Origin of the sequence: Noviherbaspirillum pedocola (assembly GCF_016632335.1) — a bacterium.
Classification (GTDB): domain Bacteria; phylum Pseudomonadota; class Gammaproteobacteria; order Burkholderiales; family Burkholderiaceae_D; genus Noviherbaspirillum_A; species Noviherbaspirillum_A pedocola.
In genome coordinates this window covers 112,834-227,496 of the sequence record NZ_JAEPBG010000009.1, presented here as the reverse complement: position 1 = coordinate 227,496, position 114,663 = coordinate 112,834, and the positions used below count along the sequence as shown (strand labels likewise).

The 114,663-nt window shown below is 62.3% G+C and carries 102 protein-coding genes and 1 tRNA gene (2 of these 103 cut by a window edge); 43 read left to right on the top strand and 60 right to left on the bottom strand.

Features of this window, described 5'->3' with window-relative positions; genetic code table 11:
* Positions 1-334, top strand: partial view of a quinone-dependent dihydroorotate dehydrogenase gene (locus JJB74_RS20355; protein ID WP_200594913.1) — the final stretch only. The gene continues 710 nt to the left of window position 1, outside the view; only the last 334 of its 1,044 coding nucleotides appear in the window; its start codon lies off the left edge, out of view; it ends in the stop codon at positions 332-334.
* A gap of 49 nt (positions 335-383) precedes the next feature.
* Here JJB74_RS20355 and JJB74_RS20350 read toward each other — a convergent pair whose 3' ends face one another.
* The 4 genes from JJB74_RS20350 to JJB74_RS33955 all read right to left on the bottom strand — a co-directional run bounded on the left by JJB74_RS20350 (position 384) and on the right by JJB74_RS33955 (position 3,805).
* The gene (locus JJB74_RS20350; RefSeq protein WP_200594911.1) at positions 384-1,457 is read right to left on the bottom strand and encodes a sulfate/molybdate ABC transporter ATP-binding protein; all 1,074 of its coding nucleotides are present in this window, start codon (positions 1,455-1,457) and stop codon (positions 384-386) included.
* Between the two features lie 2 nt (positions 1,458-1,459).
* Positions 1,460-2,362: a sulfate ABC transporter permease subunit CysW gene (cysW, locus tag JJB74_RS20345; protein ID WP_200594909.1), complete on the bottom strand. Its 903-nt coding sequence runs from the start codon at positions 2,360-2,362 to the stop codon at positions 1,460-1,462.
* A gap of 1 nt (position 2,363) precedes the next feature.
* Entirely contained in the window at positions 2,364-3,224 is an 861-nt protein-coding gene (gene cysT / locus JJB74_RS20340) for a sulfate ABC transporter permease subunit CysT (protein WP_200594908.1), read from the bottom strand.
* A gap of 170 nt (positions 3,225-3,394) precedes the next feature.
* Positions 3,395-3,805, bottom strand: a complete 411-nt coding sequence (locus JJB74_RS33955) for a hypothetical protein (protein ID WP_200595025.1) — start codon at positions 3,803-3,805, stop codon at positions 3,395-3,397.
* A 23-nt stretch (positions 3,806-3,828) separates the two neighbouring features.
* On the opposite strand from JJB74_RS33955, the gene JJB74_RS20330 reads away from it, so the two are divergent.
* Positions 3,829-4,887: a sulfate ABC transporter substrate-binding protein gene (locus JJB74_RS20330; protein WP_407672390.1), complete on the top strand. Its 1,059-nt coding sequence runs from the start codon at positions 3,829-3,831 to the stop codon at positions 4,885-4,887.
* 75 nt (positions 4,888-4,962) lie between these two features.
* On the opposite strand, the gene JJB74_RS20325 is transcribed toward JJB74_RS20330, so the two are convergent.
* Complete coding sequence (locus tag JJB74_RS20325) at positions 4,963-6,108, bottom strand: alpha-hydroxy acid oxidase (RefSeq protein WP_200594906.1); 1,146 nt, start codon at positions 6,106-6,108, stop codon at positions 4,963-4,965.
* A 183-nt stretch (positions 6,109-6,291) separates the two neighbouring features.
* Between JJB74_RS20325 and JJB74_RS20320 the strand changes: the two genes are divergently transcribed.
* Entirely contained in the window at positions 6,292-7,101 is an 810-nt protein-coding gene (locus tag JJB74_RS20320) for an IclR family transcriptional regulator (protein ID WP_200594904.1), read from the top strand.
* Positions 7,102-7,146: 45 nt separating this feature from the next.
* Here JJB74_RS20320 and pbpG read toward each other — a convergent pair whose 3' ends face one another.
* The 5 genes from pbpG to JJB74_RS20295 all read right to left on the bottom strand — a co-directional run bounded on the left by pbpG (position 7,147) and on the right by JJB74_RS20295 (position 11,436).
* Positions 7,147-8,214, bottom strand: coding sequence for a D-alanyl-D-alanine endopeptidase (pbpG, locus tag JJB74_RS20315; RefSeq protein ID WP_200594903.1), 1,068 nt, complete (start codon positions 8,212-8,214; stop codon positions 7,147-7,149).
* 222 nt (positions 8,215-8,436) lie between these two features.
* Positions 8,437-9,132, bottom strand: coding sequence for a nitroreductase (locus tag JJB74_RS20310; RefSeq protein WP_200594901.1), 696 nt, complete (start codon positions 9,130-9,132; stop codon positions 8,437-8,439).
* Positions 9,129-9,584 carry an acyl-CoA thioesterase gene (locus JJB74_RS20305; RefSeq protein WP_200595020.1) on the bottom strand — a complete coding sequence of 152 codons (456 nt, stop codon included), beginning with the start codon at positions 9,582-9,584 and terminating at the stop codon, positions 9,129-9,131. Before JJB74_RS20305 ends, JJB74_RS20310 begins: the two co-directional genes overlap by 4 nt.
* The gene (locus tag JJB74_RS20300) at positions 9,584-10,429 is read right to left on the bottom strand and encodes a DMT family transporter (protein ID WP_407672395.1); all 846 of its coding nucleotides are present in this window, start codon (positions 10,427-10,429) and stop codon (positions 9,584-9,586) included. The genes JJB74_RS20305 and JJB74_RS20300 overlap by 1 nt, the downstream gene beginning before the upstream one ends.
* A gap of 56 nt (positions 10,430-10,485) precedes the next feature.
* A complete protein-coding gene (locus JJB74_RS20295; RefSeq protein ID WP_200594898.1) occupies positions 10,486-11,436 on the bottom strand; it encodes a histone deacetylase family protein in 951 nt (316 codons plus the stop codon).
* Between the two features lie 266 nt (positions 11,437-11,702).
* On the opposite strand from JJB74_RS20295, the gene JJB74_RS20290 reads away from it, so the two are divergent.
* From JJB74_RS20290 to JJB74_RS20280, 3 genes are all read left to right on the top strand, one after another.
* The gene (locus JJB74_RS20290) at positions 11,703-12,284 is read left to right on the top strand and encodes a phasin family protein (RefSeq protein WP_200595019.1); all 582 of its coding nucleotides are present in this window, start codon (positions 11,703-11,705) and stop codon (positions 12,282-12,284) included.
* Between the two features lie 220 nt (positions 12,285-12,504).
* Positions 12,505-14,061, top strand: coding sequence for a hypothetical protein (locus JJB74_RS20285; RefSeq protein WP_200594896.1), 1,557 nt, complete (start codon positions 12,505-12,507; stop codon positions 14,059-14,061).
* A gap of 11 nt (positions 14,062-14,072) precedes the next feature.
* On the top strand, positions 14,073-14,498 hold the full coding sequence (locus JJB74_RS20280; protein ID WP_200594894.1) for a CesT family type III secretion system chaperone: 426 nt from the start codon (positions 14,073-14,075) through the stop codon (positions 14,496-14,498).
* A 28-nt stretch (positions 14,499-14,526) separates the two neighbouring features.
* On the opposite strand, the gene JJB74_RS20275 is transcribed toward JJB74_RS20280, so the two are convergent.
* The 3 genes from JJB74_RS20275 to JJB74_RS20265 all read right to left on the bottom strand — a co-directional run bounded on the left by JJB74_RS20275 (position 14,527) and on the right by JJB74_RS20265 (position 18,868).
* Positions 14,527-17,109 (bottom strand): DUF349 domain-containing protein, encoded by a 2,583-nt coding sequence (locus JJB74_RS20275; protein WP_200594892.1) that lies wholly within the window; start codon positions 17,107-17,109, stop codon positions 14,527-14,529.
* A gap of 100 nt (positions 17,110-17,209) precedes the next feature.
* Positions 17,210-18,013, bottom strand: a complete 804-nt coding sequence (locus JJB74_RS20270; protein WP_200594890.1) for a competence/damage-inducible protein A — start codon at positions 18,011-18,013, stop codon at positions 17,210-17,212.
* A gap of 42 nt (positions 18,014-18,055) precedes the next feature.
* Positions 18,056-18,868: an EI24 domain-containing protein gene (locus tag JJB74_RS20265; protein WP_200594889.1), complete on the bottom strand. Its 813-nt coding sequence runs from the start codon at positions 18,866-18,868 to the stop codon at positions 18,056-18,058.
* A 135-nt stretch (positions 18,869-19,003) separates the two neighbouring features.
* Between JJB74_RS20265 and JJB74_RS20260 the strand changes: the two genes are divergently transcribed.
* From JJB74_RS20260 to JJB74_RS20250, 3 genes are all read left to right on the top strand, one after another.
* Positions 19,004-19,912 carry an alpha/beta hydrolase gene (locus JJB74_RS20260; protein ID WP_234484396.1) on the top strand — a complete coding sequence of 303 codons (909 nt, stop codon included), beginning with the start codon at positions 19,004-19,006 and terminating at the stop codon, positions 19,910-19,912.
* An 88-nt stretch (positions 19,913-20,000) separates the two neighbouring features.
* Positions 20,001-20,357: an FKBP-type peptidyl-prolyl cis-trans isomerase gene (locus JJB74_RS20255; RefSeq protein WP_200594887.1), complete on the top strand. Its 357-nt coding sequence runs from the start codon at positions 20,001-20,003 to the stop codon at positions 20,355-20,357.
* Positions 20,357-20,542, top strand: coding sequence for a hypothetical protein (locus JJB74_RS20250; RefSeq protein ID WP_200594885.1), 186 nt, complete (start codon positions 20,357-20,359; stop codon positions 20,540-20,542). The genes JJB74_RS20255 and JJB74_RS20250 overlap by 1 nt, the downstream gene beginning before the upstream one ends.
* A gap of 79 nt (positions 20,543-20,621) precedes the next feature.
* On the opposite strand, the gene JJB74_RS20245 is transcribed toward JJB74_RS20250, so the two are convergent.
* The 3 genes from JJB74_RS20245 to JJB74_RS20235 are packed head-to-tail and all read right to left on the bottom strand — an operon-like array spanning position 20,622 to position 23,270.
* On the bottom strand, positions 20,622-20,900 hold the full coding sequence (locus JJB74_RS20245) for a polyhydroxyalkanoic acid system family protein (protein WP_200594884.1): 279 nt from the start codon (positions 20,898-20,900) through the stop codon (positions 20,622-20,624).
* 2 nt (positions 20,901-20,902) lie between these two features.
* Complete coding sequence (locus tag JJB74_RS20240) at positions 20,903-21,886, bottom strand: 2-hydroxyacid dehydrogenase (RefSeq protein WP_200594882.1); 984 nt, start codon at positions 21,884-21,886, stop codon at positions 20,903-20,905.
* A gap of 13 nt (positions 21,887-21,899) precedes the next feature.
* Positions 21,900-23,270: a sodium:proton antiporter gene (locus JJB74_RS20235; protein WP_200595016.1), complete on the bottom strand. Its 1,371-nt coding sequence runs from the start codon at positions 23,268-23,270 to the stop codon at positions 21,900-21,902.
* A gap of 267 nt (positions 23,271-23,537) precedes the next feature.
* Here JJB74_RS20235 and fdxA point away from each other — a divergent pair, with 267 nt between their 5' ends.
* From fdxA to JJB74_RS20210, 5 genes are all read left to right on the top strand, one after another.
* Entirely contained in the window at positions 23,538-23,861 is a 324-nt protein-coding gene (fdxA, locus tag JJB74_RS20230; RefSeq protein WP_200594880.1) for a ferredoxin FdxA, read from the top strand.
* A 500-nt stretch (positions 23,862-24,361) separates the two neighbouring features.
* A complete protein-coding gene (locus tag JJB74_RS20225; protein ID WP_200594878.1) occupies positions 24,362-25,597 on the top strand; it encodes a polyhydroxyalkanoate depolymerase in 1,236 nt (411 codons plus the stop codon).
* Positions 25,598-25,690: 93 nt separating this feature from the next.
* The gene (rsxB, locus tag JJB74_RS20220) at positions 25,691-26,389 is read left to right on the top strand and encodes an electron transport complex subunit RsxB (protein ID WP_200594877.1); all 699 of its coding nucleotides are present in this window, start codon (positions 25,691-25,693) and stop codon (positions 26,387-26,389) included.
* A complete protein-coding gene (gene nth, locus JJB74_RS20215) occupies positions 26,386-27,036 on the top strand; it encodes an endonuclease III (RefSeq protein WP_200594875.1) in 651 nt (216 codons plus the stop codon). Before rsxB ends, nth begins: the two co-directional genes overlap by 4 nt.
* Before the next feature lie 144 nt (positions 27,037-27,180).
* Positions 27,181-27,603, top strand: a complete 423-nt coding sequence (locus JJB74_RS20210) for a DUF1841 family protein (protein ID WP_200594873.1) — start codon at positions 27,181-27,183, stop codon at positions 27,601-27,603.
* Positions 27,604-27,719: 116 nt separating this feature from the next.
* Here JJB74_RS20210 and JJB74_RS20205 read toward each other — a convergent pair whose 3' ends face one another.
* From JJB74_RS20205 to JJB74_RS20190, 4 genes are all read right to left on the bottom strand, one after another.
* Complete coding sequence (locus JJB74_RS20205; RefSeq protein ID WP_200594871.1) at positions 27,720-28,067, bottom strand: c-type cytochrome; 348 nt, start codon at positions 28,065-28,067, stop codon at positions 27,720-27,722.
* A 10-nt stretch (positions 28,068-28,077) separates the two neighbouring features.
* Positions 28,078-28,395: a c-type cytochrome gene (locus JJB74_RS20200; protein ID WP_200594869.1), complete on the bottom strand. Its 318-nt coding sequence runs from the start codon at positions 28,393-28,395 to the stop codon at positions 28,078-28,080.
* 177 nt (positions 28,396-28,572) lie between these two features.
* A complete protein-coding gene (locus JJB74_RS20195) occupies positions 28,573-29,073 on the bottom strand; it encodes a tetratricopeptide repeat protein (protein ID WP_200594868.1) in 501 nt (166 codons plus the stop codon).
* A 175-nt stretch (positions 29,074-29,248) separates the two neighbouring features.
* Positions 29,249-30,205, bottom strand: coding sequence for an alpha/beta hydrolase (locus JJB74_RS20190; protein WP_200594866.1), 957 nt, complete (start codon positions 30,203-30,205; stop codon positions 29,249-29,251).
* Between the two features lie 129 nt (positions 30,206-30,334).
* On the opposite strand from JJB74_RS20190, the gene JJB74_RS20185 reads away from it, so the two are divergent.
* On the top strand, positions 30,335-30,661 hold the full coding sequence (locus JJB74_RS20185) for a hypothetical protein (protein WP_200594864.1): 327 nt from the start codon (positions 30,335-30,337) through the stop codon (positions 30,659-30,661).
* A 23-nt stretch (positions 30,662-30,684) separates the two neighbouring features.
* Here the strand turns inward: JJB74_RS20185 and JJB74_RS20180 are convergent, their stop codons facing one another.
* A complete protein-coding gene (locus JJB74_RS20180) occupies positions 30,685-32,802 on the bottom strand; it encodes a preprotein translocase subunit TatB (RefSeq protein ID WP_200594862.1) in 2,118 nt (705 codons plus the stop codon).
* 125 nt (positions 32,803-32,927) lie between these two features.
* Here JJB74_RS20180 and JJB74_RS20175 point away from each other — a divergent pair, with 125 nt between their 5' ends.
* The 8 genes from JJB74_RS20175 (at position 32,928) to parC (ending at position 46,127) form a co-directional block, all read left to right on the top strand.
* Complete coding sequence (locus JJB74_RS20175) at positions 32,928-33,782, top strand: AAA family ATPase (protein WP_200594860.1); 855 nt, start codon at positions 32,928-32,930, stop codon at positions 33,780-33,782.
* A gap of 4 nt (positions 33,783-33,786) precedes the next feature.
* Positions 33,787-34,374: a GNAT family N-acetyltransferase gene (locus JJB74_RS20170; protein WP_200594858.1), complete on the top strand. Its 588-nt coding sequence runs from the start codon at positions 33,787-33,789 to the stop codon at positions 34,372-34,374.
* 6 nt (positions 34,375-34,380) lie between these two features.
* A complete protein-coding gene (locus tag JJB74_RS20165) occupies positions 34,381-35,550 on the top strand; it encodes a vWA domain-containing protein (RefSeq protein WP_200594857.1) in 1,170 nt (389 codons plus the stop codon).
* Between the two features lie 350 nt (positions 35,551-35,900).
* A complete protein-coding gene (locus tag JJB74_RS20160; RefSeq protein WP_200594855.1) occupies positions 35,901-38,282 on the top strand; it encodes a glutamate cyclase domain-containing protein in 2,382 nt (793 codons plus the stop codon).
* Positions 38,283-38,471: 189 nt separating this feature from the next.
* Positions 38,472-40,733: a glutamate cyclase domain-containing protein gene (locus tag JJB74_RS20155; RefSeq protein WP_200594853.1), complete on the top strand. Its 2,262-nt coding sequence runs from the start codon at positions 38,472-38,474 to the stop codon at positions 40,731-40,733.
* 322 nt (positions 40,734-41,055) lie between these two features.
* The gene (locus JJB74_RS20150; protein ID WP_200594851.1) at positions 41,056-43,044 is read left to right on the top strand and encodes a DNA topoisomerase IV subunit B; all 1,989 of its coding nucleotides are present in this window, start codon (positions 41,056-41,058) and stop codon (positions 43,042-43,044) included.
* On the top strand, positions 43,044-43,805 hold the full coding sequence (locus JJB74_RS20145) for a lytic transglycosylase domain-containing protein (RefSeq protein WP_200594849.1): 762 nt from the start codon (positions 43,044-43,046) through the stop codon (positions 43,803-43,805). The genes JJB74_RS20150 and JJB74_RS20145 overlap by 1 nt, the downstream gene beginning before the upstream one ends.
* Positions 43,806-43,817: 12 nt before the next feature.
* A complete protein-coding gene (gene parC, locus JJB74_RS20140; RefSeq protein ID WP_200594847.1) occupies positions 43,818-46,127 on the top strand; it encodes a DNA topoisomerase IV subunit A in 2,310 nt (769 codons plus the stop codon).
* 837 nt (positions 46,128-46,964) lie between these two features.
* Here the strand turns inward: parC and JJB74_RS20135 are convergent.
* The 3 genes from JJB74_RS20135 to JJB74_RS20125 form a co-directional block, all read right to left on the bottom strand.
* Positions 46,965-48,386 carry a hypothetical protein gene (locus JJB74_RS20135; RefSeq protein WP_200594845.1) on the bottom strand — a complete coding sequence of 474 codons (1,422 nt, stop codon included), beginning with the start codon at positions 48,384-48,386 and terminating at the stop codon, positions 46,965-46,967.
* 452 nt (positions 48,387-48,838) lie between these two features.
* Entirely contained in the window at positions 48,839-50,032 is a 1,194-nt protein-coding gene (locus tag JJB74_RS20130) for an aminotransferase-like domain-containing protein (RefSeq protein WP_200594843.1), read from the bottom strand.
* Positions 50,033-50,048: 16 nt separating this feature from the next.
* Positions 50,049-50,507: a RidA family protein gene (locus JJB74_RS20125; protein ID WP_200594841.1), complete on the bottom strand. Its 459-nt coding sequence runs from the start codon at positions 50,505-50,507 to the stop codon at positions 50,049-50,051.
* 223 nt (positions 50,508-50,730) lie between these two features.
* On the opposite strand from JJB74_RS20125, the gene htpG reads away from it, so the two are divergent.
* Together htpG and JJB74_RS20115 are read left to right on the top strand one after the other, a co-directional pair.
* A complete protein-coding gene (gene htpG / locus JJB74_RS20120) occupies positions 50,731-52,644 on the top strand; it encodes a molecular chaperone HtpG (protein ID WP_200594839.1) in 1,914 nt (637 codons plus the stop codon).
* Between the two features lie 387 nt (positions 52,645-53,031).
* On the top strand, positions 53,032-54,540 hold the full coding sequence (locus tag JJB74_RS20115; protein ID WP_200594837.1) for an NEL-type E3 ubiquitin ligase domain-containing protein: 1,509 nt from the start codon (positions 53,032-53,034) through the stop codon (positions 54,538-54,540).
* Between the two features lie 81 nt (positions 54,541-54,621).
* Here JJB74_RS20115 and JJB74_RS20110 read toward each other — a convergent pair whose 3' ends face one another.
* The 7 genes from JJB74_RS20110 to JJB74_RS20080 all read right to left on the bottom strand — a co-directional run bounded on the left by JJB74_RS20110 (position 54,622) and on the right by JJB74_RS20080 (position 62,119).
* Positions 54,622-54,744 carry an MFS transporter small subunit gene (locus JJB74_RS20110; protein WP_200594835.1) on the bottom strand — a complete coding sequence of 41 codons (123 nt, stop codon included), beginning with the start codon at positions 54,742-54,744 and terminating at the stop codon, positions 54,622-54,624.
* A 34-nt stretch (positions 54,745-54,778) separates the two neighbouring features.
* Entirely contained in the window at positions 54,779-56,197 is a 1,419-nt protein-coding gene (locus tag JJB74_RS20105) for an L-lactate MFS transporter (protein WP_200594834.1), read from the bottom strand.
* A gap of 256 nt (positions 56,198-56,453) precedes the next feature.
* Positions 56,454-58,673, bottom strand: a complete 2,220-nt coding sequence (locus JJB74_RS20100) for a xanthine dehydrogenase family protein molybdopterin-binding subunit (protein WP_234484395.1) — start codon at positions 58,671-58,673, stop codon at positions 56,454-56,456.
* A complete protein-coding gene (locus tag JJB74_RS20095) occupies positions 58,670-59,158 on the bottom strand; it encodes a (2Fe-2S)-binding protein (protein ID WP_200594832.1) in 489 nt (162 codons plus the stop codon). The genes JJB74_RS20100 and JJB74_RS20095 overlap by 4 nt, the downstream gene beginning before the upstream one ends.
* Positions 59,155-60,450: a cytochrome c gene (locus JJB74_RS20090; RefSeq protein ID WP_200594830.1), complete on the bottom strand. Its 1,296-nt coding sequence runs from the start codon at positions 60,448-60,450 to the stop codon at positions 59,155-59,157. Before JJB74_RS20090 ends, JJB74_RS20095 begins: the two co-directional genes overlap by 4 nt.
* 169 nt (positions 60,451-60,619) lie before the next feature.
* Positions 60,620-61,030: a response regulator gene (locus JJB74_RS20085; protein WP_200594828.1), complete on the bottom strand. Its 411-nt coding sequence runs from the start codon at positions 61,028-61,030 to the stop codon at positions 60,620-60,622.
* A gap of 81 nt (positions 61,031-61,111) precedes the next feature.
* Positions 61,112-62,119 carry a 2-dehydropantoate 2-reductase gene (locus JJB74_RS20080; protein WP_200594826.1) on the bottom strand — a complete coding sequence of 336 codons (1,008 nt, stop codon included), beginning with the start codon at positions 62,117-62,119 and terminating at the stop codon, positions 61,112-61,114.
* A 270-nt stretch (positions 62,120-62,389) separates the two neighbouring features.
* Between JJB74_RS20080 and JJB74_RS20075 the strand changes: the two genes are divergently transcribed.
* Genes JJB74_RS20075 through JJB74_RS20060 form a run of 4 tightly spaced genes read left to right on the top strand, consistent with a single transcriptional unit; the run spans position 62,390 to position 66,771 of the window.
* Positions 62,390-63,598, top strand: a complete 1,209-nt coding sequence (locus JJB74_RS20075; protein WP_200594824.1) for an MFS transporter — start codon at positions 62,390-62,392, stop codon at positions 63,596-63,598.
* Positions 63,599-63,615: 17 nt separating this feature from the next.
* Positions 63,616-64,098, top strand: coding sequence for a DNA-deoxyinosine glycosylase (locus tag JJB74_RS20070; RefSeq protein WP_200595012.1), 483 nt, complete (start codon positions 63,616-63,618; stop codon positions 64,096-64,098).
* 53 nt (positions 64,099-64,151) lie between these two features.
* A complete protein-coding gene (locus JJB74_RS20065; RefSeq protein WP_200594822.1) occupies positions 64,152-64,967 on the top strand; it encodes a class I SAM-dependent methyltransferase in 816 nt (271 codons plus the stop codon).
* A complete protein-coding gene (locus tag JJB74_RS20060; protein ID WP_200594820.1) occupies positions 64,939-66,771 on the top strand; it encodes a GspE/PulE family protein in 1,833 nt (610 codons plus the stop codon). Before JJB74_RS20065 ends, JJB74_RS20060 begins: the two co-directional genes overlap by 29 nt.
* 93 nt (positions 66,772-66,864) lie before the next feature.
* Here JJB74_RS20060 and JJB74_RS20055 read toward each other — a convergent pair whose 3' ends face one another.
* From JJB74_RS20055 to JJB74_RS20025, 7 genes are all read right to left on the bottom strand, one after another.
* Positions 66,865-67,413, bottom strand: coding sequence for a hypothetical protein (locus JJB74_RS20055; protein WP_200594818.1), 549 nt, complete (start codon positions 67,411-67,413; stop codon positions 66,865-66,867).
* Positions 67,414-67,447: 34 nt separating this feature from the next.
* Complete coding sequence (locus JJB74_RS20050) at positions 67,448-68,068, bottom strand: hypothetical protein (protein ID WP_234484382.1); 621 nt, start codon at positions 68,066-68,068, stop codon at positions 67,448-67,450.
* A 578-nt stretch (positions 68,069-68,646) separates the two neighbouring features.
* Positions 68,647-69,675 (bottom strand): SDR family oxidoreductase, encoded by a 1,029-nt coding sequence (locus JJB74_RS20045; RefSeq protein WP_200594816.1) that lies wholly within the window; start codon positions 69,673-69,675, stop codon positions 68,647-68,649.
* 227 nt (positions 69,676-69,902) lie between these two features.
* A complete protein-coding gene (locus JJB74_RS20040; RefSeq protein WP_200594814.1) occupies positions 69,903-72,719 on the bottom strand; it encodes a hybrid sensor histidine kinase/response regulator in 2,817 nt (938 codons plus the stop codon).
* Positions 72,719-73,933, bottom strand: coding sequence for an ABC transporter substrate-binding protein (locus JJB74_RS20035; RefSeq protein WP_200594812.1), 1,215 nt, complete (start codon positions 73,931-73,933; stop codon positions 72,719-72,721). Before JJB74_RS20035 ends, JJB74_RS20040 begins: the two co-directional genes overlap by 1 nt.
* Positions 73,934-74,324: 391 nt before the next feature.
* The gene (locus JJB74_RS20030) at positions 74,325-75,362 is read right to left on the bottom strand and encodes a hypothetical protein (RefSeq protein ID WP_200594811.1); all 1,038 of its coding nucleotides are present in this window, start codon (positions 75,360-75,362) and stop codon (positions 74,325-74,327) included.
* Positions 75,363-75,664: 302 nt separating this feature from the next.
* Positions 75,665-76,777: a CaiB/BaiF CoA transferase family protein gene (locus JJB74_RS20025; protein ID WP_200594809.1), complete on the bottom strand. Its 1,113-nt coding sequence runs from the start codon at positions 76,775-76,777 to the stop codon at positions 75,665-75,667.
* A gap of 141 nt (positions 76,778-76,918) precedes the next feature.
* On the opposite strand from JJB74_RS20025, the gene JJB74_RS20020 reads away from it, so the two are divergent.
* Positions 76,919-77,512, top strand: coding sequence for a molybdopterin-dependent oxidoreductase (locus JJB74_RS20020; protein WP_200594807.1), 594 nt, complete (start codon positions 76,919-76,921; stop codon positions 77,510-77,512).
* Between the two features lie 10 nt (positions 77,513-77,522).
* Here the strand turns inward: JJB74_RS20020 and JJB74_RS20015 are convergent, their stop codons facing one another.
* A complete protein-coding gene (locus JJB74_RS20015) occupies positions 77,523-77,900 on the bottom strand; it encodes a hypothetical protein (RefSeq protein WP_200594805.1) in 378 nt (125 codons plus the stop codon).
* Between the two features lie 250 nt (positions 77,901-78,150).
* On the bottom strand, positions 78,151-79,257 hold the full coding sequence (locus JJB74_RS20010) for an AI-2E family transporter (RefSeq protein ID WP_200594803.1): 1,107 nt from the start codon (positions 79,255-79,257) through the stop codon (positions 78,151-78,153).
* A gap of 296 nt (positions 79,258-79,553) precedes the next feature.
* Between JJB74_RS20010 and JJB74_RS20005 the strand changes: the two genes are divergently transcribed.
* From JJB74_RS20005 to JJB74_RS19995, 3 genes are all read left to right on the top strand, one after another.
* Positions 79,554-79,988 carry a PAS domain-containing protein gene (locus JJB74_RS20005; protein ID WP_200594801.1) on the top strand — a complete coding sequence of 145 codons (435 nt, stop codon included), beginning with the start codon at positions 79,554-79,556 and terminating at the stop codon, positions 79,986-79,988.
* Positions 79,989-80,137: 149 nt separating this feature from the next.
* Positions 80,138-80,878, top strand: coding sequence for an acetoacetyl-CoA reductase (gene phbB / locus JJB74_RS20000; protein ID WP_200594799.1), 741 nt, complete (start codon positions 80,138-80,140; stop codon positions 80,876-80,878).
* Between the two features lie 766 nt (positions 80,879-81,644).
* Positions 81,645-82,607, top strand: a complete 963-nt coding sequence (locus tag JJB74_RS19995; RefSeq protein ID WP_200594797.1) for a glycosyltransferase family 2 protein — start codon at positions 81,645-81,647, stop codon at positions 82,605-82,607.
* A gap of 41 nt (positions 82,608-82,648) precedes the next feature.
* On the opposite strand, the gene JJB74_RS34330 is transcribed toward JJB74_RS19995, so the two are convergent.
* Positions 82,649-83,737, bottom strand: a complete 1,089-nt coding sequence (locus JJB74_RS34330; RefSeq protein ID WP_200594795.1) for a sensor histidine kinase — start codon at positions 83,735-83,737, stop codon at positions 82,649-82,651.
* A 218-nt stretch (positions 83,738-83,955) separates the two neighbouring features.
* On the opposite strand from JJB74_RS34330, the gene JJB74_RS19985 reads away from it, so the two are divergent.
* Positions 83,956-85,488 (top strand): hypothetical protein, encoded by a 1,533-nt coding sequence (locus JJB74_RS19985; RefSeq protein WP_200594793.1) that lies wholly within the window; start codon positions 83,956-83,958, stop codon positions 85,486-85,488.
* Between the two features lie 631 nt (positions 85,489-86,119).
* On the opposite strand, the gene JJB74_RS19980 is transcribed toward JJB74_RS19985, so the two are convergent.
* The 6 genes from JJB74_RS19980 to JJB74_RS19955 form a co-directional block, all read right to left on the bottom strand.
* Positions 86,120-86,210 (bottom strand) — tRNA-Ser (locus JJB74_RS19980).
* A 112-nt stretch (positions 86,211-86,322) separates the two neighbouring features.
* Complete coding sequence (gene serS, locus JJB74_RS19975; RefSeq protein WP_200594791.1) at positions 86,323-87,618, bottom strand: serine--tRNA ligase; 1,296 nt, start codon at positions 87,616-87,618, stop codon at positions 86,323-86,325.
* 78 nt (positions 87,619-87,696) lie between these two features.
* The gene (locus tag JJB74_RS19970; protein WP_200594790.1) at positions 87,697-89,001 is read right to left on the bottom strand and encodes a replication-associated recombination protein A; all 1,305 of its coding nucleotides are present in this window, start codon (positions 88,999-89,001) and stop codon (positions 87,697-87,699) included.
* Between the two features lie 129 nt (positions 89,002-89,130).
* The gene (gene lolA, locus JJB74_RS19965) at positions 89,131-89,772 is read right to left on the bottom strand and encodes an outer membrane lipoprotein chaperone LolA (protein WP_200594788.1); all 642 of its coding nucleotides are present in this window, start codon (positions 89,770-89,772) and stop codon (positions 89,131-89,133) included.
* A 7-nt stretch (positions 89,773-89,779) separates the two neighbouring features.
* The gene (locus JJB74_RS19960) at positions 89,780-92,101 is read right to left on the bottom strand and encodes a DNA translocase FtsK (protein WP_200594786.1); all 2,322 of its coding nucleotides are present in this window, start codon (positions 92,099-92,101) and stop codon (positions 89,780-89,782) included.
* Between the two features lie 71 nt (positions 92,102-92,172).
* Positions 92,173-92,325 (bottom strand): hypothetical protein, encoded by a 153-nt coding sequence (locus tag JJB74_RS19955; RefSeq protein ID WP_200594784.1) that lies wholly within the window; start codon positions 92,323-92,325, stop codon positions 92,173-92,175.
* Between JJB74_RS19955 and trxB the strand changes: the two genes are divergently transcribed.
* Both trxB and JJB74_RS19945 read left to right on the top strand, forming a co-directional pair.
* Positions 92,324-93,277, top strand: a complete 954-nt coding sequence (gene trxB, locus JJB74_RS19950) for a thioredoxin-disulfide reductase (protein WP_200594782.1) — start codon at positions 92,324-92,326, stop codon at positions 93,275-93,277. The two genes, JJB74_RS19955 and trxB, sit on opposite strands and share 2 nt — an antisense overlap.
* A gap of 21 nt (positions 93,278-93,298) precedes the next feature.
* The gene (locus JJB74_RS19945) at positions 93,299-93,940 is read left to right on the top strand and encodes a Smr/MutS family protein (RefSeq protein WP_200594780.1); all 642 of its coding nucleotides are present in this window, start codon (positions 93,299-93,301) and stop codon (positions 93,938-93,940) included.
* Between the two features lie 87 nt (positions 93,941-94,027).
* Here JJB74_RS19945 and JJB74_RS19940 read toward each other — a convergent pair whose 3' ends face one another.
* Both JJB74_RS19940 and JJB74_RS19935 read right to left on the bottom strand, forming a co-directional pair.
* Complete coding sequence (locus tag JJB74_RS19940; protein WP_200594779.1) at positions 94,028-94,366, bottom strand: P-II family nitrogen regulator; 339 nt, start codon at positions 94,364-94,366, stop codon at positions 94,028-94,030.
* Positions 94,367-94,528: 162 nt separating this feature from the next.
* A complete protein-coding gene (locus JJB74_RS19935; RefSeq protein ID WP_200594777.1) occupies positions 94,529-94,678 on the bottom strand; it encodes a hypothetical protein in 150 nt (49 codons plus the stop codon).
* Positions 94,679-94,734: 56 nt separating this feature from the next.
* Between JJB74_RS19935 and JJB74_RS19930 the strand changes: the two genes are divergently transcribed.
* Both JJB74_RS19930 and JJB74_RS19925 read left to right on the top strand, forming a co-directional pair.
* Positions 94,735-95,850: a GNAT family N-acetyltransferase gene (locus tag JJB74_RS19930; RefSeq protein WP_200594775.1), complete on the top strand. Its 1,116-nt coding sequence runs from the start codon at positions 94,735-94,737 to the stop codon at positions 95,848-95,850.
* A gap of 115 nt (positions 95,851-95,965) precedes the next feature.
* Positions 95,966-96,658, top strand: coding sequence for a LuxR C-terminal-related transcriptional regulator (locus tag JJB74_RS19925; protein WP_200594774.1), 693 nt, complete (start codon positions 95,966-95,968; stop codon positions 96,656-96,658).
* Positions 96,659-96,749: 91 nt separating this feature from the next.
* On the opposite strand, the gene ppa is transcribed toward JJB74_RS19925, so the two are convergent.
* From ppa to hemC, 5 genes are all read right to left on the bottom strand, one after another.
* A complete protein-coding gene (gene ppa, locus JJB74_RS19920) occupies positions 96,750-97,298 on the bottom strand; it encodes an inorganic diphosphatase (RefSeq protein WP_200594772.1) in 549 nt (182 codons plus the stop codon).
* 154 nt (positions 97,299-97,452) lie between these two features.
* On the bottom strand, positions 97,453-98,649 hold the full coding sequence (locus JJB74_RS19915) for a heme biosynthesis HemY N-terminal domain-containing protein (RefSeq protein ID WP_200594770.1): 1,197 nt from the start codon (positions 98,647-98,649) through the stop codon (positions 97,453-97,455).
* A 6-nt stretch (positions 98,650-98,655) separates the two neighbouring features.
* Positions 98,656-99,741 (bottom strand): uroporphyrinogen-III C-methyltransferase, encoded by a 1,086-nt coding sequence (locus JJB74_RS19910; protein ID WP_200594768.1) that lies wholly within the window; start codon positions 99,739-99,741, stop codon positions 98,656-98,658.
* On the bottom strand, positions 99,738-100,541 hold the full coding sequence (locus JJB74_RS19905; protein WP_234484367.1) for a uroporphyrinogen-III synthase: 804 nt from the start codon (positions 100,539-100,541) through the stop codon (positions 99,738-99,740). The genes JJB74_RS19910 and JJB74_RS19905 overlap by 4 nt, the downstream gene beginning before the upstream one ends.
* Positions 100,501-101,556 carry a hydroxymethylbilane synthase gene (hemC, locus tag JJB74_RS19900; RefSeq protein ID WP_407672387.1) on the bottom strand — a complete coding sequence of 352 codons (1,056 nt, stop codon included), beginning with the start codon at positions 101,554-101,556 and terminating at the stop codon, positions 100,501-100,503. Before hemC ends, JJB74_RS19905 begins: the two co-directional genes overlap by 41 nt.
* Between hemC and ppc the strand changes: the two genes are divergently transcribed.
* Entirely contained in the window at positions 101,555-104,416 is a 2,862-nt protein-coding gene (ppc, locus tag JJB74_RS19895) for a phosphoenolpyruvate carboxylase (protein ID WP_200594766.1), read from the top strand. The genes hemC and ppc overlap by 2 nt on opposite strands.
* 336 nt (positions 104,417-104,752) lie before the next feature.
* Entirely contained in the window at positions 104,753-105,862 is a 1,110-nt protein-coding gene (locus JJB74_RS19890) for a hypothetical protein (RefSeq protein ID WP_200594764.1), read from the top strand.
* Between the two features lie 100 nt (positions 105,863-105,962).
* On the opposite strand, the gene JJB74_RS19885 is transcribed toward JJB74_RS19890, so the two are convergent.
* The 6 genes from JJB74_RS19885 to JJB74_RS19860 all read right to left on the bottom strand — a co-directional run bounded on the left by JJB74_RS19885 (position 105,963) and on the right by JJB74_RS19860 (position 111,534).
* Positions 105,963-106,577, bottom strand: coding sequence for a PqiC family protein (locus JJB74_RS19885; RefSeq protein WP_200594762.1), 615 nt, complete (start codon positions 106,575-106,577; stop codon positions 105,963-105,965).
* Positions 106,574-108,208, bottom strand: coding sequence for a PqiB family protein (locus tag JJB74_RS19880; RefSeq protein WP_200594760.1), 1,635 nt, complete (start codon positions 108,206-108,208; stop codon positions 106,574-106,576). Before JJB74_RS19880 ends, JJB74_RS19885 begins: the two co-directional genes overlap by 4 nt.
* Positions 108,201-108,842, bottom strand: coding sequence for a paraquat-inducible protein A (locus JJB74_RS19875; protein ID WP_200594758.1), 642 nt, complete (start codon positions 108,840-108,842; stop codon positions 108,201-108,203). Before JJB74_RS19875 ends, JJB74_RS19880 begins: the two co-directional genes overlap by 8 nt.
* Positions 108,842-109,531 (bottom strand): paraquat-inducible protein A, encoded by a 690-nt coding sequence (locus JJB74_RS19870; RefSeq protein WP_200594756.1) that lies wholly within the window; start codon positions 109,529-109,531, stop codon positions 108,842-108,844. Before JJB74_RS19870 ends, JJB74_RS19875 begins: the two co-directional genes overlap by 1 nt.
* A 204-nt stretch (positions 109,532-109,735) precedes the next feature.
* On the bottom strand, positions 109,736-110,500 hold the full coding sequence (locus JJB74_RS19865; protein WP_200594754.1) for a LytR/AlgR family response regulator transcription factor: 765 nt from the start codon (positions 110,498-110,500) through the stop codon (positions 109,736-109,738).
* The gene (locus tag JJB74_RS19860) at positions 110,497-111,534 is read right to left on the bottom strand and encodes a sensor histidine kinase (RefSeq protein WP_234484358.1); all 1,038 of its coding nucleotides are present in this window, start codon (positions 111,532-111,534) and stop codon (positions 110,497-110,499) included. Before JJB74_RS19860 ends, JJB74_RS19865 begins: the two co-directional genes overlap by 4 nt.
* Positions 111,535-111,624: 90 nt before the next feature.
* Here JJB74_RS19860 and argH point away from each other — a divergent pair, with 90 nt between their 5' ends.
* The 3 genes from argH to JJB74_RS19845 form a co-directional block, all read left to right on the top strand.
* A complete protein-coding gene (gene argH, locus JJB74_RS19855) occupies positions 111,625-113,019 on the top strand; it encodes an argininosuccinate lyase (RefSeq protein ID WP_200594752.1) in 1,395 nt (464 codons plus the stop codon).
* Positions 113,020-113,282: 263 nt separating this feature from the next.
* A complete protein-coding gene (locus JJB74_RS19850) occupies positions 113,283-114,437 on the top strand; it encodes an ABC transporter substrate-binding protein (RefSeq protein WP_200594751.1) in 1,155 nt (384 codons plus the stop codon).
* A 76-nt stretch (positions 114,438-114,513) separates the two neighbouring features.
* On the top strand, positions 114,514-114,663 hold the 5' end (the start) of the coding sequence (locus JJB74_RS19845; RefSeq protein WP_200594749.1) for a branched-chain amino acid ABC transporter permease. Its footprint extends 732 nt past the window's final position; 150 of the gene's 882 nt are visible here — the first part of the coding sequence; its start codon is at positions 114,514-114,516; its stop codon lies off the right edge, out of view.

Genomic DNA, 114,663 nt, shown 5'->3' with positions numbered 1-114,663 from the left:
CGCCGACGCGCTGGTCCGGCACCGCTTCGATGCGGTAATCGCCACCAACACCACGATTGAACGCGGCGCGGTCGCCGGCATGCCGCATGCCGACGAAGCCGGCGGTTTGTCCGGCGCGCCGGTATTCGAGGCATCGAACCGGGTGATCCGCGCGCTGTCTGCGGAATTGGCGGGCGCACTGCCGATCATCGGCGTCGGCGGCATCCTGTCGGGCGCGGATGCACGGGCGAAATTCGAAGCTGGCGCGTCGCTGGTGCAGCTGTACAGCGGCCTGATCTATCGCGGCCCGGCGCTGATCCGCGAATGCGCAGCCGCGGTGCGCGGCCTGGGCTGATGCAGTTCACCGCGTCGCGGCGGCGCAATTCTGAGCGCCGCCCCGCTCCTTACACGGCCTCGTCGACGAAGATGCGCAGCCGCTTCGGCCGCACCACCAGCCGGTCGCCTTCGCTCAATCCGAGTTCCGCATAGCGCTCATTCGGCACGACCGCTTCAAGCATTTCGCCATTGTCCTCGCGTTCCAGGTCGAGCTGCGCCAGCGGCCCGATCGCATGCGCGCGCTTCAGGCGCACCGTGATGCCATCGGTGTCGATATCCGGCATGTAGCGTTCGATCTCGATATCGTGCGGACGCACGAAGCCGACGCCTTTCGCATCCTGCGCCTGCCGATATTCCGGCGCATCGAAGCTCACGCCCTCGGATTCGAGCACGCCTTCATGCACCCTGCCGTGGAAAAGATTGACGTTGCCGAGGAATCCATAGACGAAAGGCGATGCCGGCTGGTTGTACACCTCGGCGGGCGAACCGACCTGCTCGATATGGCCCTTGTTCATCAGCACGATGCGGTCAGCCACTTCGAGGGCTTCTTCCTGGTCGTGGGTGACGAAGATGCTGGTCACATGCAGCTCGTCATGCAAGCGCCGCAGCCAGCGGCGCAATTCCTTGCGCACCTTGGCGTCGAGCGCGCCGAAGGGCTCGTCCAGCAGCAATACCTTGGGCTCGACCGCCAGCGCCCGCGCCAGCGCAATGCGTTGCCGCTGTCCGCCCGATAACTGCGGCGGATAGCGGTCGGCCAGCCAGTCGAGCTGCACCAGTTCCAGCAGTTGCGTCACCTTGCTACGGATCTGCGCCTCGGACGGCCGCTCGGCGCGCGGCTTGACGCGCAGACCGAAGGCAATGTTTTCGAAGACGGTCATGTGCTTGAACAGCGCGTAATGCTGGAACACGAAGCCGACCTGGCGTTCACGCACATGCCGGTTGGACGCATCTTCGTTGTCGAGCAGCACCTGCCCGGCATCCGGCCGCTCCAGGCCGGCGATGATGCGCAGCAGCGTGGTCTTGCCGCAGCCGGACGGACCCAGCAGCGCGGTCAGTTCGCCGGGCTGGAAAGAGAGCGAGATGTTGTCCAGGGCAAGGAAATTGCCGAATCGCTTGGTGATGTTTCTGACTTCAATGGCCACGGCTATTGCTCCGCTGTCGATTGTTGGATGGCGTGCTGCAGCCGCCATTCGATGAAGGATTTCAGCGCCAGCGTGATCAGGGCCAAGAAGGCCAGCAGCGAGGCGATCGCGAACGCGGCGCTGAAGTTGTATTCGTTGTAGAGAATTTCCACCTGCAGCGGGATGGTGTTGGTCTGGCCGCGGATATGGCCGGAAACCACCGACACCGCGCCGAATTCGCCCATCGCCCGCGCATTGCACAGGATCACGCCGTACAGCAGGCCCCACTTGATGTTGGGCAGCGTGACATGCCAGAAGGTGCGCCAGCCCGAGGCGCCGAGCACCAGCGCGGCCTCCTCTTCTTCGCTGCCCTGCGACTGCATCAGCGGGATCAGCTCGCGCGCGACAAAGGGAAAGGTAATGAAGATGGTGGCGATCACGATGCCGGGCACGGCGAACAGGATCTTGATGTCGTGATCCTGCAGCCATTGCCCGAACCAGCCCTGCGCGCCGAACAGCAGCACATAGATCAGGCCGGCGATGATCGGCGACACCGAAAACGGCAGATCGATCAGCGTCATCAGCACGCTCTTGCCGGGGAAACGGAATTTCGCGATCGCCCAGGATGCGGCCACGCCGAAGACCAGGTTCAGGGGCACGGAGATCGCCGCCGTGAGCAGGGTCAGCTTGAGGGCAGACACCGCGTCGGGATCGCTGATCGCCTGCACGTACACATGCCAGCCGCCCTTGAGCGCCTCAACGAAGACCGAGACCAGCGGAACGAACAGAAACAGCAGCATGAACAGCAGCGCCGTGCCGATCAGCAGCGCGCGCACCCAGAATGGCTCGATGATGGTGGCCGGCACCAGGGCCGGTTCGGCGCGGGCGGCATTGGCTGGCGCCTTGGAAGTGACGATGGCGGACATCTCAGGCTTTCTCCGCCTGGCCACGCTTGCGCGCCCAGGCTTGCAACAGGTTGATCAACAGCAGCATCAGGAAGGACGCCACCAGCATCACGACCGCGATCGCGGTCGCGCCGGCATAGTCGTATTGCTCCAGCTTGGTGACGATGAACAGCGGCGTAATCTCGGACACCATCGGCATGTTGCCGGCGATGAAGATCACCGAGCCGTATTCGCCGGTGGCGCGGGCAAAGGCCAGCGCGAAACCGGTCAGGAGCGCCGGCAGGATGCTGGGAAACACCACGCGCGAAAACGTCTGCCAGTGCGAAGCGCCGAGGCTGGCCGCCGCTTCTTCCAGCTCATGCTCGAACTCCTCGAGCACCGGCTGCACGGTGCGCACCACGAAAGGCAGGCCGATGAATGTCAGCGCCACCACGATGCCCAAGGGCGTGAACGATACCTTGATGCCCAGCGGCTGCAGATAGCGACCGATCCAGCCATTGCTGGAATACAGCGAAGTCAGCGCGATGCCGGCTACTGCGGTCGGCAATGCGAACGGCAAGTCGACCATGGCATCGATCAGGCGCTTGCCCGGAAAGCGGTAGCGCACCAGTACCCAGGCAACGATGCCGCCGAACACCACGTTCAGCGCTGCGGCAATCAGCGAGGCGCCGAAGGTCAGCCGGTAGGAAGCCATTACGCGCTCGGAAGTGACGGCGCTCACGAAGCCTTCCCAGCTCAGCGTGAAGGTTTTGATGAATAGCGCCGACAGCGGAATCAGCACGATCAGGCACAGGTAGAACAGGGTAAAACCAAGCGACAACCGAAATCCGGGCAGGACCCGGAAACTGCTGCTCGACTTTGTGCTGGAAGGAACGGCTGACATAAGTTCTATATACCCAACTGGAATAACGGTTGCGAATAATTGCATTCGCAAATCATAAACAAAAAGACAGAATCGTCATGAACATAGACGACATGGAAATAAACACGGCTGCGCCAAGCGATGCATCCTGCGCAGCTTCGGAAATTTCCGCAGGCCAATGGTCGCCACGGTCATCGCGACGCCGAGCATGAGCACCGCAGCGATGCCGCACCAGCCGGCGTAATGCCGGACTTGAGCTTACCGAGTTCGTTCGATGCGCCGATGAACACGGAATTCACTGCGCCGACACGCCCGCGTATCGCATCCGGCGTCTGCGACGACCCCATCAGACGGCAGATGGACACGCGCTGCATCTGCACCGCGGAGCATGCCCAGCGCAGATGAAAGCAGACAAATGCTGAAATTCCAGTTGCACAGATTGCAGGATCGACCGACTGGTACGAGCAAGATAAATTCCCAAGGGAAATATTTGGGGCGATGCTGCGGGCGCGAATATACACGGATTGACACGATCGTGCCGGATCGACCATCGAATGCACAGTGCGGATACCGAACCCCGACTTTTTTGGCAAAATGGCCAACCTTATTTTCCACAGGAGTTTTCATGTTCCTCACCACCCCTGCTCCCGGCGCGATATCCCGCCTGCGCACGACGATGCTGCGCAGCAAAGCCGGCGCCTTCCTCGGCATCGCCGCCGCGGCAGTTTCCTTCGGCATCGCCAGCCCGGCGCGGGCCGACACCACGATGCTCAATGTTTCCTACGACGTAGCGCGCGAATTGTTCAAGGACATCAATCCGCTGTTCATCGCCGACTGGAAGCAGAAGACCGGTGAAACCATTACGATCAACCAGTCGCACGGCGGCTCAAGCAAGCAGGCGCGCGCGGTGGCGGATGGACTGGAAGCCGCGGTGGTGACGATGAACCAGGCGAATGACATCGACATGCTGGCCAAGCGCGGCCTGGTGGCGACCGACTGGCGCAAGAAATTCCCGGACAATGCCGCGCCCTTCTACTCGACGATGGTGTACCTGGTGCGCAAGGGCAATCCCAAGCATATCCAGGACTGGGAAGACCTCGGCAAGCCGGGTGTCCAGGTCGTGATCCCGAATCCGAAGGTAGCCGGCAACGGCCGCTATACCTATCTCGCCGCCTGGGGATCGGTGCTGGAAAAGGGTGGTAACGAAACACAGGCGCGCGACCTGGTGAGCCGCATCTTCAAGAACGTGCCGGTACTCGATTCCGGCGGCCGTGCCGCTACCACGACTTTTACCCAGCGCGAGATCGGCGATGTGCTGGTCACCTTCGAAAACGAAGTGCAGCTGGTGAAGAAGGAAATGGGCAGCAATTTCGACATCGTTTATCCGCCCTCCTCGATCCTGGCCGAGTCGCCGGTCGCGGTGGTGGACAAGGTGGTCGACCGCAAGAACCTGCGCAAGCAGGCCACCGCTTACCTGCAATTCCTGTACACGCCGCAGGCGCAGGAAGTCATCGCCCGGCACTTCTATCGGCCGCGCGATGAAGCGATCCTGAAAAAGCACAGCGAATACTTCAAGCCGATCAAGCTGTTCACCGTGGAGAAATATTTCGGCGGCTGGGATGCCGCGCAAAAGAAGCATTTCGACGACGGCGGTGAATTCGACAAGATCTATACGAAGCGCTGATGCGATGAGCAAAGCGGAATGAAAGCAAAACGGGCGCCGCGGCGCCCGTTTTTCATCGATGCAGGCTCAGTACGCTCAGTACGTGCCCGGCACCAGGATATTGCTGTCGACCTGCTTCACATCGGTCAGACCGCACAATGCCATCGTCGTATCCATCTCCTTGCGGATGATGTTCAGGCAGGCGGTAACGCCAGCCTCGCCCATCGCGCCCAGGCCGTACAGGAAAGCGCGGCCGATATAGGTTCCCTTCGCGCCCAGCGCCAGCGCCTTGAGCACGTCCTGACCGGAGCGGATGCCGCTGTCCAGGTGCACTTCCATGCGATCGCCAACCGCATCCATGATGGCCGGCAGCGCGGCGATCGACGACAGCGCGCCATCGAGCTGGCGGCCGCCATGGTTGGAAACGATGATCGCGTCCGCGCCGCTCTGCGCCGCGATGCGCGCATCTTCCGGATCCAGAATGCCCTTGATGATCAGCTTGCCGCCCCAGGCGCGGCGCAGCCATTCCACGTCATCCCAGGACAGGCGCGGATCGAATTGTTCCGCGGTCCAGGAAGACAGCGAGGACATGTCCGACACATTCTTCGCATGGCCGACGATGTTGCCAAAGCTGCGGCGCTTGGTCTGCAGCATGTTCAGGCACCAGGTCGGCTTGGTGGCCAGGTTGAGCATGTTCTTGAGCGTGAGCTTCGGCGGCGCGGTCAGGCCGTTGCGGATGTCCTTGTGCCGCTGGCCGAGGATCTGCAGATCCAGCGTCAGCACCAGCGCCGAGCAGTTTGCGGCGCGGGCGCGCTCGACCAGGCGCGTCATGAAATCGCGATCGCGCATGAAATACACCTGGAACCAGAACGGCTTGCTGGTATTGGCCGCAATATCCTCGATCGAGCAAATGCTCATGGTCGACAGCGTGAACGGCACGCCGAAACGTTCGGCCGCCTTGGCTGCCAGGATCTCGCCGTCGGCATGCTGCATGCCGGTCAGGCCGGTAGGCGCCAGCGCTACTGGCATCGCGACTGGGATGCCAACCATGGTGCTGGCCAGCGTGCGGTTGTCCATGTTCACCGCGACCCGCTGCCTCAGCTTGATCTTTTCAAAATCGCTGCTGTTGGCCCGATAAGTCGATTCGGTCCAGGAGCCGGAGTCGGCATAGTCGTAAAACATGCGCGGCACGCGCCGCTCGGCAAGAATGCGCAGATCTTCGATATTGGTGATGACAGCCATGTTTTGTCTTTCAAGCTTGTTATGTTCGCCAGCGCGAAGCCAGCATTATGGCCGCAGACCGGACAATTTCCTAAGCACGTCCACATGAAATTAATTGCGGCGACGCATTGCATTCATCGAAGCCGTTTTACCTTGTTTTCACAATGTGATATAAACCCGGATATTGCATCGCACCAGTTTCCCATGAAGAACACCGAGACAAACCCCGAAGCCGAGAAGACTTCGATACAGGTAATCGAGCGCATGATTGGACTGCTTGATGTGCTTGCCGACTACCCGGACCCCGTCAGCCTGAAGGAGCTTTCCAGCGCGACCGGTCTGCACCCTTCCACCGCGCATCGCATCCTGAATGACCTGGTGCTCAAGCGCTTTGTCGACCGCGCCGAACCCGGCACTTATCGCCTCGGCATGCGCCTGCTGGAGCTTGGCAATATCGTCAAAAGCCGCCTGAACGTACGCGAAGCGTCGCTGGATTTCATGCGCGCGCTGCATCGCAAGACGCATCAGACGGTGAACCTGTCGGTGCGGCAGGGCGATGAAATCGTCTACATCGACCGTTCCTATTCCGAGCGCTCGGGAATGCAAGTGGTGCGTGCGATCGGTGGCCGTGCGCCTTTGCATCTGACTTCCACGGGCAAGCTGTTCCTGTCGGCGGACGATCCAAAAATGGTGCGCGCCTACGCTATCCGTACCGGCCTCGCCGGGCATAACAAGAATTCGATCACGGACCTGGTCAAGCTCGAACGCGAGCTCAGCCTGGTCCGCGCGCGCGGCTATGCCCGCGACAATGAAGAACTGGAACTCGGCGTGCGCTGCATGGCAGCCGGCATCCGCGACGATAGCGGCAAGCTGATTGCCGGCCTGTCGATTTCCGCACCCGCCGACCGCCTGCAGGAAGACTGGATCGCCGACCTGATCAACACCGCCAACGAGATTTCCGCCGTCCTTGGCTACATCTCGCCGCCACAGGAAAGTGCCGCGTCTGCCCGATAAAAAAGGCGGCCTTGGCCGCCTTTTCTTCATGCATCCCCGTTCGAATCAATTGTGCGCAGTCAACGTGCGGTTCATCGACCACGGATGCGTGGTTTCGATCCATTTGCGTATGCGGCCGGCATCGGCAAGACGGGTGTTCTTGCCCTTGGAATCGAGGAACACCATGACAACCGGGCGATTGTCGATACGCGATTGCATCACGAGGCAATGTCCGGCCTCGGTGATATAGCCGGTTTTCTGCAAGCCGATTTCCCAGGTCGGGCTATCGACCAGATGGTTGGAATTGCGGTATTGCAGTATCGGGCCGCCCGGCTCCACCGCGTATTTGCTGTCGGTCGAATACTGGCGGATGACCGGATGACGCGAAGCGGCAACCACCAGCTTGGCCAAGTCGCGGGCGCTGGCCACGTTATTGCTCGACAGTCCGGTTGGCTCGACGTAATGCGCATTGGCCATGCCGAGCGAACGCGCTTTTGTATTCATTGCAGCAACGAATGCCGGCAAGCCGCCCGGGTAATTACGCCCCAGCGCCGAGGCCGCACGATTCTCCGAACTCATCAGCGCAATGTGCAGCATGTTGGCGCGCGAAAGTTGTGAGCCGACACGCAGACGCGAGCGGCTGAATTTCTCGCGGTCGACATCTTCCTCGGTGACGGTCAGCATCTCGTCCATGCTCTGGTTCGACTCGACCACGACCATGCTGGTCATAAGTTTCGTCAGCGAAGCAATCGGCAACGCGACATCCGCATTCTTTTCGAACAGCACTTCCGAAGTTTGCTGATCAATGACCAGCGCCGCATTCGAGCCCAGCGCGAGCGGGTCATGCGTCAGGTTCAAACCAGCCATGTCACCAGCAGTGCGCACCGCTGGCACGACCGGTACTGCCGGCGTGGCGACCAGGCGTGGCAAAGCAGCGTGCCGGGAAGAATGGTGGCGTGTGGCGACGTTGACATGAACACGACGTCGAGGCGCAGCTTTATTGCCGGATGACTTGGCCGAGTGCTTTTCGGTGTGTTTTGCGGAATGTTTGGAAGCGGATTTGGCCAGCGCGGGCGGCAGAACGCCCAGGATCAATGAAGACGAAACAAGAAAGATAAGCGCGGCTTTGGCCATCGCAGCTCCGGATTCAGGGCGAATGAATGTTGCAGTGTAGCAAAGAAAGAATTTTTTGCCACGTAATGAACGGTTTAGCGCGACATTTTAAACCTGTTTCTCATCCGCGATATCACTATGTTGCAATTTTATGTCAGGGAACGTGTTGTTCGGCTAACGGTTTCTTGGATTTTCTGCTTGCCACATTGAAATCTGTCGGCTGCCTGCGACAGGAACCTTCGTCTACTCGAGGAATTTGGCGAAGCCTGCGACCGGCTCTCTCTCGGTGACCAGGCTGTTTTCCGTTCTGCTCATGTCGGCATGACCGAGCGCCATGCCGCAAACCACCTGCTCCGTTTCCGGCAACCCGAGCACCTCGGCGATGATGCGATGGAACTGGGTGAAAGCTGCCTGCGGACAGGTATCCAGTCCTCTGCCACGTGCGGCAATCATGATGTTTTGCAGGAACATGCCGTAATCAAGCCAGGATCCCCGCTCCATGATCCGGTCTATGGTGAAGATGATGCCGACCGGCGCATCGAAGAATGCATAGTTGCGCGCATGTTGCGCCTGCATGCCAGTCTTGTCCTCGCGCTTCAGGCCAAGCAGGCTATACAAATCCCAGCCCACCTTGCGCCGGCGGTCGATGTAGGGCGACGCCCACTGGCGCGGGTAGTAGGCATATTCCTCGGTGTGCTGCGCCGCTTTCTCCGGATCGAGATAGGCGTCGAGGATCGCACGCGACAGTCGCTCTCTGATGCCGCCAGTCAGCACATACGCCTTCCATGGCTGGGTATTTGTCCCGGACGGCGCGCGCGATGCCACCTCGAGGATGGCCTCGACATCCTCGCGGGCAACCGGTGTCGGCAGGAAGGCGCGCACCGAGCGGCGCGAAGTGATCGCCGCGTCGACGATCTGCTGCTCCATGCTCCTGATCATGGCTGAGCCTCCTCTTGCACTTTTACTTGCACGGTCTGCAGCAAGGCGCGCATCGCCGGTGGAATTTCGGCTGGACGGCGCGTTTCCCGGTCGACGTAGACATGCACGAAATGGCCATGCGCGGCTGCACTCTCGTCCGTGCCGCGGAAGATGCCAACCTCGTAGCGCACACTCGATTTGCCGAGCTTGCTCACGCGAAGTCCGGCGCAAACCTCATCGGGGAAGGCCACAGACGCGAAATACTGGCATTGCGTTTCAACCACCACGCCGATGACCGGACTTTTTTCGACGTCGAGCACGCCATTGACGATCAGAAACTGGTTCACCACCGTATCGAACCAGCTGTAGTAGACGACATTGTTTACATGGCCATAGGCATCGTTGTCCATCCAGCGCGTGGTAATCGGATGGAAATGGCGAAAATCGCTGCGGGTTCTGTTTTCGGCTTTCATCATTTTTTCACCACGAAACAAACGCCAATGATGGCCAACAGCATGCCGGCCACGCCTACCAGACTGAACTGCTCGCCAAACATGGCCCAAGCCATGAGCGCTGTTGTCGGCGGCGTCAGGTACAGCAAGCTCGTCACGCTGGTCGCCGCGCTTTTGCGGATCAGTGCGAACAGCAGAAAAATCGCGCCGATCGACAGCGCCAGCACTGACCAGGACAAGGCGGCAAGAAAGCGCGGCGTCCACTGCACCGTGTCGAGCGTGATGTCGAGATGCTCGTAAGCGATGGCCAAAGGCAGTACCACAACGATCGATGCCGCGAACTGGATAATCGTGCCCGTACGCAAATCGAACTGCGGACAATAATGCTTTTGATACAAGGTGCCAACGGTGATGGAGATCAAGGCCAGCAGGCACAGCGCAATGCTCTGCCAGCTCAGGCCGTTCAGCGAAATCTTGTTTGCGACAACCAGGCCGACGCCGCAGATGCCGAAGGCAAGACCTATCCATTGTTTCGGACGTACTCTTTCACCGATCAGCGGCGCGGCGAACGCAGTCAATATCGGTTGCATGCCGACGATCAGGGCCGACAAACCGGCCGGCATGCCGATCTTGATTGCACACCAGACGCCGCCCAGGTAACCGCCCTGCAGCAGGATGCCGGCAATCGCGATATGTCCGCTCTTGGCTCCGGGCCAGGGCGCGCGCATCAGAAGCACCAGCGGCAGCAGGATCAGCAGCACGCCAATAAAGCGCAGCAGCAGGAAGGTCAGCGGTGGCGCATACGGCAGCCCGAATTTTGCCACTACGAAGCCCGTGCTCCAGATCAGCACGAAGACGATGGGCATGGCGGCGATCCAGGCCCCACGCGGGCGGGTCAGCGCACTGCTGCCGGTGGAAGTAGTCATGCGCGAATCCGATCGGCAGAGAGAGTAGTTGCGGTGCGCAAGCGCGATTGCACCTGCGGCTGGTATTGCGCAGCGATGGCGACCGTCTGCCGGTGCACTGCGACCGTGTCTTCAATGTTTCGGCCATAACCGCCGGCCATGGCAATCGCTACCGGAATGGCGCGCGCCGTGGCCCATTCCAGCACCCGCCTGTCGCGCGCGGCCAATCCGGCAAGGCTGAGCTTCAATCGGCCGAGTCGATCGCCTTCATGCGGGTCGGCACCGGCAAGGTAAATGAGCAATTGCGGCGCGAACCGGCGCTCCATTTCCTGCAGCGCGCCATCAAGCGCCGCCAGGTACTCGGTATCGCGCGCGCCATCGGGCAGCGCAACGTCGAGATCGCTGGTTTCTTTCTTGAAGGGATAGTTGTGTTCGCCATGCAGCGAAAGCGTAAACACCGAGTCGTCATTCGACAGGATCGCGGCCGTGCCGTTTCCCTGATGCACGTCTAGATCGATGATCGCTACGCGTGCGACGCGACGTTCGGCCTGCATCAGCCTTGCCGCAATTGCCGCGTCATTGAATACGCAAAAACCTTCGCCGCGATCAGCGCAGGCATGATGCGTGCCGCCGGCAAGGTTGACGGCAATGCCTTCGGACAGGGCTGCACGACATGCTTCGATCGTCGCACCGGCGGAGCGGCGCGACCGTTCGACCATCTGCGGCGACCAGGGAAAGCCTATGCCCTTTTGTTGCGCCGGATCCAGGCTGCCAGTGCTCACTGCGGCGATATAGGAAGGATGGTGCGCCAGCGCCAGCACACCGTCGCTGGCTGCGGCAGCCTCCACGAACTCCATGTCGGGAACGGACGCAGCAACCGCTTCGCGCAACATCCGATATTTCGCCATGGGGAAGCGATGGCCTTCGGGGAGAGGAAGCACGAAATGGTCGCTGTAGAAAGCTTTCAACTTGTTCGCTTGTCGAAAAACGGATGCGGGAGTCTAACACGGGCAAGGTCATGCTCATTGCCCGCCTTTTCCCGCGGGCACGAAGCGAGGCCACACTTATTTCTTGCGGTGCATCAATAATTTTTCTTCATTCCCTACCGGTCCTGTTATCCGCTTGACACGCAATATGAAGCATTTGACAATGCGTTTGCTGCGGCGCACAAGTCGTGGTTTCCATCAAGTCAACCTCATTCCTATTTCTTGTTTCCAGCATCCAGGAGAACCTCATGTTTTCGTTTCAGGAACAAATATCTGCCGCCACCAAAAGCAATCTTGAAGCGCAACTTGCGATGATCAGCGCTCTCACCGGCAAGACTTTCGAAGGCGTGGAGAAGCTTGTCGAACTGACGATGAACACTGCCAAGTCCAGCCTCGCCGACACGACTTCGCACGCCCGACAACTGCTGGCGGTGAAAGATGTGCAGGAAGCGTTCGCCTTCCATGCCGCGCAAGCGCAACCGAGCGCGGAAAAGCTGATGGCCTATGGCCGTAACCTGATGTCGATAGGCTCCGCGCTGCAAACGGAATTCGCAAAAGCGACTGAAGCACAAATTACCGAACATGGACGCAAGCTGAGCGGCTTTGTCGAGGAAATCGGCAAGAATGCCCCGGCCGGTTCGGAAAACGTGGTGGCTTTCCTCAAGCAGACGATTGCCAATGCCAATGCCGGATATGAGCAATTCACCCGCAGCACCAAGCAGGCGGTAGAAGCAGTGGAAGCCAATATCAGCAATGCTGCGGCACAAATGTCGCAAGCCGCCGGCAAGGTTGGCGCGAACGTCAACTCGGTCGTCACCGCCAAAAAATAAACCACCATTCGTCGGCGGCGCCTGCCGCCCGGCGCCGGGAAAGCGCCAGCCGCTTTCCCCCCTTGTCTACCTCTTTTCCCATCATGCTTGTGCGCCGGCATGCGTTATCTATGCTCGCTGCGCACCAGCGCTCTTCGTAACACCCTCCTCGCAAAGAAAGTCACAATCCGGTCATACAGCGCCTCTACACTCGTGCCCATCGAAAACTTATGGTTAAACGATGACGCCAACCTTCGGCATTTCCCCGCGCGTACCCACCGCCACTGCGCCCATTCCCGAAGTTCCTGCGCCCACCGGGTTTTTCTGCACTCACCTTCCCTTGCACCTGACCGCCAGCACCGCCATCGCAAGCCTGCTGGCCGGGACCACGGCCTGCGTGCTTGCCTATGCGAGCGGTATGGATGCAAGCATTTCCATCCTGACTGGAATCGCTGTCTTCGCAGGCGGCGGCCTGCTCTGGCTGGCTGAAAATTTCAGCCTGATGCGGCAGCAGCAATTCATGCACGCAACGATGCAGCACGTCGTTTTCAATGGCGTGCACACTGCGGTGTCCGGCTTGCTGGGGCATCTACCGGCTTCAGTGGGCGCGCAGCAACTTGCCTGCCAATTCGGCACCGCTCCTGCAGCGGCGCGCAATGCAACGATATCGGCAGGCAAGCCAGCGGCATTACCGGAAATATCGCGTCCGGGATTTGCAGTGTTGCTCGGCGCGGTCGCGCTGCCGACTTTCCTCATCTTTCTGCTTTTTTCGCGTGCGCTCGCTTCCGGACGACAGAACAATGCCGCCACTGACGCATTGGCAGAAGCGTCCGATAACGCATGCAAGACGCCGGCAGGCAGCCGCGCCTTACGCACCATTTACGATGTTGCCGTTCCGCTGATCGCAAGCGCGGCACTGGTCGCGGCGCCTGCCTGCGCGCTGCAGGAATTTTCGGGCTCGGAAAATGCCGTCCGGTTCCTCGTTTTCTGCGCAGGCAATCTCGCCGGCGCTTCGCTGCGCGAGATACTGAATCAGAGCACGGCCCGCGCCTGGATCAGCATTCGCCGTGAGGGTACCGGATGTGCCTATGGCCTCAGCAGTGAAATCGAGCTCGAGCGGCCATGGTCGACGCTCGTCCCCACCGCCGGCTCGATTGCGCTCTTCACGGCAAGCAGCGCGATGTTCGTCGCGCTGACCAATGTTTTCCCAGAACTGCAGCTTGTTCCCGCCGGCGCCTCGATCCTGAGCCTGCCCGCAACCGAATTCGCCCGGCGCCTTTGCATGCGGCAGCTTGCGGCAAATGCGCCGGCCGAGATGTTTGAAGCGCTATGGCGCTATCTGCCTCTGGGCGCCTATGCGGCTATCAGAAAAATCCCATTGGAGTATCGCCGAACGCATGGCTGCGGATTGCTGCACAGCCCGCAGCAATGGGCCAGGCATGTAACCGATACCGGTTCGTACAAAAAGGCCGTCGCCTTCGCCTCGCTGCGCATCGGCGACGGCAGTCTGGCGTATGCGCTGAATCTGATGCCGTATTGCCAATGGGCGGCGCCGCTGATGCAGGGAATGACGATGGCACGCACGCCTTTTCTCGCGGCCCATGTGCTGCATCGCCTGGTGCCGGATTGCAAGGACCCGCTCGAAGTGGTGAATGCCATACCGCCCCATGCGCAAGCCGCTGACGCCGCCGTGCAATGTCAGGATGCCCCGGAAAGTGGCTGCGCTACGCAAGACCCACCGTCCCTGAATCACGCGCGCGCATATCAGGCCAGCAGCTTCATCCATACCTATGTCTGAAAGGAAAACCGATGCCGATCAAGGATTTCGCCGAGTTGCGGCTGGCGCTCGCCAGTGTTGTCGCCGGTTCGCCACCGCCCAGGCACCCACAGCCTGATGGCATGGAAAGCCTGGCGCTGGCCATTGCCGGTGTTTCCTTCCTGCTTTGCCATGCGGGCGCAACGCATGCGGACCGCGCCTTTCTGTTCTGCGAATTCGGTCCGCTACCCGAAACACGGCGTGTCGAAGCGCTGGAACGGCTGATGGAAATGAACCTGATTTTCTTTCGCGGCAATTCGCCGGTCTTCGGCCGTGATCCGATCAACGGCAATATCCTGTTCTGCTCGGAAATCCTGTTCGCAAGCGTCTCCGCGGAACTCCTGCTGGAAACCCTGCGCCACATCGCCACGCAGGCGCAGCTGTGGCGGCAGACCTTCTTCCTCGAAGCGCAGGACTAGGAGGCTTCGCAGCAGAAGTATCCGAGCCTCATTCCGCCTGCAGCGCCAGCGGCAGGATCCGCACCAGGCGCGCCATGTCCTGATCGGCAAGCCGCGCCGGCGCGGAACACGCTTGCAACAGCAACTCGCGCGGACGCTGCGCCTGCTGCTGGCGCTGCCCGGAACCTAGTGAGGATTGCAGCACCTGCACCTGCTGCTTCAGCCGTTCCTGCGCCAGTTCGGGGGGACTATCCACGCCGAGCAGAATTTCCAGCGCCAGGATGTCAGCCAGCACTGCGCCGCGCTGCTTTTCCAGCGTTGCGCTCGCGACGGCATCGCCGCTCAGTGCCGCATCGAAGCGGTGTTGCAGCGCATGCCCGAGTGCGTCCGATGCAGCCGGCAGCGCGGCCCAATCCGCACGCATTGCCTCGACACCCTCTTCGGTACGACCCGAAATCAGCGCCTCTTCCGCGCGCCGGCAAAGCGCCAGGCGTTCCAGCAGGACTTTCGCGCTCTGCTCCAGCTTTTGCGTGCGCGCCGCCTCGATGCGCTGCCTGAGCGCGCCAGTCGCATTGGCATAGCGCTCGTCGAGCGCCGATTGCGCTGCGCGCGGCGCAGGGCCGATACCGCGCCAGGCTTCCTCGGTGGCGCGTAGCGTTTGCGCCAGCGTCGACACCGGCGCGTCGATTGCCGCCTCCAGCGCAGCGCACAAGGCGTTCTTGCGCTCCAGGTTTTCCTGCCGTTCGGCGTCGGCAACCTTGGCCGCTTCACGGCGCTCGGCGAACAGCGCGTCGCAGGCGGCACGGAAACGCTGCCACAGCGCCTGCTCATCCGCGCGCGCCAGCGGCAGACTGCGCGCCATGTCCTGCCAACGTTCCTGGATCACGCGCAAGGCATCGATCGAGCGCGGTGAATTCGCGTCCAGCGACTCGACTTCGGCAATCAATTGTTCTCGTCGCTCGATCTCGTGCCGCTGCTGCGCGGCGAGCGGTTCGGTCAATGCGCGCAGCGCCGCTTCGAATTCCACATCGATCGCCTTGCGTTCACGCCTGTCGATCGGACCGATCCGGCGAAAGTTCTGGCTGATGCGATTGCAGAATCCGGCCAGCGCCTTCCAGTCGACATCGACGCCCTCGCCGAGCACGCCCGCCGTCTGCGCCTGCTCCCGCACTTCGGCGACCATGGCGCGCGCGCGCTCCAGGTTTTGGCGTCTTTCTTCGGCAAGCGTTTGGTAGTGCTCGGCCAGCGGCGCATGGGCCGCCGTGCAGGCGGCATCAAAGCGCTGCCAGACTTCCTTTCCCGCCGCGCCGGATGCCGTATCCAATTCCTTCCAGCGGGCGCGCAGGCTGCCCAGCTTTTTCGCCAGCTCGGCAACCGGCATCGGCTGGCCCTGCAGATCTTCGGCAGCCTTTACCAGCTCGTCGCGCGAGACGCTGCCGCCCCAGCGCGCCCAGCCCTGCAGGCGGGCGAGTTCGGCGCGCAGGCGCGATAGCCGTGCCATCTGCGCATCGGTCGGACGTATTGCCTTCAGGTCAAAGCCGCGCAGCGCGCGATCCTGCTCGGCAGCAGCATGCAGCGATCCGTCTTCCAGCGCCGCTTCAAGCGCGCCGAGCGCTTCCTCGAAACCAAGCGCACTTTCGGCATCGGGCTGCGCGCGGCTCTCGGTTCGAGCTGGCGCGGGCTTCGGTGTTTCCTTCGGTTTGTGCGCCGCGCGTACTTGCGCGAGCAGAACGTCAAAACGCGACTGCAAATGCGCAGCATCTTCGGACGAGAGCGCCGGAAGCGCCGCCCATTCGCGGCGCAGATCGGCTTCCGTCAATTGCATCGGATCTGCGGTCGTCGCCTCTTCCCAGCCCTGCAGCGCCGCGTCGCGTGCGGCCTGGGCCTCACGGCGCGCAGCACGCTGCTGCATCGCCGTGCGCAAAGCACTCACGCCATCCTGGAACGCAAGCACCGGATTCTTCGGCAGGCTTGGCGCCTCGCTCGACTGCAGGTGTGCAGCCATGCGCCCCTCTGCCGCAGTGAGTTGTTGTTCCAGCTCTTCATCCGATAGCGGCTCGTGCGCATCCCGCAGCCGTTGTAGCGCGGCGACTTCGTCCAGCACCGCGCGCTGCAGGGCGGCCTGCGCCTGCAGGCGCTGCGCGAGCCTTTCCCGGCTGGCGTCGAAACGCTGGCGTATCGCCTCGGGCACTTCCTTCAGCGCAGCCCAGTCGCGATCGAGTTCGGCGACCTGGTTCACCATCGGTTGCGGCGCGCTGACGAGGCGTTCGGCTTTTTCCGCCGCCGCGATGCCGCGCGCGGTCAGCGCCTCCTGGCGTTGCAGCTGCTCCAGGCGTTGCTGCATCAGCTTGGCCACGCGCCGGTCGACATTGCGCATCGCGTCGCGCACCCGTTCCAGGTGCTCCCTGGCGTACAGATACTGCGCGGCCTTCATGCGCGCATCGGCATGCTCAGATTCCAGAATGAAGGCGACGGCGCGCCCCTCATCGCCCGACAGCGATTCGGCCTGCGCGATGGCGGCATCGCGCGCCTGGCGCTGCAATTCGGCGCGGTCGGGAGTCTGGATTTTTGCGGGCGCGGCGGAAGCGGCGCTCTCCGGTTTCGGAGTGCGCTTGAAGAGGAAACGGAACATGTCGGCGGATGGGCTGGAGTGGCTCTGGGCGGAAAACCGCCATCATAGCAATACCGGCCTGCCCCGGCGCCGCTTGCTGGTGGGCACCGGCACCGCGGGTTCACACCGGCCGATACTCTGCGCTCAAGCGATCGAGGCCGGCAAGCAGCTGCTCCCAGGCCTGGGCAACCTGGCTCGGCTCGCCCTTGACGCCGAGTTCGATATGGCGGCGTGTCTGCGCATCGCCAACGCTGGGCAGGCTGAACACCTTCACCAGCGGGAAGGCGGTTTCCACCGCTTCCATCAGCGGCGTGAGCGTCGATTCCATCGAGCCGTAGACGAACACCGACTTTTCCTGCCAGGCGATCTGGTGGAACAGCTGCGGATATAGCGTATCGAGCACCCATTCCATCATCGGATGCGCCATCACCGGGAAGCCCGGCACGAAATGATGCGCGCCGGTGCCGCTGGCATTGGCAATCGAAAAACCGGGAATCTTGTTGTACGGATTCGGAATGATGTCGGCGCCCTGCGGAAATTCGCCCATCTTCAGGCGGTGCTGGTTTTCCGGCGCATCCAGGCGCGGATCCTGGTTCGATGCGCGGGCCATTTCGACGATGCGCTCTTCGATCAGGGTTTTGGCCTGCGGATGCAGCACCAGCGGCACGCCGAGCGCGACCGCGGCGCACTGGCGGGTATGGTCGTCGGGCGTGGCGCCGATGCCGCCGAAGGAAAACACGATGTCGTCGCTGGCCAGGGTGCGTTTCAGGGTCGCGGTGATGCGCTCCGGATTGTCGCCGAGGTATTCGGCCCAGCCGAGCTGCATGCCGCGCGCGGCAAGGATCTCGATGCCGCGGGCGAAGTGCTTGTCGATCCGCTTACCCGAGAGAATTTCGTCGCCGATGATGATGAGACCGATGGCCATATTCGCTGTCCGATAAATGGTTGAAGAAACCCGAGCTCGGGATTATGCATCAGGCAAGTCGGACGCGTGGCGCAGGCGCGCCAGCGCCGCCAGGCAGTAATGCTGAAACCAGAGCCCGGAAAAAACGAAGACCAGCACGTACAGCCAGATCGATACCGCCGCCAGCAGCGGAAAGAACACCACCGACAGCACGCCGCCCAGCCACAGCAGCGTCGGCGCCGCGCCCAGTGCGCCGGTGGCTACGCCGATGCCCAGCAGTGGCCAGCGTTCCTGGCGCATCAGCTGGCGCCGTTCATCACGACTGGCATGCTCGGACAGCGCGTCATAGGCCATCACCCGGCAAGTGAGCCAACCCCACAGCACCGGCTGCACCAGCAGCGCCAGCGGTGGAAACAGGTACAGCGGCAAGGCGAGCAGCCAGAGCAGCGCGAAGACGACGAAGACGACCAGCGAGGTGGCGATGCTGCCCGCCAGCGAACCGCCGCGCCGGCGCTCGAGGTCCGGATAGTGGCGCGAGGACACATGCCGGGCGATGACGGGCATCGCGCCCAAACCGACGAACAGCAGCGCGGTGAGGATCATCAACGGCAGTAGCAGCCACATCGCCAGGAGCGGTACCAGCACAGTTTTCAGCGCGCCGGCGCCTATCGACGACAAGACAGCCCCGGTCCACTGAAACCATCCGTTCTCGGCGAAATACCTATGCAGCCAGTCGATCAGCGGATTCAAGCCGAAAGCCAGGATGACACCCCACAGCACCAGCGATGCGAAAAAAGGCAGAAAGGTCAGCAGCAGCATGCGCGGGCGCAATTGCGACAGGACTGCCCTGCCGAGCGCAGTCAGGACGGAATGCATAGGCGTGATGGCGGCGGAGGAATGGAGCCGACATTCTACCCGGGGCGCAGACCGTGGCCGATGGAACGTTTATGCGCGTCAATTGTCACAAGGAATGTTCTTGATGACCTTCATCGATACTGTCTTTTCGCAATCATGATGTCTTCCCTCCTCCCTTCCTTACATCACTGGATGCGCCGACGTCTGCGCGCGCTGCTGCTCGTCGCCCTGTGCGTGCCGCTTGGCTTTGCCGGCTGCAGCACGCTCGCCCACAAGGAGCGCGAACTGGTGTTCAATGTCGCGCCCGGCACGGCCAGCTGGTATTACGGCATGCCGCAAGGCATGGTCGAAAAGCGTCTGCCGATCGCCACCGCCACGGGCGTGCAGCATGTGGACTCCTGGTGGTGGCCGGCGGATGATCCCAAGGCGCCGGCGGTGCTGTACCTGCACGGCGCACGCTGGAATCTGACCGGCCAGCTGTTCCGCATACAGCAATTGCATGACTTCGGCTTTTCGGTTCTGGCCATTGATTACCGCGGCTTCGGCAAGAGCGATGGCGACCTGCCTTCCGAACGCACGGTGTATGAAGATGCGCGCGTGGCCTGGCAGCGCCTGACTGAGCTGCAGCCGGATCCAGCACGCCGCTTCATCTACGGCCATTCGCTCGGCGGCGCCATCGCGATCGATCTGGCGTCGCAGTTCGGCACGCATGCGGGCGAACGCGCGCCGGCACGCGGGCTGATCGTGGAATCCTCGTTCACCAACCTGGCCGAAATCGCCAAGTCGCTGAGCACGCCCTGGCTGCCGCTGCAGCTGATCCTGTCGCAGAAGTTCGATTCGATCGACAAGATCGCGAAGGTCGATCTTCCTGTGCTGATCGTGCACGGCACCGGCGACCGCTATGTGCCTTCGCGCTTTTCCGAGGAGCTGTTCCAGGCGGCACATGGTCCCAAGAAGCTATTGCTGGTGCCCGGAGCCAGCCACAACAACAGCATGCATGTTGCCGAAGAGGAATTCCGGCAGGCGTTCACCAAGCTGTTTGGTATCGCACCGAATCCGGCATGAATGGACTGACAACTGTACTTGGGGTGAGCGTGCGTTGAAAGGCCAACTGTTACAATCACCGACCATTTACCCTACGCAAAGGAAAATCATGTCGACTGTGATGACGGCTTCCGGACTGCAATACGAGGACGTTCAGGTAGGAACCGGCCCCGAGGCCAGCCCGGGTCAGTATGTGACGGTGCATTACACCGGCTGGCTGCAGAATCCGGACGGCAGCGCTGGCCGCAAATTCGATTCGAGCAAGGATCGCAATGATCCCTTCCAGTTTCCGCTCGGCGCCGGTCATGTGATCAAGGGCTGGGACCAGGGTGTGGCCGGCATGAAGGTCGGCGGCGTGCGCAAGCTGATCATTCCGGCCGCGCTCGGCTATGGCGCCCGCGGCGCCGGCGGCGTGATTCCGCCGAATGCAACGCTGATCTTCGAAGTCGAGCTGCTGGGCGTCTGATGCCGCGCCTCTTTTGCCTTCTTGCCGCCAGCCTCGTACTGCTATGCGGCTGCAGCGTGGTGTCCACGACTGCGAGCGTGGCCAGTTCGGCGGTGTCGGTTGCCGGCACCGTGGTCAATGTCGGCATTACTGCAGGCAGTGCCGCGGTCAGTGCGGCAGGTAGCGTGGCCGACGCGGTGTTCTGATCCGCGTTCCGTTTTCCAGCCAAGCGCTCAAATCCTTGTTGTTGCACTGGCATGGCGGCCGCCATGCCAGGCTCCACGGCTAAGCGGTAAAGATTTCCCGCATCTTCCGGCTCAGCTTCTCTTCGATCATCGACGCGAAAGCGCTCATCATCCCGCCCAGTTCGAGTTCCAGTCGCGCTTCGCCGTCCAGGAGCGCCAGCGTGCCCTGTGCGCCGGTCTGCCGGAATCGCAGCATGTCGCCCTCCCAAGCGTAGCTCGCCCCGAATTCGCTCGCCATGCGCTCGGCCATCGCCTGCGCCGCTGCGCGCGCCCGGTCTAGCGTCAGCGCATGCGGCTGATGGATACGGATCTCTGCCATGCTCAGGCGCCTCCGGTGACAGCCGGATTGACCACGTTCGGCGGCACGCCGCCGGTCAATGCCGCAATCAGATTGTCTGCCGCGCACTCGGCCATCGCGCGCCGGGTTGCCAGCGACGCGCTGGCGATGTGCGGCGTGAGCACGACGTTGGACAGCGACAGGAATTCCGGATTGAAGGCCGGCTCGTTTTCGAACACGTCGATGCCGGCGCCGGCAATGCGGCGCTCGCGCAGCGCGGCGATCAGCGCCGCATCGTCGACGATGCCGCCGCGCGCGACATTGACCAGAATCGCCGACGGCTTCATCAGCGCCAGCTCGGCCGGGCCGATCATGTGGTGCAGCGCCGGGCTGTACGGCACGACCAGGATCACATGATCAGCCGTGCGCAATAGTTCTTCCTTGCTGACGTAGCGCGCATTGTTGGCGCGCGCCTCGAGCTCGGGCGCGAGGCGGCTGCGGTTGTGGTAGATCACCTGCATGTCGAAGCCGATCGAGCGGCGCGCAATTTCCTGGCCGATGCGCCCCATGCCGATGATGCCCAGCGTGGCGCCGTGGATGTCGGCGCCGACCAGGTCGTCATACCGCCATTTCTTCCATTGCCCCGCGCGCAGCCATTGCTCGGCTTCTGTGACACGTCGTGCGGCGGCCATCATCAGCGTGAAGCCGAAATCGGCGGTAGTCTTGTTCAGCACTTCCGGTGTATTGGTGACGACCACGCCGGCGGCGGTGGCGGCGTCGACATCGATGTTGTTGTAGCCGACGGCCATGTTGCACACCGCCTTGAGCTGCGGGCAGGCGGCGAGCAATTGCGGCGTGATGCGCTCGCTCAGGCTGGAGAACAGGCCGTCCTTGCCCTTGAGGCGCGCGGCGAGTTCTTCGGGGCTGAAGATATCGTCGTTCGGATTGTCTTCGACATCGAAATGCTGTCGCAGACGCTCAAGGGTTTCGGGAAAGATGGCGCGCGCGACGAGTATGCGAGGCTTCATGCGGGAATCCTTGTCAGCGGAAGAAAATGAAAGTCATCAGGAGAAAAAGCGGTACCAGCACCGCGCCGGACCACAGCATGTAACCGAAGAAGGACGGCATCTTGATGCCGCGTTCTTCGGCGATGGCTTTGACCATCATGTTCGGCGCATTGCCGATGTAGCTGTTGGCGCCCATGAACACAGCGCCACAGGAAATCGCCGCCAGCGTCGAGGCCAGCGTGGTCATCAGCGTTTTCGCGTCGCCGCCGGCGGTGTTGAAGAACACCAGGTAGGTCGGCGCATTGTCCAGGAACGAGGACAACAGGCCGCTGGCCCAGAAGTACATCGCGTCGATCGGCCGCCCGGCGGGGTCGGTCACGGCCCGAATCACCGCGGCAAAGGCGCCGGACTCGCCGGCGCGCAGCATCGCGATGGCCGGAATCATCGTGATGAAGATCGCAGCGAAAAGCTTTGCCACTTCGATCACCGGCGCCCAGGAAAACGCATTGCCCGCCCGTGCGGCAGCCGGCGTCAATGCCAGCGAGAGCAGGATGATCGCGATCAGGCCGACATCGCGCACCAGGCCGGGAAGCTCGAGCTCCACGCCCAGCACGCTCCAGGCAATGCCGGGCTTCCACAATCCGCTCAACAGGACGAGCCCGACAACGCCGGCGAGCAGCAGGAAATTCAGCTTGCCGGTGACGCTGACCGGCGAATCCGGGGTCGGATCCTCTGCGAGGATTTCCTCGCGGCGGTGGTAATAGAAGGAATCAACGAGATAGAACAGCGCCAGCAGCGACAGGCACAGGAACAGCGTCTCCGGGAAGATATGTCGCAGTGTCCAGAAGAAATCGACGCCCTGCAGAAAGCCGAGGAAGAGCGGCGGATCGCCAAGCGGCGTGAGCGCGCCGCCGGCATTGGCCACGAGGAAGATGAAGAACACCATGATGTGCGCGCCATGGCGACGGTTGTCGTTGGCGCGAATCACGGGCCTGACCATCAGCATCGCTGCGCCGGTCGTGCCCATCACGCTGGCCAGTAGCGTGCCGAGTGCGAGCAGCCCTGTATTGCGCGCCGGCGTGCCATGCAGATTGCCGCCGATGAAGATGCCACCCGCGACGACGAACAGGGTCGTGATCAGGATGATGAAAGGCAGGTATTCCTCCAGCAAGGCATGCGCCGCGGTGAGCAGCGCGACTTGCGGTCCGAACAGCAGCGCCGCCGGAATCAGGAAAGCGGCTGCCCAGAATGCAGCGATCTTGCCGTAGTGCCGATGCCAGACACCTGGCGTGACCAACGGACACAGCGCAATCGAGAGCAGCAGTCCGGCAAAGGGCAGTCCCCATGAGACACCGAGCGCGCTGCCATCCAGCCCTTGGGCCCATGCGCAGCAGGGAATGAGCATAAGCAGCGTGCCGAGAATTTTTCCCTGCAATGATGTCTCCCTGTTATCGAAAGCGCCGTATTCTACCGCGCCGAGAAAAGGCGAAAGTTGCATTCTTGATCAATCATCGATCAATCAGCGAGCTCATGACGGTATTGGCCCGGTTTGTGTGGAAACCTGATATGCCATAAAATAAACGTCTTTTTTCGGGCGGCACCGGCGTTTTCGCGGCACATCTCCCGCCACGCGTTTCCAGCATTGCCCTGCTTTATTCAAGATAGGACTGTTATGACCCATGTTGTGACCGAATCCTGCATCCGCTGCAAATACACGGATTGCGTGGATGTATGCCCGGTGGATTGCTTTCGCGCAGGCCCGAATTTCCTCGTGATCGACCCGGATGAATGCATCGATTGCGCGGTGTGCGTTCCGGAATGCCCGGTCAATGCCATCTACGCGGAAGAGGATGTCCCGGCCGACCAGCAGCAGTTCATCAAGATCAACGCCGACCTCTCGCCGAAGTGGCAATCGATCACCAAGAGCGGCGCCGCACTGCCGGAAGCCGAAGAATTCAAGGACGTCAAGGACAAGCTGCAATACCTGGTCCGCTGACCCGCCGCTTCTCCTTTCCCTGCCAAAGCCGATAACGGTGCGCCTCTAAGGCGCTTTCCGTATCGGCTTTGTCTTTTCCGCATTGCCTTTACGGCCCTCTGCCTTCAGTTATGTAGCGACGCCGTGATTCGATCTTTTATCGAACGATATGTCCGATTTTCGCCACAAAGCTGGCTAAATTTGGACTTTCTCAACGGTGCAGCGTGCAAGGCTTCTATGCTGCAGATATCAATTCAGCCGGTTCGAGCTCAAGCGCAACTTTCACATGCGGACGTGCGGCAACGAACCTAAATTTTGCAGGAAATTGGATAGCATCGGTAAAACCTGTCGGCCAAGGACTTTCCGTGGAGCCTTGTTACCCAAGCAGCGTCGGGGTTTCTGGGCTTCGCGTCCAGGTAAGTGGATGAAGAAAGTCCACCATGAACGAATGAATTTGTTTATGATGCCTCATGGAAATTCGTTGATTAGACGCAATACGGGCGTGACTGGAAAGGACAACCATGCTTTATCAATTTCATGAGTTCAATCGCACTCTTCTGAGCCCGCTGGTGCAGTGGGCTGAAGCGTCCTCCAAACTGTTCAGCAATCCGGTTTCCCCGCTCGCGCACACGCCGTTCTCGCAACGTATCGCTGCTGGCTACGAATTGATGTACCGGCTGGGCAAGGAATACGAGAAGCCCCCTTTCGGTATCAAAACCACCGTCGTTGATGGTCTTGAGCTGCCGATCATTGAACAGGTTGCGGTCGACAAGCCGTTCTGCCGTCTGCTGCACTTCAAGAAGGACCTCGACGGCAGCAGCATCACCTCGCTGGAGCAGCCGACCGTGCTGCTGGTGGCGCCCCTGTCCGGACATCATTCGACCCTGCTGCGTGAAACCGTGCGCGAACTGGTGAAGAACCATGATGTGTACATCACCGATTGGACCGATGCGCGCATGGTTCCGGTCTCCGAGGGCCCGTTTCACCTGCACGACTACATCTACTACGTCCAGGATTTCATCCGCCGGCTTGGCCCGGATGTGCATGTAATTTCGGTATGCCAGCCAACCGTGCCGGTATTGGCTGCGATTTCGCTGATGGCGAGCGAAAACGATCCAAAGCTGCCGAAGACCATGACGATGATGGGCGGCCCGATCGACCCGCGCCGATCGCCGACCGAGGTCAACAATCTTGCCACGGAAAAGCCTTTCTCCTGGTTCGAGAACAATGTGATCTATGCGGTGCCACCGACCTATCCGGCATTTGGCCGCAAGGTCTATCCCGGCTTTCTGCAGCATGCGGGCTTCGTCGCAATGAATCCGCAACGCCATGCGCAGAGCCATTGGGATTTCTACATGCATCTGCGCGCCGGCGACAATGAGTCGGCCGAAGAACATCGCAAGTTCTACGACGAATACAACGCGGTGCTGGACATGCCGGCCGAGTATTACCTCGAGACGATCAAGACCGTGTTCCAGGAATTCCGGCTGCCGCTGGGCACCTGGGAAGTCGAGGGCAAGCTGGTGCGGCCGCACGATATCAAGAGCGTCGCCCTGTTCACCATCGAAGGCGAACTCGACGATATCTCCGGCTCGGGCCAAACCGAAGCCGCGCATGATCTCTGCAGCAGCATTCCGCAGCAAAAGAAGCAGCATTTCGTCGCGCCGAAGTGCGGCCATTACGGCATTTTCTCGGGCAGTCGGTGGCGTCAGATCATTGCGCCGAAGATTGGCGAGTTCATTCGCTCGCACGCCTGAGCCTCGAGCAAGCACATAAGCCATCCTGATTGAAGCGGCCCGCAGCAAGCGGGCCGCTTGGCATCTTCCGACGATTGCCGGGATAATGCCGCCATGCCTGAACCATCCCTCTCTTCCGCTACCCTCGCCGACCGGCTGGAAAACCTGCTACCGCAAACCCAGTGCACCAAGTGCGGCTATCCGGACTGCCGCGCTTACGCCAAAGCCATGGCAGCGGGCGCGCCCTGGAATCAATGCCCGCCCGGCGGCAAACAGGGCATTGCGCGCTTGGCCGCGGCGCTCGGCAAGCCAGTCATTCCCCTGAACCCTGCGCATGGTGAAGAACGCTCGCGCGCCGTCGCCCTGATCGATGAATCGCTGTGCATCGGCTGTACGCTGTGCATACAAGCCTGCCCGGTCGATGCCATCGTTGGCGCTGCCAAGCAGATGCATACCGTGCTGCCGGAACTGTGCACCGGCTGCGACTTGTGCGTTGCGCCCTGCCCGGTCGACTGCATTGCGATGATCGAGGTCACACCGGGCCGCACCGGATGGGATGCCTGGTCGCAGGAGCAAGCCGACGCCGCGCGAGCACGATATGTATTTCGGGACATGCGCCTGAAACGCGAGAAGGAAGAGAACGATGCGCGCCTGGCGGCGAAGGCGGCGGCAAAGTTAAAGGCGCTCGAAGCGGAATCCGCATCCAGCCCGGAAGCGCTCGCCGAACAGCAGCGCAAGAAAGCCGTCATCGCCGCGGCAATCGAGCGCGCACGCCAGAAGCGCGAACAGGCCGAGGCGCGGGGCACAGCATGAATCCGGAAAAACGCCGCGAGATCTTTCGCCGCTTTCAGGCAGCCAATCCGCATCCGACCACCGAACTCGAGTACACCACGCCATTCGAGTTGCTGATTGCGGTGATCCTGTCGGCTCAGGCGACCGATGTCTCGGTCAATAAGGCAATGCGCAAGCTGTTCCCGGTCGCGAACACACCGCAGCAAATTCATGCCCTTGGCGTGGACGGCCTGATTCCCCATATCCAAACCATAGGCCTGTACCGTACCAAGGCGAAGAATGTGATTGAAACCTGCCGCCTGCTGGTGGAACGCCACGGCGGCGAAGTGCCGCGCACCCGGGAGGAGCTCGAAGCGCTGCCTGGCGTGGGCAGGAAGACGGCCAATGTGATTCTGAACACCGCGTTTGGCGAGATTGCGATCGCCGTCGACACGCACATCTTCCGTGTCTCCAACCGCACCGGCATCGCACCGGGCAAGAACGTCGAGGAAGTCGAACGCAAGCTGATGAAGGTCGTGCCGCCCGAGTACCGCATGGATGCGCATCACTGGCTGATTCTGCATGGGCGTTACACCTGCACCGCACGCTCGCCGCAGTGCTGGAACTGCATGATTGCCGACATCTGCGATTACCGTCCAAAGACGCCACGGCCGACAAAGGCTGTATAACAAGCGCACATCCTCTGCATGACGCGAAACCCGCTATCAGAGGCGGGGCAAGAGTCGTGCTGGCACCGACGACTACAATGCAGCGTGCCGCAGCCTGCGACCATCAAGCCGGCTCAGTCATCTTCAACCAGATCGAGATCGCAAATGTTCAACCCGTCCCAACACGATGTGCGCCGTTTCTTTTGCGAGGCCCTGCGCAAAGACCGCGCGCATGAAATCCTGACACCACTCGAAGCTATTGCGCGCGACTGGATTGTTCAGCATCCGGAATACGAAGCCGACCTGTCCGATGCACAAGCCGCGCTCGAACGGGATTATCCGGTCGAAGGCGGCAAGGCCAATCCCTTCCTGCATCTGTCCATGCATTTGTCCATCGCGGAACAGCTCTCCATCGACCAGCCGCCCGGCATACGCTCAGCCTATGAGCGTCTGGCGCAAAAGCTCCAATCGGAACACGAGGCACATCACCAGATCATGGAGTGCCTGGGCGAGACGATCTGGAATGCGCAGCGCAGCGGCATGCCGCCCGACAGCGCCGCCTACCTTGACTGCATCCGACGACGCTGAAAGACCAAGCACGGCGGCCCAGACAGGCCCGGACGCATTTAACGCAATCGATGTGCATAAGCGGTTGACAACGCACCACCACAGGCGGGCGCCATTAACGCGCTTTGGATGAAGCTCTATTTTCTGAGGACCAGCGATCCGGGAAGGCTGTTCAGATAGGCAGCGATATTGGCGATGTCCTGGCGTGACAAGGGCTTGGCCTGCGCGCCCATGATCGCATTGCTGCGGCCATTCGGACCATCGCCACCGCGCTGATAGGCTACCAGCGCGTGCTCGAGATAATCGCGATGCTGACCTGCCAGCTTCGGGTAACTCGGATCGATCGGGGTATTGAAGTCTTTGCCGTGACAGGCCGCGCAATTGTATTTTTCGGTGGCGGACTTGCCGGCGTTGACATCGGCGGCATGCGCATGCATGGCCAGCGCCAGGCCCGCGAGGAGAACGGATGCGTACAGTGGGTTCATGAAAACTCCGTCACTTCTGCTGCGAATAATAGGCTGCGACGTCGGCGATATCCTGGTCGGACAGAGAGGACGCAATGCCGCGCATCGTCGGATGCTTGCGCTCGCCCTTCTTGTATGCCTGTAGCGCGCTTTCAATGTACTTGGCGGACTGGCCACCGATCATCGGCACCTGGTACACCTCGGGGAATGAGGCCTTGTAGCCCGGGATGCCGTGACAGCCTATGCAATTGGCGACCTTGTTGATGATGGGGGAACTGGCCGGCGCATCCGCCGCAACGGCGAGCTGAGCCATTCCCGCAAGCGCGAGACATGCAATGAAGTTTTTCATGGTAGCTGGATAGTTGACGCGAAACGGGGCATGCGCGTATGAACTTCTCACTGCTGGACTTCCGACTGCGGCGCATCGCCTTGGCACTTAATGTTTATCTGGCAACCGAGGCCGCCCGATTCTACAGGAAGAGATTTAAAGCGTCCACGCCAGGCAACAGTCATTGAATGCACACCTTCAATTGCGTCCATCGGTACAGCTGCGGCCATGGTGGCGGCCAAGATTGCGCAGAAGCGCACGCGCGCCGCGCGCATAAACACTATCCGGCGCAGCCGTATGGAGCAGCAAGCGAATGCGGCCGACGGCGTCTTCGGGATGACGATGCCGCAGCGCCCAGGCTGAATAGAACAAAGCCGCTTCCAGCAGCGGATGCCGCTCGAGCAGCTCGTTCCAGATCACCAGCGCAGCGTCGCAATTGCCGCAATCAAGCTGCAAGCGCGCCATGCCCAGCCAGAGATCGGGCGTGTGCGGCAGTAGCGCAAAACAGCATTCATACCAACCCAACGCCAGGGCCGGCATTTGCAGCCGCGCATAGAGACGCGCCAGAGCCTTCAGGGACGCACCGAAATGCGCCCCTCCATCCGCGAAAGGGCGCAGCACGAGCACGGCGAGCTCGGCCTGACCATCGGAGATATGCTGCGCCGCCAACTCGAGGGCGGTTTCAAGATCGAAATCCATCAGAGTTCCACCTGGTAGTCACAGCTTCCGGCCTGGCTCCCATGGCCGATGATGAAAATCGCTCGACAAGCCAGCTCCCGTTTGCAAGCGACGATGAAGCCGCTGTAGTAACGCGCCTTCATCTTCAGTTGCGCGACTGAACACCGCGTCCGACCATCGCCGAGGGTCGGACGCTTCAAGCCTTGTTCACCGCATTGTCAAAGGCACGCATTAGCGCCGCGGCGCAGCAGCCAACCGCATCGTTGGCCTCGTCGATGACCTTTCCCATCAGGATGAATCCGTGAATCTGCCGCTCGAAGCAGACATAGCTGACCCGGTTACCCGCCTCGGACAGGCGCTGCGCATACTGCAAGCCCTCGTCGCGCAGCGGGTCATAGCCGGCAGTGAGCACCAGCGCTGGCGGCAGACCTTTCAGATCGGGATGCAACAGCGGCGAAGCGCGCCAGTCGAGGTCATGGCGCCGGTCGTCGATGTAATGGTCATGGAACCAGGCGATGGTATCGGCGGTAAGCAGGTAGCCCTGTCCATTGCGCGCATGCGAAGGCGCGACGGCGCGCATGTCGGTGGCCGGATAGATCAGCAGCTGATAGGCGAGCGCGGGAGCACCGGCATCGCGAGCCGCCAGCGCGACCACCGCCGCCAGATTGCCGCCGGCGCTGTCGCCGCCGACCGCGATGCGCGATGCATCCAGGCCAAGCGCAGTGGCTTCGCGCACAACCCAATTCAGCGCCGCAATGCAATCCTCCGCTGCGGCGGGGAAACGATGCTCGGGGCCCATGCGGTAATCCACCGCGAGCACGGCGCAACCGGCGCCGTTGGCAAGCTGACGGCATAGCGTGTCATGGGTATCGAGATCGCCGATCACCCAGCCGCCGCCATGAAAGAACACCAGGGCTGGCAGCACCGCGTCTTTGCTGACGCCGACAGGCCGCAGCATGCGCAGCGGGATGGGGCCGTGCGGTCCCGGCGCCTGCAATTCCCTCGCCTCACCAATCGGCGGCGGCTCGGGCTGCGTGGCCGCGCGGCGTTCGCGGTAATACCGCCTGGCGTCCGCCGGGCTGAGCGTGTGGGTCGGTGGAATGCCGCGCTGCTCGATCAGGTCGAGAAGCGCGCGCGCCTGTGGGTCAAGCATGATGTGTCCTCCCTATTGTTTTGTTCAGGCCGATTCGAACCGAGTATAGCGAGCAAAGCATGCGCAGCATCCAAGAATGCGCAAGCTGGGCTGCCATAATCAAAGCCATCAAGGCAAGGAGGACCAACCATGGCAATCAGTACGCAGCGACTGGAAGAGCTGCTTTCGGCGCTGCATGCGCTCAAGGCCAGACTGGAAGCGGATTCGCACAGCCCGGATGCGACTATTTCGGAAGACGATCCGCTGCTGCGCATGGCGCAGGCCTGCGAATTCCCGCTGCCGACCACGCCAACGCGCAGAAATCTCACCGAGGAAGTTGAGCGCAAGATCGAGAATGCGACAGTGCTGATGCAGCGTGCGCGCGCGCATGAAGCCCTTTCCGCCGATGAACAGGCCGCAGCCGACCAGGAAAACAGCTTCATGGAACAGGACTACCGCGACTCGCCGGCACAGTAGCGCTGCGGCCGAAAGCGATCAGCTCAGGAGCGCCCCTCGCGCCTCCGGTCTTGCGCGCCGGATGTCTGCGCCAGCGTCGCAACCGGCGCATCGCCGCGCTGCGGAAGCAGATACGTCGCCGGCGCGGCAAGGAAGCGCCGCAGTATTGCGCGCAGGATCCGACGCCGTGCGCGGCGCGGCAGGCCGCGCGCATGCATGGCCAGGGACAATGCGCAGACAAAGGCCACGGCAACGTTGAACACGCCCGTGACCAGCACGCCCGCCGCCGCAAGCCAGAATGCCGGCTCCAGCAGCACGCTCCATCCCACCGCGCTGGCGGCCGCGATCAATTGTCCGGCGGCCAGTGTGACATGCCGCATTTCCAGCGGCAGACCGAAAAAGTTCGCCAGGGTCGGTGTCAGGCCGAAGAGCAGCGCCAGCGCCAGATTGCCGGCGATGTCGGCGACATGGCGCTCCATCCACCTGGCCAGACGTCGCGCGCGCAGGCTGCCGAGCGCATAGACCAGCCGACGATGGCAGGCCAGCGCCTCGCGCATGCGACGCAAGGCGAACCAGTTGTCCGCCAGCCCCGAGAACAGCGCAGCGAGCCAGATCAGCACGCCGGTAAGGACCGCATACAGAGGCGTCGGGCCGATGAGCGATAGCGCATCGATTTCGGACTGCGCCGTGTGTGCATTCAGCAGCCGGACACCGCCGATCCAGGCCAGCGCCGATGCGGCCAGCAACAGCACCGGCGTCAACGCGAGCAGATTCCCGAGCACCGCCCCGGCCTGACTGCGCAACAGCATGGCGACTTCGGTCAGCAGCGCGCGCAAGCCGTCCGACGTATCAAGCGCACCCATGCGCGCGGCCAGCGCCGGCGCAGTCAATGCCGGTTGCCGCGCCGCGAGCACGCCGCCGAGCGCGGAGATGAGCAGAAAGCCGGTGCCGAGATTTGCCGCGGCGAGCAAACCATCAAAGAACTTCGGATGAGCGACTCCCGGAAGCAGCCGCTGCGCCAGTAGCATCACCGCGCACACAATGCCGCCGACCGCGCCGGCGCGCAGCATCGCACGGTACTGGATGGCATCACGCGCGATGCGCACATCGCCGTTGCGGCTCTGGCGCTCGGCAAGCTTGCGCGCCAGCAGCGAAAAGCCGCGCTTGGGCAAACCGAGCAGGGTTGCATTCTGGCCGTGATGGAGCCGGATCAGCTCACCCAGCAGGGTTTGCGCCGCATGACCACTCTCCTGCGCCACGGCCGAACGCAGATCGATCAATCGCGCCATCCGGCTCAATTGCGCGCGCATACGCTCGAGGTGGTAGACCAGGCTCAGCGAAACGCCGTGCTCATCCAGGTCGGCATAGATCTTGTCGGTCTGGGCGCTGCAGACGGCGATCAGCATGCGCACGCCGCGCAAGGCGCCCGCATCGTTCGGGCTGGCGGCCAGATACGTTTCCAACTCGCGGCGCAGCGTCATGAACGGCGAAGCGCGCACCGGCATGCGCGGCATCAGGCGTGCCTGGAATTCCGAGCTTAGCCCGGTGGCGAGCACCATGGACATCAACAGCATCAGCGCTTCATCGACCTGCTGCAGATACGCATGCGCGATGCCGTCGTCGGCGATGAGCCGCCACAGGCGATCGAGGGTCGTCGCGTCCAGGCCAAGCAGCCAGTCGGCGTCCGCCGGATCGGGAAACATTGCGACCAGCAAGGCAGAAAGTTTGCGCTGCGCCGGCGAGCGCGGCAGCAACAGACCCGTGGCGCGCTGCCACAGCGCACCCAGGAAGGCCGGCTCGCAAGGCATGCCGGTGTCGGTGAACAGCTCAGGTCCGACCGCTTCGCGCAGCGTTTTCTGTATCGTGGTGCGCACCAGGCGCCGCACATCGCGATGCGCATCGAGCCAGTCCAGCAGATAGCGGGTGCGCTGGTGGCGGGCGCGGCGAATGACGCCCTCTTCCCGCGGCGAAGGCTGCGGCTCATGGCGCAGCCATTCGGCCACATCGCTCATCCAGTTGGCGCGCTCATGCCAGGAAGCAAAGGGATTGGTCCTTCGCATCAGCACATCTACCTGGGAAGCGTATTGCAGTTGACGCCTGGCCGGCGAACCGCGACGGAACCTGCGCCACATCGCGCAAGCCCGTAGAAAGAACATCTTCATGCCTATCCCTGAAGTCCATTGATCCGTAGCGAAGTCCACCAATCGGCATTGCCGAAAAGCGAACACCCGTCCGGTTTTTCTCGCTTATACTCGCCCTTTGTTATTCTTCATGACGGCGAGACAAGATGCGACCAGACAACCGGTTCGAAGGTTCCCAAAGTTACGTAGCCACCGATGACCTCAAGCTCGCAGTAAATGCGGCGATGACGCTGCAGCGCCCGCTGCTGATCAAGGGCGAGCCGGGCACTGGCAAGACCATGCTGGCCGAGGAAGTCGCGGCGGCGCTCAACATGCCGCTATTGCAATGGCATGTCAAGTCCACCACCAAGGCCCAGCAAGGCTTGTATGAATACGATGCGGTGTCGCGTCTGCGTGATTCGCAGCTTGGCGACGAGCGTGTCAAGGACATCCACAACTACATCGTCAAGGGCGTGCTGTGGCAAGCCTTCACCGCCAACGAGCAGGTGGTGCTGCTGATCGACGAGATCGACAAGGCCGACATCGAATTCCCGAACGACTTGCTGCGCGAACTCGATCGCATGGAGTTCTATGTGTATGAGACACGCGAGATGGTGAGCGCGAAGCATAGGCCGCTGGTGATCATCACTTCCAACAATGAAAAGGAATTGCCGGACGCCTTCCTGCGCCGCTGCTTCTTCCACTACATCAAGTTTCCGGATCGCGACACGATGGCGCAGATCGTCGATGTGCATTTCCCGAACGTGAAGAAGGAATTGCTGGCCCAGGCGCTGCAGACCTTCTATGAAGTGCGCGATGTGCCCGGGCTAAAGAAGAAGCCGTCGACATCCGAACTGCTGGACTGGCTCAAGCTGCTGCTGGCCGAAGACATTCCACCGGAAGCGCTGCGCACCAAGGACCCGAAGAGCGCGGTGCCGCCGCTGCACGGCGCGCTGCTGAAGAATGAACAGGATGTGCACCTGTTCGAGCGCCTGGTATTCATGTCGCGCAACAACCGCTGATCGCATGTCCTTCATCGAGCCGATCACGCTGACCGGGCGCCATGCGCTGCTGGAACCGCTGACCGAGTCGCATCATGATGCGCTGGTCACGGCGGTTGCGGATGGCGAGCTGTACAAGCTCTGGTACACCTCGGCGCCGCCACCGCAAGCCATGCGCCCGTGGATCGCCGCGGCGCTGGCCATGCGCGAGCAGGAAGGCGCCCTGCCCTTTGTCATTCGCGATGCAGGCAATGGCAGAGTGCTCGGCTCGACGCGATACTTCCATGTCGATGCAAACAACCGGCGCGTCGAAATCGGCCACACCTGGCTGGCGCAAAGCGCGCAGCGCACCGGCGTCAATACCGACGCCAAGCTGCTCCTGCTCACGCATGCCTTCGAAACCCTGAGATGCATCGCAGTTGAATTTCGTACCCATTTCATGAACCGGCAATCGCGTGCCGCAATCGAACGCCTGGGCGCAAAGCAGGATGGCGTGCTGCGCAATCATCAACGCCTGGCCGATGGCACGCTGCGCGACACCGTGGTGTTTTCCATCATCGAATCCGAATGGCCGACGGTGAAGCGCCATCTCCAATACCTGCAGCAACGGTAGGACATCATGCTGATCGATTTCTTTTTCACCCTGAAAGACGCGAAGATCCCGGTTTCGATCAAGGAATTCCTGATCCTGCTCGAAGCGATGCAGAAAGGAGTCATCGCGCCCTCGCTGGACGAGTTCTATTACCTGTCGCGCATGACCTTGGTAAAGGACGAAGCGCATTACGACAAGTTCGACAAGGCATTTGGCCTGTACTTCAAGGGCATCGACGCGGTGTTCGAAAAGAATCCTGACATTCCGCTGGACTGGCTGATCAAGCGCTTGGAGCGCGAACTCACGCCCGAACAGATCGCGCAGATCGAGAAATTCGGCTACGACAAGCTGATGGATCGCCTGAAGGAACTGCTGGCTGAGCAGAAGGAACGCCACGAAGGCGGCAGCAAGTGGATAGGCACCGGCGGCACCTCGCCGTTCGGCAATGGCGGCAAGAACCCGGAAGGCATACGCATCGGCGGCGAAGGCGGCAACCGCTCGGCCGTCAAGGTCTGGGAAGCGCGTGCCTATCGCGACTACGACGGCGAACGCGAACTCGGCACCCGCAACATCAAGGTCGCGCTGCGCCGCTTGCGCCGCTTTGCCCGCGAGGGCGCGGATGAGGAACTGGCGCTGGACGACACCATCCGCGCCACCGCCAACAATGCCGGCTATCTCGACATCCGCATGCAGCCCGAGCGCCGCAACAACATCAAGGTGCTGATGCTGCTCGACGTCGGCGGCACGATGGACGACCATATCGCCCGCACCGAGGAATTGTTCTCGGCCGCGAAAAGCGAATTCAAGAACATGGAGTTCTACTACTTCCACAACTGCGTCTACGACTACCTGTGGAAGAACAACCGCCGCCGTCACGCCGAACGCTTCCCGACCTGGGACGTGCTGCGCAAATACACGCCGGACACGAAAGTAATCTTCGTCGGCGACGCCACGATGAGCCCGTATGAGATCCTGCAGCCCGGCGGCTCGGTGGAATACAACAACGAAGAAGCCGGCGCCGAATGGCTGCAGCGCTTCACCCATGCCTTCCCGAAATTCCTGTGGCTCAATCCCGAACCGGAAGGCTTGTGGCAGTATCGGCAATCGATCAGCATCATTCGGCAGATCATGAATGACCGGATGTTTCCGGTGACGATCGATGGGCTGGAGCGCGCAATGCGCTTGCTGAGCAAATAACGCCGCGGCCTGCAATGGCCGGGCGTTTCTCCTGAATTCCTCGCGCCGGTTGCGAACAGGCTCTTCCCGACGCGTTGCGCGCAGTTGATCCTTCTAAATCCTTGAGCACGTCCGCTCGTCACTCGGCTGATACTCATCAGCGATTGTTACGGAACAAGATTCGTCGATTTGACACTACCGACTCCGAGTTTGCAATCGAAGAGTCTGCGTTCCAAGTTCAGCTGACGAGCAGCCCTGGCAGCATCGCTGTACTGCCACATCGATAAGCGGTCGTATCGTCCCGCTCAACGCTTGTGCATGCAAAGTATGGCGAAGGCTACGCAGACGCTTTCTCAACACAAGGAGGAAAGATGCTACGCCTTACCAACAGGGTCACCACGACTAGCAGCCATGAAAGGTCCCCGCGATCCGGAATACACCGTGCCGGATCACGCGCATCGAGATACGAGGCCTGGAATGGCACGACCGCATTCCGCGCAGGCTATGCATCCAGCGCACGCTTTGCATCCGGTGTAAAAACTTCGACTCGCCGGTTTTCTTCAGACTCAAACGCGCGTGTACTGCAAGGCGAAAGAAAACTGGACAGCGTTTACGACAACATTGCGCATCACAAGGGGGATTCCCCTTACGAGCCAACGAAATCCGACCCTGCTTCCGCCACGCATATCTACAAGGAAACGAGCAAAAAGTTCGAAGCGATCGACGGGATGTTGCTGGACGCGCTTAATCTTAAGCGCGCGGAAGGCGCCGGCAATCTGTTTAAACGCGCGGAAGGCGCTGGCAATCTGCTGACCAGCTTTCATTCCATCAGCAATTCGGAGAAGGTGTTTTTGTGCACGGGTTCAAACTGCACCGACGGGAAGCCGCAACTGGACGGCCCGCTGGGAACAGCCTTGCTCGCTCATAGCCTCTATGAATTGCACAAGGTACCCATCGTCCTGGCAGACCGCACGAATACCGCACTGGTGCGAGAATTGCTGGGCAAGCTTAACCCGACTGCTGCGGAATATATTCGCTATGTGGAAATCAATGCGGTCAACGGCATGCTGGTCAAAGCGATCGGGGGCCTGATCGATACTCATTCTCCCGACGCTGTCGTGCATATCGGTACACCTGGAAGAACTGTCAAAGGGCTGTATCACGATGCCGACGGCAATTACGTCGGCGAGTACAACATGGCGATTGACCAGGCGATGAATCTCGCCAATGCCCTGGGGATCATGACCATCGCCCTGGGCCATTCCGCCACACAGGCTGGCATGAAAGGCATAGAGGTCAAACCCACCAACACCGACAAGCATGCCGGCTTGCGCGCATCGCACCAGGTGATCAGTCAGAGTGCCACCAGCGGTGCTCTGGCCCTCGGATCGTTGCTCGTTGCTGCTTACAAGGAAGTTTCCCTTTGCACGCCGAAAAAGGTCAAGGAGATGCTGGAGGCCGGAAAACGAGCCCGGAGCAGCGATGCTTTTGTCGCCAAGCCAGTGGCAGGACTCCGAGGCGATAATTCTGCTCCGATCTCCAGGAAGAACTCGGCGGCGTTTCTCAAGAAAGAGGACGAACGCCTGGCGAACGCGACAAAAATTTTCGGCGAGCTGCAGTCGATCATTCGCGAGGAACGCATGCTATGGCCGCAAACCATCGAGGAACAATACTTGTATGGTCCCAGGCAGCGCTACGTCTTTGCCGTCGATTCAAGCGATGGCGTGCTGGTGGCTGCAAAACCCTTCGCGGAGCGGGTTCGCGCCAGGTCGCGGTTTGTACTCAATATGCTTCTGGTCGCTGACCACGCGAAAGCGCCTTATGGAGAGCTAGATGACGCGACGCGCGACGAGCGCGTGTACTCAATGATGCGCTATACGATCAAGCAAGGTAAGGAACGCGTCTTCGTCGTCATGATGTGCAATACCGCATGCCTGGCGGACCTCGATCGCATAAAGAAGCGCATTGTCGACGAATTGAATATGGAGGCAGGCGAACGCGGAGTGGAACTCGATATTCACATCATTGACCTCATCGAAAACACTGCCGGCGCCATCGTCGCCCGAGGTGGCCACAAGGTTGTACTGCTGTCGACTGAAGCAACGGCCAAAAACGAAAGGTATCCGGAGGAGATTCGCAAGGCAGCGGCAGAGAAGGGAGTGCTGCCGCCGACAGTCATCCGCATTGGTTGCGGCGAGAAGAATAACCCGGCAATGAAAGAAAAGGATTGGGCCAGCTTGGTCAATGCAGGTATCTACAAGGTGGATCTCAACAGTCCGACCGGCATGATGCTGGAGTTTGAAGTCAACCGTTATGTCGATCAGATACCGCTGGACAGCACTGCAGTATTCCTCTGCTGCACCCACTTCCCGGCGCTCAGGCATATGGTCGACGCTCGCCTCAAAGAGCGACTCAAAAGAGCCGGGATGACCCACACTATTCCGGTATTCGATCCGATGGAGGATCAGGCCGATGCGCTGATCGAGAAGCTGTATGAGGTCGGCAAAGACGAGAGATCGGCCTACTCGTCGATGCCGCAATTCACGATACATACGACAGGATCCGAGACCAAGGTCAGGATTTCGGCCATGAATCACGGACTCGACCAAGCTGTCGTTCAAAACGTCGACTTCGATGCGGGTATATCGAAGAAGCGAGAGCATGCCAGCGCGAGCCCGGCCGGGAATAAGAATGCAGCAGCCGCCCCGCCGGAAAAACCGCTGCCCGTGGGTACGGAAGCGCGCGACTCATGACTACGGAGCGCGCTTCTGCGCATCGTAAGCCGTTGGATTTCCACCAATCATCCTGAGGTCACCATGTTAAGTACCTGCATCAGTCGCCAATCCGGAAGGTCGCGCCTTACTGCTACGCACGTCCGCCATAAACCTGCGCGGCCTGTTCCGCGCCCTAACCTGAGCGCACGTTTCCTCCACGTTGGCACCATGCTGTTGTTCCCGAAGACGGGAATTGTCTTCACCAAGGCGGTCCGCGACGAAGTCGCTGCCCGCCTGAAGATCACGGACCCACCGACGCTGAAAAGCGTTGACGCGCTTCGCAATATCTACAAGCAGACGACCCTTGATGTTGCGAGCAAGCTTGATCAACTTCTGGTGATCGACAAGAAGCGTCGGATGCATATCGGCAAGGGCGGGGAGACGCAGGATGTCCAAGACGGGCAACACCTGCTCGCGGCGCTGGATATTCTGCTGGAAGCCAACAAGGTCATGGTCGTCGCGGGTAAGAACACCGCTACTGGCCGGGTGCAGCCGAATGGCGCGGTAGCGGCAGCGCTATTCATGGATGTACTGAACCGTGTCAAGAAAGTGCCGGTTCTGGTATCCGATGAGATCAACTACAAGTTGACACGCTGCCTGCTTACCCCCATCAATCCGCAATGCGCCCGTTACGCCGCGCATGAAACATTCCATGCCGTCAATGGAGAGCTGGTGCGTCAGCTTGCCGACGCTATCCAGACGCATCAACCCGATGCCGCCATCTTCATCGGCATCCCCGGGCGCAACAGCGTGAAAAACTACGTCGACGGGTCGGGCAATCATCTTGAAGAGTTTAACGTCGCGTTCGATCAGGCCCTGGAGCTTTGTCACCGAGTGGAATTGCCGACCATTGCCATCTGCAGCGATGCAAGCCATGCCGGCATGGCCAACATTTCCTTCTCGTCGAAAGAAGAGAAAAACGATACAGCGCGAACAATCATGGGCGCTCAATGTACAGTCTTCGCGGAAGATGTGGCGATGGGTGCAGTGGCGCTATCCGAATTGATTGCGCGCGCCTATCTCGAGGATTCGATTTGCGACGCGGCGGGGCTCGAGGAATTGATCAAATCAGCGAATAAGAAAACTGAGGATGCCGCATTCAAGGCGCGGCAGGTACGCCATACCTTCAGGCATCGGCATCAGAAGGAAGCGCCGCCTACAGCGATGAAACCTGATTCCTACGTGACCAAGCTGAAAGAATTCAAGCAGGCCATCGACAAAGGCGAGCTGGTGTGGGCACAGGACGGGGTCGAGCATTTCCGGGCCTATGGGCCAGAAGTCAAATATCTCGTGCTCTACGATTCCAGCGATGGCGCGCTGATTGCAATGAAAGACTTTCTTGGCTATCTGAATGCCCGATCGCCCTTTGTGTTCGACACCACGATCGTGACTGACCATGCGAAAGCAAGTTATGGCGATCGCGGCTGCGAACTGTTTACCGTTGTCGTCGACGGGATTCACTATGCCGCCAAGCTCAATGCGGATGGCATTGTCATGCTCTGCAATACCGCATGCTCAAAGAGTCTGCAGAAGGCGATTGAAATCGTCAGATTGAAGCTTGGCAAGGACATTCCCGTGGAAGTGATCAACCTGATCGAGACTACCGCGGAAGCCATCGTCAAATATGGCGGCGAGTGTCCGGTCATCCTGTCCACGCAGGGAACCGCCGAAAACGGCGCCTACCAGGCTGCAGTGGAGAACGCGGCGAAGAAGTTGGGCGTACCGGTACCGAAGCTCACCGTGGTGGCCTGTGGAGATCGCAAAAACCCCCTGTACAACGGCTTCGATCTGGCCAGGATCATTAACGAAGGCTATCTTGAAAACCCGAATTCCAACAATGGAATGATGTCATTGAATGCCATGCGCCACTACTGCAGCCATGTGCCAGTGAATGCCACGGCGGTCTTCATGTGCTGCACGCATTTTCCCGCCCTTCGGGATCAGATAGCGAAAATCATCGGCGAGTACTGGGCTCCGCTTGGCAGGACGGGCCAGGTTCCACTGATCGATCCAGTAAAGTACCAGGCCGACAAGACAGCACATTTCCTTGTAACAAGCGTATCGGAGAAAAAGCGCGAGCATCGCCAGCCCCTAGCCGACAACAAGCACTTCCTCCCCAAGGTGGAAGTCCATACCACAACGGGGAATACCGACAAGGTCAGGAATGCGGTGAATAAATACAGCAAGGACATGGACGTGCTAAACGAGTATCTGAAAGCGGACATTTCCAATGTGGAAGATTTTTCAGATGAAGACAATGCGCAACACGGTACCGAGAAACCGCCGAAAGCGCCTGATAACGAGACCGAGGGCATTCGGGTTACCAGAGTGCACTTCGAGAAAGTCCCACTCAAGGAGCTCGCAGCCGCAGTAGGCGTCAATGAATTCGGGGATGAGATCAAGAAAGACGAGTCCGTTCCCGCCTCCTAGGCATTGCCGTGTGTCCAGAAGGCTGCGATATGGCTCTGCCTCTCCCGCCGAGCTCAATCAATGGCCGCCAAGCATGGTCGCGTTGTCCGCTTCTCCCGGCAACGCGACCATGAACGCATGAGTATATTGCTTGCCGCAAATACTGGATATATATACAGATACTTCTGCTATAATCCTTCATCTCCGGCACCAGCACGCCGCCTTGATTCCGCCCCGACCGCCGCAATTTCATTACAATGCACGCATTTTGCCGCCGGCGGCTTCAAGAATCGCCGGCTCGGCGTCTGAACGGTCCGAACGAATTCCAGGGTTTATCCTCCGCATGGCCACCAAAAAAGCACGCATTTCCGATTACAGCGAATCGTCCATCCGGGTCCTCAAAGGCCTGGAGCCGGTCAAGCAGCGTCCGGGCATGTACACCCGCACCGAGAATCCGCTGCACATCATCCAGGAAGTCATCGACAACTCCTCCGACGAAGCGCTCGGCGGCTACTGCCGCAATATCGTCGTCACCATGCGCGCCGATGGCGGCATTAGCGTCGATGACGATGGGCGCGGCATCCCGGTTGGCATGCATCCCGAGGAGAAAGTGCCGACGGTGGAAATCGTGTTCACCCGCCTGCATGCGGGCGGCAAGTTCGACAAGGGAAGCGGTGGCGCGTATTCCTTCTCGGGCGGCTTGCACGGCGTCGGCGTGTCGGTCACCAATGCGCTGTCGACGCGGCTGGACATCGAAGTCTGGCGTGAAGGCCGGGCGCACCACCTCGCCTTCGCCGACGGCGACCTGATCGAAAAACTCACGTCCCGCGCGCTGACCCGCGACGACAAGAAATCCGGCACCCGCGTCACCGCCTGGCCGAACCCGAAGTATTTCGACTCCGCCACCATCCCGCTGGCTGACCTGCAGCGCCTCTTGCGCTCGAAGGCAGTGCTGCTGCCCGGCGTGAAGGTCACGCTCGTCAACGAGCGCACCGGCGAATCCCAGACCTGGCAATACGACCAGGGCCTGCGTGGCTACCTGACCGAAACCTTGGCCCAGGGCTCGGGCGCCGAACTCGTGATCCCGCTGTTCGAAGGCGAGCAGTATGCCGGCGCCGATGCCGAAGGCTTTGCCGAGGGCGAAGGCGCGGCCTGGGTCGTGGCCTGGACCGAGGAAGGCAATGTGGTGCGCGAGTCCTACGTCAACCTGATTCCGACGCCGGCCGGCGGCACCCATGAATCCGGCCTGCGTGAAGGCTTGTTCGGCGCGGTCAAGAGCTTCGTCGAGATGCATTCGCTGCTGCCCAAGGGCGTGAAGCTGCTGCCGGAAGACGTGTTCGCCCGCGCTTCCTTCGTGTTGTCGGCCAAAGTGCTCGATCCGCAGTTCCAGGGCCAGACCAAGGAGCGCCTGAATTCGCGCGACGCGGTGCGCCTGGTGTCGACCTTCAGCCGCCCGCCGCTGGAGCTGTGGCTGAACCAGCACGTGGACTATGGCAGGAAGCTGGCCGAACTCGTCATCAAGCAGGCGCAGAGCCGCCTGCGCTCGGCGCAGAAGGTCGAGAAGAAGAAGTCTTCGGGCGTGGCCGTCTTGCCGGGCAAGCTCACCGATTGCGAATCCAGCGATGTGTCGCGCAATGAACTCTTCCTGGTCGAGGGCGACTCCGCCGGCGGCTCGGCCAAGATGGGCCGCGACAAGGAATTCCAGGCCATCCTGCCCCTGCGCGGCAAAGTGCTGAACGCCTGGGAAACCGAGCGCGACCGGCTGTTCGCCAACAATGAAATCCACGACATCGCGGTGGCCATCGGCGTTGATCCGCATGGCCAGAACGACGAGCCGGATCTGTCCGGCCTGCGCTACGGCCGCATCTGCATCCTGTCGGATGCGGACGTGGACGGCTCGCACATCCAGGTGCTGCTGCTGACGCTGTTCTTCCGCCATTTCCCGAAGCTGATCGATCGCGGCCATATCCACGTCGCGCGTCCGCCACTGTACCGGGTCGATGCGCCGGCGCGCGGCAAGAAGCCCGCGCAAAAGCTGTATGCGCTGGACGATGGCGAACTCGAAGCCATCGAGGACAAGCTGCGCAAGGACGGCATCAAGGAAGGCGGCTGGTCGATTTCCCGCTTCAAGGGCCTGGGCGAGATGAGCGCCGAGCAGTTGTGGGAAACCACGATGAACCCGGATACCCGGCGCCTGTTGCCGGTCGCGCTGGGCGACTACAACCTCGCGCAATCCGAAGCCCGTTTCAACATGCTGATGGGCAAAGGCGAAGCGGCATCGCGGCGCAGCTGGCTTGAAGAGCATGGCAACGAGGCCGAGGCCGATATCTGATGCGCCTGTTCCGTCTCCTCTGTGGCTTGTCCTTCGTCTGCGCAGCGGGCCTTGCCCATGCCGACGTCTATGGCTACATCGACGAGGCGGGCAATGCGCATTTCGCCGCGGAACGGCTGGACGAGCGCTATCAGCTATTCCTGCAGGGAGATGCGAGTTTCGACTCGAGCAAATTATCCGCGCCGCGCGCTGCCGCCTCTGCAGCGGCGGCCACCGCGCCAGCCTGGCTGACGCAGCATCCGGCTCTGCGTAAATACGAGCCGTTGCTGGAAGCAGCGGCGCAGGAATACGCGATTGACCTGCCGCTGTTGAAGGCGGTCATGGCGGCCGAATCCGGCTTCAATGCCGACGCAGTATCGCCCAAGGGCGCGATCGGCCTGATGCAGGTGATGCCGGCCACCGCCGAGCGCTACGGTCTGCAGACCGACCGCAAGAAAACCGTGGAGCAAAAGCTGGCCGATCCGAAGACGAACATCCGCCTGGCCGCGCGTTATCTGCGCGACCTGATGCACAGGTTCTCCGGCGAACTTGCGCTGGTGCTGGCTTCGTACAATGCCGGCGAAGGCGCGGTAGAGAAGTACCGCAACCAGGTGCCGCCCTATCCCGAGACCCGCAATTACGTGAAGCTCGTGACGCAGTTCTACCGGGTCTTTCAACCGGCGCAGGCGGCCGCGGCCGCGCCGGAACAGCAGCCACGGCGGGTTTTCCTGACCATACCCGGCCGCGCCAACATGCCCGCACCACAGACACAGCAATACTGAGCAAGACTAGCCATGACTGAACAAGCCAATCTGTTTGAAGCCGCGCCCTCGAATGACGGCGATGCCCTGACGCTCGCCACCTTTGCCGAGCGCGCCTATCTCGATTACGCGGTGTCCGTGGTCAAGGGCCGCGCGCTGCCGGATGTCTCCGACGGCCAGAAGCCGGTGCAGCGTCGCATCCTGTTCGCAATGAACGAGCTCGGCCTGAACGCCACCTCCAAGCCGCGCAAGTCGGCGGCCGTGGTCGGCGATGTGCTGGGCAAGCTGCATCCGCATGGCGACCAGTCGGTGTACGACGCGCTGGTTCGCATGGCCCAGGACTTCTCGCTGCGCTACCCGCTCATCGATGGCCAGGGCAATTTCGGCTCGCGCGACGGCGATGGCGCCGCGGCGATGCGCTATACCGAAGCGCGCCTGACGCCGATCGCCAAGCTGCTGCTTGATGAAATCAACATGGGCACGGTGGATTTCCAGCCGAACTACGACGGCACCGCCGAAGAGCCGAAGCAATTGCCGGCGCGCCTGCCGATGGTGCTGCTCAATGGCGCTTCCGGCATCGCCGTTGGTCTGGCTACCGAGATCCCGTCGCACAACCTGCGCGAAGTGGCGCAGGCGGCGGTGGCAATGATCCGCAATCCCAAGCTCACGCATGAAGAACTGATGGCCATCATTCCCGGCCCGGACTTTCCCGGCGGCGGACAGATCATCACCTCGGCCGCGCAGATCGGCGAAATTTATGCGTCCGGCCGCGGCAGCGTGAAGGTGCGCGCGCGCTGGAAAATCGAAGACCTGGCGCGCGGCCAGTGGCAAGCGGTAATCACCGAGCTGCCGCCAGGCACCTCGTCGCAAAAGGTGCTGGAGGAAATCGAGGAACTGACCAATCCGAAGGTCAGGCTCGGCAAGAAGGCGCTGTCGGCGGAACAGCTGGCGATGAAGCAAACCATGCTGACGATGCTGGACACGGTGCGCGATGAATCCGGCCGCGATGCGCCGGTGCGCCTGGTGTTCGAGCCGAAGACGCGCAACCAGAGCCAGGCCGAGTTCATGAACACGCTGCTGGCCCACACCTCGCTGGAATCGAATGCAGCGGTGAACCTGGTGATGATCGGCGGCGACGGCCGGCCGCGGCAGAAGCCGCTGCTGCAGATTCTGCGCGAATGGATAGATTTCCGCTTCGCCACCGTCACGCGCCGCACGCAGTTCCGGCTGCAGAAGGTGGATGACCGCATTCACATCCTCGAAGGCCGTGAAGCGGTGCTGCTCAACATCGACAAGGTCATCAAGATCATCCGCGAGTCGGATGAGCCGAAGCCGGCGTTGATGACCGCCTTTAGATTGTCGGACCGCCAGGCCGAAGACATCCTCGAAATCCGGCTGCGCCAGTTGGCGCGCCTGGAAGCGATCAAGATCCAGCAGGAGCTGGCCGAACTGCGCAAGGAAAAGGCGACGCTGCACGACCTGCTGGACAACCCGTCGTCGATGAAGCGCCTGGTCATCCGCGAAATCGAGGCCGACGGCAAGGCGTATGGCGATGCGCGACGCACGCTGATCGAAGAAGCCGAGCGCGCCAGCGCCGAGCAGAAGATCATCGACGAGCCCGTCACGGTAATCATTTCGCAGAAGGGCTGGGTGCGCGCCCGCGGCGGCCATGGTCATGACGCGGCCCAATTTACCTTCAAGGCCGGCGACAGCCTGTATGCCGCCTTTGAATGCCGCACTGTCGACAATGTGGTTGCGCTCGGCTCCAACGGCCGCTCGTATTCGGTGCCCGTCACCGCCCTGCCCGGTGCGCGCGGCGATGGCGTGCCGATCACCACGCTGGTCGATGTGGCCAGCGGCAGCCGCCTGCTGCACTACCATGCCGGCCCGGCCGACACGCCGCTGCTGCTGGCTTCCAGCGCCGGCTTTGGCTTCGCCGCGAAACTCGGCGACATGGTCAGCCGCAACCGCAACGGCAAGGCCTTCATGACGCTGGATGGCAAGGACGAGCCGCTGCCGCTGAAACTGATCGCGGCCAATGCCAGTGCGGTGGCTTGCTTGTCGGAGAAAGGCAGGCTGCTGGTGTTCGGCATGGATGAAGTGAAAGCCCTGACCGGCGGACGCGGCGTGATCTTCATGGAGCTGGAGCCGAACGAAAAGCTGCTCGCAGTCCAGCCGATCAGCCAGCGCGGCGTCGTCGTCACCGGCATCGGCCGCGGCGCCAAGGCGCAGGAATTGCCACTGTCGGCAAGCGCGCTGGCACCGCACATCGGCAAGCGCGCACGCAAGGGCCGCGTGCTGGAAGGAACGCGCATCAAGGCGGCGGACCTGGCCGCGCAATAAGCAGCGCGTGCCTCGTCACGCAAGCGCGGCGTACCTCGTAGTACAAGCGGCGCTTACCTCGAGAGATAAGCGCCGCTTGTCATCATTTCCATTATGGCGACGGGCTGTTGTCGTCGCCATTCGGGGCGCTCCGCAGGCAGGCGTCGATGCAGACTGCACGAGATATATGCTGCCATGGGATCAACTTGCCGCCGCGCGCCGATGAGGCGCATTACCATGCATACTCTGTCGCCGTCTTGCCGACCTTGTCCCTTACCGATGTCGCATGCCGCGTCGTCAACAGGAGAATCGCCAGGCTCATCGAGCACAGCGACTGAAGCGAGAAGCGCGGACAGGGACGGCCGTGTTATCGGATTCGCGTTCATGGGGATAAGCAATGGATGGGCAGCGTGACACGCGCCGTATAGCGCCCGATGCAGGTGTTCGCTTATTAGCCTCGCGATCCAGCGAGGTTCCGTGTTGTCGTCGCTCAGGCGATGGTGCCAATCGAAAGACAGTGCCGCACGATCCGGGGTAGAACGTGCGGCAGGTTCATGTCCACCGGCCTTCACGGCCAGTGGCTGCGCGTGCGCCATCACGCTGTGGCAGGCATGAATGCGGATCACAGAAAGCACTATTCGTCATCATTGGCTCACTCAACGGCGCGCTTACGATTGCTGTCCCGCATTCCACCGGGAGTTCAGCCAGCTCAGGCCAATCTGCGGGATGCCTCGTGGCCGAGTACCGGATCGGCGCGTCGTTTTTCCTGTATGCAGAAGCATGGACACTTCCAGCAATGAGCGTTCCGGCGGCACGCCGCATGAAGCAGCCCGTTCATGACCAGGCCGCATGCCTTCTTTACAGCATTGAGTATTCATCCAAGCCGCTACCGATTTTGACGTCGCGTGACGCCGCACTAACAGGCTGCCCGGTGCTCGAATCCGGCTCGATGATCGAAGGTGCCGATTCCCACCAACGATCAGACACTCGGCTCTCGGTGGACGAAAAGTCATCACGCTCATCGGCTGGCGTGTCGAAGAGGAAGTGCAGATGGGAAATTAGCGCATCGCGGCGCGATCCCTCTGCGTCCATTTTTCCTGTCGACGCGCCTTGCGCGCGGCTCGTATCCTCCAAGAACTCGCACAATCGCGTGTGCTGTGCTTCGTTGCCCTGCGTGGCCGCAAGCAGGCGAGTCACATCTTCGGGATGCGCAGCGAATTCGCGGCGTAAGGCCTCGCATAGACCAAACCGCTTGTTTGAACTATCCCACTCCAGCGCCACGAGCAGCAACGCGCGGTTCTGACGTAGCGCCGGCGCGATCCGGTCACACCATTCCGCGTCGGTGGAACCGTAGCGGCCCGTGTAATCCAGATACTGGCGCAGGCTTTCCGGCGATCCTTCCCCGTTGCGAACTTCCCGCAGGAAAGCGACATGCCAGCGCTGCATGGCCAGGTATCCCGCGCCGCAATCGCTTGCGCCCATGTACCCAGCCTTGCGCATTGCCAGGTCGTGCGCTGCGGGATAGGCCTCGGCCAATGCCAGTAGCTCGTCTATCCGTACCCGCGCGGTGCGCGTGAGGATCATGTTGGATAGCTTGTCATCGAGGCCCTGCTCTTCCTCGCATGTGTCCTGCTGTCCGCGCATGGCTTCCAGCAAGGCTGCCCGGTCCCGGTCCGAACCGCTGATGCGAACCGCCTCGTGCCGCCCGGACTCAAGGTTTTCCATGACTGTAGCCATCGATGCCTGCTCATCGTCGCGCGGCGCGCCGATCTTCAGTGGCGCATCGAAATCGGCGCCACCACAATAAATGGTGTCGCCGGCGACACGCATTGCATGCGCGGCCATGTCGATGGCCTTGATTGCACCCGGCTTCTCCCCGTGCTGCGCGATGGCATCGCAGATGCCGTTTGCCAGCGAGCACAGCGTATGCATGGCAACTCCCTTGCAGGAGCCATGGACAATGAAATTGCCGCGATTCCAATCCGCCTCTTTCTGCTGAACTTCCGCCGCGAGGGACCCGCCCGCGGAGCTGTGCAGATGGGCGATGCCATGCCAGCCCGGTACCTGCGGTCCCGGTGGCAGGTCAGCCGGCGGCGTGCGCAGCCAGGAAATGAATGCGCCCGTTTCCCTTGGTTCGTCAGTGGCACATAGCGCGACGTGATGTCTACCATCCGGTCCGTGAACGCCGCCACGCGCGCTGATGAGTACCTGCGCGCTTGGGCCAAGCTTGCCACTGCGGTACCAGTCGCTCTTGGTTCGTTCCATGTCTTTCTGGCTCATGCCCGCCGTTTCCATTACCTCCAGCCGCAAGCCAAGCTGTTGAGCATGCTCGCGTATTGCCTGTATATCCGCATCGTTCTGCTGAGGTCCCCAGATAACAAGGAGGTGAGCTGCCGGATTTTCGCTTTCGGGCAATGCGTCAGATATGGTGGAGGTCGCTGCGGCAGGTGAGGCACTGTTCGACGGCGCAAGGGGCAGCGATGGGGGTAAGAAATTTCTCTGTGCAAGGGGCAGGGGAAAAGCCATGGTGAATGTCCTCTTTCCGGAGTTGAGTTGCTGACCCGCGTTTATTCACCATTACCTGCCTGTGCGTTCCCGCCGAACGAAAATTCGAGCACAAGCCCCCCTATGCGCGGGAACCAGAGAAAGATGGGGAGGAAAGGATGGAAGAAAGGAGATAACGGCCGAGAACAAAGCGCGGCGGCCCTGCCCGGCCGCCGCGAGAAAGAACGTCAGCAGCGCGCTGCGATCAGCCGGCCCAGGGTGGCCACGCCTTCGCGTATCTTCTCCGGCGGCACCGTGACGAAGCTCAGGCGCAAGGTATTGGAAGCCGGTGCGTTCGCATAAAACGGCGCGCCCGGCACGAAGGCCACATTGTTGGCCACCGCTTCCTCGAGCAGCGCCATGCTGTCGATGTGCGCGGGCAGATTGACCCAGATGAACATGCCGCCCTGCGGCCGGGTCCAGGTCGCGCCGGCGGGGAAATGCTCGGCCAGCGCATCAAGCATCACGCCGCATTGCGCCGCATAGAGTTTCCTGATCGTCGGGATGTGCTCCTTCAGGAAACCATCCTTCACCACTTCATGCACCACCATCTGCGTGATCTGCGCGGTATGCAGGTCAGTAGCCTGTTTGGCCTGCTCGAGCTTGCGGATCAGCGGCAGCGGCGCGACCACGTAGCCCAGGCGGATGCCTGGCGTGAGCACCTTCGAGAACGAGCCCATGTAGATCACGCCGCCCGGGTTCATTGTCAGGAGCTTGGGCAGCGGCTCGCCGTTGTACGACAGCGCGCCGTAGGGATCGTCCTCGATCAGCGGCACGCCCAGGCGTGCGCAGGTGTCGACCAGCGCGACGCGACGCTCAAGCGTCATGCTGCGGCCGGTGGGGTTCTGGAAGTTGGGCAGCGAATACAGGAGGCGCGCGCCCTGCCCCACGTCGGCCAGGTGCGACGGCACCAGGCCATCGTCATCGGTGGCCACCGACACGAATTGCGGCCGATACACCGAGAAGGCTTGCAGCGCGCCGAGATAGCTGGGCGTTTCCACCAGCACGCGGTCGCCTTCGTCGATCAATACCTTGCCCAGCAGGTCCAGGCCCTGCTGCGAGCCGGACAGCATCAGCACCTGCTCGGGCAGGATGTGCACGCCGTCGGTGGACAGCGAATCGGCGATCCAGGCGCGCAGCGGCGCATAGCCATCGCTGGGGCCGTATTGCAGCGCGGTCTTGCCCTCGCGTGTCAATACCGATTCATACGCGGCCTGCATGCGCTCGACCGGAAAGGTCAGCGGCGACGGCAGGCCACCGGCGAAGGAAATGATCTCCGGCCGCATCGTGATCTTCAAAATTTCACGGATGGCGGAGCTTTGCAGTTGTTCGGCGCGATCGGAGAAGCGCCAGGTCATCGGGGAAAGAGATTCGGGTTTCATGCTTTGCTTTCGCGGCTCAGGCGATCTCCGCGATCATTTCGATTTCGACGCAAGCGCCGAGGGGTATCTGGGCCACGCCGAAGGCCGAGCGCGCATGGCGGCCGGCTTCGCCAAAAACATCGACCAGCACTTGCGAAGCGCCATTGGTGACGAGGTGATGTTCCTTGTAGTCGGGCGTGGAATTGACCAGGCTGGTCAGCTTGACGATGCGCTTGACGCGGTTCAGATCGCCGCCGCAGGCTTCGCGCAGCGTGGCCATCAGATCGATCGCCACGGCGCGCGCGGCCTGCGCGCCTTCGTCGGTATGCAGGTCGCGGCCCAGCTGTCCAACCCAGACCTTGCCATCCCGCTTCGCAATGTGCCCGGACAGAAAGACCTGATTGCCGCTCTGCACATACATGACATAGGCAGCGGCCGGCTGGGACAAGGCCGGCAGGACGATGCCCAGGGCATCGAGTTTTTCTTGGATGGACATGGACTGCTCCGGATGGGAAGCGGCGCGAGCGCGCCTGTGATGAATCGGGGAAAGCCGTGATTCTACCCGCAAAGCCGGAATTGCCGCGAACGCGCATCGGTTTGCACTCTTGAAACCCTCGGGCACAGCCCCATATGCCGCTGCGTTCGGAAGTGAGTAGCGAATACGCGCTGCTTCCCCTTGTCAACAGTCAACCAAACCGTCAACCATGTCCGAGGAAAATATGGCCGCAACAGAAAAACAAACCCTGGGCTTTCAGGCCGAAGTCAAGCAACTGCTGCAATTGATGATCCATTCGCTGTACTCAAACAAGGAAATCTTCCTGCGCGAATTGATCTCGAATGCCTCCGACGCGGCCGATAAGCTGCGCTTCGAAGCGATCAACAATGCCGCGCTGTACGAAAACGACCCCGAGCTGCAAATCCGCATCGCCGTCGACAAGGCCGCGCGCACGATCACCATTTCCGACAACGGCATCGGCATGAGCCGTGATGAAGCCGTCGAGCACCTGGGCACCATTGCCCGCTCCGGCACCAAGGAATTCTTCTCGAAACTCTCCGGCGACCAGCAGAAGGACGCGGCCCTGATCGGCCAGTTCGGCGTGGGCTTTTACTCGGCCTTCATCGTCGCCGACCGCATCACCGTCGAATCGCGCCGCGCCGACCTGCCGGCCGACCAGGGCGTGCGCTGGGAATCCGGCGGCGAAGGCGACTTCAGCGTCGAAACCATCACCAAGCCCACGCGCGGCACCGACATCATCCTGCACCTGCGCGAAGGCGAAGACGAATTCCTGTCTGCGTGGCAGATCAAGTCCGTCATCCGCAAGTACTCCGACCATATCTCGCTGCCTATCCGCATGCAGAAGGAAGAGTGGGACGAGGAAGCCAAGGAGATGAAGACCACGGAAGAACTCGAGACCGTGAACCAGGCCAGCGCGCTGTGGGCGCGCAGCAAGTCCGAGATCACGCCGGAGCAGTACAACGAGTTCTACAAGCATGTGTCGCACGACTTCCAGGACCCGCTGACCTATACCCACAACCGCGTCGAAGGCCGCAGCGAATACACGCAGCTGTTATACATCCCGGCGCATGCGCCCTTCGACCTGTGGGACCGCAACAAGCGCGGCGGTATCAAGCTGTATGTGAAGCGTGTGTTCATCATGGACGATGCCGAGCAGCTGATGCCGGTGTACCTGCGCTTCGTCAAGGGCGTCATCGATTCCAACGATCTGCCGTTGAATGTGTCGCGCGAGATCCTGCAGGAATCGCGCGATGTGAAAGTGATTCGCGAAGGCTCGACCAAGCGCGTGCTTGGCATGCTGGAAGAACTGGCCAACAGCGAGGACGCGGCGCAGAAGGAAAAGTATGCGAGCTTCTGGAAGGAGTTTGGCCAGGTGCTCAAGGAAGGCATGGGCGAGGATGCCGGCAACAAGGAACGCATCGCCAAGCTGCTGCGCTTTGCTTCCACGCAGAACGACAGCGACGAGCAGAACGTGTCCTTCGCCGACTATGTCGCGCGCATGAAGGAAGGCCAGGACAAGATCTACTACGTCGCCGCCGAGACCTTTGACGCCGCGAAGAACAGCCCGCACCTGGAGATCTTCCGCAAGAAGGGCGTAGAAGTGCTGCTGCTTACCGACCGCGTCGATGAATGGATGCTGTCCTTCCTGAACGACTTCGAGGGCAAGGAGCTGGTGTCGGTGGCCAAGGGCGACCTTGACCTCGGCAAGCTCGAGGACGAAGCGGAGAAGAAGCAGCATGAAGAGACCGAGGTCCAGTACAAGGAGCTGGTCGAGAAGATGAAGACCGCGCTGGCCGAAAAGGCCAAGGATGTGCGCGTGACCTTCCGCCTCACCGATTCGCCGGCCTGCCTGGTGGCCGACGAGAACGAGATGTCGGCTAATCTCGTGCGCATGCTGAAGGCCGCGGGCCAGAAGGCGCCGGAAACCAAGCCCATTCTCGAGATCAACCCGGACCATCCGCTGGTGCAGCGGCTGAAGTACGAAGAAGCGCGTTTCAATGACTGGTCCAGCATCCTGTTCGACCAAGCGGCGCTGGCCGAGGGTAGCCAACTTGCGGATCCGGCCGGCTTCGTGAAGAAGCTCAATGAGATGCTGCTGGCGATGGCGACGAAGTAAGGCAACACACTTCCCCTATGCATGCGCTGCCAGCATCTGCGCTGCATTGTTGAAAGGCCGACCTTCGCGTCGGTCTTTTTTCTGCAATAAGAGAACCTCATGGCGACAGGATCAGGTTCGATCGAACACATCAATTGGATCGCTGACTTTACGCGGCTGCTGCTGCAAGCGCTCGGATAGGGCTCTCAGCGTCCCTACCGAACAGCCACATTCATGTCCAGCACACGACCACTTACCAACTTGTGCTCCAAACGCGATTGTGACGCTCGGCGCGTTCACGCGCGGAACATTCCTTCCCCCTTCGACACCTATGCCCGGGTGGCATTCATGGCCTGCGGATCCAGAAAGCCGTCCGCCCGATAATCCCGATCGACATGGAGTCCAACCGTGCAATCAGCAAATTCTGCAAGCAGCGCCGCATCGGCGTTCGCTCACAACGCCAATTACCAGGCCAACCGTCCCGATACACCCATGCTTCAGCCGAATCTGGCGGATTACCTGGCGCGCCTCAATCAATGGGCGGCGGGCGAACAGAATGGTACGCATGCGGCGGGCATCATCAACAACTGGCTGGAACGCAACGACACCGACGCTGTGCTGGATCTTTCCGGGCTGGGACTGCGTACCCTGCCGCCCCTGCCCGATGCCTTGAAGAAGCTGAAGGCCGACAAGAACAAGTTGAGCTTTATCGCGGAGAACCATCTGCCCGTGGGCCTGGAATCGCTGGATGTGCACATGAATCAGCTCACCTCCTTGCCAGACACGCTGCCGATTGCGAACCTGCGGCTACTCAATGCCGCGTACAACCAGATCGACGAGCTCTCGGGTGCAGCCCTGAATCTGCGCCGCGAGTGCAAGGTCTACCTGAAGGGGAATCTGATTGAGGAAAACGTGCTGACCGGGCAGTTCGGGCCGGAACAGAATACGAATGGTCTGCGCCAGTACTCGACCGCATTCCAGGCCCAGCAGCCGCAGGGCGCGCCGGCACAGGCAATACGGAAAAAGATGCTGGCCGATGCGCTGCCTGCAGCTGAAATGCCCAAAGGCTTCAGCATCGAACAGCTTGTAGCCAATCTTCCGGATATCGGCAGTTTCTGCGTGCTCCTTACGCAGGTTCGTGCGACGCCCTGCTATAAGGACCCCGCCTTCCGCCAGACCCTTGCCCAACTCATCGTCCAGATCGCCAGCGACTCGGAACTTGGAGCGAAAGCGTGCGAGTTCAGCCGGCAGCTCGATCAGCTGGACCACTATCAGGTGGCGACCGTGTTCCACAAGATACGTCTGCACGCAACGGACCGGCAAATACTGAGCGGTAAGTACGATGGCAACGCGGCAGAAATCGTTCTCCATCTCAGGCGCAAATTCCGATTTGATCGGCTCATGCACCATACATCGTTTCATCTCGCACCCGAAGTGCGTCAGAAGTCGGCCTACCTGAACCAGGCATCGGGCAGAGTCGCGGCGATAACCAATGAGGTTGGCGACCTCGGCTTCGACATGGCTGACGTGAAATACTGGAACGGCATTGACTATCCGGATAGATATGCAATTGTTTCCATTGACTACTTGGTGAAAAAGAATGAGGAAACGGACTTTGCTTCCTATCTCTGCGAGCATGATTCACTCGCAGCTCAGATCCTCAAGCATGTGGACCCGCAAATTCTCGCCATCATGGATAAGTCCACGGATGCGATGGGCAATCCAGTCGCCTCAGACGCTTTGACTGCGATGCATGAGAGGGATCTGAAAGAATATTTCACCCGTACTGGACAACCGGACTTCACCTTACCGCTCTGGGATTTGAGCAAACAACCGTTTGACCTCAATGTTACGTACGGCAGTGGGACAGTGAAAATTGACATTGCAATGCGAAATGGCGGGTGCGAGATGCAGTAGCCAGCTTTCTGATATGCGGCTGCAATAGACCGCCCCTAGGCGGTCTATTGCATCTGCGTGTTCTGCGCGGTGATAGGAGCTTCACCCCGTAAACAACTTGCTCGCCGACCGCAGCGTATTGAACACGCCCCAAGCCAGCGGCACCAGCACATACAGCCAGAAAATGCCCAGCGCCACCGGGCTGGTCTTCGATTGGTTTTCCATGGTCATTTCTCCTGGTCCTGGATTGTCGATGATGTCAATGCGCCGGCGCATCCGTCGGCGCCTCGCCCGTCATGTAATGCTTGGGATCCACCGGCCGCACCAGCAGATTGCAGATGAAGCCCAGCACCAGCAGCACCGCCATGATGTGCACCGTGGACGCATAGGCCGCCGGGCCGGTCACGCCATGCGCGACCTGGTAAGCGCGGATGTAGTTCACCAGCGCCGGACCGGCGATGCCGGCCATGGCCCATGCGGTGAGCAGGCGGCCGTGGATGCCGCCGACATAGGCGGTGCCGAAGATGTCGGCCAGGTAGGCCGGCACCGTCGAGAAACCGCCGCCGTAGAAGGACAGGATGATGCCGTAGGCCAGCACGAACAGCACCACATTGCCGGCCGAAGCGAAGCCCGGCACCAGCCAGTACAGCACCGCGCCGACGGCGAAGTACAGGTAATAGGTGTTCTTGCGGCCGATGTAATCCGAGGTCGATGCCCACACGAAGCGCCCGCCCATGTTGAACAGCGACAGCAGGCCGACGAAGCCTGCGGCCGCGGCAGCGCTGACCACGCCCTTGAAGGACTCCTGGATCATCACCGAAGCCTGGCCAAGCACGCCGATGCCGGCGGTCACGTTCAAGAACAGCACCAGCCACAGCAGGTAGAACTGCGGCGTCTTCAGCGCTTCGTCGATGTGCACATGGTTTTTGGTGATCATCTTTCCGGTCGTGACCGGCGGCGTCCATCCTGCCGGCTTCCAGCCCGGCGCCGGCACGCGGATCGCCAGCGCGCCTATGCTCATCGAGATGAAGTACAGCACGCCCATCACGACGAAGGTCTCGGCCACGCCAACGCTGGTGTCCGAGGAGAAGTGCTTCATCAGCGCCACTGACATCGGCGCGGCGATCATGGCGCCGCCGCCGAAGCCCATGATGGCCATGCCGGTGGCCATGCCGCGGCGGTCCGGGAACCAGCGGATCAGCGTCGATACCGGCGACACATAACCCAGACCCAGGCCAATGCCGCCGATCACGCCGTAGCCGAGATACAGCAGCCAGATCTGATGCAGCTTCACGCCCAGCGCCGAGATCAGCAGGCCGCCGCCGAAGCAGCAGGCCGCGGTGAACATTGTGCGGCGCGGGCCAACGCGTTCCAGCCATTTGCCGGCGAAGGCTGCGGACAGACCGAGAAAGAAGATGGCAAGCGAAAAGATCCAGCCCAGCGTGGTCAGCGCCCAGTCATCGGGCGCGGACTTGGTGATGCCGATCACCTTTGACAAGGGCGCATTGAACACCGAGAAGGCATAGGCTTGGCCGATGCACAGATGCACGGCGAGCGCGGCGGGCGGCACCATCCATCGATTGAAGCCAGGGCCGGCGATGGTGGCTTCCTTGGAAAAGAAGGGAGCGTTGGCGGGCGCGAGCGCCCCGCCATGGGCGTTCGGAATGGAACTGGACATAATTCGTCTCCTGATTTGGTTGTTATTGCTTTTTGCTGCGGTGAAGCGACTGCAAAACTTGAAGCTTTCTGCTTGCCACGTAGCGTTCTGCTATGAAAAACAAAGCGATGCATGGACTGCTCTCATGGCCGCAACGCAACGCGGCGCTATCCTAGCAGCAAATGCAAATTCATGCCGATTGTCCAAGACAAAAAACGAAAAAAGTTCCAAATTTCATCTTTATGCCATCGCCGCCATCGCCGGCGCAGATACCCATTCATGCGCCCATCGCTGCGCCGACCCGCTCGCGCGACAGCGGCAGATCGCGCAGCCGCAGGTCGACCGCATCGGCCACGGCATTCGCGATCGCGGCTGCGCTCGGTCCCTGCGCTGCTTCGCCGGTGCCAAGAAAAGGCTGGCCGGGCCGATCGATGACGAAGACTTCGATGCTTTCCGGGATCTGCGTGAAGCGCAGGATCGGATAGCCGCCCCAATCAATGCTCTGCACGCTTTCGCGGCTAAAGCGCACCGCTTCACACAGCGTCCAGCTGCACGACTGGATGATGCCGCCCTCGATCTGGTTGCGTATGCCGTCCGGATTCACCGCTTCGCCCGAATCCACCGCGGCCACGGCGCGCAGCAGCCGCACCAGGCCGGTGGCGCGCTGCACTTCGACTTCGACCGCAATCGCGGCATAGGCGCCGAGGTTCTTGTAGCGCGCAAAGGCGAAGCCGCGGCCGCGCCCTTCGCGCCGCCGGAAATTCTCCCAACCGAAACGGCGCGCGGCCTCGCGCATGACGTCGATGGCGCGCGCATCCTGCATGTGGCGCAAGCGAAACCGCACCGGATCGACATAGGCCGCGCGCGCAAGCTCGTCCATGAAGCTTTCGATGGCAAACACATTGCAGTAGGCGCCGAGCGAGCGCAGCGCCGAAACCCGCAGCGGCATCTCGGGCAGGAAGTGATGGGTCACGCGGGCATTGGGCAACGCGTATAGCGGTATCGCATTGCGGTCGCCACCGCCTTCGGGCTGCGGCAGCGGCTCGGGCGGCGGTGGCGTGAACGGCTGCGCCAGCAGGGTCGCGGCCAGCAGATTGCCGGCGCGTCCCGGGCGCGTCGAATGGGTATTGCTCCAGACTTCGTACTCCCAGGAGGCGATGGCGCCATCCGCGCCCAGCGCGGCGGATACCCGGGCCACCATCGCTGGCCCATAAGGCTCCCATGCATGCTCATCCTCGCGCATCCATTGCAGCCGTACCGGCCGCTCCGGAAACGCGCGCGCCAGCAGCACCGCATCGGCGGCGACATCATCGGCGCCGTTGTGACCATAGCAGCCCGACCCTTCGACATGGATGCAGCGCACCCTGTCCTCTTCCACGCCCAGCATCTCGGCCAGCGCGCCGCGCAGCGGATACACGCCCTGGGTATGGCTCCAGACGCAATAGGAATCGCCGGTACGCTGCGCGATCGCGCAGGACGGACCAATCGACGCATGCATGCCATACGGCTTGCGATAGGTGGCCGTGATGCCGCGCCGAGTCGTGCCGATGTTGCCGCGATCGAGAATGCGGCTGTCCACAGACGGCAGCGCGAGCAGCGTGTCATACAGCCGCGCCTCATCCGGCAGCGCTGCGCCCTGCCGCCAGCGCGCGGCCTTCGCCAATCGCTGCGCCGCGATGATGGCGGTGTACTCGCGCTGCGCGATGACGCCGACGAAGCTGCCATCTACAACAACCTTCAGCACGCCGGGCATGGCGGCAACTGCCGTGGTATCGAGCGCTTCCAGCGTCGCGCCCGGCGCGCCTGGTCGTACCACCCGCGCATGCACCATGCCTTGCGGGCGCATGTCCTGGACATAGGCGGCGCCACCGCTGAGCTTGGCCGGGATGTCCACGCGGGGAAAGGACTGCCCTATCGAGCGTCGCTTCTGCGGCGCCAGCAGCGGCGACGTCGGCTGCGCTTCGACATGCAGATTCTGCCCCTGCACCAGTTCGCCATACGACAGCTTGCGGCCATCCCTGGCGCTGACCACGCCATCCGCAATGGCAAGACTGTCGACCGGCGCGCCAAGCCGGGCCGCCGCGCGCTGCGCCAGCAGCAGGCGCACCTGGGCCGCGGCATGGCGGATCGCGGTGCCGCTGTCCTGCATCGAGTGGCTGCCGGCGGTGTATTGCTCGTTCGGAGTACGCGCGGTGTCGGCGGTGACGAGCGCAATGCGCTGCGGCGGCACCATCAGCTCATCGGCGGCAAGCTGGATCAGTGCGGTCTTGATGCCCTGCCCGAGTTCGGCCTTGCCGGTAAAGACCGTGATGCGGTTGTCGGCATCGATGCGTATCCAACTGTCCAGGTGCGGCGTCTTCTTCAGGCTGCCCGGCCGCGCTGCGCCGCCTCCGCGCGCCGGCCCTGTCCCGAGCGCGAAGGCCATCACCAGCGCGCCGCCGGCGGCCAGCATGCGGCGCCGGCCCGGGCTTGGCGGCATGTGGCGGGCCTCGCTCATGCATGGCCTCCGGGCTTGCCGCCCTTCATGTCGCGCGCCGCTCGCCGCACGGCACGAAGGATGCGCATGTGCGTGCCGCAGCGGCACAGGTTCACCGCCATGTGCTGCCGTATCGTGGCTTCATCCGGCGAAGGGTTCGATGCCAGCAACGCCTGCGCACGCATGATCATGCCGGCGATGCAGTAGCCGCACTGCGCGGCCTGTTCTTCGAGGAAGGCGCGCTGCACCGGACCCGGATGCTCGGCGCTGCCAAGGCCCTCGACGGTGGTAACCGGCCTGTCGCCGATCTGCCCGACCGGAAGCAGGCAGGAGAATGCTGCTTCCGTGCCGACCATGACAGTGCAGGCGCCGCACTGGCCGAGACCGCAACCGAACTTGGCGCCGTTGAGCGCAAGGTCGTCGCGCAGCACGTAGAGCAACGGCGTGTCGGGAGCGACATCGATGTCGTGTTCGCGGCCATTGGCCCGTAGCTTCATTTTGCTCATGGCGACGAAGTCTTCTTTATGGCGTCGGCCAGATCCGGCCAGGGCGCGGCGTCGGCGGCGTTGTGCCGCAGGAAGGCGGCCAGTGCGGTCAGCTGCGCATTGGTGAGGGTGCTGCCGAAGGCCGGCATCCAGCGTCCGGGCGTGTTGTCCGGTGGATGGATGCCGTCGCGGATGATGTGGATCAGGTTGCGCGCATCGGGCAGATAGTTGGCAATGGCCAGCGGCATCTGCAGCGCGCCGGCCGAACCGGGTTCGCGTCCGGCATCGTGGCAGCGGGCGCAGGTCTGCGCATAGACTTGCCGGCCCGCTTCCCATTGCGCGTCGCTGCCTGCGACACTTGCCAGCGGCTGCTGCGCGCGGCGCTCGCTGGCTGCGGCCGGCGGCTTGGCTTCGGACTGCATCGCATGGATGTACACCGCGAGCGCATGGATATCGTCGTCGCCGGCGGCGGCCAGATTCTGTACGACGAGCTGCATCGGCCCGCCCGCGATCGCATGGTTCGGCGCCATGCCGGTTCGCAGGTAGGCGGCGAGCTGCTCCTCGCTCCAGGGCTGCGGCGACGGCGATGCCGCATTCAGCGCCGTCGCATGCCAGCCATCGGCTTCACCGCCCTCGAGGTAATGCCGGCGCTCTTCCGCGCCGAGTCGGTTGCGCGGCGTGTGGCAGGCGCCGCAATGTCCGAGCGCATCGGCCAGATAGGCGCCGCGCTGATAGGCCGCGTCCTGCGACGCGTTCACCGACGGCGGCGTGCGTTCGAGGAACAACAGCTTCCAGCCGGCCAGCAGCGGCCGGAATCCGAGCGGGAAGATGAGCCGGTTCGCCGGCGCGCGCGCCGACACCGCATCGCGCGTCATCAGCCAGGCATAGAGCGCATGAATGTCGGCGTCGGTCAGCCTGGTGAAGTGCTCATAGGGAAAGGCCGGATACAGATGGCTGCCATCACGCGCGACGCCTTCGCGCATCGCGCGGGCGAAGGCGGCTTCGGTCCAGGCGCCGATGCCGGTGGCAGTGTCCGGCGTGATGTTGGTGCTGTAGATGATGCCGAAGGACGTGTGCATGGCTACGCCGCCGGCCAGGGGCGCTGCGCTCGAATGACAACCGGCGCAATCGCCGATGGCGGCAAGACGCGCGCCGCGCGCAACCAGTTCGGGTGTGAACGAGGACTTCGCCGGCGCGGCCGCAGGATCGATCGCGGCACGCCGGCTCACTACCAGCAGCGCGGCGCATGCCAGCACGAACAACAGCAGCAGGCTTCCCCAGCGCAGAGCGCCGGTGCTTCTTGCCTTGTCCATGATCGATCCCGATATCGAGGTCTGCTCACTTTCTGCCCACTTGCCCGCGGCAAGCTTGGCATGCAGTGACACTAGCAGTAGAACGGGATGCGTGACTTGTGCTGAATCGCCCGCGATGCGAACCGGACGATCCGGCACGCATTTTCCTTGCGCGAAAACAAGATGCGCCCTAGCAAAGATGCAGGCGTAGCGATTCGCAGATGGTCTTCGAAAACCCCAGCCAGTCGATGGGCTTGACGAGGTAGGCGCTGATGCCCAGGCGCCTGGCGGCGCGACGGTCTTCTTCGAGGTTGGAAGCCGACAGCATGATCACCGGGATGTCGGCCAGCGCCGGGGTGGCGCGCATCCGGCGCAGCAGCTCGAGCCCGTCTAGCCGCGGCAGCTTGATGTCGAGCAGCACCAGGTCGGGCTTTTGCGGCGGGCGGTCCTGGTGTTTCCCGGTGCACTCAAGATAGTCGAGCGCTTCGACGCCGTCGCGCGCAACGACAATCCGGTGCGGCAGACTGCAGCGCTCGATGGCAATCAGCGCGAGATCGGCATCGAGCGGATGGTCTTCGACAAGGAGGATGACGGGCGGCATGGGCCGATTCTAGCCGCGCCGCTCGCAACGCTTCATGCGCGCGATCATGTCGCGCGATGTCATGCGAACAGGGCTGTGAGCCTAGGCGCGCAGCGCCGCCAGCAACTGCGCGCCCGCCATCGCCTGCCCCTTGCCCGCTTCCGCTTCGTGCACCAGCGCGACGATGCGCCGGTTCGCCGGCGCGTCCAGCCCGGCGCGCTGCGCCAGCCGCGCCACCGCGCCGTTGAGGTAATCGACCTCGGTGCGCCGGCCGGCCTGCAGGTCTTCCCACATCGAGGAGCGGGCTTCGGGATCGATCTTCAGCGAGGCCGAAGCAATGCGGCGATAGATCCAGTCCGGCAGCCGCAGCATCGTCGGCAGCCTTCGCGGCGCCACGCCGCCGATCTGCGCCGGCGCGATGCCGGATGCCGCAAGCGCGCGCAGGGCTTCCTCCATCAGCAACGCCAGGCAGCGCCGGTAATCGCGTTGCGACAGCTCGGCCTTCAGCGGCAGGCCGGACAAGGCATTGACCGCATTGTTCAGGTTCAGCAGCAGCTTGCCCCATTGCACCGCGGCGAAATCGCTGCGCTCGGACAAAGGCAATCCGGCCGCGGCAAACGCAGGCAGCCAGGTCGCCAGCGCTGGCGAGGCTTCCGCCATCAGCTGCCCTTCGGTGCCGCGATGAAAGCGACCGTCGGCGGTTTGCACCACGTTGAAGGGCACCATGCCGCCCAACACCGTCATGCCGGGCAAGGCTGCGCGCAGCGTGTCGGCATTACCGATGCCGTTCTGCAGGCTCAGCACCAGCGCGTCGCGCCTGGCATGCGCGGCCAGGGCCTGCGCCGCTGCGGCAGTGTCGGCGCTCTTCACGGTGACCAGGATCAGGCCGGCATCGGCCAGCGCAGCCGGATCGGCACTGCAATGAATGCGCGCGGCGTCGATATGCTCGCGCCGGCCTTCGAGGTCGCTGATGGCGATGCCTTCGCGGACGTAGCGTTCGCAGCTGCGGGGACGGGCGATCAGGACCACGTCGGCGCCGCCGGCGATCAGGGCCGCGCCGACGTAGGCGCCGATGGAGCCGGCGCCGAAGATGGCGATGGAATGATTCATGACTGAGGACCGCCTGAAACATGGCGATAGCGAGCCGCTTTGCTCGGCAGGAAAGGCATGCGTGTGTCTCCTCGTTATGTTTGTTCTGGAAATGCAAGTCCGCAGTATAGCTATCCGGAGTGCAGGCAAGCGGCACACGTGGCACGGAATGCCCTGAAGTCCGGCATGAAGACGAGCTGCCATCAACGGGCAAGCACGCGGCCCATCAAAGCGCCAATCCCGGGCAGCCGCTATCATGTCGGACTTTTGCCTCACGCCCTCCTCGCCTCAATGAAACCCCAAGTCTCATCCACGCCGCTGCGCGATGCCCATGCCGCGCCGGCCTGGCTGCCGCGGCTGTTCGCCGTCGCCTGCGGCCTGATCGTCGCCAATCTCTACTATGCGCAGCCGCTGGTCGGACCGATCGCCGCCGCGCTCGGCATGAGCCAGGACGCCGCCGGACTGATCGTCACGCTGACGCAGATCGGCTATGGCTTGGGCCTGTTGCTGCTGGTGCCGCTTGGCGACATCCTGGAAAACCGCAAGCTGGTGCTTACTCTCCTTGTCCTGTCGGCGCTGGCGCTGGTCGGCGCGGCTGTCGTGCGGGTGGCGCCGCTGTTCCTGCTGGCGGCCGCGGCCATCGGCATCACGTCGGTGACGGTGCAGATCCTGGTGCCGTGGTCGGCGCACCTGGCCACCGAAGCCAATCGCGGCCGCGTGGTCGGCAGCGTCACTAGCGGCCTTCTGCTCGGCATCATGCTGGCGCGGCCGGCCTCGAGTTTTGTAGCAGCGGTTCTGGGCTGGCATGCGGTGTTCTGGCTGTCGGCGCTACTGATGGCGGCGCTGGCGCTGTTTCTGCTCGCGGTGCTGCCATCGCGGCAGCCGCATGCGGACCTGCCCTATCTGAGCCTGATCGCGTCGATGCTGCGCTTCATGCGCCGTGAGCCGGTGCTGCGTCGGCGCGCGGCTTACCAGGCTTGTTTGTTCGGCGCTTTCAGCCTGTTCTGGACCACCGCGCCGCTGTTCCTCGCCGGTCCGGCCTATCACCTCGGCCAGCGCGGCATCGGCCTGTTCGCGCTGGCGGGCGTGGCCGGCGCGATCGCCGCGCCAATCTCGGGCCGACTGGCCGACCGCGGCCATGGCCGCGCGGTGTCGGTCACGGGCATGCTGCTGGTCGCTGTCGGCTTCATCGTCAGCCGCTACGCCGACAGCGGCTCGATGCTGGCGCTGGCGGTGCTGACCGCAGCGGCGATCGTGATCGATTACGGCGTATCGGCCAACCTCGTCACCGGCCAGCGCGCCATCTTCGCGCTTGGCGCGCAATACCGCAGCCGCCTGAATGGCATGTTCATGGCGACCTTTTTCGTCGGCGGCGCGATTTGCTCGGCGCTGGGTGCCTGGACCTACGCCCACGGCGGCTGGGCGCTGGCCTGCTGGACCGGCGCCGCCCTGCCCTTGCTGTCGCTGGCGTATTTCGCCACCGGATTGCGCGCGAAATGAAGACAGCCAAGGCGCCGCTGTTGACCGGTTTTCCGCCGGTGCTGGATGCGCATACCCGCATCCTGGTGCTGGGCAGCTTTCCGGGCGAAGCGTCGCTGGCGGCCAGCCAGTATTACGCCCATCCGCGCAATAACTTCTGGCGGCTGCTGGGCGCGGTGCTGAACGAGCCGCTGGCCAAGCTGCCTTATGAAGAGCGTTTGACGCGGCTGCTCGCGCACCGCATCGGTCTGTGGGATGTGCTGGACGCCTGCTACCGCGAGGGCAGCCTCGACAGCGCAATCCGTAATCCACGCCCGAACGACTTCTCACCGCTGAAGGCGCGCTGCCCGGCGCTTGCCAAGGTGTGCTTCAACGGCAAGGCTTCAGGCAAGTTCGAACCGCAGTTCGCTGCCGCCGGCTTCGGCACGCTAGTGCTGCCTTCATCCTCGCCGGCGAATGCGTCGCTGTCGTTTGAACAAAAGCTCGCCATCTGGCGCGGCATTCCTGACCTCCCTGACTGAGGCCGCCCGGCATTTTGCTTGCGCTGCGGCATGGCGCGAACGGATAATCCCGCATGCTCATCAAACGCAAATCCATCGAAAAGGAAGAATCGCTGCGCCCTGCCCGTCCCGGTCCCGCCAGCGCCCGCCCTTCCAGAAAACCCAAGTTCGCTCCCGTCACCCTGTCCGAAGAAGACGGCGTGCGCTTCCTGCATTTCGGCACCGAGTGGGTCCAGGGCGCCATGCGCCTCAGAAAGCCCGACTGGATCGAGCTCGAATACGCGCAGCAGATGATGGCCTGGATGCTGTTCATCGACGAGCCGGAGCACATCGTGCAGCTCGGCCTGGGCACCGGCGCGCTGACCAAGTTCAGCTACCGCCAGTTTCCGCGCGCGAACGTGACCGCGGTCGAACTCAATCCTTCGGTGATCGCCATCTGCGAAACCATGTTCAAGCTGCCGCCGCCGGACGAGCGGCTGCAGGTGCTGGAAATGGATGCCGGCGCATTCGTCGCCGACCGTGCCTGGCATGGCCGCGTCAATGCGCTGCAGATCGACTTGTATGACGCCACCGCGCGCGGCCCGGTGCTCGACAGCGCCGAGTTCTATGCCGATTGCTGCGCCTGCCTGGCTCCCGGCGGCATCGCCACGGTGAACCTGTTCGGCGACCATCCGAGCTATGCAAAGAACCTGAAGGCGATGCGTTACGCCTTTGCCGATGTGATTCCCTTGCCCGAGGTCCATGAAGGCAATGTGGTCGCGCTGGCCTTCCGCGACAAGCCCACGCTTGACTGGGGCGCGCTGTACGAGCGCGCCGCCGCGATCCGCGCCGCGACCAGGATGCCGGCCCGTTCCTGGGTCAATGGCATGCGCGCTTCCCGCCCCGCATGAGGCCGCGTTGAAAGAGGAAGGCGGCGTCATCGACCTGCACCGGCTGTTCACCTGGCTGGTCGCCGACCGCATCGTGCCGCAGGCCGACGCGCGCGGCCTGTATCTGCAGGCGCAGGCCTTGATGAAAGGCAGCGCGCCGGCGATGCATCCGCTGGTGGCCGTCGCGCAGGTAAAGCTGCATGCGCCGCAACCGCCGCACAAGCTGCTGACGCTGGATGCACTGACCGAGTGGCTGGCCGGCAAATGCAAGCTGCCCTTCTACCGCATCGACCCGCTGAAGATCGATTTCACCCGCGTAGCCGATGTAATGTCGGCCAGCTATGCCGGCCGCTTTCATATCCTGCCGGTCGAGATCAGCGCCACTGAACTGACGGTCGCCACGGCCGATCCGTTGCAGACCGAATGGCTGCCCGAGATCGCGCGGCTGTCGCGGCGCACGGTGCGGCTGGTGGTAGCCAACCCGCTGGACATCGCGCAATACACCGCCCAGTTCTTCGCGCTGGCCAAGTCGATCAAGGGTGCCAGCCGCCAGGGCGGGCAAGACATCGCGCTGCGCAACAACTTCGAGCAATTGGTCGAGCTGGGCAAATCGAACCGCCAGCTCGATGCGAACGATCAGCACATCATCAACATCGTCGATTGGCTGTGGCAGTACGCCTTCGAGCAGCGCGCCTCGGACATCCACCTCGAACCGAAGCGCGAAGCCGGCCTGGTGCGCTTTCGCATCGATGGCGTGCTGCACCAGGTCTACCAGGTGCCGCCGCAGGTATTGATCGCCATGACCGCGCGCATCAAGCTGCTCGGCCGCATGGACGTGGTGGAAAAACGCCGTCCCCAGGATGGCCGCATCAAGACCCGCACCAATGGCGGCCAGGAAATCGAGCTGCGCCTGTCGACCTTGCCAACCGCCTTCGGCGAGAAGCTGGTCATGCGCATCTTCGATCCCGAAGTCGTGGTGCGCACCCTGCCCGAGCTCGGCTTTCCGCCGGCCGACGCCGAGCGCTGGCATGCGCTCACAGCCCGGCCACACGGCATCCTGCTCGTCACCGGCCCGACCGGCTCGGGCAAGACCAGCACGCTCTACACCAGCCTGAAGGCGCTGGCCACGCCGGAGGTGAACGTCTGCACAGTGGAAGACCCGATCGAGATGGTCGAACCGGCGTTCAACCAGATGCAGGTGCAGCACGGCATCGAACTGTCCTTTGCCGACGGCGTACGCGCGCTGATGCGCCAGGACCCGGACATCATCATGATCGGCGAGATCCGCGACCTGGAAACCGCCGAGATGGCGATACAGGCAGCGCTGACCGGGCACCTGGTGCTGTCGACGCTGCATACCAACGATGCGCCGTCGGCGGTGATGCGCCTCCTGGAGCTGGGCGTGCCGCATTACCTGCTCGAAGCGACACTGGCCGGCGTGCTGGCGCAGCGCCTGGTGCGGGTGCTGTGCCCGCATTGCAAGGCGGATGACGGTGAACTGGTCGACGACATCTGGGCCAATCTCGCCGGCAGCTGGAAGATCGAAAAACCGGCCAGACTGTGGCGCCCGGTCGGCTGCCCCGAATGTCGACAGACCGGCTACCGCGGCCGCACTGGATTGTATGAACTGCTGGCGGTTACGCCGGCGTTTTCGCAGCTTATCCGCGCCGAGACTGACAGCCATGCGTTGTTCAAGCAAGGCATGGCCGATGGCATGACGCCGCTGCGCGTGGCCGGCGCGCGCCGCATCGTGGAGGGTGTGACCACGGCGGATGAGGTGCTGAAGGTGACGGCGGGGTTGGAGTCGTATTCGTCACGGCGGTGACTTGAATCGGTCGCCCGGGCCTGATTTCACTGGCCCGGGCCAGGTACCGGATGCCTGCCGCCCTGAGTCTTTCACCGCCCGGCGCGCACAGCTCTACTTCGACTTGTCTGGCTGCATCGCCAGGCGAAACTCCTTGTCGATGAAAAGCTGATGCAGGAGTTGCTTGTACAGACTCATGTACTGAGTGATCGCCGTAGGGATGGCTTCTGCACCGAGGTATACCGACGGCCATTCCGCCTTCTCGATATATTCCTTTTCGAAAACCGTAGTGCCGCGGCGCGTAATCTGGAACTTGGCGCCGAGTTCGCCGCGGCCGGTCCCGATGGGAACGGCAAGCTCACTGCGGGTTAGTTGTCCACTGATGACCGTAGCGGCGTGCTCATCGAATTTGCCGGCGGCCTCCAACTCCTTTTTCAACGCATCACCGAGCGCCCAGGAGAAGGATTTGCCGGCTGGCGGCACGACGCTCACGCTACGCGCAGTTACCGATTGGTCGACCTCGGCAGGCTTGCCGGGAGCGAGCGAAAAATCGCCGACCGCCGCCTTGGCGATGTCATCCGCGCGCAAGGCCTCCAGATTGGTCATGGCCGGCTGGTAATTGAGCGGCACCGAGCCGCAACCGCAAAGCAGCGCGGCCAGCATGAAGGACAGAACAAGCGATCGCATCACGACCTCCTCAACCCTTGAACGCCGCATCGGAAGCTACGGCATCGAGGAGATTGGATACTGCTTGCCGGACCATCATTTCCACGGCATCACGGGCCGATGCCGCCGGGATCGACTTTTCCGGCGCTCCCTTGGCGCCGACTGTCGTATGGATCGCATGACGCACCGTCTTCGTAATCTTGGGCGCTTTTGCCGACGGTAGATATTCAACGGTGCACAGATAACCATCCGTGACCTGGTTGCCGACCACGCCAAATGTCAGACCCGTGACAAAGCCTTTGGCAGCGGCATCATCCGTCAACGGAACGTTGTTGATGATTATGCTCAGCACCGCGCCATCGGTGACCGGTGCAGTACTAATTTCAGAAAACAACCCGGTGCGTTTCACCGCTTCCAGCGCAATGGCCCGGGTCTGCTCGGCCGCCACCGAATTGACTGCACCCTTGGTCTGGAATTCGTAGAGAAGCTGGACCGGGTGCGGGCGGGCTGCCACCTTGAATTTATCGGACGGGACTTCCGGCAAGCCGCCATCGACATACAGCGTGCCGCAGCCGGCGATGAGCAGCATGAACAACGAGACCGCGAATAGATAGGACAACTTCTTCAAGCGCGAAAAGACCTGTGCCTGCATGAATGGCTCCCTGGTATGCAACGTATGAAATTGGCGGCGAAACGCCGCGGGGAAAAGCCGCTGCATGGCAGGAAGCAGACACGGCCGAACGAGAGCACGAACTCTATCGACGTCACTGCCCGGACCACAGATTTGTTAATGCGCGTATATACGTGAGTCGCGCGTGCGCAATCCATGCGCGTGAATACCGTCGAAACAGGAAGGGCGAAATGGCGATGCAGCGGTCACGGGATCAGCGGTGCAGGGTTACGGGCATCACATGATTTGTGGCGATCCCCGGCCTCTTGCCGATCTGGACGGGATGAAAGCGCAAGGCGGCTCAGGCTGATCAGGATCATGAACGCGATCAGCACGTGCCGCATCAATGACTGGAAAAAAACTGGATGGAGTGCCCAACCCGAACGCCTACCGGACATGCGTAGGGTTCAGGTCTACATTGGTTTCGTTGGGCGGCGTTGCAGTGCTGCGCACCTTCGCACGACAACATGCCGACATTCCGGCCGGCAGCGGGTATCAAGAGATGGAAAAGGGAACGGTAGAACCGCAACGGCAGGCTGGCCACGCCGGCCTGCCTACGCTCACCACCCCACCCTGCGCTGCGGCCGCTTCTTCGCCTGCCACAGCGCAAACAGCGCCAGCCCGGCGCCGATGGTCGCCAGCGCGGTCGTCTTCGGATACAGCGTCGCGGTGGTGTAAGGCGCCGTCTCGAACACCATGCCCTTGACGCCCTGGCGCTCGCGGCCGTCGTCGCTGTGCGTGTGCAGGTTGTTGTTGGCACGGTCGCGCACCGGCAGATCGCTGCGCTGCTGCTTGAACATCAGCCGCTTCATCAAGGCATCCACCACCGCCGGCGCATGATGCGAGGTCGACGACGCGAGCTTGGACGCCGCGCCGACATAGATATCACGATGCGGCGATTCGGCCGCGGCCAGGATTGCGTCGGCAACGATGTCCGGCGCATAGATCGGCGGCGGCAGCTTCGGTTCGACATCCATGTAGTTCTTCGCATGCTCGACGAACATGGTGTCGATCGCGGCCGGCTTGATCAGCGTGACCGACACTGGCGCATTCTCTTCCATCAGTTCGATGCGCAGCGAATCGGTGAAGCCCTTGACCGCGTGCTTCGACGCCGAATACATGCCCTGCAGCGGCACTGCGGTATCCGACAGTTCGCTGCCGAGATTGATCAGCGCGCCGCCGTGCTGCTTCAGATGCTCGATCGCCGCCAGCGAGCCGTGCACCACGCCCCAGAAATTGGTTTCGAACAGCTGGCGCTGGTCTTCGCGCGAGACTTCCTCGTTGCGGCCGAAGATGGAGACGCCGGCATTGTTGATCCAGGTGTCGAAGCCGCCAAAGCGGTCGATGGCGGCCTTGGCAATCGCGCGCACCTCGTCCTCCTTGCCGACGTCGGCAACGACATGGATGGCTTCGGCGCCAAGCGCGTTCAGGTCGCCGATGATGGTTTCCAGCGCCTCGGCATTGCGTGCGGCCAGCACGAGGCGCGCGCCGCGCTCGGCCGCCTTGCGTGCGGTGGTTAAGCCGATGCCGCTGGAGGCGCCGGTAATGACGATCACCTGGTCCGACAGCTTCTTCAATTTGATTTTCATGCGCTGATCCTTTCGGGGGTGGAGGATGGACGCCGGCGGAATGGCGGGCCGCGATGATTCAAGCGAGCCCGCGCGCCGGTCGTCATTGTCCGGATAGATCGCGCGCGGCCGCGGTCGTTCCCGCAGGAGCGGATGCCGAGCGGAATCTCCTTGATGGCGCAAGCATCGGACAGGAAAGAAGCAACGCGGCGCTGCGTGCGCTGTCGGCGCTTTCCTACGGATGCGACTCAGGCCGTGCGCGACAGCGACAGCAGCGACAGTAGCATGTCCGCTTCGATCGGCTTGACCAGGTGGTGGTCGAAGCCGGCGGCATGCGCGCGCTCGCGGTCTTCCTTCTGGCCATAGCCGGTGACGGCAACCACCAGCGCGCCGGCGGTTTCCGGCAGACGGCGCAGGCGGCGCGCCACTTCGTAGCCATCCATGCCGGGCAAGCCGATGTCGAGCACCACCGCGTCGGGACGGAAGGATTGCGCGATACGCAGCGCGCTCTCGCCCTCGTAGGCGACTTCGACATCGTTGCCGGAAAGCTTGAGCATCATCGCCAGTGAATCGACCGCGTCGCGGTTGTCATCCACGACCAGGATGCGGCGCGCGCTGCGCGAGGCCGCGGCCGATTTCGGCGCGCTGCCTGCCACATCGCCATGCCCGTCGACAGCAGGCAGGCGAACGATGAATTCGCTGCCCTGGCGCTCGCCGGCGCTTTTCGCCTCGACCTGGCCGCCATGCAATTCGGTCAGGCGTTGCACCACGGACAGGCCGATGCCCAGGCCGCCAAGCGAGCGGTCCAGGCTGCGTTCGGCCTGGAGGAACAGGTTGAACACATGCGGCAGCACCTGCGGCGAAATGCCGATGCCGTTATCGGCCACGCGGATGAGCACCCACTCGCGCTCTCGCTCGAGTGCAACGGTGATGATGCCGCCGGCCTCGGTGTATTTCGCCGCGTTGTTGATCAGATTGCCGATGATCTGGGTCAGTCGGGTCGGGTCGCCGTGCAAGGTTTCATGGCGGTCCAGCCCATGGGTGATCAGTTGATGCCCGCGGGCATCGAGCAGCGGCCGGTTCATCTCGATCGCGCGCGACACCATGGTGGCCGCGTCGACCTGCTCGCCGCGCAGCACGATCTTGCCGGTGGAGATGCGCGAGACATCGAGCAGATCGTCGACTAGCCGCGAGAGGTGGCGCGTCTGGCGGTCGATCACTTCCCTGGCCTTCTGCACCGGCGGCGCCGGGTCCGGAATCAGCAATTCCATGATCTTGACCGCGCTGGAGATGGGCGCCAGCGGATTGCGCAGTTCGTGCGCCAGCATCGCCAGGAATTCGTCCTTGCGCTGGTCGGCTTGCAAAAGCGCATTCTCGGCGCGGCGGCGTTCGCTGACATCGAGCGCAACGCCGGACATGCCGCGCGGCATCGAGGCGCGCCCGGCGGAGCGGCCGCGTATCTCGAACCAGCGCGGCTGGCCGTCCTCACCGGGCAATTCGACTTCGCAGCGGAAGGAGTCCTGGCAGGCGGCGGCTTCCGTCGCCATGCCGACCAGACGGGTGCGGTCTTCCGCGCTTAGGAAGTCCCAGTTGTTACCCGCGACATAGGCATCGCCGAACACCGAGGGCGCATTGTCGGAAAACTCGGCGCGGCCGCTTTCCAGATCCCAATTCCAGGCCGCCATGTTTGCCGCCAGCAGCGCTTCGCGCAGGCGCCGGCCGGATTCGCGCGCTGCCTGTTCGGCCAGCTCCAGCGGCGTGACATCAGTATTGGTGCCGAACCATTGCACGATGCGCCCCGAAGCGCTTTTGAGCGGCGCGACCTGTGTGAAGAAGCGGCGGTAAATGCCATCGGCGCCGCGCAGCGAAAAAGTCATCGTGATCGGCGCACCGGCCGCGACGCCTTCGCGCCATTGCGTCAGCACGGCATCGCGTTCCTCGGGCGCGACCAGCTTGCTCCAACCGTCATTGACCATGTCGGCGCGCCTGGTGCCGGTGTAGGCATACCAGCGTTCGTTGAACCAGTCCGCGGTACCGTCGGCATGCGCGCTCCAGGCCAGTTGCGGAATGGTATTGGCAAGCTGGTGGAATTTTTCGCTTTCTGCCTGCAGCAAGGCATGCTGCTGGTTCAGGCGGTCCAGCATGTGATTGATTGCCACGGCCAGGCCGGCGACTTCGCCGCTGCCCTGGATCGCCGCGCGACGCAGGCCAAAGCCTTCGCGCACCACGTTGCTGGCGAACAATTCGAGATGGCGCAGGTCCGAAGTCAGCAGCAGCGCCAGTCGCGCGCCAAGCAGCAGCACCGCCGCCGCCAGCGCCGCAGCGATGACCAGGATCAGCGCATAGTGCGGCAGCAGCGCGCCATAGTCCGTCGGCGGGATGACATCGCGCACCAGTTGCAGATGCAAATCCTGGTAATCCGCTGGCACTGGTATCGGCCAGGTGCGATCGTCCGGCGGCTGCGGGCGTTGCGCGGCTGCGATGTGGAAGGTGCGGTCGGGCTCGATCTCGGCCAGCGGCGTCTTGTAGAGCAGCGCGCCTTCGGCGCTCTTGGTGCGCGAATAACGCAGCAGCTTGAGTCCAACCAGTTGCGGCCCCGACGGCCCGTCGAACACCGCCGCGCCCTCCTCATCGCGCTCCATCAGCCGGCGCATCCATTCCAGCTGGCGCCGGGAAAAATTGGCGCCGGCACTGCTGGCGATCGGCGCGGATTCGAAATCGCTGACCATCAGCTCGACGTGGATGCCGTCTACTTCGCGCGCGCCATCGAGATAGGGCTGCAGATAGGTTTCGCGCCCGGCGCTGTCGACCAGTCCGTTGGCAAGAATCGCGCTGCCGGCCACCTCGGACATGCGCGCGGCCAGTGAGCGCAGCGACGAGCCGACCGCGGACGCATGGAAACCCGCTTCCTTGACGCGCAATTCACGCAGGCCGGCCTGGTGCTGCTGGGTAACCAGCCACCAGGACGCCAGCAGCGTTAGCAGCAGCGCCGCGCCGGCCAGCGCTGCCGAAACCAGCGCGAAGCGGCGTGCGAGGCTGCCGGAAAGGAAGCGGTCGAGGCGCATCAGGCTTCCCTGGCCGGCACCAGCACGCCATCGGCGCGAAAGCGCGCCATGAGCAGCTGTTCGGGACCGAGCGCCTCATGCCGTGTCGAGGTAAACGCCGGATGGTAGCGCCGTACCAGGCCGCGATGGTCCGGTATGTTTTCCAGCGCATCGCGCACCGCGGCGCGTTCGGCGCTGCCGGCAATGCGTATCGCCCGCGCCAGCAGATGCGTGGCGTCATAGGCATGGGCAACGCCGACCGGCGACTGGATCTGCTCGATATGGCGTATCGGCGAGACCATGGCCGCGGCCCGCATGAAACCTTGCAGCGCGCGCTTGTCGGCATCGAAGAAACTGAAGGTCTGAATCACGGTCAGGTCGACCTGCTGCAAGGCCGGGCCGGCCTGGGCGACGAAGTTGCCGCCGGTGATGCCCCAGTGGCTGATGATCGGCAGCCGCTGCGCGGCCGGCAAGGCGGCCATTTCCTTGACCAGAATCGCTGCCTCGTCATCGTTGGCAACCAGCACGATGGCGTCGGCGCCTGCCTGACGCAGCCGGTTGTAGGCGGCGATCAGCGAGGTATCGCGCCAGTTGTACCAGGCGGTCTGCACGATCTTGACCCCGCCCGGCTGGCTGGAATAGCGGTCCGCTGCCGCCTGGCTGCTGCGTCCCCAGGAAGTGTTCGTGAGCAGCAAGCCGACGCGCTTGAGTCCGCGTTTCTCGGCGCTTTTCAGCATGCGCGGCATCGCCAGGCTGTCGCGCAGCGATACGCGGAAGATGTAGTTCGGCTGCATGCCGTTGTCGACGATCGCGTCAGCCGACGACCAGACCGCGATGAACGGCATGTTGGTCTGCAACAGCGTCGGCAATTCTTCGATGATGACCGGCGAAAACCGGCCGCCGAATACGGCCACCATGTCGCCCATGGCAGCGAATTCACGGATATTGCGAATGCCCCGTGCGGGCATCGAACGATGATCCCGGATCACCAGTTCCAGGGGCCGGCCGTTGAGCACGCCGCCGGCGTCATTGATCTCGGCGATCGCAGCGCGCATGCCGAGTTCGACCGCTTGCGCGGAAGTGCTGTTGTCCAGACCGAACTCGCCGTCGAGCCCGATCAGCACCGGTTTGTCGTCGGCCGCGCGCGCCAGTGTAGGAAGTGTCGCGGCCGCGGTCAGGGCTGCCATGCGGCGCAATGCATCGCGCCGCGTTTGTGATGTCGATGATCGGTCCATGCCCTTTTCCAGAAACGGGTCGAATTGGCGACCGCTTTCCTTGCTGACGTCAGGAGGCCGCAGCCGCGCGGCCATAGTATATTGATTTCTAGAAATATTGGAATTGACGTTCGACAATCGAACTGGATATTTGTTCCCTGTATGAAACCGCATGCCGGGCGGGGACTTGCTGTCAGTCATATCGCGCCGGAATGCTGCCGCGGACGCAAGGAACATTCATCGGCCTGGAAGAAAGGAGAAACGTGCTTGTGCGGCTAGCGCGTCATCGCGTCCAGAAAGGTAACTCGGGAGGACAAAGTACTGCAGGTGGAATGTCGCAGTGGACAGGCAGACTGGAAGGAAGACATGCGAGCTGTTGCGGTGCCCAGCATGCCGGGCACCGCAAGGTTTGCTAGATGGCTTTTTTCAGCGCATCCCAGGTCACGGTCGTGGACTTGGTGGTCACGCCATCGCCATTGGCGCTGTAGTCCAAACGTACATTCAGCGCATCGACGGCCGTCATCGTCACTGTGGAGCCGGCGCCGCTGACCAGCATGACGCCTGATTTCGGCGCGTTGCCGGAACCGTCATTGACAAATGGCTGCAGCGTTTTCAGGTCGACGCTGAACTGTCCGGCAGCGGCAGTCTGGCCGCTCAGACGGCCCTGCACGGTGCTGGTGGTGTTCAGGCCGCTGCTGTTGATGGTGCCCGAGTAGCCCTGCAGCGTGCGCTGCACCACCTGTGCGCTTTTATCGGTTTCGGCGATGCTCAGGGCATTGCCCGAGATGACATAGCTCAGCGCTCCCGCGGCGTCACGCTGGTAAGTCAGCAGCATGTCGCCATCGATATTGCGTGAACCCGAGTTCAACGCGACCGTGAAACCCTGGTATTGCACGGCCAGCTTCATCGACAGCACGCCATCGGACAATGTGCCGCTGGTCTGCTGCACGACGATCGACATCCTGCCGTTGATTCTGGCGCCGCCCGAGACGCAGTCATTGGCCGAGACGGCGATGGTGTCGCCGGGTTTGACCTGGCTGGAACTGGACATCGTCGCATCCAACTGCGCGCTGCCGCCGCCCGGACAAGTCACGTTTTGAGTGACGCCGGAAACCAGGGGTGCGGCGCCGCCGAGGCCAAGCGTGAGCAGACTGATCGTCGCGCGCGGGGCGTTGAACACGTCACCGCCCACCGTGACTCCGGCGAGCAGATCGCTACTCTGCTCCGGCGCGTCCAGCAGTGACTGGGCGCCGACGTAGGCGTTCGCGCTTACATTGACATGCTTGGCTTCGGTAATGCCGGTCAGTGCGCTCGGGGTAGGAGTCACCGGCGTAGAACCGGAACCGGACGATGCGTTGCTGTCAGAACCGCCGCCGCCGCAGCCATAAAACGCCAGAGTGGATGCAAGCGAGAACGCGGTCGCCCATGCGCGAAAAGGTTTGTTATGCATGATGTTTGCCTGAGAGAGTGTTTGCCGAGCAAAGCCCAATGGCATCGCTGCGGCGGGCTCATCGAACCCGCACGAAAGTCCCACGCGCTGAGCAGAAGCCATGCCGGCCGGTCATGTGTACGCGAGGTCTTTGCGGCAATGCCCTGTCGGGCGGGGAAAGACCGGCTGTGCCAGGAAGTGAAAGGAACAGCCGCAGGCGAAGGTCCGAAGACCATACGCGGCGCCTGAGTGACGGGAAAAGGAAGGAAGTTCCTGCCGCGCAAGCACTGTGGCGCGCGGCAGGGGAAACGGAAATTGGCTGCTTATGTGCCTGCTTTGCCGTGGCTCCATGCGGCCAGGAATTGCAGCGGGTCGGTGGAAATTGAGCGCGCCGGCCCGGGCATGGCGGCAGGGGTGGCCGAAAAGCGAGGCGCTGGCGCGGGCTGCGTCACACCTGCGATGTCGATGAACGTGCCACGCGCGACATTGTGCGCATGGCGCGGCGCTTCGTCCCAGTCGAGCACCGGCGCGAAGCAAGCCTCGCTGCCTTCCATCAGCGCGCACCATTCATCGCGTGTCTTGCCGCGAAAGACTTCGGCCAGCCTGGCCTTGAGCGGTGGCCAGGATTGCGCATCATGCTGGCTGGCGAATTCGATTTCATCAACGCCGACCAGCTGCAGCAGGCGCGCATAGAACTGCGGCTCCAGCGAGCCGATCGCCACATATTTGCCGTCGGCGCAGGCATAGGTGCCGTAGAAATGCGCGCCGCCGTCGAGCCAGTTCTCGCCACGCTGGTTCGATAGCGCGCCGGCAGCCTTCATGCCGTACATCATTGCCGACAGCAGCGCCGCACCGTCGGTCATCGCCGCATCGACCACCTGCCCTCGTCCGCTCTCCTTTGCCTGGAGCAAGGCGCATACCAGACCGAAGGCAAGCAGCATGCCGCCGCCGCCAAAGTCGCCGATGTAATTCAACGGCACCACCGGCGGCTCGCCTGGCCGTCCGATCGCATGCAGCGCGCCGCTGATGGCGATGTAGTTGATGTCATGGCCCGGCGCCTTGGCCAGCGGCCCGTCCTGGCCCCAGCCGGTCATGCGGCCGTACACCAGGCGCGGATTGCGCTGCAGGCAGGGCTCCGGTCCGAGACCGAGGCGTTCCATCACACCCGGACGAAAGCCTTCGATGATGGCGTCGGCGCGGTCGACCGCGCCAAGCAGCGCTTCGATCGCCGCCGGCTGCTTCAAGTCCAGCGCCAACGACGTCCGATTGCGCGCCAGCACGTCATGCGGCCCCGAAGCGCCGGTCACATCGGCCTTTCCCGGGCGTTCGATGCGCAGCACCTCGGCGCCCATGTCGGCCAGCAGCATGGCGCAGAATGGTGCCGGGCCGAGACCAGCCATTTCGATAACTTTCAAGCCGGAGAGGGGACCTGCCATGATGTCTCCTTTAAATGATTATTCGGTGCGAAGATCGCAGCCCGGGCATCTTAAGCCAGACGGCGCGATTGCTCGCCGCGCGCGAGCAAACCGCATCGCGGTGTATGCTCTGCCGCATCCGACTTTCCACAAGGCACAAGAATGAATAAACGCCGCTTTCTCGCTACCGGTATCGCCACTGCCCTCCTTTCCGCGCGCACCCATGCCGCGCCGCGGAGCAAGTCGTCGGCCGGGCGCGGTCCGACCCTGTTGACCGTGACCGGCGACATCACGCACGGCAATCGCGGCCCGCTCGATCCGGCGCTGGATCAGCTCATGGCAAAACAGAAGCTTTCCTTCGAACGTGCACATGCCTTCGATTTCGCCGAGCTGACCGCCCTGCCCAAAACCACCATCCGGCCGACACTGGAATACGACGGCAAGCAGCACCAACTCACGGGCCCGCTGCTGACCGATGTGCTGCAAGCCGCCGGCGCCGATCTCGGCGCGCGCACCAGCCTGCTGCTGCGGGCCATCGATGGCTATGGCGTGACGCTGGACGGCGCCGATGCGCGCCGCATGCGCTTCATCGTCGCCACGCATCTGGACGAGGCGCCGATGCCGCTCGGCGGACTGGGACCGTTGTGGGCAATCTTCGATGCCGACCGCGATCCGGAGATGAAGTCGCGCCCGCTCGAACAGCGTTTCGGCCTGTGCCCCTGGGCGCTGTACCACATCAATGTGCAGACCGGCTGAACCCGCATTGCTAGCGCTTCACGCAGCTCAGGTACAGATAGCTCGCTGACAGCAGCAGGATCACGATGCAGGAAAAGGCAAAGCCGATGCCGGCGCTCATGCACGCCAGCGTGGCCCACAAATGCTCGGTGCCGCCGGCTTCGGTACGCAGCATGAGGCGCGACAGCAGTTGCATGATCTGCATCAGGCAAAAGGACATGCCCACCCATTTGGCGAGATAGAAAGGCAGGACATTGCGCAGCGAACGGTTGAAGCGATAGTTGGCGATGCGTTGTTCGGCACTGCCGCCGTGGGCGTCGCGAAACAGCCAGAACGGCATGGCCAGACGCCAGAAGGCGCGCAGTTGCATCAGCAGTCGGAAAGCACAGGGAGCGTTATGGGTATCCATGGATCGGCACTGTGAATGACATGGATTAGGCTGCTTCAGCGTGACAGGGTTCGTCCGCAAAGAAAAAAAGCCCGCCGTTGCCGGCGGGCCGAATCCATCCTTGGGGGAGTGGAGGAGACAGTTCAAAGCATAAGGGCAGGCATGAGCTCGCGCAGTCGGACAATGTCGCCATGCGCGGTAGGACGATGGCGCATGTTGCTGTCGGCGCCGTTCCGATACACGTGATTTTTCGCATGCCCGTGGACAGCATTCACCCCTCTCCCGTTTTGCGCATCAATTCCTGGTTTTTCCGCTCGAGCGCCCTGTCGCCCGCAGCCACCTGTGCCGGCGGGGTGTCGTTCAGACGCGTGAATATCACCTTGATCGCCGCCATGACCGGCACCGCGAGGAAAATGCCGACCACCCCGCCGAGCTGATCGCCGGCCAGCAGGCCGATGATCACCAGCAGCGGCGAGACTTCCAGGCCCTTGTTCATCAGGTAGGGATTGAGCACATAGTCCTGGAAGATGCGATACGCCGCGATGAACAGTACCAGCCACAGCAGGTGCGCGAAACCGCTGAATCCGGACACCACCAGCACTACGCCCGCTGCGATCAGCGGACCGGCGAAGGGAATGACTTCCAGGAGACCGGCGCTCACGCCGAGCAACAGCGCATAGGGCACGCCGAGCAGGGAAAACACAATGCTGTAGACGACGAAGGTCGCCAGCGACAGGATCAGAAGCGCGCGGACATAACCGGCCATGAGCGTGTCGAGATCGCTGATGATGCCGGCCCATTTCGGGCTGCTGCGCCGCCCGAGCCAGGCCAGCAGCGCTCGGCGCCAGGCAGGCGCTTCCTTGATCAGCAGAAAGCTCAGTATCGGGATCAGCACCAGGTAGATCAGGTTGGTCGCCGCATGCATGACGCCCAAGCCGAACTTCTGCGCGAACGGTACCGCCTGCGAAGTGCCGGAATGTATCTGCTCATTGATGAAGCCGACCATCCGGGCGCGCTGCGGCTGCAGAAACTCCGGCAGCGGAACATGCGCCGCCATCTTTTGCACATCCAGCTGCTTGGGCAACTGCTGACTCAGCCCGCTCGCTTCTTCGGCAATTTGCGCGCCGAACAGGCTGCCGGCGATCGAGATGATCAGCAGCACCAGCACAAACACCGCGCCGACCGACACCATGCGCGGAATCCGTGCCGGGCGGCTGCGCTCCGCGAGTTCGATCAAGGGATAGACCAGGTAGCTGAAGAAGATGGCAAAGGTCACGACCAGCACGGTTTGCCGAACGGAGTAAATCACGAATAACAGCAACGCGATGACGAAAACCGTCCAGACGATTCTTGCGACACGCAAATCAAGACCGAGCATTGAGAGTTCCTGAGGAAAAACGAAAGCGGCTACACGTACTGCATGCAGATGGGACGAATGATAGCCGCACAAAGAGCGGTAGGAGTGTCGTTCGCTCAAGGAATTGCGGAACGCAAATACGCAAGCTAAGCCGGATTCGGAAAAATCCTATAACAATTTATCAACGATTCGTGACACAAGTCTGGCATTTCGCCGATATGCGCAGACCGCTGCGACATCGATAATGTCGTTGCATTTATAGCAACAACGATGGCAGCGCATTGCGATTGCCGCCGAATTTCCAGGAGCAGGGTTTGATGAAACAGGCAGTACGCGCGGCCGAGCATGGCAGCGCCGAGGCTGGTAGCAGCGCCAGCGGCAAGGACATCGCCGTCATATGTGCAGTAGCGAGCGCGAGCACCAGCGCAGCCCATGGCGCAAGAGCCATCCTGGGCACCATTCTTCTCGACATGCGTGGCGCGATTCTGCGCTGCAGCAATGCCATTGCCGAACTGGCGCAACGGCTGCCCAATGAAGTTTGCGGAATTCCGGTGAAAGCCCTGCTGCCCTCGCTTCCCTTGCATGCCAGCACCATGGGCTACAACCTCGCCTATGCCAGCTTCCATTCCACCCGCCCGCTACCGATGCGCATCGCCGCGCGCGATGGCGGCATGGTCGCCGTGCGCGGCTCGGTGCGGGTGGTGAAGACCGATCGCAACATCCAGTTCCTGCTGGAGCTTGAGCGCGTTTGAGCCTGGCCAAAAGCGTCACCGCAGCTTCGGCGATCTTGATGTTTGATCCTGCCGCCATCCCCCGGCAGGAGGACGCCCTTACCAGGGCGCCAGACAGGAGGCGCGATACAGCGCCATTTTCGAAAAGACCTTTAAGGAAAGGAAAAATCATGGCACGCATTGCACTTGTTACCGGCGGCATGGGCGGACTCGGCGAAGCGATCTGCGCCAGAATGGCGGCGCTGGGCTTCGACGTGGCGACCACCCATTCGCCGAGCAATACCCGCAGCCAGGAATGGCTGGCCGACATGGAACGCCGCGGCCACCGCATACACGCTTATCCGTGCGACGTGGCCGACTACGACTCAGCGCAGGCATGCATCGCGCAGATCACAGCCGATCTCGGCCCGGTCGATGTCCTGGTCAACAACGCCGGCATCACGCGCGACACGACCTTCAAGAAGATGGACAAGAGCGCCTGGGATGCGGTGATCCGCACCAACCTGGACTCGGTGTTCAACATGACCAAGCCGCTGTGCGATGGCATGACCGAGCGCGGCTGGGGCCGCATCATCAATATCTCTTCGGTCAATGGCCAGAAAGGCGCGTTCGGGCAGACCAACTATTCGGCGGCCAAGGCCGGCATGCATGGCTTTACCAAGGCGCTGGCGCTGGAGGTGGCGCGGCGTGGCGTGACGGTGAACACCATTTCGCCGGGCTATATTGGGACAAAAATGGTGATGGCAATCCCGCAGGAAGTGCTCGACACCAAGATCATTCCGCAGATTCCGATGGCACGCCTGGGCAAGCCGGAGGAAGTAGCCGGTCTGGTTGCCTATCTCGCCTCGGACGAGGCCGCCTTCCTCACCGGCGCCAACATTGCCATCAACGGCGGTCAGCATATGTTCTGAACGCCGCGCCGGTCCCGGCACCGTGGATGGTGCCGCGGCCGGCATTGAGATTTCCCTCCCCGCATTTCCTTCCGCTTGTGTTCACACCGTGGCTCAGCCTGGTCCAGTGAAGAATATTTCCGCATGGATGCAAAAAATTTCCTCGCGGAATGAAATACATTATTTCCCATAAGCAATGCAAAGTCCTTGCCTAATGCATCGGATGCACATGCATTATTTGCGTTCGCAGCATGCTTTTTGATACTTGCGGGATTTATCCGACATGGATTAAGGGTTTACATGAATGGTGCATCGCATCAGAGAACGATATAGTACGGGCGTACACTTTTTTCAGGAGGCAACATGTCCGACCATACCATTCCCGCCGAAGACACTTGGCAAGCACCGCCGGCGCAGACCGAAGAACTGCCTGCCGGCCTTATTAGCGACGAGATCTGATGCCGTTCTGCCTGCGTGCGCAAGGACGACAGCGACATGTGGGCAGAGCGTCCTGGTTAACAGGACCGGCAATATCTGCAACACTGATGGCTATTATTTCCTAACGGCATTTTATTTACATGCGGAAACAGTGTATAGTCCTTCCCTGTCTCCTCCAGCCTGAACAAGGATGGATTCGCCCGCTCCCGTAGCGGGCTTTTTTTTGCCCATCCACTGCGCAAGCGCAGAAGGCTTGCGGCATTCGAGATGACACCACGGTTGTATCAGGCCTGCGGCGACTACCGAACGTATCCTTCCGAGGATGTCGTTATTTCACATTCCGCAGCCAATGAAAGCTTCCTTTCCCCGCTTCTCGGTCATCATCCCGAACTTCAATCACGCGGCCAGTCTGGCGCAGGCTATTGATTCCGTGCTGGCGCAAAGCTATCCCGCCGAGGAAATCATCGTGATCGACGATGGCTCCACCGACGATTCCCGCAGCGTCATCGAGCGCTATGCCGGGCATGTCAGGGCGATCTTTCAGGACAACGCTGGCGTTTCGGCCGCGCGTAACCGCGCCGTTGCGAGTGCCGAAGGTGATTGGCTGGCTTTCCTGGATGCGGACGATGTCTTCCTGCCAGACCGCCTGAAACAGCATGCAGACTGGATCCGCGAAGAACCCGACTTGGACTTCCTTCTGGCCGAGCAGGAGTCGCGCACACCGGATGGCCGCCTGCTGAACCGCTTCCTGGCCGAATCGAGCGCCGGGCGCATGCTGATCGCCGAGAATCCGAACGCCTCGCGCATGCGCATGACGCCGCGGCATTTCGAAGCGCTGGTCGCCGACGGCTTTGGCGAGATTCGCACGCTGTCCGTGCCGCGCGCGAAGTTCCTCGAAGTCGGCGGTTTCCCGGTTGACTGCCGCATCGGCGAGGATCTGCATTTCTTCATCCGGCTGTATGCGGCCAGCAGCAAGGCCGGCGCGGTGCGTCAGGTGCTGGCGACTTATCTGATCCACGAGGACAGCACCCTGCGCAAAAATCCGGTGCGCACGATGGAATTGTTCGTCGAAGCCCTCGACTCGCTCGCGCCCGAAATCCGCGATGCGCCGATGCCGATACGCAAGGGTTATGTGGAGAAGTGCCGGCACACCCGCCTGAGCCTGGCCTATGCCTATCTGCGCGCCGGACGCCGCGCCGACGCGATTCGCGGCGTGTTGCCGAGCCTGATCAGGCAACCGGGATTGCGCACGCTGAAAGATGTGCTGTCGATCTGCCGCGGCTTCCCACGTCAGGTAGCGCACGGGCGCTGAAACGCGCTGGGCGGCGCTGGCAGCGGACAAGAAAACGGCCGCTACAAAACGACATCGTAGCGGCCGGAACACTTCCGAGAGATATCACCCGTCAAGGTGACGACTTCATTATCGGACAGGAATCGGCACGCGCAACGCCGGCCGCCGCTCGACGCCTGCGCGGGATCAAAAGCGATGTGCGATGCCGGTGGGCAACGCCATCCATGCGACAACCACGTGCTCATTCGCACCGGAAATTCGAAACCGGGAGAAGACAGCCGCTCTGTCATTTCGCAATGCGGCTTGCCATGCGCAGGAATTGCTCCAGCACGATCGGCTTGCACGCATGGGTCTCGAAGCCGGCGTCCAGCGCCTGCTGCACATCGCGCGGCCGGGTGAAGCCGGAAAGCGCGATCGCCGGCGTCGAGGCCGTAGCCGCATGAGCGCGCAATGCCGCCAGCAGGGTGTAGCCATCCATGCCCGGCATGCCGATGTCGGAAATGATCAGCGCATAGGCTTCGGCGTTTTCCCGCCAGCGAGGTTTGCACTTCCGGCATCATATCGGTCGCGCCGTGATGACCCGCGGCCAGCGGCAGCCAGACATGGAACTGCGCGCCCCGACCTTCGCCTTCGGAGGTCGCCCCGACCCGCCCGCCATGGCTGCGTGTTAATTCCCGCACCAGCGCCAGCCCGATGCCCGTGCCGCCATATTTGCGTGTGGTGCCAGTGTCGCCCTGCCGGAACAGCTTGAAGATCACAGGCAGATGCTCGGACGCGATGCCCTTGCCGCTGTCGGCCACTTCGATATGCGCCATCTCGCCTTCTTCCGCCAGCCGCACCCAGGCTTTGCCGCCTGCCGGCGTGAACTTCAACGGATTCGACAGCAGGTTCCAGGCGATCTGCTTCAGGCGGACCACATCGCCATGCACGATCAACTCCTTCGATGCCCCCTCCAGGAACACCGAGATGCCCTTTTCCCGCGCATCGGCCGCCATCAGGCTGATCACATGCGACACCGTCTCGCTCAGGTTGACCCGGGTTTGCGACAGCGTGAGCTTGTCGGTTTGCAGGCGCGACAGATCCATCAGGTCATAGAGAATGCGGGCCTGCCTTTCCACCATGTGCCGGATGGTGGCGGCGTTGCGCGCCATCGCCACCAGCTCCCGCGGCAGCGAGCTTACTCAGAAGATCGAGCAGTACTCGGCCGCCAACCTCAACATAGTACTTTCGCCCCACAAAATACTATGGACGGCAGCTGGTGCTTCCTTTAGGCTCGGCAAGAAATTCGCAGGTTTGCAAACCGTTGTCACATGTGGCGCTATGCCGTCCAAGATGCAGTAGTGCCGAGCAAATAATAACGAGGAATGGCATGCAGCAATCGACCGTGCTGTCGGATAAAAGGCGGCTCGCAAATATCCTTTTCGCGGAGACCAACACCAATGAGCGCCACGCCTACTATCTCAGGCTGCTTCTCATCGTCCTCTTAACATGCACATGGCTCACTGCCCGGGGACCGATTCTGTTCCCGTTGGACGACGCCTATATCACACTGCATAACGCCTCCGTTTTAGTTTCAGGCTTTGATCGAAACTATGTCGGCGCTCCCGCTCTTGCAGGAGCAACCAGTTCGGTACACTTGGCGCTCGTCACTGCATTAAGCCTTATTGCGCCGCCGACAATGGCCTCCTTTCTGATTTCCGAGGCCGGAACCCTGCTGTATGTGCTCGGGCTAGCTCGGCTGGCCTTTGAACTTGGAGGCAGCAGGACGCTTGCGACAATAGCTGTAGCCCTTGGTGCGCTTTCCGGATATGCGCCTTACCAATTGCTTAACGGACTGGAAACTGGTCTGGCAATGGCCGGGGTAACTTGGGCGATCGTGTTTGCGGTTTCGGAAAAACCATCATGGAAGCTAGCTGCACTGTGCGGCATCTTGCCCTTCCTCCGACCGGAACTTGCTGCGCTGTCCATGTTGCTTGTGGGAAGACAGGAGTGGATGCGGAGCAAGTCTTCCCGCGCCATGAGGAGTATTGCTCTTGATTTTGTCATAGCGGCTTTGATAGCGTTTCCATGGTTCTTGTGGACGCGCTTCAATACAGGTCATCTTTTCCCTGAGACCATGTCCGCAAAAGCAATGTTTTTCGCAGAGAGCGGATTACCGGCCGCAGCAAAATTCGCTACGATGTTTTTTTCGATTAACGTCATGACATTAGCGGCGGTTTATCTCGGCTTCGTTGTATTTCCGAAAAACTCCCTGGGAGTTGTTGCGATTTCGTTCTGCGCAATATTCTTGGCAGCCTATTACCTTCAATTACCAGGCGCGTTACATCACAACTATTTCCGCTACATCCAAATACTGACACCGCTTGGCATATTCTCGATGCTAGCCAGCAGCAAACAAAGGCCGCTCGCTCGGTATCTGATTGTCTTTTCTGCGGCGCTTCTCGTCCTTACATTGCCGCGCGCTTGGGGCACCTATGTTAACGATCAAGTACATACTGAGCGGGAGTTGAAAGAAGTAGCCGCTTGGTCAAATACGAATATCCCGCAGGGAGCGAAGATTCTTGTACACGATGCCGGCTATATTTCTTATGCGACGAGCTTTCAACTCTTTGACCTGGTCGGATTAAAAACTCCGGAGAGCATTCCGTTCCACACGAAATGGACCGCGCCTAGCAATGGCGCCAAGCGCGATATGGCAGTGCGCGAAATTGCAATGCGTTTCCGCCCGGACTACGCTGTGATCCTCGATGATGGATTTTTCTGGGGAAACACAGCCGTGTCGCTGAAAAAGCATGGCTGGTCACTCGAAACACTGCGGCCGGCCACTCACATCGGAGACTATGCAGTTTTCAAGTTAAACCCGCCCGTTGTGGCTAATCTCCCCACTACACCCGCCCCCTAAACAGCAGCGGCAGAAACCAGCGCCGACGCGGCGGGTGCAGCTTGCAGGATACCAGCCGCACTTGGCCGCTGTCGCCTTCTCGCCCATAGAACACATGCGGAAATGGCCTAAAGTCGCTCCATCAAAAAATGAAGTAAGCCTGCGATCGCCTCAACTTGGGATTGCGCTTGCGGCCCCGCCGGAACTTGCGCCAACGGTTTCAGGACAGCGCGCAGGCTGACAGGACGTAGTGCGACCTGCCTATGACATCACCGCACTGCCTTGATCAGCGCCGCTTAGTCATTTACTCAGCAATGTAGGCTTCACTATCGCAACCAGATTAAGCAGCACATTTCGCACCCGACGTTCCGTGTAGCGGCTTCAGCGGCGGGCATGGCTTCATCAACCTCGCCGAATCAGCTTCTTAACTATGGATAGAATTGGGACAAACGACGCAGCAAAATAAAAAACCCCCTGAATATCTTGGGCTTTTTCTTTCGAATCTGGCGGAAAGGGTGGGATTCGCCTACATCCCGCAGGCAGCCTGCGCGCCTGCAGGCGCGCAGCTTCGAATCCCACGCGCGGGCCAAGCCGTTGGCCCGCTCCTTTCCGCAGAAAGTAAAAAGGCTCCCGATGGGAGCCTTTTTGAATATGGCGGAAAGGGTGGGATTCGAACCCACGGTACGGTATGACCGTACACTGGATTTCGAGTCCAGCGCATTCGACCACTCTGCCACCTTTCCTGGTTTTACCGTCTGCAACACTGCCGTGCTGCAAAGGCGTCGAATTATAGCAGACGACTTCTGAAACATGGAATAGCGCCGAGCGGCTTTCTCATGCGCTCACCGCTCATGCTCATTGAGCAGGTGCCAGCTCGCTCAGACCGTTCATGTACGGGCGCAGCGCCTCGGGAATCACGATGCTGCCATCGGCGCGCTGATAGTTCTCCAGCAGCGCAACCAGGGTGCGCCCGACCGCGAGGCCAGAGCCGTTGAGCGTATGCACCAGCTCCGGCTTGCCCTGCGCATTGCGGAAGCGCGCGCTCATGCGGCGCGCCTGGAAGGCTTCGCAGTTCGAGATCGACGAGATCTCGCGATAGGTGTTCTGCGCTGGCAGCCAGACTTCGATGTCGTAAGTCTTGGCCGCGCCAAAGCCCATGTCGCCGGTGCACAGCGTGATGACGCGATACGGCAGACCCAGCTTCTTCAGGATGTTCTCCGCATGGCCCAGCATTTCATCGAGCGCTTCATACGATTGCTCGGGATGCACGATCTGCACCATCTCGACCTTGTCGAACTGATGCTGGCGGATCATGCCACGGGTGTCGCGACCATAGCTGCCAGCTTCCGAGCGGAAGCATGGCGTATGCGCGGTGAGGCGCATCGGCAGCGCCTCGCGCGGCACGATCTCGTCGCGCACCATGTTCGTCAGCGGCACTTCCGAGGTCGGTATCAGGTACAGCGCTTCGCCCTCGCCTTCCTGGCCGCCCTTCTTCGCGGCGAAGAGGTCGGCTTCGAACTTCGGCAGCTGGCCGGTGCCGCGCAGCGAGTCGGCGTTCACGATGTAAGGCACATAGCATTCGGTGTAACCATGCTCGCCGGTATGGGTGTCGAGCATGAATTGCGCCAAGGCCCGATGCAGCCGCGCGATGCCGCCCTTCATCACCGCAAAACGCGAGCCGGTCAGCTTGGCCGCGGTGTCGAAATCCAGGCCCAGCTTTTCACCGATGTCGACATGGTCACGGACTTCGAAATCGAATGACGGCGGCGTGCCGACGCGGCGCAGTTCGACATTGTCCTTCTCATCGGTTCCGACCGGCACCGAAGGATGCGGCAGATTCGGCACGGCCAGCATGTAGCGCCCCATCTGCGCCTGCACTTCCTCCAGGCGCGCGGCCGATGCCTTCAACTCGTCGCCTATGCCGGCCACTTCCGCCATCACCGCGGAGGCATCCTCACCCTTGCCCTTCAGCATGCCGATCTGCTTGGACAGGCTATTGCGCCTTCCCTGCAATTCCTCGGTCTGCGTCTGGATCCGTTTGCGCTCGGCTTCGAGCGCGTTGAAAGCGTCGACATCGAGGCTGAACTTGCGCGTCGCAAGGCGTTCAGCAACGGCGGCGATGTCTTTGCGTAGGAGTTGGATGTCGATCATGGCGGCTTGCGTTTTTTGAAAACCGCCATTGTAGCAAGCGACTGCTGGCTCGCCGGGGGCGCAACGGCGCGCAAGGCATCAGGACTTGTCGGCGTCCCTGTCGAGCTTGCGCAGGTAGGCCAGCTTGTCGCCGATCTTCGCCTCCAGGCCGCGCGGCGTGGGCTGATACCAGTTCGGCTCGCGCATGCCTTCCGGCAGATAGGTTTCGCCGGCGGCATAGGCATCCGGCTCGTCATGGGCATAGCGGTATTCATGACCGTATCCCAGTTCCTTCATCAGCTTGGTCGGCGCATTGCGCAGATGCACCGGCACTTCGCGGCTCCTGTCGGACTTCACGAAGGCGCGCGCGGCGTTGTAGGCGTTGTAGCCGGCGTTGCTCTTGGCGGCGACCGCGAGATAGATCACCGCCTGGCCCAAGGCCAGTTCGCCTTCGGGCGAGCCAAGTCGTTCATAGGTCGAAGCGGCGTCATTGGCAATCTGTATCGCGCGCGGGTCGGCCAGGCCGATATCTTCCCAGGCCATGCGCACAATGCGGCGCGACAGATAGCGCGGGTCCGCGCCGCCGTCGAGCATGCGACACAACCAGTACAGCGCGGCATCCGGATGCGAGCCGCGCACCGATTTGTGCAGCGCCGAGATCTGGTCGTAGAAATTGTCGCCGCCCTTGTCGAAGCGGCGGGAATTCAGCGTCAGTGCGTTCTCGATGAAGGTGGCATCGATATGCGTGACATGCGCGGCGCCGGCAGCAGTGGCGCATTGCTCAAGAAGATTCAGGAAGCGGCGCGCATCGCCGTCGGCGTAGCCGATCAAGGTGTCGCGGGCCAGATCGTCGAATTCCAGGCCCTGCAGCGCGGTGCGCTGCGCGCGCTCGAACAACTGGCGCAAGTCGTCTTCGGCCAGCGACTGCAACACATAAACTTGGGCGCGCGACAGCAGCGCCGAGTTCACTTCGAAGGACGGGTTCTCGGTGGTTGCGCCGATAAAGGTAACGAGCCCGGATTCGACGAAAGGCAGGAGCGCATCCTGCTGCGCCTTGTTGAAGCGGTGGATTTCATCGACGAACAGGATGGTCGGCCTGCCCTGCGTCAGGTTGCGCTCGGCCTGTTCCATCGCGGCGCGGATGTCCTTCACGCCCGAGAACACCGCGGACAGCGCAATGAATTCGCAATCGAAGGCCTTGGCGGTCAGGCGCGCCAGCGTAGTCTTGCCGACGCCGGGCGGTCCCCACAGGATCATTGAATGCGGCTTGCCGGACTGAAAAGCCAGGCGCAGCGGCTTGCCTTCGCCGAGCAGGTGCGACTGGCCGATCACCTCGTCGAGGCTGCCTGGACGCAGCGCCTCGGCCAGCGGCGCAGCGGGCGCGGTGGAAAACAGGTCGGGCACGGATGGCTCCTTGTAGGCAAATGGACGTAGGGTGGGCGCAACCCACGCGGTCTTGACTCAATCAAGCTGAGTGCGCTTGATCGGAGAGACGCGTGGGCTGCGCCCACCCTACCAGTCATTCTTGATGTGTTACTGCTCCAGCACGTCGGCGCCCTTGGGCGCCGTGAACTTGAAATGCCCGGGCGGCAGCTGCGGATTCTTCTCAAAACGGGTGAAGGTCAGCATGGTGACCTGGCCGAAGCTGTCACGCAATTCCATCGCCCCCGGCAAGCCGTCGCGCATGCCGATGCCGACCTGCTCGAAGCTGGTGTCCTTGGCTTTCGGCGTCACCTGCAGCCATTCCATGCCGTCATGCTCGCCGCCTTCCTTCAGCGTGAAGTTCTTTTCGAGATCATTGCTGCCGAAGAGGATCGCCGCCGGCGACGATCCCAGCGCATTGCCCAGCTTGCGCACGGTGACCTGGTTGAGGTCGCGATCGTAGATGTAGAGCCTTTCGCCATCGGCCTGCAGCACCTGCTCGTAGGGCTTGCGATAGGTCCAGATGAAGCGCCCGGGTCGGGCGAATTCGAAGGTGCCCGACGAGGTAGTGGCCGCCTTGGCCGCGCCATCGTTCTTCGTCACCCGCTGCGTGAAGTCGCCGCGCGCGCTCTTGGTCGCGGCGACGAAGGACTTGAACTGATCCAGTGCCGTGGCCTGCGCCAGCGACGGCAGCGTCAATGCCGCGGCCACGAGCGCCACGATCGACGCAAAGGTTTTCCTGCCTGTATTCATTCGTTTCCTATTCGGTATTGCCGGCCGGGACCAGGATGTCGCGGTTGCCGTTGGATTGCATGCTGGATACGATGCCGCTCTGCTCCATTTGTTCCAGCAGGCGGGCGGCGCGATTGTAACCAATCCTTAAATGCCGCTGCACCAGCGAGATCGAGGCGCGCCGGTTCTTCAGCACCACCTGCACCGCCTGATCGTACAGCGCATCGGCTTCGCCGCCGCCTTCGCCAGCCACGGCAGCGCCTTCGCCACCTTCCTCGGCCACGCCGCCTTCGAGGATGCCGTCGATGTAATTCGGCTCACCCTGCTCCTTCAGGTGCTCGACCACGCGATGCACTTCGTCATCCGACACGAATGCGCCATGCACCCGCACCGGCAGGCCGGTGCCCGGCGGCATGTACAGCATGTCGCCCATACCGAGCAGCGCTTCAGCGCCCATCTGGTCGAGGATGGTGCGCGAGTCGATCTTGCTGCTGACCTGGAAAGCGATGCGGGTCGGGATGTTGGCCTTGATGAGGCCGGTGATCACATCGACCGAAGGACGTTGCGTTGCCAGGATCAGGTGGATGCCGGCCGCGCGCGCCTTCTGCGCGATGCGGGCAATCAGTTCCTCGATCTTCTTGCCGACCACCATCATCAGGTCGGCCAGCTCGTCGATGATGATCACGATCGTGGGCAGCTTTTCCAGCGGCTCGGGTTCGTCCGGCGTCAAGGAGAACGGGTTCGGAATCTTTTGCTCGTTCTTTTCCGCGTCGACGATCTTCTGATTGAAGCCAGCCAGGTTGCGCACACCGAGCTTGGACATCAGCTTGTAGCGCCGCTCCATCTCGTTCACCGCCCAGTTCAGCGCATGGCCGGCCTGCTTCATGTCGGTGACCACGGGAGCCAGCAGATGCGGAATGCCTTCGTAGATCGACAGCTCCAGCATCTTCGGATCGATCAGGATCAGGCGCACCTGCTTCGGGTCGGACTTGTACAGCAGCGACAGGATGGTGGCGTTGATGCCCACCGACTTGCCCGAGCCGGTAGTGCCGGCCACCAGCAGGTGCGGCATCTTGGCCAGGTCTGCCACTACAGGATGGCCGGCGATATCCTTGCCCAGCGCAACAGTCAGGCTGGAGGCGCCTTCGTTGTAGACCTTGGAGCCGAGGATCTCGGTCAGGCGCACGATCTGGCGCTTCGGATTCGGCAGCTCCAGGCCCATGTAATTCTTGCCCGGGATGGTTTCGACCACGCGGATCGAGGTCAGCGACAGCGCACGCGCCAGGTCGCGCGCCAGGTTGACGATCTGGCTGCCCTTCACGCCCGTGGCCGGCTCGATCTCGTAACGGGTGATCACCGGGCCCGGATAGGCGGCCACCACCTTCACTTCGACGCCGAAGTCCGACAGCTTCTTCTCGATCAATCGGCTGGTGAATTCCAGGGTTTCGACGCTGACGGTTTCCTGCGATTCCGGCGCCTCGTCCAGCAGCGACAGCGGCGGGAGGTTGGTGTCGCGCAAATCCGAGAACAGCTTGCCCTGGCGCTCCTTGGCCAGCACTTTCTCGGCCTTGGGCACGGCGACGATCTGCGGCTCGATGCGCACCGGCGGCGCTTCGACGATCTTGGCCCGCTCCTGCACCACCACTTCGTCGCGCTTGACCGCCGCAACCTGGCCGGCCTTGCGGTCCTCGCGCGCGGCATACAGGTCGCGCAGCTTCAGCAGGCCGTCCTCGAGCAGTCCACCTATGCGCTCGGCCAGCGTCAGCCAGGAGACGTGGAAGAACAGCGAGAATCCAAGGCCGAACAGCAGCACCAGCAACAGCGTCGCGCCGGTGAAGCCAAGCGCACTTTGCGCGCTGCCACCGATGATCGAACCGAGCACACCGCCGGGGGCGCGCGGCAGCGGCACCTTCAGGCTGTACATGCGGATGCGCTCGATGCCGACACTGCCGATGAGCAGCATGAGGAACCCGATGGCGCGGGCGATTTTTTCCTGGCGGTAGATCGGTTCGACCTCCTCGACACTGCCCTCGGACAGCCGCCGATAGCCGAGCCAGACCGATTTGAACAGAAGCACGCAGAACCACCATGCGGACAGACCAAAGATGAACAGCAGCAAATCGGACAGGTAAGCGCCGAAGCGGCCGCCCCAGTTGTGCAGGCGCGGCACCACGCTGGCATGCGACCAGCCGGGGTCACCCTTGGCATAGGACAGCAGGATCAGGGCCAGATACAGCGAAGAAACCGCCATCACCAGCCATTTCGCTTCCGACAACAGCTTGACCAATCGGCTCGGCAACTGCGGCGGCGGGCTGGTGTTACGGGTGTAGGTTTGGGAGGTTCGGGTCATAAATCCGGATGTGAGCTGCGCTGCGCGCGTGCGGCGCAGCCGGATGGGCTTGGAACGGGTGGTCTATAATCTTAACCATTTTTCGGATGCAACATTACGGTTTCGCGCCGTTGAATTCCAAACGCCCGGCATGATATACGACCTGCGTTTACCGGGCAGCTTTCGTCGCCGTAGTGCGACATCCGCACCACGATCTGTTTTTTCTCTTTGGACAACACTTCCATGTCGACTCCCAAACACGCTCATGTATTGATCCTCGGTTCCGGCCCCGCCGGCTACAGCGCCGCTGTCTATGCCGCGCGCGCCAACTTGAAGCCGGTGCTCGTCACCGGCATCGAGCAAGGCGGTCAGCTGATGACCACGACCGATGTCGAAAACTGGCCGGGCGACCCTTTGGGCGTGCAGGGACCGGAACTGATGCAGCGCCTGCTGCAGCATGCCGAGCGCTTCGATACTGAAATCGTGTTCGACCACATTCATACGACCAAGCTGTCGGAAAAGCCGATTCGCCTGATTGGCGATGCCGGCGAGTACACCTGCGATGCGCTGATCATCGCCACCGGCGCATCGGCGCAGTATCTCGGGCTGCCGTCAGAAGAAGCCTTCATGGGCCGCGGCGTCTCGGCCTGCGCCACCTGCGACGGCTTTTTCTACAAGAACCAGGAAGTGGCCGTCATCGGCGGCGGCAATACCGCAGTCGAGGAAGCGCTGTACCTGGCAAATATCGCCAGCAAGGTCACCGTCGTGCACCGCCGCGACAAATTCCGCGCTGAGCCCATCCTGATCGACCGCCTGATGGCCAAGGTCGCGGAAGGCAAGGTCGAGATCCGTTGGAATCACACGCTCGATGAAGTCGTCGGTGACGACAGCGGCGTGACCGGCCTGCGCCTGAAGTCGACCACGGATGGCGCGACCAGCGAAGTGAAGGTGCATGGGGTATTCGTGGCAATCGGCCACAAGCCGAATACCGGCATTTTCGAAGGCCAGCTGGAAATGAAAAACGGCTACATCCTGACGCGCTCCGGCACCGAAGGCATGGCCACGGCAACCAGCGTGCCGGGCGTTTTTGCCGCCGGCGATGTGCAAGACCACGTCTACCGCCAGGCCATCACCAGCTCGGGCACCGGCTGCATGGCGGCACTGGATGCGCAGCGCTATCTCGAAAACGCCGGCTGAACGGTTGCGGGAGCGCCTGGCATGGCACCGATCAAGGATTTCGGCGCGCTGAAGTCGTTGCGCGACACGCTCAAGGCCCAGGAAGCCGAGCGTGCCGCTGCCGAGGCACGTCGCCGCGAACAGGAAGCACAAGCCAGGCGCGAAGCCGAGCTGTTCCAGCGCAGCATCGGCGAGGTTGCGCCGCTGCGCACGAAGGAACGGCTGGTGCATGTGCCGGAACAGCCGGAACCGGTGGCCAGGCAGCATCTTGCGGATGAGCAGGCAGCGCTCGAACAATCGCTGTCGGATGAGTTCAGCGTCGAAACGCTGATGGAAACCGACGAGGAACTGAGCTTTGCCCGCAACGGCATTGGCCATGACACGCTGCGCAAGCTGCGCCGCGGTCACTGGGTGATACAGGGCCAGCTTGATCTGCATGGCATGCGCACTGATGAGGCGCGCGAAGCGCTTGCGGCTTATCTGCGCGATGTCGGCAAGCGCGGCCTGCGCTGCGTGCGCATCATTCATGGCAAGGGCTTGGGCTCGGTGAATCGTGAACCGGTTTTGAAGCGCAAGGTGCGCAACTGGCTAGTGCAGAAAGATGAAGTGATCGCCTTTTGCCAGGCTCGCGCGGTGGATGGCGGCGCCGGCGCGCTGGTCGTGCTGCTGAAGGCGCAGAGCTGAAAGCGTGCAACGGAAGCTGCATTGAAAATCGCAGGGCGCAAAGAAAAAGGCCGGGAATTCCCGGCCTTCGTTTTTTCCGCTCTGCGCTTACACCGCGTCCGCGCCAGTTTCGCCGGTACGGATGCGTATTACTTGCTCGACCGCCTGCACGAAAATCTTGCCGTCGCCGATCTTGCCGGTGCGCGCCGCCTTGATCACCGCCTCGACCGCATCCTCGACGACCGCATCGTCCACGACCGCTTCGACCTTGACCTTGGGCAGGAAATCAACCACGTATTCCGCGCCGCGATACAGCTCGGTGTGCCCCTTCTGGCGTCCAAAGCCTTTCACCTCGGTCACCGTCAAGCCGTTGACGCCAACTTCGGCCAGCGCCTCGCGTACCTCATCGAGCTTGAACGGTTTGATAATCGCAGTAATCTGTTTCACGAAACACTCCTTGAATTGAATTCCCTGTATTTTGCATATCCTCTTGGCGGAAAGCGACTGGCGCGGATACATCGCGCTCCCGTTTGCCTTCCGCATTTCGGACGCCTGACGCGAGTATAGCTGTTAAGGAAACAATTTTGCCCGCAGATGGGTCATTGTTCGCTAATCAAATAATCCAGCAAGAACGACCGACGCAATCAGCGCAGAACCCGCAGGCAACGTCTCCTGGCGATTTTGCATAGAATGAGTCGATTCATTCAGCTGCCCGCGCACAAGCCGCACCAGGGCAGCTCCACCTGCAAAGCGCATCATGCCGCTCCACATCATCGAGGTCGAAGCTGAAAACCGAAGCCCGCATCATTTCCTCCTTGTCCGAAGTCGGCCAGGCAGCCTGGGACGAACTGCTTGGGATGCAGGAGGATGCCAATCCGTTTCTGTCCCATGCCTTTCTCCATGCGCTGCATGAATCGCGCAGCGCATCGGCCAAGACCGGCTGGCAACCGCAGTATCCGACGCTGTGGCGCGACGGCCAGCTCGTTGCGGCGCTGCCGCTTTATGTGAAGGATCACTCCTACGGCGAATATGTATTCGACTGGGCCTGGGCCGACGCTTACCGGCGCAACGGCCTGGAGTACTACCCGAAACTGCTGTCGGCAATTCCCTTCACGCCGGTGTCCGGCAGTCGGTTGCTGGCGCGCGATGACGCCGCCCGCAGCGAGCTGCTGGCGACGCTGACCGAGCTGCAGCACGAATCCGGCGTCTCCTCCACCCATGTGCTGTATCCGCCGCAGAAGCAGGCGCGTGAACTCGAGGATGCGGGATTCCTGCTGCGCAGCGGCGTGCAGTTTCACTGGCTCAACGCCGGCTACGGAAGTTTCGAGGAATTCCTGTCCACCCTGGAGCAAAAAAAGCGCAAGAACATCCGGGCCGAGCGGCGCAAGGTCAGGGAAGCCGGGATTACACTGCGCCGCGTGCCGGGAGTCGAAGCCACCGAAGACGATTGGCGCTTCTTCAAACGCTGCTATGACCATACCTATGCCGCGCACTACTCTTCGCCCTATCTGAATCTCGACTTCTTTCTCCGTATAGGCGCGACCATGCCGCAGAACATTCTGCTGGTAATCGCCGAGCGGGATGGCCGGCCGATCGCCTCCTCGCTACTGATCCACAACGAACGCACGCTGTTCGGGCGGTATTGGGGCGCGATCGAACATCATGCCTGTCTGCATTTCGAGACCGCCTATTACCAGCCGCTGGAATTCTGTATCGAACGCGGCATCGGCGCTTTCGAAGGCGGAGCGCAAGGTGAGCATAAGATGGCACGCGGCTTTCTCCCGGTGCGGACCTGGTCTGCGCACTGGCTTGCGCATCCGGCGTTTTACGACGCGGTGGAGCGCTTCCTGGAACAGGAAACCGGCGGGATTGACGACTACCTGGACGAACTCAACGAACGTACGCCCTTCCGCGCTGCGCATCGGCCCTGACCTAAGTGGTTTGCCGCAATACAAGATTGCACAATGTTAACTACGATTAATTTAACGGTAACGGATAGGCGATACAAGGCAGACTAGGCAGCCTCTTTTTCCGCAGATCTGCTCCATGCCTGAATCGCCTGTGATGCGCTATGCCGACTTCTTGTACGGCGTCACTTCGGAAAGACAACTATTTCGGAAGATTCTCAATCTGGCGGAGGCGCTCGGTGTGCAGGCCTGTTCCTACCGTATCCGCATGCCCTTACCGCTATCCCGCCCGCGTTCCGCACTGCACACGACCTACCCCAGCGCCTGGCGGTCGGTCGCGCCCTACCAGCAATTCATTCACGGCGACACCGAGGGCTGGACAGACATCACCGCCGACGCCTTGCGCGGCCTGCTCGAGTTGCCGAAGGGTCGCTTTCAGCCGCGCGGTGGCGGCCCAACACTGCGTGAACATGCATGGGGATGGCGTGATGCGCGCGGCGTCGTGGCCTTGCTGACTCTGGTGACCGCCGAGGACAGGCACGCGGCCGAGGATGCGAGCGGTGAGCTGCACCCGCTAGCACGTACCGCACATGCGGCGATGGCTGAAGTGATGATTGGTCGTCTGATGCCGGAAGCGAATGCGAATATCACGACGCGCGAAAGGCAGGTGCTGGTGTGGACAGCCGAGGGCAAGAGCGTAGCGGAAATCAGCTGCATACTCGGCATCTCGGTCAGCACCGTAAATTTTCACGTACGCAATGTCATTGCCAAACTGCGCGCCAGCAATCGCGCGCATGCCGCAGTCAAGGCCGCAGTGCTCGGCATTATCTAAGGCAGCTACGGTGGGCGAATCAAGGCGTGCATCCGCCATCCGGAAACAAAAAGCGCGCCGAAGCGCGCCTTGTCATTGAGCAGCTACAGGCTCAGGCCTTGCCTTGCGCTTCCAGTTCCTTGTACTTGGCCATGCCGCTCAGGATTTCCTGCTTGGCTTCTTCCGGGCCAACCCAGCCTTCCACCTTCACCCACTTGCCCTTTTCCAGATCCTTGTAGTGTTCGAAGAAATGCTGGATCTGCTGCAGGCGCAGATCGTTCAAGTCTTCCGGCTTTTGCCAATGGGTATAGATCGACAGCACCTTGTCCACCGGCACGGCGAGCAGCTTGGCGTCGCCACCGGCTTCGTCGGTCATCTTCAGCATGCCGATCGGGCGGCAACGCACCACGACGCCGGGGATCAGCGGGAACGGGGTGATTACCAGCACGTCGACCGGGTCGCCGTCGTCGGAAATCGTTTTCGGCACATAGCCGTAGTTGCATGGATAGTGCATCGCGGTGCCCATGAAGCGATCGACGAAAATCGCGCCGGACTCCTTGTCCACTTCGTACTTGATCGGATCGGCATTCATCGGAATTTCGATGATGACGTTGAAATCGTTCGGCACGTCGCGGCCGGCGGGGACGTTATTGAGGCTCATGGTGCATTCCAGTGTGATAGAAAATCGGTGCATTCCGGCCGGCAAGCCGGATGGCGGACTTGATAAGCCGGCCGATTATAGCGATTTTGTTCATAAAGAAAATCGCGGATGATCAAGCCGCTCCCACGTGAGGCGTCGGAACGCCATGCCTGCATCACAACAGCATTGCCAGCGCAGACTGCCGGTAATGCTTCGCCGCCTGTTCGGGATGGTTCAGCGCCTCGTGCAATTGCGCGAGTTTCAGATGCGCTTCGCGCACAACCTGCGGCTGCATCGCGTTGATCAGCGCATCCTCCAGACAGCGTTGTGCCCGCCCCCACAGCTTTTGCTTCAGGCAGAGAGAACCCAGCGTCAATTGCAATTCCGCGTCGCCAGGATGCTGGCGGCTCCATTGCTCGCAGCGCTCGATCTGGTTCAGCAGGGTCGGCGAGCCTTCCGGGGCCGCGGCATGACGATAGACACAGACCAGACGCTCATCCCATTCGATGGCCAGCGCCTTTTCGACGATGGCTGCCGCTTCCTCATACAGTCCGCGCGCATTGAACGCTTCGGCGGCACGAACCGCGACTTTCGGCACGACGCGGTCGGATGGCGGCACCCGCGACCAGGTGCGGCGCAGCGCATCGGCATCGGAGGCGCTGTCCGAAAGCAACGCATCGTAGGCCAGTTCGCGCAGTCGGCGTGACAGCGCCGGGTGTACCGCATCGTTCTTGTCGAGCAGGCGCAGGATGCGCAGCACTTCCGGCCAGTTTTCCGAGCGCTGATTGGCTCGCAGCGCCAGGCGCAGCGCCTGGATGTGGCGTGAACCGGTGGCATTCAATTCCGAGACGATGTCGAGCGCGGCATCCGGCCGGTTCTGGTCGACCAGCAATTCGATGGCCGTCATCAGCCGCGCGATTTTCAGCGTCGGCTCGCCCTGCGCCTTGGTCAGCCAGCCATCACGACGCTCGAACTGGCTCATATGGTGTGCCGCGCGTGCGCCGATCAATGCCGCCAGGCCCGCGTTCTCCGGCAATTCGGCCGCGCGCGCCGCGGCTTTCTCAGCCTGACCGAAACGGCCTTCGAACAAGGTCTTCAAGGCATCGCGCAGTGCGCGGTTACCTTCGCGTTCGCGCCGGCTGCGGCGATATTCCGCCACCCGCATTGGCATCTGCTGCGTGGCGCGGATGGCATTCGCGATGCCATAGCACAGCAGGAACAGCAGCAGCAACAAGACCAGGAAGAGATTCAGCGAGAGGTCTATCCGGTAAGGCGGATAGAACAGCACGACATTGCCAGCGTTGAAGCGTGCGGTGACCGCGAGTCCGATAGCGGCCGCAAACAGAGCGATGAGCCAGAGGAAAATGCGCATTGGTGATCAGGGCTTGGCCTTGTAGCCGCGAACTGCGTTCAGGCTATCGTTGAGCGTGGGCATTTCGATGTTCAGATCGCTGCCCTGCAATTGCTTGAGCAGGGCCAGCGCGGACTGCGTCTGCCGCGCGCGGGTGTCGAAATACCGCCTGATCGTCTCCTGCGCCGCCGCCAGGTCGCTGCGGAAGGCATTCTGGTTGCGCGACAGCAGCGACAGGCGGGCGCTCAACAGCCGCAGCTTCAGGTTTTCGCGGGCATAGTAGGCCTCGCCCGGCGACAGCAGCAGCGCCTGCGGTGTATCGACCCGGCGTATCTGCACCAGCTGGCGCAGCTCGGCCCACATTTCGGCGCTGAAGCCATTCCACTTGTCTTTCACGGTGCCCAGGAAGCTCGGAGCGACGGCTTGCTGCGCTGAGGCTTTCCCTTTCGGCGTAGCGGCAGGCGCCGCCGGCTTTTCATCGGACAGCAGCGGCATCGTATCGATCTGGCCCATCAGCGTGTCCAGACGCAGCGCGATGCCGGTGATATCGACCAGGGGCAACGCCTTGAGTTTTTCGATATCCCGTGCCAGCGCCCGGCGGATGGTGATGAATTGCGGCTTGTCCGAATGCGACAGGCGGGCGTCGGCATTTTGCAGCGCGATCAGCGCTCCCTGCACATTGCCCGCCAATTGCAGCTGCTGGCTGGCCGTGGACAGCACCTGCTCGATTTCCGCCAGCGCCCAGTCATCGCGATTGCGCGACAGTTCCTGGTACATCTGCTCCAGCGCCACTTGCTGGCTCTGGCCTTCCACCTGCTTGTTTTCGAGAACGGAAACCTTGGATTGCAAATCTTTTACATCGTCCTGCACCGACTTGGCGATGTTGCGGCTCTCTGCCGATACGCTTTCGCCACTCTGTATCCGTTGCGCCATGTCGCGCCGCAGATTGCGGATCTCGGTACGGGTGCTCCACCACTGCAGCGCCAGCAGCACTGCGAGAGCGCCGACGAGAAGATAGATCAGGCGCGCACCGCGCTCGCGCAGCCAACCCGGGCCGCCGGGAGGATAGCGGTCCGAATGGACCAATTCGGTGGGATATTGCGATTCGCTCATCCGCGGGATTGTAACGCGGCAAGCAGCGCTTCGTCGCCTGAGGAGGTAGAGCGTACCGAGTGAAAACCGAGGTTTTGCGCGGTTTGCGCGATTCTGGGATGCGGCACGAACAGAGATTTTCGTTGCAATTGCGCCACAATCGCCGCACCGCCGAGCTCCTGTGCCAGCGCCAGCAGATTGTGCAGACCTTCGGAGCTGGTAATCACCCAGGCCGCGTCCAGCGCCGCAAGGCGCAACAATTGCGCGCGCCGTTCGGCATCGAGCGACGGTGCGCGGCGCTCGTAAGCGGCGATCTGATCGACCTCCATGCCCGCCGCCCGCAGCGCGTCGGCCAGCCATTCCCGGCCTGCGGTGCCACGCACGATTAGCGCACGACGCCCGCGCAGCGCCGGCAAATCCAGTTCACGCATCAGTGTTTCCGAATCGCTGCGTTCCGCGTCGCGCGGACTGACGATATGCGCATTCGCATCGGTGATGCCATGCCGGGCCAGTGCCGCGCGGCTGCCCTCGCCCATCACCCCAAGCACCACCTGCGCCGGCCAGCCGGCGCGCAATTGGCAGGCGATGTCGATCGCACTCGGGCTGACGAAAGCCACCAGTGCATAACGCGTCACCTCGTCCAGTGCCGCCTGCAGCGCCGATTGGTCGGCCAGCGGATGAATTTCCAGCAGCGGAAAGATTTCCGCCGCCAGCCCCGCCTGCCTCACCCGCTGCGCGAAAGCTTGCGCCTGCGCCAGCGGACGGGTAATGACGACGGTGTCAGGCATCGGTCCGGCATGCGGCGAGGATCGCTGCCGCATCCTGTGCCTCCAGCGCATGCGCGACTTGGCGGCCGAGCGCCTCGGGCGTATCGGCCGGACCGATGGCTTCGGCGCTGGCAATGCGCTTGCCGTCGGGCGTGGCGACCATCGCCCGCATTCGCAGCGCCTCGCCATCGGGCACTGCATACGCGGCCAGCGGTATCTGGCAGCTGCCGCCGAAAACACGCGACACCATGCGTTCGGCCTCGACCGCGCGCGCGGTGTCCTGATGGTTCAAGGGCGCCAGCAGAGCGCGCAGCTCGGGACGCCCGGCCGGTATCTCGATCGCCATCGCGCCCTGCCCCGGCGCCGGCAGGCTCTGCTCCGCGCTCAGGAAGCGGCGGATGCGCGACTCCATGCCGAGCCGCTTCAGTCCCGCGGCCGCGAGGATGATGGCGGCGTATTCACCGCGGTCGAGTTTGCCAAGGCGGGTGTCGAGGTTGCCGCGCAGCGGCTTGATCACGAGGTGAGGAAAGCGCGAGGCGATCAGCGCCTGGCGCCGCAGGCTGCTGGTGCCCACGATCGCCCCTTCGGGCAGGGCTTCCAGCGAGTCGTAGTCATTCGACACGAAGGCATCGCGCGCATCCTCGCGCTCGAGCACGGCGGCGAGTTCGAATTCGGGCGGCAGTTCCATCGGCACATCCTTGAGCGAATGCACCGCAAGATCGGCGCGGCCTTCCAGCATCGCGATCTCGAGTTCCTTGACGAACAGCCCCTTGCCGCCGACTTTGGAGAGCGTGCGATCGAGGATTTGATCGCCGCGCGTTGTCATTCCGAGAATTTCCACACTGCCCTGCGGATATAATTCCGACAATCGCGCGCGGACACATTCTGCCTGCCACATTGCCAGCCGGCTTTCGCGCGACGCAATGATGAGTTTTCCGGAAAAGCTGGGATCCAAGTTTGTCCCTTTGTCAGCATGAAAAAGAAGGGGCGATTCTAGCACCAGCTTCACAAGCCCCCGCCGCACCCTACGGTGACCTTCCCTTTTGAATGGAGCGCAGATCCGCATCATGGCAGCACAGGCAAAAAAACCCGCGTCCACCGCATCCGCAATCACTGACAAAGACTTACCGCTCAAAGAAGACATCCGTCTGCTCGGCCGCCTGCTCGGCGACGTGCTGCGCAGCCAGGAAGGCGAGTCGGTGTACGAAGTCGTGGAAACCATACGCCAGACCGCGGTGCGCTTTCGCCGCGAAGCCGATTCCGCGGCAGGCTCCGAACTCAATCGCATGCTCAAGAAGCTGACCCGGGAACAGACGATTTCCGTGGTCCGCGCCTTCTCGTATTTCTCGCACCTGGCCAATATCGCCGAAGACCAGCATCACAACCGCCGTCGCCGCGCACACCTTCTGGCCGGCTCCGCGCCGCAGCGCGGCAGCGTGGCGTTCGCGCTGTCCCGGCTTGACGATGCCGGCGTTTCCGGCGACGCGATCCGGCAATTCTTCGATGGCGCACTGGTGTCGCCGGTGCTGACGGCGCATCCGACCGAGGTGCAGCGCAAGAGCATCCTCGACGCCGAGCATGAAATCGCGCGCCTCTTGGCCGAGCGCGATTTGCCGCTGACGCCGCGCGAACGCGCGCGCAATCTCGAGCTGCTGCATGCGCAAGTAGCCTCACTGTGGCAGACCCGCATGCTGCGCTACACCAAGCTGACGGTGGCCGATGAAATCGAGAACGCACTGTCCTACTACCGCATCACCTTCCTGCGCGAATTGCCGGCGCTGTACGACGATGTCGAATGCGAAATCGCCGCGCAATACCCGCACCGCAACCGCAAGAACGCGACGCCGCCCAAGCTGCCGCCCTTCCTGCAAATGGGCAGCTGGATCGGCGGCGACCGCGATGGCAATCCGAATGTGAACGCGACGACGATGCAGCATGCGATGACGCGGCAATCGACCACGATCTTCGATTTCTATCTGCAGGAAGTGCATGCGCTCGGCGCGGAATTGTCCGCCTCGACGCTGCTCGTCGGCGTCAGCCCGGAACTGCAGGCGCTGGCCGATGCCTCGCCCGACACTTCGCCGCACCGCAATGACGAACCCTATCGCCGCGCGCTGATCGGCATGTATGCACGCCTTGCAGCAACGGCACGCGATCTCGGCGCCAGCAATGTGTTGCGCCGCGAAGTCGGCCCGGCGCAGCCCTATCGCAATGCCGCTGAATTCACCACCGATCTGCAAGTGCTGGTCGAGTCGCTGAACAGCCATCATGGCGGCGCGATGGTCAAGCCGCGGCTAGCGTCGCTGCTGCGCGCCTCCGAGATCTTCGGCTTTCATCTGGCCACGCTGGACATGCGCCAAAGCTCGGATGTGCATGAACGGGTGCTGTCCGAACTTTTCGCCCGCGCCCAGGTCGAGCCGCGCTATGCCGAACTCGACGAAGACGCGCGCGTGGCGTTGCTGCTCGATGAATTGTCGCGCCCGCGCCTGCTGTACTCGCCCTACGTCGGCTATTCCGAGGAAACCGAATCCGAGCTCGAGATCCTGCGTACGGCGCGAGCGATCCGCGAACGCTATGGTTCGCGCGCGATTCGCAACTACATCATTTCGCACACCGAGACCGTATCCGATCTGCTTGAAGTGCTGCTGCTGCAGAAGGAAACCGGCCTGCTGCGCACCCGCTGGACCGGGGCAGCAGGAGCCGCGCCCGAGAACGATATGGATCTGATGGTGATCCCGCTGTTCGAAACCATCCCGGATCTGCGACGCGCCGCCGGCATCATGGAAAGCCTGATGGCCATTCCGATGGTGCGTGCGCTGATCACGCGCCAGGGCGAGCTGCAGGAAGTCATGCTCGGCTACTCGGATTCGAACAAGGATGGCGGCTTCCTGACCTCGAACTGGGAACTGTACAAGGCGGAAAACCGCCTGGTCGATGTCTTCCGCCGCGCCGGCGTAACGCTGCGCCTGTTCCACGGCCGCGGCGGCACCGTCGGCCGTGGCGGCGGACCGAGCTATGAAGCGATCCTGGCGCAGCCTGAAGGCACGGTGAATGGCCAGATTCGCCTGACCGAGCAAGGCGAGATCATCGCATCCAAATTCTCGAATCCGGAAATCGGCCGACGCAACCTGGAACTGCTGGTCTCAGCCACGCTGGAAGCCAGCCTCACGCCGCACAATGCCGATGCCGGCCGGGCCGCGCGCCTGGCGGAATACGAGAGCGTGATGGATGAACTCTCCGAGCTGGCCTATCACGCCTACCGCAACCTGGTCTACGAGACGCCCGGCTTTACCGACTACTTCTTCGCTGCCACGCCGATCGCCGAAATCGCGGAACTGAACATCGGCTCGCGCCCGGCCTCGCGCAAGGCGTCGCGCCGCATCGAGGACTTGCGCGCCATTCCCTGGGGATTTTCCTGGGGCCAGTGCCGGCTGCTGCTGCCGGGCTGGTACGGCTTCGGCAGCGCCATCGCCGCCTGGCTCGACAGCGGCAAGCGCGGCCGTTCGACGCGCCTGGCGACGCTGCGCGCGATGGTTCGCGAATGGCCGTTCTTCGCCACGCTGCTATCGAACATGGACATGGTGCTGGCCAAGACCGATCTCGCGCTGGCCTCGCGCTATGCCGAGCTGGTGGCCGACCGCAAGCTGCGCAACGCGATCTTCCGTCGCATCGAGGAAGAGCATCGGCAGTGCGCGGCCTGTTTTGCGCAGATCACCGGCGCGAAGGAAAGGCTCGAAGGCAATCCGCTCCTGGCGCGTTCGATCAAGAACCGCTTCGCCTACCTCGATCCGTTGAATCACCTGCAGGTGGAACTGTTGAAGCGCAACCGCGCCGCCGGCGTCAGTGGTTTGACGCAGGACGGCCGCGTGCATCGCGGCATCCATCTTTCGATCAACGGCATCGCGGCCGGCCTGCGCAATACCGGCTGAGACCGCCTACGACAAGCGCCGCATGCTGATGCCACGATTGGCATGCGGCGCTTGCCTCTCCTGCCTGCCCATGCGCGCCGCGCTCCTTACCGGCGCGGACCTGCGCTAGCTCAAGCGCTTCCATGATGCACGTCAGCAATCCCTGATTCCCATGCACCAGCATGGTGACGGCCCAGCCAGGCGCGCACCGAAATGCCGCGCACCTGGCCTGGCCATTCTGGCGTCGCGAGCCGAAGTCACCTTTGCAGAGTCTCTTTCCCGGCAAGCGGCATCAGGACCACGCGGCCCGCAGCCTACCCATGGGCCCATGCGCAGCATCCATCAGAGAGGAGAACCATGCATAAAGTCATCAACAGCACTGCGACCCAACGTCGGCACCTCGGCCAGCACGGCGCTCGGCACCATGCTCCCGGCGTTTCCGCCATACCGCGCGTCCATACTCGTCAGATGCACGGCTTGCAGCAGGGCGGCTCCCCGGCGCCCGACAGCGCGGGCCGAAGTGCAGCCACATCAGCAGTGCCGCTGTTGCATGCTCCAGCCCAGGCGCACACGCTGTTGCCCACTCATGACGCCATCGTGAAGAGCGCGCGGAGCAGTATCCCTGCGCTCGAAGAGCGCTACGTCGATTCGCTGCAATTGCGCCTGCAGGCCAGCTTGCTGAATGCGCATTGCTACAACCGGTTCGCGCCGGAACTGCTGGATCTGCTCACGCGCACCGGACTGGATGAGCGCGAAGCCGCCGCCATCGCAGGGAACATGCTGAAACTGCTCGTGCAGGACCGACCCCGGCGCATGATCGAAAGAGACCTGCGCGCGCTGATCGATACGATGATGATTGCCGGCCATCCCGAGCTCACGGTGGAGCTGGCGCTGCAACATCAGCTGATGCTCAAGGCGTATCAGCGCTTGACTCAGTTGCTCGACCATGCCCGCGCGCTCGTGCAAACGACGGCGAACGCGATCGACTGGGGCGAAGGCCTGCAGACCTTCTCGAGCTACAGTCCGGAGGTGATGCAAAAGGGTGTGCGCTCCGTGCCATTGCCCAGCAGATGGGGCACCGCGAGCCCGCAGCTCGAGGCTGGACGTTATCAGGCCGCGCTTTCCTTCGACATGCTGCACCGGTCGCCGGACATCGATGCGAGCCTGCAGCAAATCCATGCGTCTCTGCTGGCAGGTGGCCGCATCTATGCGCTCGAGACGGTGCTCAGCGGCCCATCTTCCAGGGATGCGGAACGCGACCGCGGCCGCACCCTGTTGCACGACTATTTGCTGCACTGGCTGCTGCATCCGGAGAAGGTGCCGGTGAATGGGAACTATCTGAACATCGATCACTGGCCGAACCGGCTGGAGCAAAACGGCTTCAAGGTCTGCGAAGTCGTCGACCTTGGCGTCGGCGACGCCGGCCCCGGCAATCACGAAGCGCTGTACATCGCGGAGAAGACGTAAGCGCCCGGGCGCGGCTGGCAAGCGGGCGCAGGTAGAAGCGGCGCAACTTGCAGCGGCGGCGCCCTTCCAGGCGCCACCATCTGCGGCGCCAACCGCGGCCTCAGCGCTTCCGGATTTCGGCGCTGACCGCTTCGCCAACTGCGGCCAGCGCGCGACTGTAGGCAGCCACGATAGCGTCGTAGCTGCCATCGCCTGCGGTCTCACTCGCGGTGAACTGCCGGCTGACGGGATCAACGCCTTCCTGGCGCAGCGTCCATACGCCCTGCACCGTCACGCCGTTGTCCCGCGAAGCTTCAAAGCGTTCGATATCCAATCGCACACTCATTTCGCCGGCGCGCGGCACACTGTTGCCGCCCGTGGTGATGCGCGCATCCGGCAACTGACGCGCCAGGCTGGCTGCAAGCGACCGAGCGATTTCCTCCGGCAGCGGCCCGGCCCAGCGGTGCTGCTCGAGAATCTTCACCTGGCTGCCGCTCTCGCGCAGCACCAGCTGCGGCCGATCCACCGATTGCGGCAGCTTCACCGGCCCCACCGAAACCGTGTAGCGCGCGGCAGCGGCTGGCGCCGCGCTCGCCAGCGCCGGCGGCGCCAGTGTGTAGAAATGGTCCGGTCCCGGCGTGCCGCAGCCAGCGATGAGCGCGGCGCTCAGCACGCCCGCAACTGCCGCCGCGACCGCGCGCAGCGCGCGGCCCTTCGATTCATTCACGCCTTTCATTCGCCCCTCTTGCCACGTATCAGTGCTTCCGGATGCCGACTGAGATAGTCGGCCAGCTCCTGCAGCGAGCGCGCAGCCCGGCTGACTTCGGTCAGCGTACCCTGCAGATTCTCCTGTACCGGCGAGTCCGACGACAGCGTCTGCTGCGCGCTGCCCAGCGCCTTCTTCGCTTCCTGCAGCGTGCCGCGCATTTCCGGCACCACGTTCGCGTCAAGCTGCGCCACGAGCTTGTTGGCGCTCTGCAGTGTCGTGTTCAGCGACTTCAGCGCGCGCGACGCATCCTGGCCGATGACGTCGAGCGGCACCTTGTCCAGCCGCTTGACGATGCTGCCTATGGTTTGCTGCAGGTCCTCGAACGGGCCGGACACGGTGGGCAGCACCGGCGGCGTCTTGTTCCAGTCGATCGTGGCCTTGGGCGCATCGGGGAAGAAGTCGAGCGCGACATACAGCTGGCCGGTCAGCAGGTTGCCGCTCTTGAGCTGCGCCCGCAGCCCGCGCGCCACCATGCGGTTTAGCAGCACCTTCGGATCGCGCTCCATCGCCGACATCTGCGGCGCGCCGGGCCGGTAGCGCGAACGCAGCCGCTCCGGATAAATGTCGATCTGCACCGGGAACAGCAGGGTCTTCGCTTCGCGATCGTATTCAAAACTGACCGTGCGCACCTCGCCCAGCGGTATGCCATGGAAGTCGACCTGCGCCCCCGGCGTCAGGCCGCGCAGCGATTCCTTGAAGTACAGCAGATAGGTATGCACCTCCTGGCCGGTGCGCTTCAAGGCGGCAGTCTTGTTCGAGTACAGTTCGAACTCGGCATTGGCCGGCGCACTTTCTCCAGGCGCGGCTTCGGGAGGCGACTGGAAGGAAATGCCGCCGACGATGATCGAGGTCAGCGATTCGGTATTGACCTTCACGCCCGCGCCTTCGACCGATACATCGATGCCGCTCGCATGCCAGAAGCGCGCATTGGTGGTGACGAAGCGATCGTTCGGCGCATTGACGAACACTTCCAGGGTCACGCCCTTGCCGTCGTCGTCGAGCTTGTAAGCGGTGATGCTGCCGACTTCCACACGCCGGTAATAGACCGGCGCGCCGACGTAGAGCGAACCGATGTCTTCCGCATGCAGCACAAAGCGCCGGCCCGGCACATCGGAAGGAATCGGCGGCGGGCTTTCCAGCCCCTTGAACTCGCGCTTCTCGGTTTCCGACTTGCCCGCATCCACGCCGATGTAGGCGCCGGAAAGCAGCGTGCCCAGGCCGGAGATGCTGTTCAATGTCACCCGTGGCCGCACCACCCAGAACTTGGTGTCGTCGACCAGCAGGCCGTCGGCCTGGCGCACCATTTCCGCAGTCACCAGCACATGGCTGCGGTCGCGTGCGAGCTCGATTTCCTTCACGGTGCCGATGTCGACATCCTTGTAGCGCACCTTGGTCTTGTTGGCCTCGAGGCCTTCGGCATTGCGGAATTCGATGGTGATGGTCGGCCCGCGCTGCAGCAGGAAGTGCGCTACCACCCAGCCGCCGAGCACGACCGCAACAAGCGGAATGATCCAGACGATGGAAAGCGCCCAGGGCCGCTTCGGCACGGGCACGGCGCGCGGGATGTCGTTGGGTTCGGGCGGCAGACCGTCAGCCATGTTCCTCCTCTTGTTCCTGTTGTTGATAGTCGGCGGCATCCCAGATCAGGCGCGGATCGAAGGTGTGCGCGGCCAGCATGGTGATGATCACCACCGCGCCGAAGGCCAGCGATCCGGCGCCCGGCTTGATCGATGCCAGCGCGCCGACCTGCACCAGGGCCACCGTCAGCGCGACCACGAAGATATCGAGCATCGACCAGCGCCCGATGAAGTCCACCATCCGGTAAAGCTGGGTACGCTGCTGCGGCGCCCAGCGCGAGCGCCGCTGCACCGTGATCAGCAGCAGCGCCAGCGCGATCAGCTTGGTCATGGGCACCACGATGCTGGCGATGAAAATCAGCGCGGCAACGAACCAGGAGCCGCCCTTCCAGAAGAGGATGATGCCGGCCAGGATGGTGCTGGACTGGTTTTCCAGCAGCGAATGACTTTCCAGGATCGGCAGCATGTTGGCCGGGATGTACAGCACCGCCGCCAGGATCAGCAGGAACCAGGTGCGCACGATGCTGCCGGGCTTGCGCAAATGCAGGCGCGCGCGGCAGCGTGGGCAGGCCGAGGCTTCATGATGCGCATGCAGGTGGCTCAGGAGGCCGCAGACATGGCAGGAAGCCAGACCGCGGGAAGCGGCGGAAGCCATCAGTCGCCCTCCCAGTCGGCGCCGGCGGAATCCGCCCAGCGCCAGAAGTCGCGCACGCTGAAACTGGACGCGGCCATGGTGAACAGCACGATCAAGCCGCAGAACGCCCAGAGCGATGCGCCGGGCACCACGGTGGCCAGGTCGCCGAGCTTGACCAGCGTGACCAGCACGCCGAGCAGGAAGATTTCCATCATGCTCCACGGGTGCACCAGCAGCACCAGGCGAAATGCCATCGGCAATCCCGGCGGCACGCGCTTCAGACGCAGCGGTATCAGCAGATACAGCAGCAGCGCGACTTCCAACGCCGGCAACGCGATGGTGGTTGCGCCAACCGCAATGGCAACGAGCGGCCGGCCGTTCTGCCACAAGGCCAGCGAAGCGCCCGCCAGCGTGGTCTGCGACCAGGCGCCCTGCACTTCAATCAGTGCAATCGGAAACAGGTTGGCCACCACCATCAGCACGGCACAGCCGGCCATCAGCGACAGCATCGTGGTCAGCCCGGTACGCGTGCCGCGATACAGCCGCGCGCCGCAACGCACGCAATGCGCATCGGCATGCCGCGCGAGCCTGACTTCCTGCTGCAGCAGATCGCAGTCGCGGCAGGCGATCAGGCGCCCAGCCGACTCGGCAGGTTCGGCGATGGGCGTCGCGCTCGCATGAGGATGAAGATGGTCGGTGGATGTATTCACTGTCGGATGCGGCTTCGGACCCTTGCAGCCCGGAATGGCCGAAAGCATAACACCATGATCATGCAAGACGCCCAAAGCCGCTTATTTGCACGCAAGCCGCCTGAAAGTTGGCCGGGCGAAGCAAATTGCCGTTGAGCCTGCGCAATTTTGTCGCGCCGCGTGGGCGCTGCGTATTGCACGCTGCTGCAGGCCTGCAGCGTGCGCTCACTTGACCAGCGCCTTCACCCCTGGCCACTGCCGGCGCGAGATCGGCAGCCTTTCGTTGATATCCTTGACGATCACCTGCCAGCCTTCCTGCGTCTTCTCGCCGTCGGCATCGCCGCCGATCACGCCGCGCTCCACGCCCGCAATCGCCCGCTTCGCTACCAGCGTATTGCGATGCACGCGCACGAACACATCGTCGAGCTCTTCCTCGATCGACAGCAGCGAATCCTCGATCAGGTAATCGCGGGTGCGGGTGCGCAGCGTCACATATTTCAGCTCGGCTTTCAGATACAGCACATCGGACACCGGCACCAGCAGCAGCCGATCGCGCTCGTGCACGGTGAAATGTTCGCGTCGCGGCGTCGACACCTGCTGCGGCGCGGTGCGTTCGCGCAGCGCTACCACCCGCTGTATCGCCTGCTGCAGCCGAGCCGCGCGCACCGGCTTGACCAGGTAATCGAGCGCATGAACATCAAAGGCGTTGAGCGCATAGTCGTCGTGGGCGCTGACGAAGATCACCGCCGGCATGCCGGCGCCTTCCTGCGCAAGCCGCTCGGCCAGTTCCAGCCCGTTCATGCCGGGCATCTGGATGTCCAGCAGCAGGATGTCGGGTCTGGCGTCGACGATGCCCTGCAGCGCCTCGGCGGCGTCGCTGGCCTGCCCGACCAGTTCATTCGGACATTCGGACGCGATGTCCGACAGCAGCATGGCCAGCCGGGCGCGCGCATGCTCTTCGTCGTCGACTATGAAAATGCGTGGTGTCATCCAACTTCCTTTACGTACGGAAAGCGCAGGCGGACTTCGAAAAAGCCGCGCGCAATCGTGGTTACCAGTTGCGCCTCGACATCGTAAAGCAGCGACAGCCGCTCGCGGATGTTGTCCAGCGCCATATGATTGCCGGCCGAACTACGGTCGGGATGATGCGGATTGATGATCGAAATCTCCAGCCGGTCGCCCCAGCGGCCGAGATGAACCTGCACCAGCATCGGCTTTCTGGCCGGCTCGACGCCATGGTGCACCGCGTTCTCCAGCAGCGGCTGCAACAGCAGCGCCGGAATCTGCGCGGTCTGCATCACTTCTTCGCTCAGGTTGGTCAGCTCCCACTCCACCTGCAGCCGATCGCCAAGGCGGATTTTTTCGATCGAAAGATATTGCTCGCAAAGTTTCAATTCCTCGGCCAAGGTCGTCAGGTCGCGCGCATCGCGCAGCAGCACGCGGAACAATTCCGCCAAGTCTTCCAGCGTCGCTTCCGCCTGTCGCGGCGCGCTGCGTATCAGCGACAGTACCGCATTCAGACTGTTGAACAGAAAATGCGGCCGGATGCGTGCCTGCAGCGCCTGCAGGCGGGCTTCGGCCAGCGCTGGCGAGAATGCCCGGGTGCGCAGTTCGAAATAATGCTGCAGCAGGTAACCGAGCGCTGCCGCGGTCAGCACGCCCTGCAGCATGTTGAGGCCGGCAGGATCGACTTGCACCAGGTCAAGCGTGGCGAAGAACTGTATTAAAAGTGCGGTTACTGCCGCCGGTATCAAGACGCAAGCCAGACGCTGCACCCAGGGCGCGAACAGGCACAGCAGCCGGCGCGCGGCGCACAGTACCAGCAGTGAAGACAGGCTGGCAATCTCCAGCAGCATCGCCGCTTCAATGAAGGACAGCACCGCCGCGCCCACACTCGGCGCCTGCGCGAAAACCGCCAGCAACACGGTAATGTTGACCGTCAGCAAGGTGCGCAGCACGACGCCGATGCTGCAGCAATCGGGCAGGACGACGGCCGGCGCGACGGCCGGAGCGGATGCGGGCATGAACTTAGGTATTCCTTTGCTGGCTAGGTACTTGGCGGGCCGGGCAAGGCGCATGTCTTATAATCCCGGGACTCTTCGGGACACAATTCTATGACAGCACAACTTTCCAAAAAAAGTGAGGCTTGGTCGGCGCGCTTTTCCGAGCCGGTTTCCGACCTCGTCAAACGTTACACCGCCTCGGTGTTCTTCGACAAACGCCTGGCCGAATTCGATATCCAGGGCTCGCTGGCCCATGCGCAGATGCTCGCCGACCAAGGCATCATCAGCAGCGGCGATCTGGCCGACATCGGGCGCGGCATGGCGCAGATCCGCGCCGAAATCGCCGCCGGCAGCTTCGAGTGGCTGCTGGACCTGGAAGACGTGCACCTGAACATTGAGAAGCGCCTGACCGAACTGGTCGGCGATGCCGGCAAGCGGCTGCACACCGGCCGTTCGCGCAATGACCAGGTCGCCACCGATATCCGGCTGTGGCTGCGCAACGCGATCGATGACATTCTTGGCCTGCTTCGCGACCTGCAACTGGCGCTGGTCGATCTGGCCGACGCGAATGCCGACACCATCCTCCCCGGCTTCACCCACATGCAGGTGGCGCAGCCGGTGACCTTCGGTCACCACATGCTGGCCTATGTGGAAATGTTCCGGCGCGACGCCGAGCGCATGACCGACTGCCGCCGCCGCGTGAACCGCCTGCCGCTGGGCGCGGCCGCGCTGGCCGGCACCACCTTCCCGATCGACCGTGAAAAGGTCGCCGCGCTGCTCGGCTTCGAAGAGGTGTGCCGCAATTCGCTGGACGCTGTTTCGGACCGCGATTTCGCCATCGAGTTCTGCGCTGCCGCGGCGCTGGTGATGACGCATGTGTCGCGCATGTCCGAAGAACTGGTGATCTGGATGAGCCCGCGCGTGGGCTTCATCGACATCGCCGACCGCTTCTGCACCGGCTCGTCGATCATGCCGCAGAAGAAAAACCCGGACGTGCCTGAGCTCGCGCGCGGCAAGACCGGTCGCGTCAACGGCCACCTGATCGCGCTGCTGACCCTGATGAAAGGCCAGCCGCTGGCCTACAACAAGGACAACCAGGAAGACAAGGAACCGCTGTTCGACGCCGCCGACACCGTCATCGACACGCTGCGCATCTTCGCCGACATGGCGCGCGGCATCACTGTGCGTCCGGAAGCGATGCGCGCAGCGGCGCTGCAGGGCTATGCGACCGCGACCGACCTGGCCGACTACCTGGTCAAGAAAGGCCTGCCCTTCCGCGATGCGCATGAAGCGGTAGCGCACGCGGTGCGCGCCTGCGAACTGCGCGGCTGTGACCTGACCGATTTGTCGCTGGACGAACTGCGCGGCTTTTCGCCGCTGATCGGCGAGGAAGTGTTCGCCGTGCTGACGCTGGAAGGCTCGGTGGCGGCGCGCGACCACGTCGGCGGTACTGCGCCGAACCAGGTGCGTCGGGCGATCGCCGAAGCGCGGGCTCGCCTGGCCTGAGCAGACTCCCGAATTGCAACATCGGCGCGGCAAGATAAGTCAAAAATGCTGCGCGATGCTGGAATTTTGGAAACATTTTCACTTATACTTGCAAGCCTTTTGAGCTTGCCGAACGGGGCGGACTGTCTTGACTGTCCGCCCCGCGAACATAAGGGCGCCGATCACAAGAAAACGCCCGCGGCAACCAGAACCACGACAAGTTGCAAGACAAACCGTTTGAAGCGCGCCATGCGCATGTGCGCGTACCGACCCGAGGAGACCCCATGCAAACCCGCCATCTGCTGAAAACCCTGCCGCTGCTGATCGCGGCCGGCTTTGCTTCTTCTGCCTTCGCCGCCGACATCAAGCTCGGCGCCGCCGAAGCGCTGACCGGCCCCGCCGCCAAGTACGGCATCGCGATCAAGAACGGCTTCACACTGGCCGCCGACGAAATCAATGCCAAGGGCGGCGTCAACGGCAACAAGATCGCGCTCGTCATGGAAGATGAGCAGGGCAAGAAGGAAGAAGCGATCAACGTCTTCAAGAAATTGATCTTCCAGGACAAGGTGCTGCTGGTCTTCGGCCCGACGCTGTCGAACTCCGCCTTCGCCGCCGACCCGATCGCCAACGCCGCGAAAGTCGTCGCATTTGGCACCAGCAACACCGCCGAAGGCATCACCAACATGGGTCCCTGGACCTTCCGCAATTCCGTGATGGAAGCCGACGTGCTGCCGGTCACGGTCAAGGCGGCGGTCAAGCATTTCGGCCTGAAGAAGGTCGCCGTCATCTACGGCAATGACGATGCCTTCACCAAGAACGGCTACGACGTGTTCAAGACCACGCTCGAACAGCAGAAGATCCCGGTCACCGACACCGAGACCTATGCCAAGGGCGACGTCGACTTCAAGGCGCAGCTGACCAAGATCAAGGCCACGAATCCGGATGCGATCGTCTGCTCGTGCCTGGCCGAAGAAGCCGCGAACATCATCCTGCAGACCCGCGCGCTGGGCATGAAACAGCCCTTCATCGGCGGCAACGGCCTGAACTCGCCGAAGCTGTTCGAGATCGCCAAGGACGCCGGCGACAACACCGTGATGGGCAGCCCGTGGTCGCCGGAAAACACCGCACCGGCAAACAAGGCCTTCATGTCCGCCTACCATGCGAAGTTCAATGCCGACCCGGACCAGTTCGCCGCGCAAGCCTATGACGCGATGTACATCGTCGCCGACGCGCTCAAGAACGTGAAGCTCTCCGGCGACCTGGCCAAGGACCGCCAGGCGCTGCGCGACGCGCTGCCCAAGGTCAGCATCGACGGCGCCACCGGCAAGTTCCGCTTCCGCCAGGCCGCCGCGAAGGATGGCAAGCCGGCCGGCTTTGATGCCGACCAGGAAGCGATCGTCAACATCGCCAAGGGCGGCAAGTTCGTCATCCTGAAGTAAGCGAAAACAGGCAAGGCAACGATGAGGCATTTCCGGGGTATGCCCGGAAATGCCTCAAACACTTTTCACGGCCACCATGCTGGAACAACAACTCATCAATGCGCTGTCACTGGGCAGCGTCTACGCGCTGTTCGCGCTCGGCTTCACGCTGGTCTTCGGCGTGCTCGGCGTGATCAACCTGTCTCACGGCGCGATCTTCATGCTCGGCAGCTACGCCGCGCTGCTG

What these genes read in the sequence shown, in the direction of transcription:
- JJB74_RS20150 (WP_200594851.1), top strand. Translation starts at nt 41,056, where the DNA reads ATGGCCACCAAAAAAGCACGCATTTCCGATTACAGCGAATCGTCCATC.
- JJB74_RS20145 (WP_200594849.1), top strand. Translation starts at nt 43,044, where the DNA reads ATGCGCCTGTTCCGTCTCCTCTGTGGCTTGTCCTTCGTCTGCGCAGCG.
- trxB (WP_200594782.1), top strand. Translation starts at nt 92,324, where the DNA reads ATGTCGACTCCCAAACACGCTCATGTATTGATCCTCGGTTCCGGCCCC.
- JJB74_RS20320 (WP_200594904.1), top strand. Translation starts at nt 6,292, where the DNA reads ATGAAGAACACCGAGACAAACCCCGAAGCCGAGAAGACTTCGATACAG.
- JJB74_RS20270 (WP_200594890.1), bottom strand. Translation starts at nt 18,013, where the DNA reads ATGGCCATCGGTCTCATCATCATCGGCGACGAAATTCTCTCGGGTAAG.
- JJB74_RS20025 (WP_200594809.1), bottom strand. Translation starts at nt 76,777, where the DNA reads ATGGCAGGTCCCCTCTCCGGCTTGAAAGTTATCGAAATGGCTGGTCTC.
- JJB74_RS20010 (WP_200594803.1), bottom strand. Translation starts at nt 79,257, where the DNA reads ATGCTCGGTCTTGATTTGCGTGTCGCAAGAATCGTCTGGACGGTTTTC.
- JJB74_RS20285 (WP_200594896.1), top strand. Translation starts at nt 12,505, where the DNA reads ATGACGCCAACCTTCGGCATTTCCCCGCGCGTACCCACCGCCACTGCG.
- JJB74_RS20055 (WP_200594818.1), bottom strand. Translation starts at nt 67,413, where the DNA reads ATGCTGGCCGCGCTGCTTTGCGGTTGCGGCTCGGTGCCGCTCAATTAC.
- JJB74_RS19890 (WP_200594764.1), top strand. Translation starts at nt 104,753, where the DNA reads ATGCATAAAGTCATCAACAGCACTGCGACCCAACGTCGGCACCTCGGC.
- JJB74_RS20305 (WP_200595020.1), bottom strand. Translation starts at nt 9,584, where the DNA reads ATGAAAGCCGAAAACAGAACCCGCAGCGATTTTCGCCATTTCCATCCG.
- JJB74_RS20260 (WP_234484396.1), top strand. Translation starts at nt 19,004, where the DNA reads ATGATGTCTTCCCTCCTCCCTTCCTTACATCACTGGATGCGCCGACGT.
- JJB74_RS20170 (WP_200594858.1), top strand. Translation starts at nt 33,787, where the DNA reads ATGTCCTTCATCGAGCCGATCACGCTGACCGGGCGCCATGCGCTGCTG.
- JJB74_RS20280 (WP_200594894.1), top strand. Translation starts at nt 14,073, where the DNA reads ATGCCGATCAAGGATTTCGCCGAGTTGCGGCTGGCGCTCGCCAGTGTT.
- JJB74_RS20265 (WP_200594889.1), bottom strand. Translation starts at nt 18,868, where the DNA reads ATGCATTCCGTCCTGACTGCGCTCGGCAGGGCAGTCCTGTCGCAATTG.
- JJB74_RS20105 (WP_200594834.1), bottom strand. Translation starts at nt 56,197, where the DNA reads ATGTCCAGTTCCATTCCGAACGCCCATGGCGGGGCGCTCGCGCCCGCC.
- nth (WP_200594875.1), top strand. Translation starts at nt 26,386, where the DNA reads ATGAATCCGGAAAAACGCCGCGAGATCTTTCGCCGCTTTCAGGCAGCC.
- JJB74_RS20135 (WP_200594845.1), bottom strand. Translation starts at nt 48,386, where the DNA reads ATGAGCCAGAAAGACATGGAACGAACCAAGAGCGACTGGTACCGCAGT.
- JJB74_RS19880 (WP_200594760.1), bottom strand. Translation starts at nt 108,208, where the DNA reads ATGGCTGACGGTCTGCCGCCCGAACCCAACGACATCCCGCGCGCCGTG.
- JJB74_RS20050 (WP_234484382.1), bottom strand. Translation starts at nt 68,068, where the DNA reads ATGCAGGCACAGGTCTTTTCGCGCTTGAAGAAGTTGTCCTATCTATTC.
- rsxB (WP_200594877.1), top strand. Translation starts at nt 25,691, where the DNA reads ATGCCTGAACCATCCCTCTCTTCCGCTACCCTCGCCGACCGGCTGGAA.
- JJB74_RS20040 (WP_200594814.1), bottom strand. Translation starts at nt 72,719, where the DNA reads ATGCGCCTCGACCGCTTCCTTTCCGGCAGCCTCGCACGCCGCTTCGCG.
- JJB74_RS19925 (WP_200594774.1), top strand. Translation starts at nt 95,966, where the DNA reads ATGCCTGAATCGCCTGTGATGCGCTATGCCGACTTCTTGTACGGCGTC.
- JJB74_RS20100 (WP_234484395.1), bottom strand. Translation starts at nt 58,673, where the DNA reads ATGAGCGAGGCCCGCCACATGCCGCCAAGCCCGGGCCGGCGCCGCATG.
- JJB74_RS20330 (WP_407672390.1), top strand. Translation starts at nt 3,829, where the DNA reads ATGTTCCTCACCACCCCTGCTCCCGGCGCGATATCCCGCCTGCGCACG.
- JJB74_RS20290 (WP_200595019.1), top strand. Translation starts at nt 11,703, where the DNA reads ATGTTTTCGTTTCAGGAACAAATATCTGCCGCCACCAAAAGCAATCTT.
- JJB74_RS20065 (WP_200594822.1), top strand. Translation starts at nt 64,152, where the DNA reads ATGCTCATCAAACGCAAATCCATCGAAAAGGAAGAATCGCTGCGCCCT.
- JJB74_RS20210 (WP_200594873.1), top strand. Translation starts at nt 27,181, where the DNA reads ATGTTCAACCCGTCCCAACACGATGTGCGCCGTTTCTTTTGCGAGGCC.
- JJB74_RS20080 (WP_200594826.1), bottom strand. Translation starts at nt 62,119, where the DNA reads ATGAATCATTCCATCGCCATCTTCGGCGCCGGCTCCATCGGCGCCTAC.
- JJB74_RS20015 (WP_200594805.1), bottom strand. Translation starts at nt 77,900, where the DNA reads ATGGATACCCATAACGCTCCCTGTGCTTTCCGACTGCTGATGCAACTG.
- JJB74_RS20095 (WP_200594832.1), bottom strand. Translation starts at nt 59,158, where the DNA reads ATGAGCAAAATGAAGCTACGGGCCAATGGCCGCGAACACGACATCGAT.
- htpG (WP_200594839.1), top strand. Translation starts at nt 50,731, where the DNA reads ATGGCCGCAACAGAAAAACAAACCCTGGGCTTTCAGGCCGAAGTCAAG.
- JJB74_RS20110 (WP_200594835.1), bottom strand. Translation starts at nt 54,744, where the DNA reads ATGGAAAACCAATCGAAGACCAGCCCGGTGGCGCTGGGCATTTTCTGG.
- JJB74_RS20245 (WP_200594884.1), bottom strand. Translation starts at nt 20,900, where the DNA reads ATGGCAGAGATCCGTATCCATCAGCCGCATGCGCTGACGCTAGACCGG.
- lolA (WP_200594788.1), bottom strand. Translation starts at nt 89,772, where the DNA reads ATGAATACAGGCAGGAAAACCTTTGCGTCGATCGTGGCGCTCGTGGCC.
- JJB74_RS19875 (WP_200594758.1), bottom strand. Translation starts at nt 108,842, where the DNA reads ATGGCTTCCGCCGCTTCCCGCGGTCTGGCTTCCTGCCATGTCTGCGGC.
- JJB74_RS20250 (WP_200594885.1), top strand. Translation starts at nt 20,357, where the DNA reads ATGCCGCGCCTCTTTTGCCTTCTTGCCGCCAGCCTCGTACTGCTATGC.
- JJB74_RS20035 (WP_200594812.1), bottom strand. Translation starts at nt 73,933, where the DNA reads ATGGACCGATCATCGACATCACAAACGCGGCGCGATGCATTGCGCCGC.
- JJB74_RS20185 (WP_200594864.1), top strand. Translation starts at nt 30,335, where the DNA reads ATGGCAATCAGTACGCAGCGACTGGAAGAGCTGCTTTCGGCGCTGCAT.
- JJB74_RS19850 (WP_200594751.1), top strand. Translation starts at nt 113,283, where the DNA reads ATGCAAACCCGCCATCTGCTGAAAACCCTGCCGCTGCTGATCGCGGCC.
- argH (WP_200594752.1), top strand. Translation starts at nt 111,625, where the DNA reads ATGACAGCACAACTTTCCAAAAAAAGTGAGGCTTGGTCGGCGCGCTTT.
- JJB74_RS20165 (WP_200594857.1), top strand. Translation starts at nt 34,381, where the DNA reads ATGCTGATCGATTTCTTTTTCACCCTGAAAGACGCGAAGATCCCGGTT.
- JJB74_RS20030 (WP_200594811.1), bottom strand. Translation starts at nt 75,362, where the DNA reads ATGCATAACAAACCTTTTCGCGCATGGGCGACCGCGTTCTCGCTTGCA.
- JJB74_RS20225 (WP_200594878.1), top strand. Translation starts at nt 24,362, where the DNA reads ATGCTTTATCAATTTCATGAGTTCAATCGCACTCTTCTGAGCCCGCTG.
- JJB74_RS19860 (WP_234484358.1), bottom strand. Translation starts at nt 111,534, where the DNA reads ATGCCCGCATCCGCTCCGGCCGTCGCGCCGGCCGTCGTCCTGCCCGAT.
- JJB74_RS19865 (WP_200594754.1), bottom strand. Translation starts at nt 110,500, where the DNA reads ATGACACCACGCATTTTCATAGTCGACGACGAAGAGCATGCGCGCGCC.
- JJB74_RS20310 (WP_200594901.1), bottom strand. Translation starts at nt 9,132, where the DNA reads ATGATCAGGAGCATGGAGCAGCAGATCGTCGACGCGGCGATCACTTCG.
- JJB74_RS20155 (WP_200594853.1), top strand. Translation starts at nt 38,472, where the DNA reads ATGCTGTTGTTCCCGAAGACGGGAATTGTCTTCACCAAGGCGGTCCGC.
- JJB74_RS34330 (WP_200594795.1), bottom strand. Translation starts at nt 83,737, where the DNA reads ATGGCGCGCAACGCCGCCACCATCCGGCACATGGTGGAAAGGCAGGCC.
- JJB74_RS20240 (WP_200594882.1), bottom strand. Translation starts at nt 21,886, where the DNA reads ATGAAGCCTCGCATACTCGTCGCGCGCGCCATCTTTCCCGAAACCCTT.
- JJB74_RS20175 (WP_200594860.1), top strand. Translation starts at nt 32,928, where the DNA reads ATGCGACCAGACAACCGGTTCGAAGGTTCCCAAAGTTACGTAGCCACC.
- JJB74_RS20060 (WP_200594820.1), top strand. Translation starts at nt 64,939, where the DNA reads ATGGCATGCGCGCTTCCCGCCCCGCATGAGGCCGCGTTGAAAGAGGAA.
- JJB74_RS20125 (WP_200594841.1), bottom strand. Translation starts at nt 50,507, where the DNA reads ATGTCCATCCAAGAAAAACTCGATGCCCTGGGCATCGTCCTGCCGGCC.
- JJB74_RS19960 (WP_200594786.1), bottom strand. Translation starts at nt 92,101, where the DNA reads ATGACCCGAACCTCCCAAACCTACACCCGTAACACCAGCCCGCCGCCG.
- JJB74_RS19910 (WP_200594768.1), bottom strand. Translation starts at nt 99,741, where the DNA reads ATGAGCGAATCGCAATATCCCACCGAATTGGTCCATTCGGACCGCTAT.
- JJB74_RS20205 (WP_200594871.1), bottom strand. Translation starts at nt 28,067, where the DNA reads ATGAACCCACTGTACGCATCCGTTCTCCTCGCGGGCCTGGCGCTGGCC.
- JJB74_RS20180 (WP_200594862.1), bottom strand. Translation starts at nt 32,802, where the DNA reads ATGAAGATGTTCTTTCTACGGGCTTGCGCGATGTGGCGCAGGTTCCGT.
- pbpG (WP_200594903.1), bottom strand. Translation starts at nt 8,214, where the DNA reads ATGGCCAAAGCCGCGCTTATCTTTCTTGTTTCGTCTTCATTGATCCTG.
- parC (WP_200594847.1), top strand. Translation starts at nt 43,818, where the DNA reads ATGACTGAACAAGCCAATCTGTTTGAAGCCGCGCCCTCGAATGACGGC.
- JJB74_RS20090 (WP_200594830.1), bottom strand. Translation starts at nt 60,450, where the DNA reads ATGGACAAGGCAAGAAGCACCGGCGCTCTGCGCTGGGGAAGCCTGCTG.
- JJB74_RS20325 (WP_200594906.1), bottom strand. Translation starts at nt 6,108, where the DNA reads ATGGCTGTCATCACCAATATCGAAGATCTGCGCATTCTTGCCGAGCGG.
- JJB74_RS19935 (WP_200594777.1), bottom strand. Translation starts at nt 94,678, where the DNA reads ATGATGCGCTTTGCAGGTGGAGCTGCCCTGGTGCGGCTTGTGCGCGGG.
- JJB74_RS19915 (WP_200594770.1), bottom strand. Translation starts at nt 98,649, where the DNA reads ATGCGCATTTTCCTCTGGCTCATCGCTCTGTTTGCGGCCGCTATCGGA.
- JJB74_RS20195 (WP_200594868.1), bottom strand. Translation starts at nt 29,073, where the DNA reads ATGGATTTCGATCTTGAAACCGCCCTCGAGTTGGCGGCGCAGCATATC.
- JJB74_RS19995 (WP_200594797.1), top strand. Translation starts at nt 81,645, where the DNA reads ATGAAAGCTTCCTTTCCCCGCTTCTCGGTCATCATCCCGAACTTCAAT.
- JJB74_RS20085 (WP_200594828.1), bottom strand. Translation starts at nt 61,030, where the DNA reads ATGCCGCCCGTCATCCTCCTTGTCGAAGACCATCCGCTCGATGCCGAT.
- JJB74_RS20130 (WP_200594843.1), bottom strand. Translation starts at nt 50,032, where the DNA reads ATGAAACCCGAATCTCTTTCCCCGATGACCTGGCGCTTCTCCGATCGC.
- JJB74_RS19955 (WP_200594784.1), bottom strand. Translation starts at nt 92,325, where the DNA reads ATGGAAGTGTTGTCCAAAGAGAAAAAACAGATCGTGGTGCGGATGTCG.
- JJB74_RS20275 (WP_200594892.1), bottom strand. Translation starts at nt 17,109, where the DNA reads ATGTTCCGTTTCCTCTTCAAGCGCACTCCGAAACCGGAGAGCGCCGCT.
- cysT (WP_200594908.1), bottom strand. Translation starts at nt 3,224, where the DNA reads ATGTCAGCCGTTCCTTCCAGCACAAAGTCGAGCAGCAGTTTCCGGGTC.
- JJB74_RS20160 (WP_200594855.1), top strand. Translation starts at nt 35,901, where the DNA reads ATGCTACGCCTTACCAACAGGGTCACCACGACTAGCAGCCATGAAAGG.
- cysW (WP_200594909.1), bottom strand. Translation starts at nt 2,362, where the DNA reads ATGTCCGCCATCGTCACTTCCAAGGCGCCAGCCAATGCCGCCCGCGCC.
- phbB (WP_200594799.1), top strand. Translation starts at nt 80,138, where the DNA reads ATGGCACGCATTGCACTTGTTACCGGCGGCATGGGCGGACTCGGCGAA.
- JJB74_RS20255 (WP_200594887.1), top strand. Translation starts at nt 20,001, where the DNA reads ATGTCGACTGTGATGACGGCTTCCGGACTGCAATACGAGGACGTTCAG.
- ppc (WP_200594766.1), top strand. Translation starts at nt 101,555, where the DNA reads ATGGCAGCACAGGCAAAAAAACCCGCGTCCACCGCATCCGCAATCACT.
- JJB74_RS20005 (WP_200594801.1), top strand. Translation starts at nt 79,554, where the DNA reads ATGAAACAGGCAGTACGCGCGGCCGAGCATGGCAGCGCCGAGGCTGGT.
- JJB74_RS19945 (WP_200594780.1), top strand. Translation starts at nt 93,299, where the DNA reads ATGGCACCGATCAAGGATTTCGGCGCGCTGAAGTCGTTGCGCGACACG.
- JJB74_RS20190 (WP_200594866.1), bottom strand. Translation starts at nt 30,205, where the DNA reads ATGCTTGACCCACAGGCGCGCGCGCTTCTCGACCTGATCGAGCAGCGC.
- JJB74_RS19885 (WP_200594762.1), bottom strand. Translation starts at nt 106,577, where the DNA reads ATGAAAGGCGTGAATGAATCGAAGGGCCGCGCGCTGCGCGCGGTCGCG.
- ppa (WP_200594772.1), bottom strand. Translation starts at nt 97,298, where the DNA reads ATGAGCCTCAATAACGTCCCCGCCGGCCGCGACGTGCCGAACGATTTC.
- serS (WP_200594791.1), bottom strand. Translation starts at nt 87,618, where the DNA reads ATGATCGACATCCAACTCCTACGCAAAGACATCGCCGCCGTTGCTGAA.
- hemC (WP_407672387.1), bottom strand. Translation starts at nt 101,556, where the DNA reads ATGATGCGGATCTGCGCTCCATTCAAAAGGGAAGGTCACCGTAGGGTG.
- JJB74_RS20075 (WP_200594824.1), top strand. Translation starts at nt 62,390, where the DNA reads ATGAAACCCCAAGTCTCATCCACGCCGCTGCGCGATGCCCATGCCGCG.
- JJB74_RS20200 (WP_200594869.1), bottom strand. Translation starts at nt 28,395, where the DNA reads ATGAAAAACTTCATTGCATGTCTCGCGCTTGCGGGAATGGCTCAGCTC.
- JJB74_RS20045 (WP_200594816.1), bottom strand. Translation starts at nt 69,675, where the DNA reads ATGAAAATCAAATTGAAGAAGCTGTCGGACCAGGTGATCGTCATTACC.
- JJB74_RS19985 (WP_200594793.1), top strand. Translation starts at nt 83,956, where the DNA reads ATGCAGCAATCGACCGTGCTGTCGGATAAAAGGCGGCTCGCAAATATC.
- JJB74_RS20020 (WP_200594807.1), top strand. Translation starts at nt 76,919, where the DNA reads ATGAATAAACGCCGCTTTCTCGCTACCGGTATCGCCACTGCCCTCCTT.
- JJB74_RS20235 (WP_200595016.1), bottom strand. Translation starts at nt 23,270, where the DNA reads ATGCTCATTCCCTGCTGCGCATGGGCCCAAGGGCTGGATGGCAGCGCG.
- fdxA (WP_200594880.1), top strand. Translation starts at nt 23,538, where the DNA reads ATGACCCATGTTGTGACCGAATCCTGCATCCGCTGCAAATACACGGAT.
- JJB74_RS19905 (WP_234484367.1), bottom strand. Translation starts at nt 100,541, where the DNA reads ATGCGGCAGCGATCCTCGCCGCATGCCGGACCGATGCCTGACACCGTC.
- JJB74_RS20300 (WP_407672395.1), bottom strand. Translation starts at nt 10,429, where the DNA reads ATGCCCATCGTCTTCGTGCTGATCTGGAGCACGGGCTTCGTAGTGGCA.